Source organism: Sphingobium estronivorans, assembly GCF_008692605.1.
Classification (GTDB): Bacteria; Pseudomonadota; Alphaproteobacteria; order Sphingomonadales; family Sphingomonadaceae; genus Sphingobium; species Sphingobium estronivorans.
This window is the reverse complement of the sequence record NZ_LFCT01000025.1, coordinates 1-96,495: the sequence shown is the minus strand read 5'-3', so window position 1 is coordinate 96,495 and position 96,495 is coordinate 1. Positions and strand designations below refer to the sequence as shown.

Here is a 96,495-nt window from a genome sequence, read left to right as displayed (position 1 = left end):
AGCGCGCGACATGGCCTGAGACCCCGGCGTGCGCTGGGGTGACGATGGGGGTGTTGGCGTGACGGAGGGGCGGCGTCAGCGAAGCACCCAAATCCGTCACGCACCTGCAAAATCAGCCCCGACGACCCGGTAGAGAAGAATCCGGTTCTGGATCAGCGCCAGCCTCGTCGCGATGGCGCTTTGCTGGGCGCCGTAGAGGCTTCGCTGGCTGGTCAGGCTGTTGAGGAAGGTGTCGATGCCCGCCCGATAGCGTTCGTCGGCCAGCGCGTAGCTGCGCTGGTTGGCGAGGACGAGGCGTTGCTGGGCGGCTTGCTGGTCGTCGATCGTGCCTTCGCGGGCGAGGGCGTCGGACACTTCCCGGAAGGCGGTCTGGATCGCCTTTTCATATTGGGCCAGAGAGAGGTCGCGCTGCGCCTTGCTATAGTCGAGATTGCCGCGCGCGGCGCCGCCGAAGATCGGCACGCCTGCGGACGGCGCGGCGGACCAGGCGAAGGCGCCGCCGGTGAAGAGCGAGGACAAAGCCGAACTCGCGACGCCGATGGCGGCGGTGAGGCTGATCTTCGGGAACATGGCGGCGCGGGCCGCGCCGATGTCGGCATTGGCGGCCTTGAGCTGATGTTCCGCCTGAAGCACGTCCGGGCGCTGGAGCAGCACGTCGGAGGACAGGCCTGCGGGCGCCTTCGCAATGCTGGCGGTCAGGCTTTCCAGAGAAGCGGGAAGCAGGGCATCCTCCACCGGCGCGCCGACCAGCAGGTCGAGGGCGTTTCTGTCTTGCGCCACCTGTGTCACATTGGCGGCGATGTCGCTGCGCGCCTGTTCGACCGTCGTTTCGGCCTGATGGACGTCGAGCTTGCCGATCAGTCCCGAACGGTTGAGCGTCCGGGTGAGATCGAGTGTGCGTTCGGCGCTGGTCAGGGTCTGGCGGGAAAGGGCGAGCAGTTCCTGATCGGCGGCGAGCGTGGCATAGGCGCTGGCCGTTTCCGCGACCAGGGTGATGCGGGTGGCGCGGGCGCCTTCCTCCGTCGCCAGATAGGATTCGAGGGCGGCTTGGGTCAGGTCCTTGACGCGGCCGAACAGGTCGATCTCGAACGCGCTGAAGCCGATGTCGGCGCTGTAGCTGTTCTGCCGCTCGTCGTTCTGGCGTGAAAAAGTGGCGGCGGTGGCCCCGGTGACGGCGGGAAGCTGGGCGGCGCGCTGGACCCGATATTGGGCGCGGGCCGACTGAACATTGGCCAGGGCGGCGCGCAGGTCGCGATTATTGGCGAGCGCCCGCTCGATCACGGTCTTGAGGCGCGGATCGCCGATCAGCGCGGTCCACGGCAGGCCGGGCCTTTCCGCCGCTGCTGCCGGCGCATAGGCCGGACCGCTGGGGAAGCTGGCGGGCACGGGCGGCGCCGGGCGGATATAATGCGGCGCCATGTTGCAGGCCGACAGCGCCGCCATGGAGGTCAGCGTGAAAAGGGCGCGCTTCATGTCGGAACCTCCGCGCCGGGAGCGTCGGCGGGCGGATCGGTCCTGCGGCTGAAGATGCGCATGATCGTCAGGAAGAACAGCGGGACGTAGAAGATGGCGAGAACCGTCGCGGTCAACATGCCGCCGATCACCGCCGTGCCGATGGCGACGCGGCTCTGCGCGCCCGCTCCGGTGGCGATGGCGAGCGGTATGACGCCAGCGATGAAGGCGAGCGAGGTCATCAGGATCGGACGGAAGCGCAGGCGCGCGGCCTCCAGCGCGGCGGACATGGCGTCCTTTCCTTGCAGATAGGCGAGTTCGGCGAACTCCACGATCAGGATCGCGTTCTTCGCGGCGAGGCCCATGGTGGTGAGCAGGCCGACCTGGAAATAGATGTTGTTCTCCAGCCCGCGCAGCGCCACCGCCAGCACCGCGCCGATCAGGCCCAGCGGAATAACCAGCAGCACCGCGAGCGGGATCGACCAGCTTTCGTAGAGCGCGGCGAGGCAGAGGAACACCACCAGCACGGAAAGACCGTAGAGCAGCGGCGCCTGTCCGCCGGAAAGCTGCTCCTGATAGGACAGGCCGCTCCAGGCGAAGCTGGTGCCGGGGGGGAGCTGTTTCTGGAGCCTCACCATCTCGTCCATCGCCTCGCCCGAACTGGCGCCGGGCGCGGCCTGACCCTGGATTTCATAGGAGGACTGGCCGTTGAAGCGCGAGAGGGTGGTCGGCCCCATCGTCCAACGGGCGGTGGCGAAGGCGGAGAAAGGCACCATATCGCCCGTGGTGCTGGATCGCACCTGCCAGTTGTCGAGATCGGTCGGCAGGGCGCGGAAGGGCGCATCGGCCTGCATATAGACGCGCTTCACCCGGCCGCGGTCGACAAAATCGTTGATATAGGTGCTGCCCCAGGCAGCGCTGAGCACATTGTTCACGCTGCTCTGGGTCAGGCCCAGAACCGCGAGCTTTTCGGAATCGATGTCGACCTTGAGCTGGGGCGTGTCCTCCAGCGTGGCGGCGCGTACGCCGGCGAGCTTGGGACTGTCTCCGGCGGCCTTCATGAGCTGGTTGCGCAGGGCGAGGAAGCGTTCGCGGCTGAGGCCGCCGCTGTTGAGCAGTTCGAAGGTGAAACCGTTCGACTGGCCAAGCCCGCGAATGGGGGGAGGGGTCATGGCCAGCGCCTTGGCATCGCGGATCGCGGCGAGTTGCTTCGTCGCGCGGTTCGCAATGCTGGTGGCGTTGTTGGCCGTCCCCTTGCGCTCGTCCCACGGCGCCAGGTTGACGAAGCCCTGAGCGGTATTTTCGCCCTGTCCGGCGAAGCTGTACCCCTGCGTCACGAAGATGAAGGCGACATTATCCTTTTCATCGTCAAGGAAATAATTCTGGATACGGTCCAGCGCCGCGCCCGTGCGGGAGGATTTGGCGCCGGCGGGCAGCGTGACCTGCACCATCACCTGTCCCTGGTCCTCCACCGGCAGGAAACTGGTCGGCAGACGCACGAACAACAGCCAGAGCAGGGCGAGAATGACCGCATAGCCGATCCAGAAGAAGGCGCGGCGGCCGATGAATCCGTTCAACCGCGTCATATAGCCGCGCGTGACTCGCTCAAAGAACCGGTTGAACTTGCCCGGCCATCCGCGGTCGCGATGCTCCTCCGCTATGGGTTTCAGGATCGTGGCGCAGAGCGCGGGCGAGAGGATCAGAGCCACCACCACCGAAAGCAGCATCGAGGATACGATGGTGATCGAGAATTGCCGGTAGATGACGCCGGTCGAGCCGCCGAAAAAGGCCATGGGCAGCAGCACGGCGGACAGGACGAGGGCGATGCCGACCAGCGCGCTGCCGATTTCCTCCATCGATTTGATCGTAGCCTCGCGGGGGCCAAGCCCTTCTTCCTCCATCAGGCGTTCGACATTTTCGACCACGACGATGGCATCATCGACCAGCAGGCCGATGGACAGCACCATGCCGAACAGCGTCATCGTGTTGATCGAATAGCCGAACAGCGCCAGCACGCCGAAGGTGCCGAGCAGCACCACCGGCACGGCGATGGCGGGCACCAGCGTCGCGCGCCAGCTTTGCAGGAAGACGAACATCACCACGACGACCAGTCCCACGGCTTCGATCAGCGTCTGGACGACTTCCTCGACCGACAGCTTGATGAAGGGCGTGGTGTCGCGCGGATAGTTGACGGTATAGCCATGGGGCAGGTTGGTGGACAGCTGTTCCACCTTTGCCTTGACCAGTTCGGCGGTCTTGAGCGCGTCGGCACCGGGCGCAAGCTGGATCGCCATGCCCGAGGCGGGATGGCCGTTCATGCGCGCGGAGGATGTATAGCTTTCATTGCCCAGTTCGACCCGCGCCACGTCGGACAGGTGGACGACGGAGCCGTCGCTCTGCGTCTTGACGACGATGTTGCGGAATTGTTCGGGGGTTTGCAGCCGGGCCTGGGCGGTGACGGTGGCGTTGATCTGTTGCCCTTCCGGGGCCGGATCGGCGCCGATCTGACCGGCGGACACCTCGACATTCTGGGCCGCGATGGCGCTTTGCACATCGGACGGCATCAGCTTGACGGTGGCCAGCTTATAGGGGTCCAGCCAGATGCGCATCGCATATTGCGAACCGAAGATCTGGGACGATCCGACGCCGTCGATGCGGGCAAGCGGGTCCTGGAAATTATTCACCAGATAGTCGGCGATGTCGGCCTGGGACGCGGTGTCGGTCTTGTCGTACAGCCCGACCAGCATCAGGAAGTCGGTCTGCGACTTGGTGACGGTCAGGCCCTGTTGCTGCACCGCGTTGGGCAGGCGGCTGAGCGCCTGCTGCACCTTGTTCTGCACCTGCACCTGGGCGGTATCGGGATCGGTGCCCTTCTGGAAAGCGACCGTGATCCGCGCCTGACCGTTGGCGGTCGAGGTGGCGGAGAAATACATGAGGCCGTCAATGCCGGTAAGCTGCTGCTCGATGACTTGGGTGACGCTGGTTTCGACCGTTTCCGCCGATGCGCCGGGATAGGTGGCGCTGATATTGACGGAAGGCGGGGCGATGTCGGGATATTGGGCGATCGGCAGGGTCAGCATCGCGCCCAGACCGGCCAGCATGATGCCGATGGCGATGACCCAGGCGAAGATCGGCCTTTCGATGAAAAAGCGGCTGAGCAAGGTCCGGCCTCCCTTACTTCGCGGCCTGATCGACCGGGACGGCCTTCACCGCGTCGCCGGGCTGCACCTTGTCGGTGCCTTCGACGATCAGCCGGTCGCCCTTTTGGAGTCCGCCGGTGATCAGCCATTTGTCGCCCACCGCCTGCGCGGCGGTGACGATGCGGCGTTCGACCTTGCCTGCCTTGTCGACGACGAGCGCGGTGGCGTTGCCCTTGGGATCGCGACTGATGCCCTGCTGCGGCGCGAGGATGGCGTTCGGGACGACCGATTGCGGCGCGACGACGCGCACGAACATGCCGGGCAGAAGCAGGCTGTCGGGATTGGGGAAGCGGGCGCGCAGGGTGATCGTGCCGCTGTTCGGATCGACGATCGGTTCGGCGAATTCGATCCGGCCTTCCAGCGGATAGTCGGTGCCGTCGTCTAGCTTCAGGCGGATGGTGGCGCTGGCGGGCAGGGCCTTGCCCGCGGCGAGGGCGCGGCGCAATGCAAGCAGCTTCGCGCTGGACTGGGTGATGTCGACGAAGATCGGGTCGAGTTGCTGAATGGTGGCGAGCGCCGTCGCCTGACTGGCTGTCACCAGCGCGCCGGGCGTGACCGTGGAGCGGCCGATGCGTCCGCTGATCGGCGCGCGGACCTGGGTGAAATTGAGGTTGATGCCGGTGGTCTGGAGCGTGGCGCGGGCCTGGTTCACCGCGGCGGCCGCCTGACGCGCGGCGGCGATCACATCGTCGCGATCCTGCGCACTGACGGCCTCGCTTGCGCCGAGGGTGCGGTAGCGATTGGCCTTGGCCTGGGCGGCGGCGGCGGTCGCCTGCGCGCTGGCCAGCGTCGCCTGCGCCTCGTCACGGGAAGCGCGATAGAGCGAAGGGTCGATCTGGTAGAGCGGCTGGCCCTCCTTCACGAAGGAACCCTCGGTAAAGAGGCGTTTCTGGATGACGCCCGCGACCTGGGGCCGGACTTCCGACATCATGGTGGAGGCGGTGCGGCCCGGCAATTCGGTCGAAACGGTTACATTCTGCGTCGTCAGCGTCACTACCCCAACCTCGACCGGACCTTTTTTCGGCGCTTCCTTATGACCGCAGGCGGCGGCCAGGACGCACAGCAGGATGGGGGCGGTCCGAAGGGCGGAGAACGGGCTGGGCATGGTCGGCGGACGGGTCCAAATCGTGAGGAAGAAAACTTCGCCCGGCGCAAGGGGGAGGGGAGGGACGCGCCGGGCGAAGACCGGCGCCATCGCGGGCGCCGATCATGTCCTCATGATCCTTCGGCACGGCGCATGGTAGCGCGACTTATTGTCCCGATGGATCAGTCTGTAGCGGATTGTATCTTTATGTATCGGTGCGGGCGGCGGACGCAGACTTGGCGCGCAAATGGCGTTAGAAGGGGATCATGCCCGATCTTTCCCGTTCGCCCTGCGTGATTGTTGTCGATGACGATGAGGATATTCGGGATCTGATCGTCGGTCAGTTGACCCACGAACATTATGAGGTGCTGGCGGCGGGCAGTCTGGGCGAACTGCATGCAGCCATGGCGGAACGGACGATCGACCTGATCGTGCTGGACCTCAACCTGCCCGATGGCGATGGCCTGTCGCTGTGCCGGGAATTGCGCGCCCAGGGCAAGTCGACGCAGATCATCATGGTGACGGCGAGGGGCAGCGCCATCGACCGGGTTCTGGGACTGGAACTGGGTGCCGACGATTATCTGACCAAGCCGTTCGAGCCGCGCGAACTGCTGGTGCGCATCCGTAACCTGCTGCGCCGGTCGCGGGGCGAAGAGATGGCGCAGCAGAAGGCGGCGCGGATCGCCCGCTTCGGTCCGTGGCGGCTGGATCTGTTCCAGCGCCGGCTGATCGCCAGCGACGATCGGCTGGTGATGCTGTCTTCCGCCGAGTTCCGGCTGCTGTCGCGCTTCATCGAGGAGCCGAATATCGTGCTTTCGCGCGAGGAACTGGTGCCCGAAAGGCGAGCAACGGCCGCCTTCGACCGCTCGATCGACCTTCAGGTCAGCCGGTTGCGGCAGAAGCTGGGAGACGGGTCGGCAGAGGGATCGGCCGGGGGGTCGGCCGGGGGATCGGGCAGCGGGCTGATCCTGACCGTGCGCGGCGAGGGTTATGTGCTGGCGAGCACGGTGACCTATGAGTGAGGGACGGAAGACGAGCGCATGATCGCTGCGGTGCTGGCGCGGGTGCGCAATTTCTTCCGGTCGCTGGTGGGGCATATCTTCCTGCTGCTGACGGTCGGCATGACGGCGGCGGCGGTAGTGGCGCTGGGCATCGCGGAACAGACCCGCCATCTCGATTTCGAGCGCTGGCGCCTGCAACGCGTCGTCGCGAGCGCCGCCGACATCGCCCAGCGGCTGAGCCACGATCCGGTCAGGATCGAGGCGATGCTGAACGACAAGCAGATCATGGGGGCCAGGATGGCGCCCGGCGGCATTGCCCTGGCCGAACCCGATCCGGCGTTGGCGGGCGCGTTGAAGGCGCGGTTCGGCGCGCATTCCGACCCCGAGGCAGGGCAGGTCCCCGCGGGACTGTGCTTCCCTTCCACCAAGGTCGATCGGGCGGCGGGTCTGATCGATGCGCCCAGGCCCGATTGCTGGGTAGTGCGCTTCACGGACGATACGGGCGAGCGGCGGTCGCTGGCGCTTTATCTGCCGCGTCTGGTCAAGCCGCCCAGCACCCTCGCCAACCCGGTCTCTCTGCTGTTGATCCTGCTGTCTTCGGCTGGGCTGGCGATCGTCGTCGCCCGCTTCGTGGCCAAGCCGCTGCGGCGGCTGGAGCAGGCGGCTGGGGCCTTTTCCGTGTCGCTCGATGCGGATGAAATCCCCGAACGCGGTCCGGAAGAGGTGCGGGCGGCGCTCTCCACCTTCAATCTGATGCAGCGCCGGGTCAGGGCCGGTTTTGCCGAACGCACGCAATTGCTGGCGGCGATCAGCCACGACCTCCAGACGCCGCTCACGCGGCTGCGGCTGCGGCTGGAACTGGTGGAGAATGAGGAACTGCGCGCCAGGCTGTTGCAGGATCACCAGGCAATGATGACGCTGGTGCGCGAGGGGCTGGATCTGGCCGCGAGCACGGAGTCGCAGGAGGACTGGTCCGTCATCGACATGGATTCGCTGCTGATCAGCATGGCCGAGGATGCGCAGGACCTTGGCGCGCCGGTGCGGTTCCTGTCCGGCTGCGGCGGCACCGTCCGGGTCAAGCCCAACGCGCTGACCCGCTGCATCGCCAATCTGGTGGATAATGCGGTCAAATATGGCGGCAGCGCGGATATTCGCTGCAAACGGCAGGCCGGGCGGGTGCTGATCGATGTCCGCGATCATGGAGCGGGCATTCCGCAGGATCAACTCGATCAGATGTTCGAACCGTTTACCCGCGGAGCGGCCGGGCAACCGGGCGGGCGGCCCGGGACCGGCATCGGCCTGACCATCGCGCGGTCGCTGGCGCTGAGTTTCGAGGCGTCGGTCCGGCTGGCCAATGCGCCCGGCGGCGGGCTGATCGCCACCGTCGACATGAAGGCCTGAGGGAACTTCGGCAGGGTTGGGGCGATTGTTCCCAATAGCCCCTTTCCTCTGACGGTTTCAGGTGACACTATGGGCAAATCGCGGCGGGGGATCGTCGCGCCGATTTGAAGATGCTGCACGATGCCGGCGTGGCTGAAATAATGTCACCCGCATAAACGATAGTCGTGCATCAACCGGAACTGCACCTGCATGACCGGATAAGCATCGTGCGTTCTTTCGACAGAACTTTGCAGATTAAAATTTGGACATATTGAGATTTTTATATTCGTCTCTTTCTATTTCACTGTTTTTACAGACCATAAGGGTCTATATTCATTTTCATGGCTACTTTAGCGGGAGTCGCCAGTGACAAAGAATGAGCTGTTTTCCAGCTTCACGCGGAAATATGACGACCGGCGTCAGGCCGAAATGTCCGTCGAGGATTATCTGCTGGGATGTCGCAACGATCCACTGATGCATGCATCGGCGCCCGAAAGGCTGCTCGCCGCCATTGGCGAGCCGGAGATCATCGATACCTCGCGGGATCAGCGGCTCGGCCGGATTTTCATGAACCGGACGATCCGGCGTTATCGCAGCTTCGCCAATTTCTATGGCATGGAAGGGACGATCGAGCATATCGTCAGCTTCCTGCGCCACGCCAGCCAGGGGTTGGAGGAACGCAAGCAGATCCTCTATCTGCTGGGGCCCGTGGGCGGCGGCAAATCGTCGCTGGCGGAACGGCTGAAAGCGCTGATGGAGGTGCATCCCATTTATGTGCTGAAGGCAGGGGAGGAGATCAGCCCGATCTTCGAAAGCCCGTTGGCGCTGTTCGATGCCGAGCAGCATGGCGACTTCATCGAGGAAAATTATGCCATTCCCCGGCGGCGTCTGACGGGCATGATCAGCCCTTGGTGCCGCAAGCGGCTGGACGAGTTCGGCGGCGATATTTCGCAGTTCAAGGTCCTCAAGATGATGCCCTCGCGCATGCGGCAGATCGCCATCGCCAAGACCGAGCCGGGCGACGAGAATAATCAGGACATCAGCTCGCTGGTCGGCAAGGTCGACATCCGCAAGCTGGAGATGCTCTCGCAGAACGACCCTGACGCTTACAGCTATTCCGGCGGCCTCAATCGGGCCAACCAGGGGATGCTGGAATTTGTCGAGATGTTCAAGGCGCCGATCAAGATGCTTCACCCGTTGTTGACCGCGACGCAGGAGGGCAATTATATCGGCACGGAGAATATCGGCGCCATTCCCTATAATGGGATCATCATGGCGCATTCCAATGAATCGGAATGGGCGAATTTCAAGAATAACAAGAATAATGAAGCCTTTATCGACCGTATTTACGTCATCAAGGTGCCCTATAGCCTGCAGGCGACCGAGGAGCGGCAGGTTTACGAAAAGCTGCTGAGAGAATCCGACCTCAGCAAGGCGCCGTGCGCGCCGGGGACTCTGGACATGCTGGCGCGTTTTTCGGTGCTGACGCGACTGCGCGAGCATGAGAACAGCAATCTCTATTCCAAGATGCGCGTCTATGACGGAGAAATGCTGCGGGAGATCGATCCGCGCGCCAAGAGCATCCAGGAATATCGCGACGCGGCGGGCGTGGATGAGGGCATGTCGGGCATTTCCACCCGCTTCGCCTTCAAGGCGCTGTCGGCGACCTTCAACCATGACACGATCGAGATCGCCGCCGATCCCGTGCACCTCATGTATGTGCTGGAAGGCATGGTGCGGCAGGAGCAGTTCCCGGCAGAGGTGGAATCCCGCTATCTGGAATATATCAAGGGCGAGCTGGCGCCGCGCTATGCCGAGTTCATCGGCAATGAGATCCAGAAGGCCTATCTGGAATCCTATAATGATTACGGTCAGAATCTCTTCGATCGCTATGTCGCTTACGCCGACGCTTGGATCGAGGATCTGGACTTCAAGGACCCGGATACCGGCCAGCTTCTGGACCGGGAGGTCATCAACCAGGAACTGACCAAGACCGAAAAGCCCGCGGGCATCGCCAATCCCAAGGATTTCCGCAACGAGGTGGTGAAATTCGCCCTGCGCATGCGGGCCAGCAACGATGGGCGCAACCCGAGCTGGACCAGCTATGAGAAAATCCGCGAGGTGATCGAAAAGCGGATGTTCAGCCAGGTCGAGGATTTGCTGCCGGTCATCAGCTTCGGGACGAAAAAGGATGGCGATACCGCCAGCAAGCATGACGAATTCGTCGCGCGAATGACGGAAAGGGGCTATACTGAGCGGCAAGTGAGACGGCTTGTCGAATGGTATATTCGGGTCAAGCAGGCCGGTTGATGGAGGGCAACTGAGCCCCATGCACATAGTCGACAGACGTTTGAACCCAGGGGGCAAGAGCCTGGTCAACAGGCAGCGCTTTCTGCGGAGGGCCAAGGCTTATGTGCAACAGGCTGTGCGCGACAGCCTGAAGGACCGCAGCATCAAGGATCTGGACAAGGAAGGGCAGGTCACGATCCAGCGTGACGCCATCCACGAACCAACGCTGCATCGCGCCGCGCAGGGGGGCAATCGGGAGCGCGTCTTTCCCGGCAATCACGATTATATGGAGGGCGACCGGATCAAGCGGCCCAATAATGGCCAGGGATCCGGATCGCAGGCCGGGCAGGGAGAGGGGAATGACGATTTCCAGTTCGCGCTCAGCCGGGAGGAATTTCTGGGGCTGTTTCTGGACGATCTGGAACTGCCCGACCTTGCCAAGCGGCGGCTGATCGGCGGGAAGGTCGATGGGATCAGGCGGGCGGGTTATTCGGTCGTCGGCAATCCATCCAACCTGTCGGTGCCGCGCACCATGCAGCGGGCGATGTCGCGCCGGATTGCGCTGCGACGGCCCAAGGGCACCGATCTCGAGCGGATCGAGGAGGAGATTGCCGAGATCGAGGCGCGAGATTCCCCCTTGCCCGATGATGCGGTGCGGCTGGAAAATCTGCGTGCCGAGCGGTCGACGATCTTCCGGCGGCGCAATCTGATTGCCTATATCGATCCGGTCGACCTGCGCTACCGGCGGTTCGAAAATGTGCCCAAACCCGTCGCGCAGGCGGTGATGTTCTGTCTGATGGACGTGTCCGGCTCCATGACGGAGCATATGAAGGACCTTGCCAAGCGCTTCTTCGCATTGCTGCACTTGTTCCTGTCGCGCTGCTACGAACATGTGGAGGTGGTGTTCATCCACCATACCGACCGGGCGGCGGAGGTCGATGAGCAGACTTTCTTCTACAGCACGGTCACGGGCGGCACGCTGGTGTCGAGCGCGCTCGACAAGTTGCTGGAGGTGGTCAAGGAACGCTATCGGCCCGATGACTGGAACATCTATGTCGCACAGGCTTCGGACGGGGACACCATGCAGTCGGACAATGGCCGGGTGGTCAGCCTGATGCAGGACGAAATCCTGCCCATGTGCCAATATGTCGCCTATCTGGAGGTCGGTCGGGAGGAATTTGCCGATATTGAAACGGTCGGCACGATGACCGGCCTGTGGCAGGCCTATGCGCCGGTGTCCGAAGCCAACCGCAATTTCGTGATGCGCAAGGTGCACCATCGGCGGGAAATCTACCCTGTTTTCCGCGAACTGTTCCAGCGCAAGGGCGTGGCGGAGCGAACGGCATGACGGCGAAGCACGCAAAAGCGCCCTTGTTCACCGGGAGCGATTGGGACTTTCCGCTCATCAACCGCATCTATGAAACCGTCGAGCCGATCGCGCTCAAGGAAATGAAGCTGGATATCTATCCCAACCAGATAGAAATCATCAGCGCGGAACAGATGCTGGATGCCTATTCCTCTATCGGCATGCCGCTTTTCTACAAGCATTGGTCGTTCGGCAAGCAGTTCGTCACCAATGAAATGATGTACCGCAAGGGGTTGAGGGGGCTGGCCTATGAGCTGGTCATCAACAGCGATCCCTGCATCAACTATCTGATGCAGGAAAACAGCGCGACGATGCAGACTTTGGTCATTTCCCATGCTGCCTTTGGGCATAATCATTTCTTCAAGAATAATTATGTCTTTCGCCAATGGACCGACGCGGAGGGCATTCTCGATTATCTGGAGTTCGCCAAACGCTATATCGCGGAATGCGAGGAGCGGTACGGACAGTTGGCGGTCGAGCGGGTGCTGGACGCGGCCCATGCACTGATGAACCAGGGCGTGCATCGCTATCCGCGGATCCGGCCGCGCGACCTGAAGAGCGAGGCGGCGCGGGAGGCGGAACGGCAGGCGTATCGCGACCGCATCTATGATGATTTGTGGCGCACGGTGCCTGTGGGCGCGCGGGCGGACGCCGTGCCGAATGAGGAACGGCGGGCAGCGCTCGGCCTGCCGCAGGAGAATATCCTCTATTTCCTGGAGAAAACCGGTCCGCGCCTGGCAAGCTGGCAGCGGGAGGTGTTGCGCATCGTTCGGCTGATCGCGCAATATTTCTACCCGCAGCGCCAGACCAAGGCGATGAACGAGGGCTGCGCGACCTATACCCATTATCGGATCATGACGCTGCTGCATGAGCGTGGTTGGATCACCGACGGCGCATTCATGGAATTCCTGTCATCGCATACCAATGTCGTCTATCAACCCACTTATGATTCAGGGCATTTTGGCGGATTCAACCCCTACGCGCTGGGGTTCGGCATCATGTCCGACATTGAGCGCATCTGCCTGGAGCCGACCGAGGAGGACCGGGAGTGGTTCGGCGACATTGCCGGCTCGGGCGATCCGGTGGAGGTTCTGAAGGATATCTGGGTCAATTATCGAGATGAGAGCTTCGTCTCCCAGTTTCTCAGCCCGCATCTCATCCGGCATTGGCGCCTGTTCAAGATCATCGATCGGACGAGCGAGTCGGAACTGCGCGTCGATGCCATTCATGACGAGCGCGGATACCGGCGGATCAGGCGGGCCCTGGCGCGGGAATATGATATTGGGCGGCAGGAGCCGGACATTCAGGTGGTCGACGTGGACCTGGTTGGGGATCGCAAGCTGATCGTGGAGCATGGCGTGGTCGACGGGGTCCTTCTCGATCCGGCAGATGCTGCTATGGTGCTGCAAAATCTGGCAAATCTCTGGGGGTATGAAGTGGTGCTGAAGGAAATCGACACCGAAAACCGCAAGGAGATGAAAAGCCACAGCGCGCAGCCGCAGGAAGGCTGGCCGCGATGAGCCGCGACGGACGGTAGATGAACGCCCGCGGCCGGCAAGATTCCATTTTCATTCGGACGGCGGACGGGCTAAGTTGAGCGCCGATTTCCGTGAGCGAAGTTGGTTGGCGAGCTTCGCGGACAGGCAGGAGTTCGATTCATGACGAATGCTCTTACACGTGAAGAGTGTCTGGAACGGGCAAAAATGCATGAGCAACTGGCGGCCACGACCGCCGATGCTTCTGCGCGCATGATGCATCATGCCATGGCGGCGGAATTTCGCCGCCGCGCCGAAGCCGTGGTGGACGATGGCATCAGACAGGCGGTCAACAGGCCCATCATGGAATTGATTTCCAAAGTCGCCTGATGGTTTGAGCCGGTAGCGCTCAAGCCTGGCCCTGCGCGGGTGGTCCGCGCCGTCGCAGCAGATAGACATCCATGATCCAGCCATGTTCCTGCCGGAGCATGGCGCGTCGGTCGATGATCTCCGTTCCGACGATGGCGAGCGGGCCCCGGGCGAGGGCCTGTTGCGGCATGCCGAGATAGGCGCCCCACCATATGTCGATCCCCTCTGGGGGCAGCGTCCGAAAGGCGCAATGGCCATCCAGCATGACCACCAGGCTGTTCGTGCAGCCGGGCCAGCCCTTTTCGCGCAGGCGGCGCCCGGTGGTGATGAGCACGGGTTCCGCCAGATCGTTGAGGCATATGCCATGGGCGGCGGTGAGCGCCTGGATGCTGGTGATGCCGGGAATGACCTGAACCCGCATATCGGGCAGCCGTTCGGCGATGCGCAGGCTGCTGTCGTAGAGCGAAGGGTCACCCCAGACCAGCAGCGCCAATGATCCGCCTTGCGGCAGATGGCGGGTAATCTGTTCCTGCCAGAGCGCCGCGATGGCGTCGTGCCAGTCGAGCACGGCGTCGACATAGGCAGGTTGGTCGGCGCGGCTGGGCATGTCGAATTCGACCAGCTTGACCGGGCGGGTCAGCAATTCGGCGCAGATGGCGCGGCGCAGGTCGATGAGGTCGGATTTCGCATCGCCCTTGCGCGGCAGCAGGATCAGGTCGGCCTCGTTCATGGCCCGGATTGCGGCGCGGGTCAGATGATCGGGATTGCCCGTGCCGATGCCGATGAGATTGAGCGAGATCATGGGGCGCTGCCCTCAGCGATAAGATGGAAGAAGCTGCCGGTGACGCGGCCGCGATGCGATCCGGTAGAGGCGATGGCGTTATCCTCGGCATCGGTGACGGTTGCGAGCGGGTGGTCGGGCTGGGCGAGGATGGTGGAATAGTGGAATTCATGGCCGTTGAGCAGCGCGCCTGCGGGAAAACCGCCCATGGGGGCGAGCAGCCGGGCGCGGCGATAGCCCAGATGCAGGCGGCGCTCGGCGAAGCTGGTGACGAGGCCCAGCAGGCCCGCCATGGCGTGGCTTTGGCCATGCGCGTCGATCAACGCTTCGCCCAGCACCATATAGCCGCCGCATTCGCCATGGATCGGGCGGGTTTCGGCATGGCGGCGCAGCGCGGAGAGAAAGCGGCCTGCCTGTGCGATCCGTCCCGCGTGGAGTTCGGGATAGCCGCCGGGGAGCCAGACAGCGTCGGCTGCGGCATCCGGGGCTTCGTCTGCAAGCGGGGAGAAGGGCAGGATTTCCGCGCCCGCCGCCCGCCAGTCCGACAGAAGATGGGCATAGGTGAAGGAGAAGGCGGTGTCCTGCGCGATGGCGAGGCGCTGGCCGGGTGGAGGGGCAGCCTTTTCCAGGAGGATGGGCGGTGACGTTGGACGGGCGGCGCGGCGGATGGCGGGCAGGTCCAGATGGGTGATGATGAGGTCGGCGATACGATCTACGGTGGCATCCAGATCGGCTTGCTCGGTCGCCTGGACAAGGCCGAGATGCCGTGCGGGCAGGCTCAGCGCGTCGCTGCGGGGGATGGCGCCGAACACAGGGATGCCTGCCTCTGCCATCGCGGCGCGGATAAGCCGTTCATGGCGGTCGCTGGCGACGCGGTTCAGGATCACGCCTGCCACGGCCATGTCGGGGCGCAGGTTGCGGAAACCCATGGCAATGGCGGCGGCGGATTGGCTTTGCCCCGAAACATCCATCACCAATATGACCGGCCAGCCGAACATGGCGGCGATGTCGGCGCTGGAGCCGTTGCCGCTTTCTCCCGCCGCGGAGGCGCCGTCGAACAGGCCCATCACGCCTTCCGCGACGATCAGGTCCGCATCCTCGGCATGGCGCGTGAGTGCGCCGATCAGCGCGCGGCCCATGGCCCAACTGTCGAGGTTGAAGGAAGGACGGCCGCTGGCCGCCTGCTGAAAAGCGGGGTCGATATAGTCGGGGCCGGATTTGAACGGCTGTACCCTGAGGCCAGCGCGAGTGAAGGCGCGCAGCAGGCCCAGCGTCACGGTCGTCTTGCCCGATCCGGAACGGGGTGCCGCGATGAGGAGGCCGGGGGTCATTCCTTGCCGACGAACAGCGAGTCGGTGCCGGACGGTCGAAAGCGGCGGTCATAGCCGGGAGCGTAAAGGCTGCTTTCGGCGAAATCGCCGTCGCCGAGCACCGGGCCAACGAGGATGATGGCGGTGCGCTCCGGGCCTTGGGCGGCGGCTTCCTCTATGGTGGCGAGGGTGGCGCGGACGATGCGCTGGTCGGGCCAGCTTGCGCGCCAGACGACTGCCGCCGGGCAGTCCGGGCCGTAATGGGGCGTGAGGTCCTCCACGACTTTCGCCAGATTGTGGATCGACAAATGGATGGCGAGCGTCGCCCCGGTTGCCGCGAAGGCGGGAAGATTTTCGCGCGGCGGCATGGAACTGGCGCGGCCCGGCGTGCGCGTGAGGATGAGCGACTGGCCGAGTTCCGGCAGGGTGAGTTCGGCCTCCAGCGCGGCGGCGGCGGCGGCGAAGGATGGGACGCCGGGCGTGATGCTGTAGGGGATGCCGAGCGCTTTCAGGCGGCGAATCTGCTCACCCATGGCGGACCAGACCGACAGGTCGCCGGAATGGAGGCGGGCGATGTCATGGCCTGCTTCATGAGCTTCGCACAGGGTGCCGACGATCTCGTCGAGGGTGAGCGGAGCGGTGTTCACGATCCGCGCGCCCGGCGGGCAATGATCGAGCAGGGCAGCAGGAACCAGCGATCCGGCATAGAGGCAGACCGGGCTGCTGGCGATGAGGTCGCGACCGCGCAGCGTGATGAGATCGGGCGCGCCGGGGCCAGCCCCGATGAAATGGACGGTCATGCGGGATTTCCTTCGGCGAGGGCGCAAGTGGCGAGGCGGTCCTGCGATACGGCGCGGGGCGCGAGCAGGCGGGCGTGGGGACCGGCTGCGGCAAGGGCGGCGGCTTCGGCGACGCTGCCCGTGCGGTGGGCCGCGAGGCTGGCGGGCGAATGGGTGCGCGTGGACTGGATTGCCAGCCGGTCGGATGACACTTTGATGAGCGGGAGACGAAGTTCCCGGGCCAGCGAGGCGAGTTGAGGCGCCTTGTGGTCAAGGGTCGCCAATGCCGCCGGGGCGTTGGCCCCCTCGGTCGCCCTTTCCCATGCGGATCGGAGCGAAACAAGAGAGGCGCTTTTGCGAAACCCGAAACCGGCGACGATCATAGGGTGACGCTCCACTGCACGAGGGGATAGGCGGAGCGCCAGCCATGGCGGCTGCCGAGCGGTACCGCCTGCGCCAGTTCGATGCGGAGGAGGTCGCCCCCTTTGCGGGCATGCCATTGGCCAAGGAGAGCTTCCGATTCCAGCGTGACGGCATTGGCGACGAGCCGGGTCTGGCCGCCGGGAAGGGCGAACAGGGTTTCGAGCAGGGCTTCGCTGAGGCCGCCGCCGATGAAGATGGCGTCCGGGCGGGTTCGGGCGCGCAGGATGTCCGGGGCCTTGCCTTCGATCACGGTCAGGCGGTCGACACCCAGCGCGGCGGCGTTGCTGCGGGCGCGGGCGGCGCGGGTGGGGTCGGCTTCGAAGGCGATGGCCTGCGTTGCGGGATGGGCGAGGAGCCATTCGATGGCGATGGAGCCCGATCCTGCGCCGATGTCCCACAATGTTTCGCCGGGACGCGGGGCGAGCGCGGAAAGGGTCAGGGCGCGGGCGGGGCGCTTGGTGATCTGGCCGTCATGGTCGAACCAGTCATCGGCTATGCCGCTGACGCGGGGGAGGGTTCTGCCGTCGCCCGCAACGGACAGGGCGACGGCGACGGGATGGGCGATGTCCGTCAAGTCGAAATTGTCAGCGGTGGTCGCGCGAATGCGCTCGCGCGGACCGCCGAGCGCTTCCAGCACATGGATGGAGGAAGCGCCGAAGCCATTTCGCGCCAGATCGGCGACGAGCGCGCTGACCGCCATACCGTCGCGCAAGAGGATGATGGCGCGGCGGCCGGGGACGAGGCTGGGGCGCAGGCGGGCAAGCGGCGCGGCGTGGAGGCCGTGGCATTCCACATCCTGCAACGGCCAGCCGAGACGCGCGGCGGCGAGGGCGAAGGTGGAGGGGGCGGGATAGACGGCCCACTCTTCCATTGCGAGCAAGCGCGTGATGCTGGCCCCCGCGCCGAACCAGAAAGGATCGCCAGAGGCAAGCATCACTGTGGGCTGACCGCGCCGGGCGAGCAGCGGGGCGATGCCATCCTCGAACGGGACTGGCCAGGGATGGCATTCCGCCTTAAGGGCTGGCAGCAGCGACAGGTGGCGCGGGGCTCCGGTGACGAACGCCGCTGCCTCCAGCGCCCGACGGGCGGCGCGGGACAGGCCGTCGGGGCCGTCCTCGCCGATGCCGATGATCGTCAGCCAGGGATCAGGAGTTTTCGACATTTCCCATATCCTCATTCTGGGCGGGACCACGGAGGCGAGCGCGCTAGCCAAAGCGCTGGCCGAGCGGGGCGAGCGGGCGGTGTTGAGCTATGCCGGCCGCACGGAAAATCCGCGCGCCCAGCCCGTGCCGGTGCGGGTCGGCGGCTTTGGCGGGATTGGCGGCCTGATCGATTATCTGCGGCAGGAGGGCGTGACGCATCTGGTGGACGCGACCCATCCCTTTGCCGCGACGATGAGCGCCCATGCCGTTGCGGCGGCGCGGGAGGCGGGGATCGCGCATATCATGCTGACGCGGCCCGGCTGGGTCGAAAGCAGCGGGGATCACTGGACCCATGTGTCGGATATTGCGGGCGCCGTGGCGGCGTTGGCGGGACCGGCGCGGCGCGTGCTGCTGGCGCTGGGACGGATGCATGTCGATGCCTTTGCCGCCCGGCCGCAGCATCATTATCTGTTGCGCTTCGTCGACATGCCCGAGGAAACGCCGGGGCTGCCCCAGCATGATCTGGTGGTGGATCGCGGGCCGTTCACGGTGGAAGGCGACATGGCCCTGATGCGGGAGCATGGGATCGACCTGATCGTATCGAAAAATGCTGGCGGCGGCGGGGCGGAGGCGAAGCTGATCGCCGCGCGGACGCTGGGGCTGCCGGTTTTGATGATCGACAGGCCGCCCTGCCCCGCCGCGCGGGTGACGCATCAGGTCGCGGGGGTGTTGGAGTGGCTGGATCATTCGGCGGAGCGCGGGGTGTAGAGGATCGGGCTGCCGGGGCGCTCGATCAGGCGGGTGCGGCTGGAGCCGACGATGACCATGGTGCGCATGTCGGCCATGTCCGGCGTGGCCTGGCCGAGGGGGACGACGCGCAGGCTTTCCTCCGGCGTGGAGACGGCGCGCGCGAAGAGGATCGGGCGGTCGTCGCCGCATTCCTCGCGCAGGATTTCGAGGGCGTGGGTGAAGCCGTTCGGGCGGGATTTTGAGCGCGGGTTGTAGAAGGCCATGGCGAAATCGGCCTGCGCGGCGAGGCGCAGGCGGCGCTCTATCAGCGGCCACGGCTTCAGATTGTCCGACAGGTTGATGGCGCAGAAATCATGGCCCAGCGGCGCGCCTGCCTTCGCGGCGGCTGCAAGCATGGCGGTGATGCCGGGCAGGACGCGGATGTCGAGCGCGCGCCACTCGAAGGGGCCTGCCTCCAGTGCTTCGAACAGGGCGGAGGCCATGGCGAAGACGCCGGGATCGCCGGAGGAGACGATGACGACCTTCCGGCCCTCTGCGGCGAGGGTCAGGGCATGGATGGCCCGGTCCAGTTCGACGCGGTTGTCGGAGGTATGCAGGGTCAGGCCGGGACGCTCCGCCACGCGGGCGACATAGGGGATATAGCCGATGACGTCTGTGGCTTTGGAGAGCGCTTCCGACACTTCCGGAGTGATGAGGGCTTCGGTGCCGGGGCCGAGGCCTGCGACCGCGATCCAGCCGGTCATGGGCGGCGTCCCTGTCCGTGGATCAACAGGATCGAGAAATAGGCGGTAACGGCGTCCGCTTCGGCGAGCGGGGTGATGCGCTGGTCGGCCATGGTCGCATATTCGACGAGCCAGGCGCAGTCCTGCTTGCCTGCGGCGGCGACGGCGCGGCGCAGCTTGGGGAGGTTGCGGCCGATCTTCATGACGACCAGTGCATTGGTGTCGTGGATGCGGCGGGCCAGTTCCTCTTCGGACAGGGTCGCCATGAGGACCGTCAGGACATCGTCGCCCCAACTGATCGGCGTGCCGCTGGCGGTCCAGGCGCCGGACATGCCGGTGATGCCGGGAACGATCCTGATGGGCGCGGCGAGGCGGCTGTGCAGGTGCATGAAGCTGCCGTAGAAAAAAGGGTCGCCTTCGCACAGGACGACCACATCCTCCCCGCTGGCGCACAGGCCGTCCAGATGAGCCGTGCAATCGGCGTAGAATCCGGACAGAAGCTCATTGTAGCGCGGGTCGGACAGCGGGATTTCGGTCGTCACCGGATATTCCATCGGAAATTCGACGGCGTTCGGGTGCAGCATGCCCTCCACGATCCGGCGGGCATGGCCGGATTTTCCCCGCTTGTGGAAATAGGCGATGTGGCGGGCATCGCGGATCAGGCGGTCGGCGCGGACGCTCATCAGGTCCTGCGCGCCGGGGCCGAGGCCGACGCCGTGGATGGTGCCTTTGGTCATTCTGCTGCGCTCGCGATAGCATTGACCGCCGCGACGGTGATGGCGCTGCCGCCCAGGCGGCCCTCCACGATGCAGCAGGGGACGGGCTGGCTTTCCCATAGGGCCTGCTTCGATTCCGCCGCGCCGACAAAACCGACCGGACAGCCGATGATGGCCGCCGGGCGGGGGCAGGTCGGGTCTTCCAGCATGTTGAGCAAATGGAACAGCGCCGTGGGCGCATTGCCGATCGCGACCAGCGCGCCGTCCAGATGCGGGCGCCACAGTTCCAGCGCGGCAGCCGAGCGGGTGTTGGCCATGCGGTCTGCCATTTCGGGCACTTGTGCGTCGTTCAACGTGCAGAGGATCGGGTTGCCGGCGGGCAGGCGTTTGCGGGTGATCCCCTCCGACACCATGCGGGCGTCGCAGAGGATGGGCGCGCCTGCCTCCAGCGTGGCGATGGCGGCCTGGGCGAAGGCTGGGGAAAAGCGGATATGGGGGGCGAGGCCAACCAGACCCGCCGCGTGGATCATGCGGACGGCAATGCGTTCCTCCTCCACAGAGAAACGGTCGAGTTCGGCTTCGGCACGGATGGTGCGGAAGGATTCCCGGTAGATGGCAGCGCCGTCGGTTTCGTAGATATGGGGCATTATGGGCTTCCGAAGAGAGCGAGAATCTGGTGGGAGGTGAGGCCGGTCTGGTCCGGGGGCGATCCGGCGCCGGCCTTGCGGGCGAGGTCGAAGCGGCCTTGACGGCCGGTGAGGACGATGTCGGCGGGCGTGGGACGGGCGCAGCCCTTGGCGCAGCCGGAAACATGGAGCGAGCCGTCGACAAGGGGTGCCAGGCGCGTGGCGAGATCGCGGGTGGTGACGCTGGCCTGCGGACAGGCCGGGGCGCCGGGACAGGCATCGACGCGGAGCAGCGGGTCTGTCGCGGCGTGGCCGGGGCTGGTCGTGCCGCCTTCCAGGATCAGGCCGCGCCATGGGGTGAGGCGCAGCGCGGTGACGCCATGCCGTCCTGCCATGGCGGCAAGGCTGTCGGCGTCCAGTTGGCCGAAGGGAAGACCGTGGAAGGGGCCGGAGGCTTGCGCCAGAAGCTGTTGGAAAGAACGGGGGGAAGCGGGTGCGATTGTCGGGGTCTGTGGCAGGGGTAGGTTGTGCCGGGCCATGCGACCGGAGGTGGCGCCACCGGTTTCGAGGAACCAGCGGGTCAGTGCGATCAGGTCTCGCGCGGCTGTTTCGATACTGGTCGGCGTACCGCGTGCATGGCTCTCCGCGCGAAGAAGCAGGTCGCCGCTTTCGCCGCGCTCGAAGCGGAAATCGGCGGGAACCTGGGTAAGGACGGGGGCAGGGCCGGTGTCGATGGCGATGCCCACCTTTGCGGGAAGTTCGGGGAGGTCATCGATGCGGGCGAGCAGCTCTTGGGCGATGCTTTCCGTATCATCCCCGGCGCACCAATCGGGCGCGAGGACGAAATTGCGGCGGGCTTCGCGGGCTGGGTCGGGATCGGTGAGGCCAAGCGCACCGAGCTGTTCGAGCAGGGGGCGGTGGCTTTGCCCGGTCACACCCCTGATCTGGAGCGCGGCGCGGTTGGTGAGGTCGATCAGACCGTTGCCGTGGCGGCGGGAGGCTTCGCCAAGCTCCGTCGCCTGGGCGACGCTCAAACGTCCCAGCGGCGGACGGACGCGCACCAGCAGTCCGTCGCCTGCCGCCATCGGGCGCCATGCAGTGGGGCACCAGCCGCGAATGGCGGCTTCGGCGCTCTGCGCGTCTGGCACTGGACTTCACCTCCCACGTCGCAACGACGACTGGAAGATCGCCCTTCCAGCCGCTCAAACCGTCGCTCGTGCGGAGAACCGAGCCGTGGCCATCCCCTGGACCAAGGCAAGAGCGACCTTTGCGTACGGCAGGTCTCCTGGCTTGCGGGTCATAGCATGGGCAGGGGGCCTTCCCGGATTGCTCCAGTGGCTGACCTGCCCCGGTTGAGGGGGGCGGTCGGTCCTTGCCTTGCTCGCCGCTCACAGTTGCAGGGACAGCCGCGGATTTGGGAGTTTTCCTCCCGCACCGCATTCCCATTCAAGCCCCTTTGAGGGGGCACCGACGCGATCGATGGAGCAGGCGCAAACCTGCTCCGCCGCGCCTCATACGCGCAGAGTGGAGGAAAGGGAAGGGGGGCGCTGTTTCAGCGCGTCACGATGGTGGAGTGCCAGTCTGTACGCTGTTCCCAGCCGCGCCGTTCCAGTTCCGGCGTCGCTTCCTCGCTCACCGGATAGCCGAGGCACAGGAGCCCGAGGCAACGCCAGCTTTCCGCTATGGAGAGCATCGCGTCGACCGTGGGGCGGTCCAGGATCGATACCCAGCCCAAGCCGATGCCGCGCGTGCGGGCGGCGAGCCAGAGGGTGTGGATTGCCATCACACAGCTATAGCGGCGCGCTTCGGGCATGGTGATCGCGCCGAGGCGGTGGCCGGTTTCGGTGCCTTCGTCGCAATAGACGGCGAACAGCACCGGGGCTTCGCGCAGGCCGTGGAGTTTCAGGCTGCGATAGAGGCTGTCTTCATCGCCTTCGTACATCCTGCCCGCCTTCGCGACCTGATCGTCGACATGGGCCGCCAGGCCCTCGCGCAAGGCGGGGGTGACGATCCGCACGAAACGCCAAGGCTGCGACAGGCCGACCGAGGGGGCGCTGTGGGCAAGGGCCAGCAGGCGCTCCACCTCCGCCTCGTCCAGCGGATCGGTGCGGAAATGGCGCACGTCGCGGCGGGCGTGGACCAGAGCCTCGAAGGCGGCAATGTCGAAGGCGGTGTGGGTCAGAATTCGATTCCTGCCTGAGCCTTCACGCCGCTGCGGAAGGGATGTTTGATCAGGGTCATTTCAGTGACGAGATCGGCCGCCTCCATCAGCGTGTCGGGCGCGTTGCGGCCGGTGATGAGGACATGTTTCATGTCGTCGCGGGCGGTCACGATTTCCAGCACCTCTTCGACCGGAAGATAATCGTAGCGCAGGACGATATTGAGTTCATCGGCAAGGACCATGTCATAGGCGGGGTCGGCGATCATGCGTTTGACCTCATCCCATGCTTCGCGCGCAAGGGCAATGTCGCGGGTGCGGTCCTGCGTGTTCCAGGTGAAGCCTTCGCCCATGGGCTTGAACTCGACATTGTCGGGAAACGCGTCGAACACCCGTTTTTCCCCGGTGGTCATGGCGCCCTTCACGAACTGGACGACGCCGACTTTCTTGCCATGGCCGATGGCGCGGACCACCATGCCGAGCGCTGCGGTCGTCTTGCCCTTGCCCTTGCCGGTGTGGACGATCAGCAGGCCCTTTTCCCGGGTCTTGGTCGCCATGATCTTGTCATGAGCGGCCTGTTTCTTTTTCATCTTTTCGGCATGTTGTTCCGGCGTGCGTTCGATCATGGGCGGTCTTCCTTGATGTGCGAGAGGAGCATGGCGGCGCTGTTGGAGCGGGGTTTCCACAGGTTACGGTCGAGCGCTTCGTGGAGACGGGCGGCGGTTTCGCGCAGGGCGGCGGGGTTGGCCTGCGCCATGAAGGCGCGGACCGTCTCGTCCTCGATGAAGGCGGCGTGGACGGCGTCGAAATGATGGTCCTTCACCGCATGGGTGGTGGCGGCGAAAGCGAAGAGATAATCGACCGAGGCGGCGATCTCGAACGCGCCCTTGTAACCGTGGCGCATCATGCCCGCGATCCATTTGGGGTTGGTGACGCGGGCGCGGACGATGCGGCCGATCTCATCCTCCAGCGTGCGGATGACCGGGCGTTCGGGGCGGCTGTGGTCATTGTGGTAGGAAAGCGGTTTCCTGCCCGAGAGATGCTCGACGGCGGCGGCGATGCCACCCTCGAACTGGTAATAATCATCGCTGTCGAGCAGGTCATGTTCGCGATTGTCCTGATTCTGGATCAGGGCGTCGGCTTGGGTCAGGCGCTGGGCGAAGAGGCTGCGTTCGGCATCGCCTTCGACGCCGCCGCCATAGGCGTAGCTGCCCCAGTCGAGATAGACATTCGCGAGGTCGGAACGGTCGTGCCAGATCTTTTCGTCGATCATGGCTTGCAGGCCCGCCCCGTAAGCGCCGGGCTTTGAACCGAAGATGCGGGCGCCAGCGCGGCGGGCAGCGGCCTTTTCGGGCGTGCCTGCCGCGATCAGGGCAGCGGATTCCGCGCGATGGCGAGCGGCGGCGGGATTGTCTTCCTCCGGTTCGTCCAGCGCCATGACGGCGCGGGCGGCGCTGTCGAGCAGATCAATCTGTTCCGGGAAGGCGTCGCGGAAGAAGCCGGAGACCCGGAAAGTGACATCGACGCGGGGGCGGTTCAGTTCGGCGATCTTCATCACCTCAAAGCCGATGACTCGGCCCGATGCCCAATCCCAACGCGGGCGGACGCCCATCAGCGCGAGAGCCTGGGCAATATCGTCGCCGCCGGTCCGCATATTGGCGGTGCCCCAGGCCGATAGTGCGATGGCGCGGGGATAGTCGCCCTCTCGCTGAAGATAGTCCTGCACGATGAGGTCGGCGGAGCGCTGGCCGAGATTCCACGCGGCGACCGTGGGGACGGAACGGGTATCGACCGAATAGAAATTGCGACCGGTCGGGAGGACATCGGGGCGGCCCCGGGTGGGCGCGCCGGAGGGGCCGGGAAGCACGAAATTGCCATTGAGCGCCTTGAGGAGCGCGGTCTTTTCGGCTTCTCCGCAGGCGGTGACGCGGGGGGCGAGATCGGTTTCGATGGCATCGAGAACGGCGGCGCTTTGCGGGCCGGGGGCCGGCTCGCCGCTGTCGAGCAGATGCATGGCGTAGAGTTCGAGGCGTTCCACCGTATCGCCCGTGGTGCGCCATGGCGCTTCGGCGCGGGTTTCGAGCGGTTTCGGGCGGGGGCCGGTCCAGGGCGTGCTCATCACGCAATCCAGCGGGTCGAAGCTCAATGAGAAGTCGTCGGCAAGGGCGCGCAGGAGGGATTGCTGGCCCGCCTGGTCCATGCCTCTGGGGCAGCGGGCAAGCGCGATGAGGAGGTCGCGGCGGAGGGAATCTTGCGGGCTCTGCGTGAAAATGTGCAGGCCGTCACGAATTTGCATTTCCTTGAGATCACACAGATAGTTATCGATCGCTGTTAAGGTATCGTCTCCGCTTCCCTGCGCGCCCGCGTCCTTGTCCAGCCCCTGGCTTGCAGCGAGGGAGAGAATATCCTTGCGCAGCGTTTCGAGGCGGCGCAAGTCCATTCCGGCGGCGAGATAATATTCATCGACCAGCGCCTCCAGTTCCTTGAGCGGGCCATAGGTTTCCGCGCGGGTAAGCGGGGGCGTCAAATGGTCGATGATGCAGGCACCGATCCGGCGCTTCGCCTGGGTGCCTTCGCCGGGATCGTTGACGATGAAGGGGTAGATTTGCGGGATCGGCCCAGCACAGATTTCGGGGAAGCAGTTTTCCGAGAGCGCAATCGCTTTGCCGGGGAGCCATTCGAGGTTGCCGTGCTTGCCGACATGGACGACGGCATGGGCGCCGAACGATTGCGCCAGCCAGATATGGAAGGCCAGATAGCCATGCGGCGGCGGCAGGGCCGGGTCGTGGTAGCTGCTTTTCGGATCGATATGATAGCCGCGGGAGGGCTGGACGGCGACGGCGATATTGCCGAAGCGATGGACAGGAAGGTGGAACGCGCCATGACGGAAGAAGGGATCGGCTTCGGGCGTGCCCCAGCGGGTTTCCATGGCTTTGCGGGCGGATTCGGGAAGGGTGGCGAAGGCGGCTTCGTAAGTGGCGAGGGGAAGCAGGACTTCAGAGGGGCGATCCGGCTCGGCATTGGTGACGCTGGCAGTCATGAGGCGCATCAGCGCTGCGCCGTCGGTCGGCGCATGGGCGGTGCTGTAACCGGACTCGGTTAGCGCATTGAGGATCGCGGCGGCGCTGGCGGGCGTATCCAGACCGACGCCATTGCCGATGCGCCCGTCCTTGTTTGGATAGTTGGCGAGGACAAGCGCAATATGGCGGTCGGCGTTGGCTGTTTTTCGAAGTTTGGCCCAATTTACAGATAGTTGGGAAACAAAGTTAACACGGTTCTCCAGAACCTTTGGGACGATGATGCTGCATTCTGTAAGTTGGTCGAAGCGGGCGGCAGCCTTAAAGGCGACTGCGCGGGAGAAGAGGCGGCCGTCCACTTCGGGGAGCGCGATGTGCATGGCGAGGTCACGCGGGCCGAGACCTCGGGCGCTTTCCTCCCAGGCGCTTTGTTCGGCGCTGGCGAAGATGGTCTGAAGGATGGGGCAGTCCGCTTGTTCCAGGATGGAAGGGGTACGCGGTTCTCCGGGGGCGCTCGCGGCGAAGGCGGTGGCGTTGAGGATGACGTCCGGCGGCGTTTCCGCCATGAGGGTCTGGAGGAAGTCTCTGGCGAAGGGTTCGCGCAGGGCGCGGACATGGACCGGCAGAATATTCATGCCTGCCTGTTCGAGACCCTCGATCATGGCGTCCACGGCTTCGAGGGTGCCGGCGACCAGCAGAGCACGGTAGAAAATGAACAGAGCCATGGGCTGGCCCGGAGTCCAGCGGGCCTTGACCTGCTCCAGCGTCGGGCGGTCGGTACCCGACAGGTAAAGGCCAGCTTCGGCCACCGGAACCGGTGCGTCTGGGGTGCCCGCATCGATGCCTCCCAGGCGGGCGGCGGTCTTGAGGAAGGCGATGGCGTTGAGGATGCCGCCCTGGCGCAGATAATCGCGAAGCTGATCGCAGCTTTCAGCGGGCAAGGTCGAGGCGGCGCGCAGGTCGGGGTCGTCGTCACGGCCATCGGCTATGGCAGCGAAGGCTATGCCTTTTTCGCGGGCAATATTGGCAATTTCATCAATGCCATAGGGCCAGTAGCTCTTACCTCCCAGCAAGATCACGCAGACGAATTTCGCGTGGGCAATCACCTGTTCGACATAGAGGTCGACGGAATAGGGGTGCTTGAGTTGCAGGAGGTTGGCCAGCCGGATCGACGGAGCAGCTTCCCCTTGCTGCTCCGCCAATATGTGGGCTGCGCTGGCGAAGCAGGCGAGTTCGCTGTCCGCCACGGTCAGCAGCACGATGTCGCCAGGCGATTGGCCGAGGTCGATCGCTTCCTCGCCGTTGGAGACGGTACCGGGCGTGGCGGTCAGCAGGTGCATCAGGCGGCGACCGTCTGCGCGCCGAGGGCGGCTTCGATGGCGGCGCGGTCCAGGCCCGTTTGGCCAATCACGACGAGACGGGACGCGCGCGGTTCGCCGGGCTGCCAATGGCGGTCATAATGATGCTGTATGCGCGGGCCGACCGCTTGCACGACGAGACGGGCGGGGCGGCCTGCGATGGCGAGGAAGCCCTTGACCCGCAAGATGTCGTGCGCGGCGATGGTATCGGTAAGGGCCGCCAGCAGCGGTTCGGGATTGCCGAGTTCGCTGAGGTCGACGATGAAGCTTTCAAAATCATCATGGTCATGATGCTCCTCATTGTCATGATGGGAGGGGCGAGAGTCGATCTGGTCCTCCACGCCCGCGTCGAGGCCGAGCAGGATGGCGGGGTCGATCTCGCCCTTCGCGGCGCGGATGATGCGGACGCCTGGGCGGATCTCCTTGGCGAGGTCCTGTTCCAGCCCGGCTAGCGTGTCGGCGTTCACCAGATCGGTTTTGTTGAGCAGGACGAGGTCGGCGCAGGCGAGCTGATCCTCGAACAGTTCCTCCAGCGGGCTGTCATGGTCCAGCGTCGGGTCGGCGGCGCGGGCAGCGGCGAGCGCTGCTTCGTCATGGGCGAAGCGACCGGCGGCCAGCGCGTCGGCGTCGATCAGCGCGATCACGCCGTCCACCGTGGCCCGTGTGCGGATGTCGGGCCATTGGAAAGCCTTCACCAGCGGCTTGGGCAAGGCGAGACCGGAGGTTTCGATGATGATGTGATCGGGCGGCGTCGGGCGGTCGAGCAGGCGCTGCATGGTCGGCAGGAAATCGTCCGCCACGGTGCAGCAGATGCAGCCGTTCGCCAATTCGATGATGTCCTCGTCGGGGCAGGCTTCATCGCCGCAGCCCCGCACCAGCGCGCCGTCGACGCCGACGTCTCCAAACTCGTTGATGATGAGGGCGAGCCGGCGTCCGCCTGCATTTTCGATGAGGTGTCGGATCAGCGTGGTCTTTCCGGCGCCGAGGAAGCCGGTGATGACGGTTGCGGGAATTTTCTTCATGCGGGATTTCCTTGGGTTTCGAGAGCGACTTCGATCTCGTCGAAGCCTTTCCAGCGGTAGACGGCCCAGCTCACCAGCCAGCAGGCGGCGAACAGGCCGATGATGAGGAAGCCGAGGCTGTTGAAATGCGCGCCCAGATCGGCCGCCAGCGTCCAGATGCCGCCCGACAGGCCCAGCTTGTCGCCGAGCAGCGCCGCCGCCTCGATCCCGCCGATGAGCAGCGCGACCAGGGCGGACACAAGCGTGATGGTGATGTTGTAGTAGAGCTTGCGGATCGGCTTCACGAAGGCCCATTGATAGGCCCCCATCATCAGCGCGCCATCCGCCGTGTCGATCAGCGCCATGCCCGCCGCGAAGAGCAGCGGGAAGATGAGCGCGGTCGAGAAGGAAAGGCCGCTGGCGGCTTGCCCGGCGGACAGGCCGAGGATGGCGACCTCCGTGGCGGTGTCAAAGCCCAGGCCAAACAAAAAGCCGAGCGGCGCCATATGCCAGCTTCGCGTGACGAGGCGGAAGAGGGGGCGGAAGATGCGCGCCAGCAATCCCCGACCGCCGAGAAGAATATCCATATCTTCATCGACATAGGCTCCACCGTTGCGAACATGATTGAATGTCTTGAGAACCGATCTCAGGATGATCAGATTCATCGCCGCAATGACGAAGAGGAAGGTTGCCGAGACGATCGTCGCCATGACGCCGCTGACCGCGCCCACCGCCTCCACGCGGCTCAGGGCACTGGCGGCGACGGCGATGGCCACGGCGGCGATCAGAACGATGGCGCTGTGGCCGATGGCGAACCAGAAGCCTACGGTCAGCGGGCGCTGGCCGTCCTGCATCAGCTTGCGGGTCACATTGTCGATGGCGGCGATATGATCCGCATCGACCGCATGACGCAGGCCCAGGCTCCAGGCGAGCAGCGCCGTGCCCAGCATGACGGTATTGCCCGCGAAAAGGGCGAAGGCCCAGCTCCATGCGGCCAGATTGGCGGCGATCAGCATCGCGAACATGACCGTGGCGCGGCGGCGCAGCGGGACAGGCTGCGCCAGCGCGTTCGAAACAGATGTCATCAGGGTCAGTCCCCCGTCGGCGTCAGCGAAACCGGACGGAAACTGCCTTCATGCCGGACGGACGCTCTTGCGCCCGGCATGCAGACAGCAGTTCCCGCTGCTTCAGGCGTCGCTCAGACGGAGTACCGTGCCGCGGCCATCCCCTGGACCAAGGCAAGAGCGACCAGACGCAGGCAGGTTTCCTGGCTCACGGGTCGCAGCTTGACGCATGGCCTTCCCAGGTCTCGCAGGATTTAGCGTCCGACCCAGTGGCTGATCCTCCGGCGCTCCGAAGAATCGATATGCATCTCGCTCACCGCTTACAGTTGCAGGGACAGCCGCGGATTCATCACCGCATTCCCTATTAAGTCCCTTGGCAGGGACACCGGCGCGATCAGTGAAAACCGGCCATCGGCCTGCTTTCACGCGGCTTGCATAGAGACTGGCGCGGGGAAAGGAAAGGGGCACTTAAGCTGGAAAAGATGCTGGGGTTCGCTCAAGTCCATCAAGCGGGCGCTGCCGGTCAGTCGACGCTACGCTCTTCGAGCAATGTATGGAGAAACGCTTGGCCGGTCGGTGACAGATCCTCATTATGGATCAGCCAGAGCGAACTCATGACAGGCACATCGAAGGCCCGGTTGACCACATTGTCGACATGCAGCCGGGCCATGGACTGGGCGATCACTGTCGGCCCGAAGCCCGCAGCGACAAGTCCCAGAAGGGTTGCAAGGCTGCGGGCCTCATGCGAAATTTTCGGCGTGAAACCGGCTTTTGCGCAAAGTGCGAAGAAATGCTCGGTAAAGCCCGTGCCGTTGGGCGCGCCGTAAAGCACCAGCGGTTCGTCGCGAAGGTCGCCGATCTTGGGGGGCGCCGGCCGCAGAGCGAGGGGATGATCGGTGCGCAGCGCCAACACCATTTCTTCCTTGAGAAGGCATTGCGACACCATGCCGTCTGGCAGGACAGGGGCTTCGTAGTCGCGCACGATGCCGAGATCGAGTTGGCGGCTGCGCACGCTTTCGACCTGCTCGTCGCGGCCTTGTTCGCGCAGGATGAGTTCGACGTTGGGATAAGTTTGGCGAAATCGGTAGAGCGCGCGTGCCACCGGAGGTACGAAAGGCCCGGATGGGGTGAAGGCAAGGCCGAGACGACCGATCTCCGCCCGTTGCGCCATGCGGGCGATCTGGGCGGCGCGTTCGGCCTGGGTGACGGTCTGGCGGGCCTCGGGCTCGAACAGCCGGCCCGCTTCGGTCAGGCGGACGCGGCGGCTGGTGCGGTCGAACAGGCGGACGCCCAGTTCCTCTTCCAGCGCGCGGATCTGCTGGCTGAGCGGCGGCTGGGAGATGCCGAGGCGTAATGCGGCGCGACCGAAATGCATCTCTTCCGCGACGCACAGAAAGTAGCGCAGGTGGCGCAGGTCCATGGATCATGTCGTCCAAGCTATTGATCATGCCATATTATATATTAGACGCAGAATGTCGAGAAGCGCATGGGCGAGTCGAATGTGGCGGCATCTCAGGACCGCCGGCGGATGTGCGCGGGCTTTGCCCCCTCATTGCCGCAGCACTCCGCTCGCAGCGGGAGGCGCCGCCACATTCTAGCGCGGTTTCGTGCTGCTCCGCCGCTCATCCTGAGCGGCGGAAAAATATCGGGAGAGGGCGCCTTTCATGTGGTGCGGGGAATGGCCCGGCAGCGCATTCGTGGAGTCGTGAATGATCGGTATCGTCAAGATTGCCCTGCACCGTCCGCTGACCTTTATCGTGATGGCGATCCTGATCGCGATCGGGGGCGTGCTGGCGGCCGCGCGGACGCCCGTCGACATCTTTCCCGACATTCGCATCCCCGTCGTCGCGGTCGCCTGGCAATATGCGGGGCTGTCGCCGGAGGACATGGCGAACCGCATCGTCAATCCCTATGAGCGCGGGTTGACCACCACGGTCAACGATATCGAGCATATCGAGAGCCAATCCTTCCAGGGCATCGGCATCGTCAAAATCTATTTCCAGCCCGGCGCGGACATCCGCACCGCGACCGCGCAGGTGACCTCGGTATCGCAGTCCGTGCTGCGCCAGATGCCGCCCGGCATCGCGCCGCCGCTGATCCTGAATTACAGCGCGTCGACGGTGCCGATCCTGCAACTGGCGCTATCCGGCAAGGGCCTGTCGGAGCAGCAGCTGTTCGATATGGGCATCAACCAGATTCGCCCGCCGCTGATCACCGTTCCGGGCCTGGCCATGCCTTTCCCCTCCGGCGGGCGGCAGCGGCAGGTGCAGATCGACCTCAATCCGCTGGCGCTCCAGTCCAAGGGGCTTTCGGCGCAGGATGTGGGCGTGGCCATCGCGGCGCAGAACCAGATCAGTCCCGCCGGCTTCGTCAAGATCGGCGCGACTCAATATAGCGTGAAGCTGAACAATGCGCCGACCTCGATCGAAGCGCTTAACGACCTGCCGGTCAAGGTGGTGAACGGCGCGACCATTTACATGCGCGACGTGGCCCATGTCCGCGACGGCAGCGGGCCGCAGCAGAATGTGGTGCATGTGGAAGGCAATCGGTCGGTGCTGCTGACCATCCTGAAAAACGGCGCGACCTCCACCCTGTCCATCGTCGAAGGCGTCAAGGAGAAGCTGCCCCAAATTGCCGCGACCTTGCCTGACACGCTGAAGATCCTGCCCATCGGCGACCAGTCGCTGTTCGTGAAGGCGGCGGTCGAAGGCGTCATTCACGAAGGCGCCATCGCGGCGGCGCTGACGTCGCTGATGATCCTGCTGTTCCTGGGGTCCTGGCGGTCGACGGTCATTATCGCGCTGTCGATTCCGCTGGCGATCCTGGCGGCGATTGCGGCACTGGCGGCGTTCGGCCAGACGATGAACGTCATGACGCTGGGCGGGCTGGCGCTGGCGGTCGGCATATTGGTCGACGATGCCACGGTGACCATCGAGAATATCAACTGGCATCTGGAACAGGGCAAGGGCGTCATCGACGCGATCCTGGATGGCGCGGCGCAGATCGTGACGCCGGCCTTCGTGTCGCTGCTGTGCATCTGCATCGTATTCGTGCCGATGTTCTTCCTGCCGGGCGTGGCCGGTTTCCTGTTCGTGCCGATGGCGCTGTCGGTCGTGTTCGCGATGATCGCGTCTTTCGTCCTGTCGCGGACGCTGGTGCCGACGCTGGCCATGTATATGCTGAAACCCCATGCCGGGCCTGGCGATGCGCACATGGCCGGGACCGGCGCATCCCGCAACCCGCTGGTGCGTTTCCAGCGGGGGTTCGAGCGGCGGTTCGAAAAAATCCGCAAGGGCTATGTCGGCCTGCTGCATCGGGCGCTCCACGCGCGCAAGGCATTCCTGCTGGGCTTCATGGCCGTCGTGCTGCTGTCCTTCGGGCTGTTGCCGATGCTGGGCAGCAATTTCTTCCCCTCGGTCGATTCCGGGCAGATCGCCATGCATGTCCGGGTGCCGGTGGGCACCCGGATCGAGGAGGGGGCGGCGCGGTTCGACCGCATCGCGCGGGAGGTCCGCTCGCTTGTCCCGGCAGGGCAACTGGCCTCCATCACCGACAATATCGGCCTGCCGGTCAGCAGCATCAACACCATCTACAACAATAGCGGGACGATCGGGCCGCAGGACGGCGACATGCTGATCGCGCTCACCAAGGATCACCGGCCGACCGATGAGATCGTCGCCACGCTGCGCCGCGAACTGCCGCGCCGTTTCCCCGGTACGATCTTTTCCTTCCTGCCGGCGGACATCACTAGCCAGATCCTGAACTTCGGCGCGCCGGCGCCGATAGATGTCCAGATTTCGGGCAAGAATGCGGAGGGCAATCGCGCCTATGCGCAGAAGCTGCTGGCGAAGATGGCGGCGATTTCCGGGCTGGCCGACGCGCGCATCCAACAGCCCGCGCGATCCCCGCAGATCGACGTGGATGTCGACCGCTCCCGCGCCGGCCAATATGGCTTGTCGGAACGCGATGTGACGTCCAGCCTGGCGAGCCAGTTGGCCGGCACCTCCCAGACCGCGCCGGTCTATTTCGTGAACCCGGAAAATGGCGTGCAATATCCGGTCGTCGCGCAGGCGCCGGAATATCTGGTCGGATCGATGAGCGATCTTGCCAATGTGCCGGTTTCGGGTTCCGCCGGCGGTACAGCGGTCCAGCCTCTGGGCGGCCTGGCGACCATCAGCCGGTCGAACACGGTGCCGGTGGTGTCGCATTATAATATCGCGCCGGTGCTCGACATTTTCGCGACCACCCAGGGGCGTGACCTGGGCGCGGTCGCCGGCGACGTGCAGCGCGCGATCAAGTCGCTGGAAAAGGAGCTGCCCAAGGGCACGACCGTCACGATCCGTGGTCAATTTGCAACCATGAAGACGGCCTTTTCGGGGCTGGGCTGGGGTCTGGCGGGGGCGATTGTGCTGATCTATCTGCTGATCGTCGTCAATTTTCAGAGCTGGGTCGATCCCTTCGTCATCATCACGGCGCTGCCGGCGGCGCTGGCGGGAATCGTGTGGATGTTGTTCATCACCGGCACGACATTGTCCGTGCCGGCGCTTACCGGGGCGATCATGTGCATGGGGGTGGCGACGGCCAACTCCATCCTGGTCGTCAGTTTCGCGCGGGAGAAGCTGGCCGAGCTGGGCGACGCCACCGAAGCGGCGCTGGAAGCGGGCATGGTCCGCTTCCGTCCGGTGCTGATGACCGCGCTCGCCATGATCATCGGCATGGGGCCGATGGCGCTGGGCCTGGGGGACGGCGGCGAGCAGAATGCGCCGCTCGGCCGGGCGGTCATCGGCGGCCTGATTTGCGCGACCATCGCGACCCTTTTCTTCGTTCCCACCATCTTTGCCTTCGCCCATCGCAAGCATGGGCAAAAGGCGTCTTCCATGGAAATGCAGCCGAACCATGTCTGAGCACGAACCGATCATCGACAATCCCGAGATAAATGGACCCGACAGCCGCACGCTGAAACGCGTGGGGATCGGCGCGGCCATCGTCGCGGTGGCGGTCGTCGGCCTGGGCTTGGAGTCGCGGATCAATGCCACCAACGAGTTGAAACGGGTCGCTGCCGAAACCTCCATCCCGACCGTCGCCGTGGTGATGCCTGCGACCGATGGCGAGGGCGACGCGTTGGTGCTGCCGGGCAATGTGCAGGCCTATAATAGCGCGGCGATCTTCGCCCGGACCAACGGCTATGTCCGGCGCTGGTTGGCGGATATCGGCGACCGGGTGCAGGCGGGCCAGCCGCTCGCCATTCTGGACGCACCGGAAGTCGACCAGCAATTGGCGCAGGCGCAGGCGGATTATCAGACCGCCCTCGCCAATGAGCGGCTGTCGGCCACAACGTCGAAGCGCTGGGCGTCCATGCTGGCGCAGGATGCCGTGTCGCGGCAGGAGGCCGATGAAAAGGCGGGCGACCTGGCCGCGCGCAAGGCGCTGTCCAACGCGGCCCTCGCCAATGTTAAGCGCTTGCAGGCGTTGCAGGGCTTCACCCGCCTGTCAGCGCCGTTCAGCGGCGTCGTTACCAGTCGGTCGGCGCAGATCGGCGCGCTGGTGGTCGCCGGCAATGCGGCGGCCCAGCCGCTGTTCACCGTGTCCGATACGCACCGGATGCGCATCTATGTGCGGGTGCCGCAGGGCTATTCGGCGGAGATCAGGCCGGGCATGGCGGCAACGCTGTCCCTGCCGGAATATCCCGGGCGCAGCTTCAACGCGACGCTGACCAGCAGTTCGGACGCGGTCGACGCGCAATCGGGTGCGGTGCTGGTGCAGTTGCAGACGGATAATGCCGACGGCGCGCTGAAACCGGGCGCCTTCGCGCAGGTGCGCTTCAAGGTGGCGGCAGGCTCCGGCAATGGCCTGAGCCTGCCGGGCAGCGCGATCCTTTACGGCAATGACGGGCCGACGGTGGCGGTGGTCGGCGGCGACGGCCGCGTGACCGTGAAGCCGGTGATCATCGCGCGGGACCGGGGCAATGTCGTGCAGCTTTCCTCTGGCCTGTCGCCGACCGACCGGGTGATCGACACGCCGCCCGATGCCATTCGCAGCGGCGACAAGGTGCATGTCCAAAGCCCCGCGAAGGATGTCGCCCATGGGCGTTGATCGCCGGGCGGCGGCCCTGTTGTTGACGGGGCTGTCGTTGGCGGGGTGTTCCATGGCACCGGCCTACCGCCCGCCCGCAAACGCCGTGCCGCAGAGCTTCAAGGAAGTCGAGGGCTGGACCGCCGCCACACCGGGGGACCAGGCATCGCGGGGCAGATGGTGGGAAGCCTTTGGCGATCCGGTGCTGAACGATCTGGAAGCGAGGGCGGAACAGGCCAGCCCGACCCTGGCGGCAGCACTGGCGCGTTACGATCAGGCGCGGGCGGCGGCGCGGGTGGAAAGGGCGGACCTCTTTCCGCAGGTCGGCGTAGGGGGCGATGCCAGCCGTCAGCGACTGTCGGGCAATCGCTTCGGCGGCAATGGGACTGCGCCGACTTATGATGATTTTTCCGTCGGCGCGACGCTGGACTATGAGCTGGACCTCTGGGGCCGCATCCGCAACAGCGTGAAGGCTGCGCGGGCCGACGCCCAGGCGAGCGGGGGCGATCTGGCCTCGGCCCGGCTCAGTCTTCAGGCGGCGGTGGCCGATGCCTATGCGCGGCTGCGCGGACTGGATGCCGAGGCGGAATTGCTGCGGCAAACGGTGGAGGCGTTCGACCGGGCCTATCGGTTGACGACCACGCGCCACGATGGCGGCATTGCATCGGGGATCGACGTTAACCGGGCCAAGACGGTGCTGGATAATGCGCGCGCCCAGATTTCCGCTGTCGCCAATGAACGCGCGGCGACGGAACATGAGATCGCCGCGCTGGTCGGCGCAGTCGCGTCCGATTTTTCCGTGCCCGTGCACGCGCAGCCGCTGGCCGCTCCGGAACTGCCTGCGGGCGCGCCTTCGGAACTGTTGCAGCGGCGGCCGGATATCGCTGCGGCCGAACGGCGGATGTTCGCGGCCAATGCGCGGATCGGGGTGGCGAAGGCGGCTTTCTTTCCGACGGTGACCCTGGGGCTGTCGGGCGGTTACCAGGCGACCCATGGCGATGTGTTCAGCAAGGCCAGCAGCTTCTGGGGGCTGGGTCCGGCCTCGGCGCTGCTGACGCTGCTCGACGGCGGGCGCCGCCGGGCGGAAGTGAAGATGTCCCGTGCCGCATATGAGGAAGTGAGCGCAGGCTATCGGGAAACGGTGCTGGGCGCGTTCCGGCAGGTCGAGGATGCGATCGCGGCCAACCGGCATCTGGCCGATCAGGCGGTGAGCCAGCGGAGCGCCGCGACGGCCGCCGGGCGGACCAGCGAACTGGCGCTGACCCGCTATCGCGACGGGGCATCGGATTATCTGGAGGTGGTGACGGCGCAGACCGACGCGCTGGAGGCCCAGCGCGCCTTGCTGGCGGTCGAAACCCAGCGGATGCGCGCGAGCGTCGCGCTGGTCAAGGCATTGGGCGGGCCTGCCTGACCGTTCCGTTTAATGCACCTCGGCGCGCAGCCGCTCGACCAGCTTCTCAATCTCCCAGGGTTCGAGCACCCAGGTGCGCGTCTTGCGGCCTTCGCGATGGACCGGCTGGGTCAGCAGGATACGCGCCTGTTCCTTGGCATGGGGCTTGAAAATCGCGAAATGCTGGGCGCAATCGCGGATCGTGCCGATGATCGGCGCCTTGCCATCAAGGTCGATCATGGTGGCGGGCTGGTCCCAGGGCATGTTGAGCATCAAGTCGTCCCATATATGAAAATCAGCGGCCCGGTTCGCGGATGATGCAGCGGAAACCGATATGGCTGGTGGAGCTGTCCACCGCCTGCGGATGGCGGGCGGCGGGGCGGTAGCGCTGGCAATAGCTGGGCGCGCAGAGATGGGAACCGCCCTTCAACACCTTCCGTGCAATCGGCACATGCGGCATGGCGGGGTCCAGGCTCTCGCGCTTCGTGCCGCCGCGCGGATTGGAGGGGACGCAGCAGCTTCCCTTCGCCTTGCGCTCGACCCGGGGCTGCGCATACCAGTCGGTCGTCCATTCCCAGACATTGCCGATCATGTCGTACAGGCCATAGCCGTTGGGCGCGTAGGTGCGCACGGGCGAGGTCCGTTCATAACCGTCCTCCAGCAAATTGCTGTAGGGAAACATGCCTTGCCAGTAATTGGCGAGCATCGCGCCGCCGGGCGCGAGTTCGTCGCCCCAGGCATAATCCGCCCCGTCCAGCCCACCGCGCGCGGCAAATTCCCATTCCGCCTCGGTCGGCAGCGTCTTGCCGGTCCATTTGGCATAGGCCTCCGCATCCTGAAGCACGACATGGACCACCGGATGATCCCACAGATCGTCCAGATTGCTGTCGGGGCCATGGGGATGGCGCCAATCCGTGCCGAAGCTGAAATGCCACCATTGGCTGAAATCGTTGAGGTCGACCGGGGTCGCCGTGCGCTGGAACAGCAGCGATCCGGCCCGCGCCATTTCGGGCGGCATGCCGGGATAATCCTTGGGATCGGGGGCTGTCTCGGCAAAAGTGCGGTAGCCGGTGGCCTCGACAAATTCCGCGAACTGGCGGTTGGTCACGGGGGTTTCATCAATCCAGAAACTGTCCACGCGGACCTGCCGCACCGGCGCTTCTTCGGAATAGAAATTGTCCGAACCCATGGCGAAGGCGGCGCCTTTTATAAAGCGCATGTCCCGCGTCATGGCATCTGCTGTCTCGATCATCGGGTGACCATAGCAGCGGAAGGACCCGCTGTATCGGGCAAAAAAGCGCGGTGACGGTGCGTTTTCGCGCGTCTCTTTGTCACTGCTGAGGCAGGCGCCGCCTTAGCCCGGCAGATACCGGCCAGTGCCACTCATCGTAAATCGCCGCGACGCTGGCCGCCATGGCTGCCAGATTGGTCGAATTATCGTTTTTCCGGTGGCTCATGATGATGGGCGACACGGCCTTTTCGGTCAGTTCGCGGAACACCAGATCCCGCCGGCCCATCACATGGACCGAGGAGGGAACGATGCAGACGCCGACCTCCGCGGCGACCAGGCCCAGCGCCGTCTGCAATTCACGGACCTCATGGACGGCCGCCGGCGCCACGCCATGGTCGCGCAACAGCGATAGAACCTGATCGGCATAGCTGGGCCGGGGTTCGCGCGGATACACAATCACGGATTCGTCGGACAAGGCGGTGAGATCGACGGGCCGATCACCCTTGAGCAGCCGATGGCCGATGGGCAGGGCGGCGACCAGTTCCTCCTCGCGCAAGACCTCCCGTTCGATGGCGGGGTCTTCGAAGCGGAGGCGGCCGAAGCCGACATCGATGCGTCCCTCCTTCAGCGCGACGATCTGCTCGATGCTCATCATCTCGACCAGACTGAGTTCGACTTCGGGCACCGCCTTGCGGAAATTGCGGATGATGTTCGGCAGGCGGGCGTAGAGCACCGACGGCACGAAACCGACGACGAAGCGCGGACGGTTCGCGTTGACGAAGCTGCGCATCGCATCCTTCAACTCGTCCAGGCGGCGCGTGACCTGCACGGCATGTTCGTAGAACAGCCGCCCAGCCTCCGTCAGCGCCATGGGGCGGGCGTCGCGGTCGAAGAGGGTTGCGCCGACCTCGTGCTCCAGCTGCTGAATCTGGCGGCTGAGTGGCGGCTGGGCCATGTTGAGACGCTCGGCAGCACGGCTGAAATTGCGTTCCGCCGCGACGGCCATGAAGTAGCGTAACTGGCGAATGTCCATCGGTAATACCTACAGGGTATGACGCTGGACCCACTTAGTCTTTCCCAGCCCCACCCGCAAGGCATATCAATGTGACCCGGAAGTTTCATGACCGTGGGCGGATTCGCGCCAGGGGCAAGGAGAGAAAAGATGGGCATGATTGATCGCATCGCCAGCGCCGTCGTCGAGGATCCGGCCAACGGCATTTACCGCTGCCGCCGGGACGTCTTTACCGATCCGGCGATGTTCGACCTGGAAATGAAGCATATTTTCGAGGGCAACTGGGTATTTCTGGCGCATGAAAGCCAGATCCCGGAACCGAACGATTATTTCACGACCTGGATCGGCCGCAAGCCGGTGGTCATCACCCGCGACAAGAATGGCGAATTGCATGGTCTGATCAACGCCTGCGCGCATCGCGGGGCGATGCTGTGCCGCCGCAAACATGGCAATAAGGGCAGTTTCACCTGTCCCTTCCATGGCTGGACCTTCAAAAATATGGGCAAGCTGCTGAAGGTGAAGGACGGCAAGACCGGCGATTATCCCGCGTCCTTCAACACCGAAGGGTCGCACGACCTGACGCGCCTGGCGCGTTTCGAAAATTATCGCGGCTTCCTGTTCGGCAGCCTGAACGCGGACGTGCTCTCGCTGGAGGATCATCTGGGCGGGACGCGCGCTGTCATCGACCAGATCGTCGACGGCGCGCCCGAAGGTCTGGAAGTGCTGCGCGGCAATTCTTCCTATACCTATGACGGCAACTGGAAGCTTGGCATGGAAAATGGTGCCGACGGCTATCATGTCAGTTCCGTCCACTGGAACTATTCGGCCACCATGGGCCATCGCAACTATGAGGCGGAAGGCACCAAGACGGTCGATGCCAACGGCTGGTCGAAGAGCGTGGGCGGCGTCTATGCATTCGAACATGGCCATATCCTGCTCTGGACCAACCTGCTCAATCCCGAAGTGCGGCCGATCTATGCCCATCGCGAGGAATTGGAGGCGCGGCTGGGCAAGGAACGCGCGGCGCCCATCGTCGGCCAGACCCGCAATCTCGCCGTCTATCCCAACGCCTATCTGATGGATCAGTTTTCGACGCAGATCCGCGTCGTGCGGCCGATCAGCGTCGATCGGACCGAAGTCACCATCTATTGCTTCGCGCCCAAGGGCGAAAGCGCTGCCGACCGTGCGCTGCGTATCCGTCAATATGAGGATTTCTTCAACGTCAGCGGCATGGGGACACCCGACGATCTGGAGGAATTCCGGTCCTGCCAGGTCGGCTATGGCGGGGCGGACAAATTGTGGAACGACCTCAGCCGTGGCGCGGTCCACTGGATCGACGGCCCGGATGAGAATGCGCTGGCCATCGGGCTGAAGCCGCTGCTCAGCGGCGACCGCAGCGAGGATGAAGGCCTGTTCGTCCGCCAGCATGAATATTGGGCGGAGGCCCTGATCGCCGGCATCGGCCAGGACGAAACCGCCAGGGAAGAGGAAGACGTGGCATGAGCACGCTCGCCCGCATCACCATGGATCAGGTCACGACCTTTCTCTATCGCGAAGCCCGGCTCCTCGACGACCGGCAATGGGACGAATGGCTGACCTGCTATGCGCCCAAGGCGGTGTTCTGGATGCCGGCCTGGGACGATGACGACCTGCTCGTCGAAGATCCGCAGAGTCATATCTCGCTGATCTACTATCCCAACCGCGAGGGTCTGGAAGATCGCGTCTTCCGCATCAAGACCGAACGGTCGAGCGCCAGCATGCCCGAACCGCGCACCTCCCATTTCGTCAGCAATGTCGAAATCATGGAGCAGCGGGGCGATGTCGTCGACCTGCGGTTCAACTGGCAGACGCTCAGCCATCGCTACAAGAAGACGCAAAGCTTCTTCGGCACATCCTTCTACACGGTCGATTTCGGCGGCGAGACGCCGCAGATCACGTCGAAGAAGGTGATCCTGAAAGACGATTATATTCACCAGGTCATCGATATCTATCATATCTGACCTGGGCGGACTGGAGAGGAACCATGACTTTTCGCATTGCCCTCAATTTCGAGGACGGCGCCACCCGCATCATCGAATGCAAAGATGGCGAGAAGGTGCTGGACGCGGCCTATCGCAACAAGATCAACCTGCCGATGGACTGTTCCGACGGCGTGTGCGGCACCTGCAAATGCCATTGCGAGCAGGGCAGCTACGATCTGGGCGATGAATATGTCGAGGACGCGCTGACCGAGGATGAAGCGGCGGAGGGCATGGTCCTGACCTGTCAGATGGTGCCTTCGTCGGATTGCGTCATTCAGGTGCCGGTGCCTTCGAGCGCCTGCAAGCTGAAGCCCGCCGAGCATGACGCCGCGGTGGCATCGGTCGAACTGGTGTCGGACAGCACGATCATCCTGAAGCTGGACCTCGACGCGCCCGAAGCGCTGGCCTTCCTGCCGGGGCAATATGTGAACATGACGGTGCCGGGCACGAACGAGAGCCGGGCCTATAGCTTCAGTTCCAAGCCCGGCGCGGACCAGGCGAGCTTCCTGATCCGCAATGTTCCCGGCGGCCTGATGAGCGGCTGGCTGGGGAGTCAGGCGAAGGGCGGCGACCGCATGCGCTTCGTCGGGCCCAATGGCAGCTTCTTCCTGCGTCAGGTCGACCGGCCGCTGGTGATGCTGGCGGGCGGCACCGGCCTCGCGCCGCTGCTCTCCATGCTGGAGGTGTTGGCAGACCGGGGGACGGAACAGCCGATCCACCTGATCTACGGCGTGACCCATGACGGCGACCTGGTGGAAATCGACCGGATCGAGGCGCTTGCCGCGCGCCTGCCGACGATGACATGGGCCAGCTGCGTCGCGGACGAGACGAGCGGGCATCCGCTCAAGGGCTATGTCACCCATCATCTGACCGACGCGCATCTGAACGCGGGCGATTGCGATGTCTACCTCTGCGGGCCACCGCCGATGGTCGAGGCGGTCCGGCTGTTCTTCAGGGACAAGGGCGTGACGCCGGCGCACTTCCATTATGAGAAGTTCGCCGCCAGCGAACCGGTGACGGCATGATCTTCGCTGGACGCTTCGCGGGCAAGGCCATGGTCGTGACCGGCGCTGCGCAGGGGATCGGCCGGCTGGTCGCCCTGCGCGCCGCTGCCGAGGGCGCACGGGTCCTGCTGGTCGACCGCGCCGATTTCGTCGGCGACGTCGCGGCGGAGGCGGAAGGGGAGGCTCATGGCTTTTCCGCCGACCTCGAAACCCATGAAGGCGCGGCCGCAGCCATGGCGGCGGCGGCGGAGCGCTTCGGCGGGATCGACATCCTCATCAACAATGTCGGCGGCGCGATCCGCATGCGGCCCTATGTCGCGTTCGAACCCGCCCAGATCGAGGCGGAGGTCCGCCGGTCGCTCTTCCCGACGCTCTGGTGCTGCCATGCGGTGCTGCCGCACATGCTGGCGCGGGGCGGGGGCACGATCGTCAACGTCTCTTCCAACGCCACGCGCGGGATCAACCGCGTGCCCTATTCGGCGGCCAAGGGCGGGGTCAACGCCATCACCCAGAGCCTGGCCATGGAATATGCCCAGGCGGGAATCCGCGTGGTCGCCACCGCGCCCGGGGGTACCGCGGCGCCCGAGCGCCGCGTGCCGCGCAACCCGGACGGCAACAGCGCGCAGGAAGATGTCTGGATGCATGACGTGGTCAATCAGGTCACGGAATCGAGTTTCATGAAGCGGTACGGCACGCTGGAAGAGCAAGCGGCGCCGATCCTGTTCCTGGCATCCGACGAGGCCGGCTATGTCACCGGCAGCATCCTGCCCGTGGCGGGCGGCGATCTCGGGTAAATCTGTCAGCGCTTCCCCAGCCGCCGCCGGTTCCTGCGCACGGCCTGGCGATAATGGGTGGTGGAGCGCTGCATGACCGATAGCGGCGTCGTGCCGAGAGCGCCCGTCATCGCCTTCCAATGAAGCAGCGCTGCCGCTTCGATCTTTTCCCCCACCATCCGTTGCGCTTCGAAGGCTGCGGCGGAGCCACCGGCCAGCAATTTGGGCAGGCGCAGGCCAATGACCTCCGCCGCTTCCAGGCCGAGCTGCCAATAGCCCAAGGCCACCGACATCGGGTCGATCCGTTGCGTCACAAAACCGCCTTTCCGCTTCCCGCGTCGGATGCGCTCCGACTCCGGCGCGGATGATGCCCGACCGGCAGCGATTGCGCGAGCAAATGGTCATGCGGCCGGAACCCCTTCAGGGGAGACGGGTTTCTCCGATAAACGGGAAAAGTGAAGCCATCGTGACAGTATCGTTCGAGAAGGCGTTGATCGCAAACCGCAAGCCGCTGTTGTCGGGCTTGGCCATCCGCGAATTTTTCCGAAATCCCCTGGCGGTAGGCTCGGCCTTTCCGGCGTCGCGTCATCTGGTGGAGAGCATGCTGGCGCCGGTCGACTGGAAAGACATGGGCTGCGTGGTCGAATATGGGCCGGGAACGGGCATTTTCACGCGCGCGCTGCTGGCGCGCCTGCCCGACGATGCACGGCTGCTGGCCATCGATACCAGCGCTGCCTTCATCAGCCATTTGCGCGAGCGGACGCGTGACCGGCGCCTGATCGCCGTTCGCGGGTCTGCGGACAATGTGCTGGGCATCATGGCGGACCATGGACTGGACCGGGCGGACTGCATCCTGTCCGGCCTGCCTTTTTCCACGATGCCGCCGGGACGAGCGGCTCGGCTGATGGACAGAAGCTGTCGCGCCCTCGCGCCCGATGGCTGGTTGCTGGCCTATCAGATGCGCAGGGCGGTCGGTCCGCTTCTCGCCCGCCGCTTCGCCCGGCTGGCGACGGGGTTCGAATGGCGGAACATCCCGCCCTGTCATCTCTATTGGGCCTTCAGGCCCGGTTGAACCGTTCCGATACCGCCGTTCAAGCGGCCTCCGAAACCTTCGCGATGAGCGCCAGCACCTGCTGCGCATGCTCCTTGCGGCAGATCAGCAGATCGGGGAGGTAGACGTCGCTCTGATTGTAGACCAGCGGCGATCCGTCGATCCGCGAGCAGTGGAGGCCGTGAGCGAGCGCCACTGCGACCGGGGCCATGCTGTCCCATTCATATTGGCCGCCCGAATGCAGGTAGATGTCGGCCTGCCCCAATATGACCGCCATCGCCTTGGCGCCCGCCGATCCCATGGGGACGAGTTCGGCGCCCAGCTGTTCCGCCACCGCGACCGCCTCGGCGGCGGGGCGGGTGCGGCTGACGACCATGCGCAGCTTGTCCGGCGCGGGGGGCAGGTCGCGGGGCTGGTCAGAGCGCAGCACCGTGCCGCCGTCCAGTCCCGGCAGCGCGACCGCGCCGATGCTGGGCTGGCCGTCGATCGCCAGCCCCACATGCACCGCCCAGTCGCTCCGTTCTTCGCCATATTCGCGAGTGCCGTCGACCGGATCGACGATCCACACCCGGCTCATGGCGAGCCGGTCGGCACTGTCCTTCTCTTCTTCCGAGAGCAGCCCGTCCTCGCCCCGCACTTCGCGCAGGGCGTGGCAGAGGAACTGGTTGGCGGTCTGGTCGCCCGCCCTGCCCAGCGCCTTCGCGCTGAACAGGGCGGAACCACGGACTTCCAGCAATATGCGCCCAGCCACCTCGGCCAGATGCGCGGCCAGATCACCGTCGGTCATCGTTTCGATCGCCGCGCTCACGGGATCAGCCTCGCGATGATGGCATCGGCCGCCTGCTCGGCCGTCATGCCGGTGGTGTCGATGTGGATCTCCGGATCGTGCGGCGCCTCATAGGGGCTGTCGATGCCGGTGAAGTTCTTGAGTTCCCCGGACCGCGCCTTCTTGTAAAGGCCCTTGACGTCGCGCTTCTCCGCCTCGGCCAGCGGGGTGTCGATATGCACCTCGATGAACTCGCCGGGCTGCATCATCGAGCGCACCATGTCGCGCTCCGCCCGGAAGGGCGAGATGAAGGCGGTGATCACGATCAGCCCCGCATCGGTCATGAGCTTGGCGACTTCGCCCACGCGGCGGATATTTTCCACCCGGTCGGCATCGGTGAAGCCCAGATCCTTGTTCAGCCCATGACGCACATTGTCGCCGTCGAGCAGGAAGGTGTGGCGGTTCATCCGGGCGAGCTTCTTCTCGACCAGATTGGCGATGGTCGACTTGCCCGCGCCCGACAGCCCCGTGAACCAAAGCACGGCCGGCTTCTGGTTCTTGAGATTGGCGTGGAAGTCGCGGCTGACATCGGTCGCCTGCCAATGGACGTTCTGCGCGCGACGCAGGCTGAAGTGCAGCATCCCCGCCGCCACAGTGGCGTTGGTGATCTTGTCGATCAGGATGAAGCCGCCCAGCGTGCGGTTCTGCTCATAGGGTTCGAACACGATCTGCTTGTCGGTCGACAGGTTCGCGACGCCGATGGCGTTGAGTTCCAGCGTCTTGGCCGCCAGATGCTCCATCGTGTTGACATTGACCTGATATTTCGGGTGCTGGACCGTCGCGGTGACGGTCTGCGTGCCGATCTTCAGCCAATAGGGACGGCCCGGCAGCATTTCCTCATCCGCCATCCAGACGATGGTGGCTTCGAACTGGTCGGCGGCCTGCGGCGGGTTGTCCGACGCCGCGATCACGTCGCCGCGCGAGCAGTCGACTTCGTCCGCGAAGCAGAGCGTCACCGACTGGCCCGCAACCGCGACATCCAGGTCGCCGTCCAGCGTCACGATCCGCGTGACCGTGCTGGTCTTGCCCGAGGGCAGCACGCGAACGGCATCGCCCGGACGCACCGTGCCGGTCGCGATCTGACCGCTGAAGCCGCGGAAGTCGAGATTGGGCCGGTTAACCCACTGCACCGCCATGCGGAACGGCTTTTCCTGATCGGAAACCTGATCGACCTCGACCGTTTCCAGATGCTCGATCAGCGCCGGTCCCTTGTACCAGGGGGTGTTTTCCGACGGGCCGGTGATATTGTCGCCCTTGAAGCCGGAAATCGGGATCGGGGTGAAGGCCTTGATGCCGATGCTGTTCGCGAACTCGGTATAATCCTTCAGGATGCCGTCATAGACCGCCTGGTCATAGTCGACCAGGTCCATTTTGTTGATCGCCAGAACGATGTTCTTGATGCCGATCAGATGCGCCAGATAGCTGTGGCGGCGGGTCTGCGTCAGCACGCCCTTGCGAGCGTCGATCAGGATGACGGCCAGATCGGCGGTCGAGGCGCCGGTGACCATGTTGCGCGTGTACTGCTCATGGCCGGGCGTGTCGGCGACGATGAACTTGCGCTTTTCGGTGTTGAAGAAGCGATAGGCGACATCGATGGTGATGCCCTGTTCGCGTTCGGCGGCAAGGCCGTCGACGAGGAGGGCGAAGTCGATGTCCTGCCCCTGGGTGCCGACCTTCTTGGAATCCGACTGCAACGCCTCCAACTGATCCTCGAAGATCATCTTGCTGTCGTAGAGCAGGCGGCCGATCAGCGTCGACTTGCCGTCGTCCACCGACCCGCAGGTGATGAAGCGCAGCATCGTCTTGTGCTGGTGCGTTTCGAGATACTGGTCGATGTCCTCGGCAATGAGGGCGTCGGTCTTGTAGATGGGTTCGTCGGTCTTGGTGAGCGTATCAGTCATGTCGCTACCTCGTCATCCCAGCGAAGGCTGGAATCTCGTTGATCTGGGGGAGGGGTTGAGAAGGCGATGGTCTGCCCAAGGCCTGAGACCCAAGCATACGCTGGGGCCGAGCCGGGCAACGCCCGACTCAGAAATACCCTTCCTGCTTCTTCTTCTCCATGCCGGCGCCGCCAGCATCCTTGTCGATGGCGCGGCCCTGCCGCTCGGACGTGGTGGTGAGCAAAGTTTCCTGGATCACTTCAGGCAGCGTCTTGGCCGTGCTCTCGACCGCGCCGGTCAGCGGATAGCAGCCGAGCGTGCGGAAGCGGATCGAGCGCATCACCGGCTCCTCGCCTTCCTTCAGCGGGAAGCGTTCGTCATCGACCATCAGCAGCATGCCGTCGCGCTCCACCGTCGGGCGCTGGTCGGCGAAATAGAGCGGCACGATGGGAACGTCGTTCAGGTGGATATATTGCCAGATGTCCAGCTCGGTCCAGTTGCTGATCGGGAAGACGCGGATGCTCTCGCCCTTGTTCTTGCGGGCGTTGTAGAGATTCCACAGTTCCGGCCGCTGGTTCTTGGGGTCCCAGCCGTGCGAGGCGGTGCGGAAGGAGAAGATGCGCTCCTTGGCGCGGCTCTTTTCCTCGTCGCGGCGCGCGCCGCCGAAGGCTGCGTCGAAACCGTAGAGGTTGAGCGCCTGCTTCAGCCCTTCGGTCTTCCACATGTCAGTGTGGAGGGCGCCGTGGTCGAACGGGTTGATGCCGCGTTCCTGCGCTTCGGGATTGTGATAGACCAGCAGTTCCATGCCGCTCTCGCGCGCCATGCGGTCGCGCAGCTTGTACATTTCCTTGAACTTCCAGGTCGTGTCGACGTGCAGCAGCGGGAAGGGCGGCGGCGAGGGATAAAAAGCCTTGCGCGCCAGATGCAGCATCACCGCGCTGTCCTTGCCCACCGAATACAGCATCACCGGCTTCTCAGCCTCGGCGACAACCTCTCGCAATATATGGATGCTCTCCGCCTCCAGACGCTGAAGATGCGTCAGTCTCTTCGAATCGATCATCGTTCACCCACTTTCTTTTATGACACCGTGATGGCAGATGAAGGACAAGGCTGGACCTCCCATATGGGAGGGTATACAGAATAGCCATGCGACTGGACGATGGCGGATTATTGGCGGCTCTTCATGAGGGCATGTTCGAGCAACCCTTATGGACCGGGTTTCTCGAAAAATTGCGCGCGCGCACGGGCGCGATTTACGTGACGCTCATTTTCCGTACCATCGACGAGGATACGGTGATCGAACTGTTTGCGGGGGCGACGCCGCCGGCTGACATCCGTACGCTGTTCGTGGAAAAATATGCCCGCGATCCGCTGGCCTACCGGCACATGCGTGAAGGGCGCGTCTATTCGCTGGAGGAATTGATCGACCCCAAAAATCCGGTCCATCGGTCTTTCCATGAAGAACTCATGCTGCCGCAGGGCATGACGAACATGCGCTCCGTTCGGGTGACGGAACCGAGCGGCGTCGATGCGTGGCTGGGCTGCGTGGGCGGGCGGGAGATTGGCACCGCCGTCGGCTCGCTGTTGACCGCGCTGGTGCCGCATTTGCGGATCGCGCTGCGCAGTTTCGTCGCTTTCGAGCGGGAGCGGTTCCGTTCGTCCGTGACGTCGGAGGCGTTCGGGCGGCTGAATTTCGGCTGGCTGACGCTCGATGCGCGCTGCCGCATCATCGACATGACGCCCCATGTCGACCAGCTTTTCCAGCGAACGACGGTGCTGCGGCGCGGCCGCTACGACCGGCTGACGCCCGCATCGCCGGCACTGGATCGCGAACTGACGGCGCTGGTGAAACGCTATGCCGAGGATGGGGCCAAGGATGTGGAAACCCGCCCCAAGGCGTTCAATCTCAGCCGCGATCCGTGGATGGACATGTTGATCGCGCCCATTCACAGCCAGTCGGTCTCATCCAGTTCCAAGCCGGTCGCCATCGCCTATCTGAGCGGCGACCGCTGGTCGCAGGCGGACCGTTGCGAGCAGTTGACGGACCTGTTCGGCCTGCTGCCCAGCGAAGCGCGGTTGGCCTGGGCGATTGCGGGCGGGCTTTCGATCCAGGAAGCGGCGCGGGAACTGGGCATTACGGTGGAAACCGCGCGGAACTATTCGAAGAAGGTCTATTCCAAGACCGGATCGCGGGGGCAGGCGGAACTGGTCCGCAATATCCTGACCAGCGTGCTGGCCATTGCGTGATAGGGAAGGGGAGATATTTTTGCAGAGGGCTCAGGTGCGGATCACACTTCGTCAGCTTGCCGTGTTCGAAGCGGTCGCGCGGGAAGGCAGCATCGTCAAGGCGTCCGAAGAACTGGGGCTGAGCCCATCGGCGGCGAGCATGTCGCTGAAGGAGTTGGAAACCCATCTGGGAATCAGCCTGTTCGCGCGGGCGCGGCGACGGCTCACCCTGACGGATCGGGGACGCACGATGCTGGAAATGGCGCGGGCGGTTCTGGTGCAGGTCGCCGATATGGAAGCCTTGTCCATGCCGGAGGAATTGCGCGGGCGGCTGCGCATCGGCGCCGCGGCGCCGGTGGGCAATTATGTGCTGCCACGCCTGTGCGCCGATTTCATGCGCCACCATCCCCAGGTGCGGATCGACCTTAAGATCCTGCCATCGCAGGACGTGCTGGAGGGCGTGAGGAAAATGGCGCTCGACATTGGTTTCGTCGGCTCGCCGGTCAATTCCAGCTATCTGGACGCCCGCCCCTGGCTGCGCGACGCGCTGGTCATCTGCGCCGCGCCGGACAGCCCGCTGGCGCGACGCGGAACGGTGCATCTGACCGATCTGGCGCAGGAGGGCTGGGTGCTGGAAAAGACGCTGTCGAGCGAGCGCATCTCCTTCACCGTCGAGGCCCTCAAATATATCAGCTCCCTCAATATCCTGCTGGAAACCGACAGCGTGGAGGCGGTGAAGCGGGCGGTCGCGCATGGCGCCGGCCTTGCCTGCCTGTCACGCCTGTCCGTGGAGGAAGAGATCGGGCGCGGCGAACTGGCGGCGCTGGACGTGCCGGAATTGCGCTTCACCCGCGTCTTCAGCATGGTCAGCCGCCGCGACACGCAGCAGACCCACGCGTTCCAGGCATTTCAGGACTTTGCGGCGCGGACGATCGGGCAGGACGGTCCGGCAAGGGCCGAAGAGGAAGAGCCGCTCGTCTGACCATGCTCCCGATTTACGGGAGACATGCCGCCTAATCTCAATTGTCGCAATATTCCCAGCGGCCCGCGTTGCAGGCGGCGACCGCGCGGCGCCACGACGCCATCTGCCGGTCATAGTCGGCGCGGGCGTCGGCATAGGCGTCACGGTCGCGCTGCCGCACGCGGTAGGTCGGCCGGTTCCGGGCGTCCCGCTGACGGACATAGGCGAGTTGGCGCTGGTTCATCTGCTTGATGATGGCACGGTCGCGCGCCCGCGCCGCAGCGCTGCGCATCGTCGGATCGTGCGGGTCGTCCGCCCACGCCGCCGTCGGCAGCAGCGTCACGCCCAGCGCCATCGCGCACATAAACGAACCCATTTTCACGAACATTCTGCCCTCCACGCCCTGGCCCGGCTCTTCGCCTGCCCGCCGATGCAAGGCAATCGATTTGCGACGAATGGGGATGGCGTCGCTCAGACGAATGAGCCCAGGTAGAAATCCTTGAGGGCATGGGCATCGTGAAGCGCGTTGTGCGGCATCCTGCTGTTCGCGGCCGCGCTGAACCCCGCGCCGTTGATAAGTTCCAGGCGAAGGCCGTTCAGGTCGATCATCTCGCCCGGCCCGGTCGTGAGAAGCGCGCAGAAATGGGCCAGATCGTCCGGCCAGTCCGCGATGACGACCGGATCGCGATCGCTCGCCAGATAGGCCTCCAGATGCCGCGCCGCATCGACCCGGTTCAATTCATGGTCGACGCCAGGCGGCACGAAGCGGAGATAGGGAATCACATTCTGCGCGACCCAGGGATGAATGTCTGCGGGCAGCGGAAGGGAGACGTAGAAGTCCTGGTCGCCATATTCGGGTACGAGCGCCAGGCTGATCAGTTCACCGGCAAAGCCATTGAATTCGGTATCGAGGAAATATCGCATTTTTCCTCCTTTGACGCGGAGGCCCCTTGCCGTAAACCCCCGGCGGCGGCGGATGGATGCCGAACCCGAGAGAAAGTGACATGCAGGCGCGCGAATTTATCGGATCGGCCAAGGTGCCGGGCGGAGCGGAACTGACCCTCTATCGACGTGGCAGGGACTTCATGATCGTGCTTGAGGGCAATGAACTGATGAGCAGCCGGATGAGCGGCTCGGAGGAGGCGCTGGCCAATCTCAGTTGCGATCGGCTGCGCGGCCGGGCGCGGCCGCACCTGCTGATCGGCGGCTATGGCATGGGCTTCACCCTGCGCGCCGCGCTGGCTGCGCTGGGTCATGACGGGCAGGTCACGGTCGCGGAACTGGTGCCCGAGATCATCGACTGGGCACGCGGACCGATGGCGGATCTGATGGCGGGCTGTCTGGACGATCCGCGCGTGCGCCTGTTGCAGGCGGATGTGGCGGACGTGATCGAGGCGGGGCGAGGGACTTACGACGCGATCCTTCTGGACGTCGACAATGGGCCCGATGGGCTGGTGCGGCAGGCGAACGACCGGATCTATTCCGCGCGGGGCATTGCGGCAGCCATGGCGGCGCTCAGGCCCGGCGGCATATTGGCGATATGGTCGGCGGCGCCGGATGCCGCCTTTGCCCGCCGTCTTGCCCGTGCGGGACTGGCCGTGGACGAGGTGGCCGTGCGCGCCCGCAGCAACGGCAAGGGGCCGCGCCATGTCATCTGGTTCGCCACCCGGCGCGCGGCCTGAGGCGGATTTTTGACTCCGGCATCCAATGGGGGCAATGCGTCCGGCGCTGGCTCCCCATGCATTGCAGGACATGATGCAGATTGACGCTTTCGACATTGACCTATTCCTTCGGAACCATTGGCAGAAGCGGCCTGCGCTGATCCGCAATCCATGGAATGCGTGGGTCAATCCGCTGGCGCCCGAAGAGCTTGCGGGGCTGGCCTGCGAGGATGATGCCGAATCGCGGTTGATCGAGCAGGCGGGCGATAGCTGGACGCTGGCGCACGGCCCGTTCGCCGCCAGCCGATTTGCGAAGCTGGGCCGACAGCCATGGACCCTGCTGGTGCAGGCGGTGGATCATCACGTGCCCGATGTGGCCGCGCTCATCGATCCGTTCCGTTTCATTCCCAACTGGCGCATCGACGATGTGATGGTCAGCTATGCCACGGATGGGGGAGGCGTGGGGCCGCATTTCGACCAATATGACGTGTTCCTGCTTCAGGGGCTGGGCAGGCGCCGCTGGAGGGTGGGGCCGCGCTGCGATGAATCCACTCCCCTGCGGCCGCATGACGATCTACGCCTGCTCGCGGAATTCGACGCCACGGACGAATGGGTGCTGGAACCCGGCGACATATTATATGTGCCGCCCGGTTTCGCCCATGACGGAGTTGCAGTCGGTGACGATTGCATGACCTATTCGATCGGCTTTCGCGCGCCCTCGCGCAGCGAACTGATCGCGGACTGGTGCGATCATGTCGTCGAACGGATGCAGGAGGACGACCGCTATGCCGATCCGGATTTGCAGGCGCAGGACAATCCCGGCGAGATTTCCTCGTCAGCGCTCGACCGGTTGCACGGGATGATCGCGGAGCGAATGCTGGATCGCGACGCCTTCGCGCGCTGGTTCGGGGAATATAACAGCATCCGCAAATATCCCGACATCGACTGGCAGCCGGACGAAGCGATCGACAGGACCGATCTGCGCGATTTGCTGACCGCGCAAACGCCGTTGTGCCGGAACCCGGCGAGCCGTTTCTCCTTCATCCGACAGGGTGGGCAGGCGGTGTTGCTGTTCGTCGATGGCCAGAGTTTCGAATGCGCCGGCGAAACCGCCCTGCTGGCGGAAGCGCTGTGCGCCGGGGAGCGCGTGCACCCCACGCCCGATCTCACCCATTCGCCGGCGGCACTCAATTTGCTGGCGGCGCTGGTCGATCAGGGCAGCCTGGCCTTCGAACAGGAGGATTGAGGAGCCATGGCGCGGCTGATCCTGTTCAACAAGCCCTATGGGGTCATGACGCAGTTCACGGATGCGCGTTCTCCCACCGTTCGGCCGACATTGTCCGCCTATATCGACGTGCCGCACGTCTATCCTGCCGGGCGGCTCGACCTGGACAGCGAAGGGCTGCTGCTGCTGACCGACGATGGCCGGTTGCAGGCGCGCATCGCCGATCCGAAGTTCAAAATGCCCAAAACCTATCTTGTTCAGGTGGAAGGCGATCCGCAGGAGGCCGCGCTGGATCGACTGAGGCAAGGCGTCCGGCTGAAGGACGGCATGACGCTGCCCGCCGAAGTCGAGTCCATCGCTCCGCCGCCGCTTTGGCCCCGCGATCCTCCGGTCCGCTTCCGCAAGACCGTGCCGGATGGGTGGATCAGGCTGACGATCCGGGAAGGACGCAACCGGCAGGTGCGCCGGATGACCGCCGCGGTCGGCCTGCCGACGCTGCGGCTGGTGCGGTGGAGCGTCGGGGACTGGACGATAGAGGGCATCCCGCCGGGGAATTGGCGGGAAGCATAGGCGCGCTGTGCCGTTCAGCGCACGTGGAGACCCAGTTCGCTGAGAAGCTGCGTCGCCTGGTCGCGGGATATTGTCGCGCCACGGAAAGGTGCGGCATCGACAAGCCGCAGGCCGCCGAGATCCGCGCCCCGCAGATCGGCGCCGTCGAAGCGGCAGCCGTGCATATTCGCCTCGCGCAGGCTCGATTCGATGAAATTCGCCTGACGGAAATCGCAATTGCGCAAATCGGCCTGCGAGAAGTCGACGCGTTTCAGCGTGGCGCGACGAAAGGAGAGGCGGGGCAGCTTGGCATTGATGAGCAGCGTTTCCTCGAAATCAAGGTCGATCGCCCGCACTTCGCTAAGGTCGGCGCCGGTGAGTTTGCACTGGCTGAATCGCGCGGCTTCGAGCAGGGCGCGCTTGAACGAGCCATTATTGAAATCGCTGGCGACGAACGCCGCTTCGCTGAGATCGCATCCGCTAAGATCGGCAAAGGGCGCCCGGCAGGACTGCCAATGCGTACGCTCAAGCCTGCTCCCCCTGAAATCCGCTTTCCGCAGATTGCAGCGCTGGAAAGACCATCCCGACAGGTCGAGATTCGATAAATCCGCCCCCTCCATATCGCAGTCGATGAGCGAATGCTCGCCGCTGAGCCGCTGGAGGTCGGCACGGGTCAATAGTCTGTCGCGAACCGTTCGCTCGGCGGAAGGATTGTCCATACCGCCCCGGTAGCGCACCGGAGCCATCCGGTCCAACAGCGAAACGACGGCGCGGCGTCCTTCTTATACCATCGCGCTCGATCTTCGACCGATCACAAGTGGGTTTCGCGCAGGTGCCGCGCGGGCTTTACCAATGTCCGATGAGTCAAACTCATCGCGCCTTGCTATTAGCGCCGCGCCTGGAAGATCGAATTGCGGCGCGGCTGCTGCAACAGGATCGGCCTTCCCAGTTCCCGTTGCAGCATGGCCAGCATCCAGGCCCGATGGCGGTCGAGAAAATCGGAAAATCCCTCCGGTCTTGCAGGATCGAACGTTGGGACCTGCCAATCCAAAGCCGGTTCCTCATAGGGGATGGAAGGCTGGCCAAATCCGTCCGGCGGCAGATCGACATGGCTGCCCAGATAGCTGTTCCGCTTGAAACGGATGGACCGGACGGGAGCAAAGCCCGCCTGGATCAGATAATCGGGACCGCTTCGTCCGCTTTCGCGGCCATAGCGCGCCGTGCCCGCGACCTTGAAGCTGTTGCCGACGAAGCGGACCTTGCGCGCCCATCCATTCCATTGGGTGGCGACCACCATCTGAATGTCCATCGCCTTGCCGACATGGATCACATTATTTTCGATCAGCACGTCCGACACATTGCCGGAAAGCTGGAATATCCGCGTTCCGTCATTTCGGCTGACGTTGAACCGGGCCCGCGTGCCGCGATTGCCCAGATTGTCGCTGCCGTCGCGCCGGGGCGAGCAGATCAGCAGAAAGCCGCCCGCATTGTCATGGCTGTAATTGTAGAGGAAGGTCGTCCGGCGCGAGTTGAAGTCGGAATCGAAACCCTGGCCGTCATAGCGCGTGCGCGTGAAGGCCGCCTCGTTCAGTTGGATCAGGCTGTTGTCCGTGCTCCACTGCCAGATTCCGGCGTTGTAGCCGGGCGCCCTGCTGCCGGCATAGCGCACGATATTATGTTCGATCAGCGCGCCGTCCGTGCCGCGTGGCACGATGCCGTCTCCGCCAATATCCTCCAGATAATTGTCCCGAATGACGACATTCCTGCTGGGAAACCAGTTCGACGCAGACACCCGGTCGCTGATCCCGGCGATGCCTGAACGATCGACCCGCCACAGGATATTCCGCTCGATCCTCAAATCCTGGAAACGGGTTGCCCGTTGCTTTCCGGTCGCGCGGAACAGGATGCCGCCATTGTCCTTGCGATCATTGGTGCCGCGAACATCATGAACGTAGATGTCGCTGATGCGGATGCCCCGCGTCACGCCGCGATTTTCGGCCGATACCAGCACGCCGATGCGGTGCGCCGGCACGGGCGCGTCATTGGTGACTTCCAACCCCTCGACCGTGACATGACCCGCGTCGATCACCCCGATGGCGTAGGGGGAGACGCCGCCCACATCGATGCGCGGCCTGGGGCCTTGTCCGGCCGCCTCGACTATGATGGGCGCGCCCGCCCTGCCCGACCGCCGGAGCGTCAAGGGTTCCTTCCAGACGGACCCTGCCATCAGCCGAATGCGGTCGCCAGGCTGGAAGGGAAAATCGCCCAGCCGCGCCAAGGACCGCCAGGGCTGGTCCTCGCGCGTTCCGCTGGAACGATCGTCCCCGCGATTGGCATCGACATAATAGGTTTCGGCATAGGCCTGTGCGACGAAGCCCGGCGAAAATAACAGCGCTGGAAGGGCGATTGCCCAGCCAATCTTCAAGTCGCAGTCCTTTTACGAGCGGCGCATTTCCGCCCTGAGCCGATATTTTATCAGCGAACCGCCCGCGTCAACCGGATGACCGATATTCTGCCGATCGGATGACGCGCCAAAGATCAGCGGAAGAAGAAAAACCAGATGATGAGGACGAGTGGCAAGGGAACGCCCAGCAGCCAGAGCAAGCAACCTCTTCCCATATGAAAACCTCCTGAACCATATCCGCTGAACCAACGCATTGACGTGGAGCGGCGTTCCATCCGCCCTTCATCCAGAATGTAGTGCGTCCAGGTGGAGCATGTCTGGCGTTTGCGTCAGGGTGAATCTCCTCTACGTTCCGCAGAACTCTCTTCGCATCCGGGAGTTCTCGTCCGATGCGGAAAGGAGATGCGCGCATGATGGCAGCGATTCCTGAATTTCATCCCAGCCTCCATCCGGGCTGAGCGGCATGGCGAGAACGGGGCGCGCCGCGCATTTCCGGGACAATATCGTTTTATACGGCGCGCTGCTGGCCAATGTCGGGATCGCCATCGCCAAGTTCGTGGCGGCTGCGCTGACCGGATCGTCCTCCATGCTGACGGAGGGCGTTCATTCGCTGGTCGACAGCGGCAACCAGTTGCTGCTGCTGTACGGTCAGGTGCAGGCGAAGCGGCCCGCCGATGCCGCCCATCCTTTCGGTTATGGTCGGGAACTCTATTTCTGGGCCTTCGTCGTGGCGATCCTGATCTTCGCGGTGGGCGCCGGCGTGTCGGTCTATGAAGGATGGGTCCATATCGAGCAGCCGGAACCGCTGCGCGATCCGGGCGTGAACTACGCCGTCCTCGCCATCGCCTTCTTGCTGGAGGGCAGCAGCTGGACGATTGCGGTGCGCGAATTCGGTCGCAAGCGGGGACCGAGCAGCTGGTGGCAATCGATCCGCCGTTCCAAGGACCCGGCAGGCTTCATTGTCCTGTTCGAGGACAGCGCGGCGCTGGTCGGGCTGGTCTTCGCCGCGATGGGGGTCTGGGCCAGCCATTATTTCGCGGCGCCCCGGCTGGACGGCGTTGCCTCCATCGCCATCGGGCTGGTGCTGGGCGGGGTGGCAGTGCTGCTGGCGCGCGAGGCCAAGGGGCTGCTGATCGGGGAAAGCGCCGATCCCGCCATTATCCAGACCGTTTGGCATTTGCTCGACCAGCGGCCGGAAATCACCGCCGTCAACCATATCCGCACCATCCATACGGCGCCCGACGCGGTATTCGTGGCGATCAGTGCCGATTTTGCCGACGAGTTGGGCATGGGCCGGGCGGAAAGCCTGATCGAGGAACTGGAAAGCGCCATGAGGGCGGCCATTCCCGAACTCACCTCCATCTACATCCGCCCGGAAAAGCGGCAGGACGCTATTCTCCAGCCGCGCCCATTCTAGGGTGTGTGGGGATTCAGCCCATGGCGGGCTGCAAATTGCGGCTTTCTGCGCTTCCGGTGCTCACGTACTTAAGTACGCTGCGCGCCGGTTCTCGAACGCCACCATTTTCGCCTCACCCTGAACTCAATCCCCACACACCCTAGAGCGATTTTCCAAGCGGTCGAAAAGGATCGCCGGTTAAGAAATAGCGCCAAACAACGCGCTCTTGCCGCCGCGCGTGATGCTTGCGACACTGTGTCCCAGCTATGGGGCAAGCCGAGCGGAGGATGACCCATGCACAGGCGCGATGCCATCGCCGGGCTTTCGATTGCGGGCCTGATGCTGCCGGAGGCGATTGCCTATGCCGGGATAGCGGGTTTGCCGCCGCAACGCGCGATTGTGGCCGCCGTGGCCGGGTGCATCGCCTATCTGGTCCTGGGGCGCAGCCGCTTTGCCATCATTTCCCCGACCTCGTCCTCCGCCGCGATCCTGGCGGCAGCGCTGGCGGCGCTCCCGCCCGATGCCGGGCCGAAGGGGACGGTCGCGACGCTGGTGGTCGCCATGGTCGGCGCGATGTTCTGCACCATGGCTGTCGCGCGACTGGGGGGGCTTGCCAGCTTCATATCGCGCCCGGTGTTGCGTGGTTTCGCGTTCGGGCTGGCGATCACGATCATCGTCAAGCAATTGCCCATCGTCGTGGGCCTGCCGCCGACCATCGGCGCTCTGCTGGGCGCCCTGACCGGCAGCGAGGCGTATACCAAGGCGCGATGAGTTTGCCTCATCGGACCTTGGTAAAGCCCGCGCGGCGCCTGAGCGAAACCCACTTGTGATCGGTCGAAGACCGAGCGCGATGGTATAACAGCAAGGTGGAGCGATGCGTCGGCATCGCCCCACCTTGGAAATGTTCAGGCGCCGGACGGGATCTTATTGCAGATAAGCCTGCTTGAGCGCGGCGATATCCACGGCGCTGACGCCGACTTCCTGCTGGAGATAGTTTTCGACCGAGCCCCAGTGGCTGTCGATCTCCTCGAACGCGCTGGAGAGGAAGGCCTTGCCGTCCGCGTCCTTGAGCGGTTCGGCTTTGGCGGCGGGATTGCTCTGGAACCGCGCGAACATCTGCGCCACCGGATTGTCGGGATAGAGCGCGGCGTTGATTGGCGGCAGTTCGAAACGCGGCTGGCGATAGGCGGTCGAAAGATGATAATCCGCCAGGATCACCTCACGCGGGACACCCAGCGCCGAGAGGATCAGCGCCGTCGCGAAGCCGGTGCGGTCCTGCCCGGCCGAGCAATTATATTCGACCGGCCCCTCCTGCCGCTTCAGAATGTCGAAGACGAGGCGCATCTGGGGCGCAAGCTGCTGCGGCAGATTGCGATAGAGCGCACCGCCATTCTGCAGATCGCCCTTCATCATCCCCGCCATCGAATAGCCGATGGCCGAATAATGCACGCCGTCGATCTTCGACGGGGCAAGCTGTCGTTCTTCATCCGAGCGGAGATCGACCATGTTGCGCAGCCCGAGCGCATGGACCTTCGCCAGATCGTCCGCCGACAGCATGGCCGACGCGCCCGAGCGATAGATGAGGCCCCATTTGACCTGACGCCCGTCCGCCGTCCGATAGCCGCCAATGTCCCGGAAATTCGATCCCTGGGCGAGCGGCACAAGCCGTTCCGACAGAGTGACGACGCTGTTGTCCGATCGATCGCGCAACAGGAAATAGGGCCGCTTGACCGGATCGACCTGGACCGTCTGCGCCCCATCGGTGTCGGCGGCGGAAACCAGCCGGGCCGAGGCGACATCCGCGTCCGGCCGGTCGGCCTGATAGACATCGACCTTTCCGGCGGTCCAGCTCAGCCTGACGGCGGTGCCGGAAATCCGCTCTGCCTTGGCATCGGCCACGCGGGCCGATGCGGGCATGGCGGCCAGCGCCAGCGCGGTGAAGCCTGTTACCCAGATCGGGGCGCGCATTTTGGTCATCCTTCCTCCTTCATTTTGATCGACGGCACGGGCCTTTGCGCCATGCCCCCTATTATGCAAAACGGGTGAGCAACTGGTCGAGCAACGGCCGCAGCCGCCTGATCTCATCCCGATGCGTTGCCGACAGGTCCGCCAATAGACCCAGGGCGTGCGGCGTCAATTGCAACTGGGCGCGGCGCCGGTCCGCCGCCGTGGAATGGCGTGTCACCAGGCCCAGCTTTTCCAGCCGGTCCACCAGCCCGGTCGCGCTGTGCGGCTTCAGCAGCAGGCGCTTCGCCACATACCCTACGGTCGCATCTGCCGCCGGCACAGCCCGCAGGGCGAGCAGCGCCTGATGCTGTTGCGGCGTCAGGCCCATCTGCGTCGCGCGGTCGTCGCTGAACGCCTGAAACTGGCGCAGAGCGAAGCGAAATTCCGCAAGGGCGATATAATCTTCGTCGTTCAGTGTGGCGGTTTCTGCCTGCATGCTCGCCTTCTCTTGATATATATCGCTCTACGATATAACTGCGCCGCAACATTACCAAAAAGGACTTTGCATGATTCGGGAAGCCTCCGCCATGACCGAGGCGCCCAGTCTGGGCGATCACAGCGTCGATCGGCGCATGATGATGCTTGCCGCGATGGCGCTGGTCGTCGGCAGCGGCGGCGCGGCGGGGGCGTGGATTTTGCTCCGGCTGATCGCGCTGGCTACCAACCTTTTCTGGCATGGCCGTCTGTCCTTCGCCGATGCCGACATGGCGGACAATGCCGTCGGGCTGGCCGTTCTGGTCATCCCGGTGATCGGCAGCCTGATCGTCGGGCTGATGGCGCGCTACGGGTCGGAGAAAATTCGGGGCCACGGCATACCGGAGGCCATAGAGACGATCCTCTTCGGCGAAAGCCGCCTGTCGCTGAAGGTTGCGATCCTGAAACCCGTTTCCTCCGCCATCTCCATCGGCAGCGGCGGCCCCTTCGGCGCGGAAGGGCCGATCATCATGACCGGCGGTGCCATCGGATCGCTCTTCGCCCAATGTTTCCACCTGAGCGCGGCGGAGCGCAAGACCCTGCTGGTCGCCGGGGCGGCCGCGGGCATGACGGCGATTTTCGGTACGCCGCTTGCCGCGATCCTGCTGGCCATCGAAGTGCTGCTGTTTGAATGGAAGCCGCGCAGTTTCGTGCCGGTGGTGCTGGCGGTGCTGGTGTCCTTCGCCTGGCGGCCATGGCTGATCGGCGGCGGGCCGATGTTCGCTTCCGACCTGTCCGTGCCCGGCGGCATCTGGCCGCTGGCCGGGGCCGTGGGTCTGGGCCTGCTCCTGGGTCTGGAGGCCACGCTGCTGTCGAAGGCGCTCTATCGGATCGAGGACGGCTTTCACCGCCTGCCGGTGCATTGGATGTGGTGGCCCGCCTTTGGGTCGGTGGTCGTCGGACTGGGCGGCTTGATCGATCCCCATGTGTTGGGCGCGGGCTATGCCAATATTCATGCGCTGCTTGGCAACAGTCTGGAGATGCGGGCGCTTGTGACGCTGCTGGCGGTGAAGGCGCTGGTCTGGCTGGTCGCCCTGGGGTCGGGGACGTCGGGCGGCGTACTGGCGCCGTTGCTGATTCTGGGTGGGGCGCTGGGCTGTCTGGCGGGGCATTATCTGCCGGGCGATCCCGGTTTCTGGGCGATGATCGGCATGGCCGGGATCATGAGCGGGGCGATGCGGGCGCCGATGACCGGCGCGTTGTTCGCCGCCGAGCTGACCGGCCGGTTCGAAGCGCTGCCGCTCTGCATCGCCGGGGCCGTGGGCGCCTATGCGGTCAGCGTGCTGCTGATGCGCCGGTCGATCCTGACGGAAAAGATCGCGCGGCGCGGGCGGCATATCTTTCAGGAATATAGCGTCGATGCGCTCGATCTGTTGCAGGTCCGCGAGTTGATGACCGCCAATCCCGACACGTTGCCGGGCGACATGACGGTGGCGGCGGCCATCGATTTCTTCGAGGAGCAGGCCCGGCATCGCAGCTATCCCGTGGTCGATGGGGCAGGGCGCCTGTTGGGACTGGCGTCGCGCAGCGATGCGCTGCGCTGGGAGGTGGAGGACATCGACCGGACAGCATCCCTGGCCGAAAGCCTGTCCGACGCGTCGCAACCGGCCGCTTTCCCCGACAGCCCGAGCGGCGTGGTCGCGGACCTGATCGTCCAGTCGGGCATCGGCCGCATCCCCATTGTCGAGCGCGACAGCCGCAAGGTGATCGGCATCCTGTCGCGGCAGGATTTGTTGAAGGCCCGCCACAAGGTGCGCACCGGCGAAACCCGGCGGACGGGTCCGGTTTTCCGAACGGAGCGGAGGACGGAGGTTTGACAGATATATCGCTCTACGATATAAATGCCCTCAGGAGAGGCGCCTCATGTTCGTCATGGCCATCATCGTTCAATCCATCGCCCTTGTCATCGGCAGCGTAGCGGCGGCGGGATTGCTGTGCTGGCTGGCGTCCGCTTTCACGGCCCGGTTGCATCATCGGGGCTGGGCCGCGATGCTGCTGCTCGGTCCGCTGTCCATCCTGTTGCTGACCGGCGTGATCCATAGCGAATTTGTCCGGCTGAGCGCGCTTTGCGGTCTTTTCGGGGCTTTGTTCCTCTGGATTTCCGAACGCAGGCCGGATGAGCCGACGCCTATAGTCCGGGGACAGGACAAGTGACGGCGCCGATCTGGACCTATCCCGCTCTGCTTGCCAGCATCGGTGCAGGCCGATCCCCGGACCGGGCGGCATTGCGATTCCTCGTGCGGCGGATGCGGGAGGAGGCGTTTCCCGAAATCAGCGAACCCGACCGGCGGAGGCGGCAAGTGCGCCGGGCCGTTATCGCGCTGCTGGAACCCTGACCAGGGATTTCAACGGTCTGCGTGCCCTTCCAGAAACGCGTCCGCGATCCCGATATTGACGCGATGCTTTTCCGCCATGTCCCTGAGATCCGCATGCAGCGATTCGTCGCGGATGCGCGGCGTGATTGTCTCGATCCTCTTCACAACCCAGGCCTGCCCGCGATTGAGGAAAGCGAGCCGCTCCAGCGGGTCCGCGATCGCCATGGCCTTGCCCAGAAAGGCGCCCGTGGCAGATGACGGCACACCGCCGATCCGCTGGATGTGGCGGGTCAGCATGGCGCACCAATGCGCTTCATCCTTCCGCACATCCTGCATCAGCGGCGCATAGCCGGTCGGGGACGTCGATTTGCTGCTGTTCAGCGCGACGCGGGCACCCGCCTTTTCCGCTTCGAGCAGTTCGTTCAGCGCCGCCAGGATTTCATCGCGCTCCGCATAGCCCATATAGGCGTCGGAACCGTCCGCCGCGTAGCAGACGGGGGAAGCAGGTTCGTCGGTCATGCCATCACTCCTGTCCCCTCATCATAAGGGGACAATGGACGACATGCGAGTCCGGCTGGCCTAGGCCAGAAATTCCAGTACCGCCTGAGCGAACGCCTCCGGGCATTCGACATTGGCGAGATGCGCGGCTTCCAGCATCACCAGTTGCGAACCGGCGATGGCATGGGCCAGCGCTTCGCTGTGCGGCGGCGGCGTAGCAGGGTCCTGCGTCCCGCCAATGACCAGCGTGGGCGTTTCGATCATCGCGACCGGGCGGCGCAGGTCCATGTCGCGGATCGCGGCGCAGCAACCGGCATAGCCCTGAGGCCGGGTCAGCTGAAGCATGGCGCCGATGGGCGCGATGGCGTCCTGCCCGGTCGCGGCGAAGCTCTGGGTGAACCAGCGCTGGACCGATGCGTCCGCTAACGGCGCCATCCCCTGTTCGCGCACCAGTTGGATGCGCGCATCCCAGGCCGAGGGCGGCCCCATGAAACTGGACGTATTGGCCAGGACTAGCCGCCGCAGACGCTGCGGCTCGCGGATGCCCAGCCATTGCCCGGTCATGCCGCCCAGCGACAGGCCGCAGAAATCGACCGTCTCGATCTTCAGCGCGTCGAGCAGTTCGACGACATCGCGGCCGAGCCGGTCGATGGAATAGGCGCCCGCCGGCGCATCCGACGCGCCGTGGCCCCGCTGGTCGTAGCGCAGGACGCGGAAGTTCTGCGTCCAATGCGCCATTTGCGGCGCCCACATGCCCATGTCGGTGCCGAGCGAGTTGGACAGCAACAGCACGGGCGCGTCTTCCGGCCCATCGAAACGCCAGGCGATGCGGCATCCGTCGCCCATGGCGGCAAACTGCTTAGCCATCATACCCGCTCCACCGCGACCGCCAGCCCCTGACCGACACCGATGCACAGCGTCGCCAGACCAAGCCTGCCACCCGTTTTCTCCAACTGATGCACCAGCGTCATCAGGATGCGCGCGCCCGACATGCCCAGCGGATGCCCCAGCGCGATCGCGCCGCCATTGGCATTGACCCGCGCATCATCGTCGGCAATGCCCAGACCGCGCAGCACCGCCAGACCCTGACTGGCAAATGCCTCATTGAGTTCGATCGCGTCGAAACGGTCGATGGCCAGGCCCAGCCGCGCCATCAGCTTCTGCGTGGCGGGTACGGGCCCGATGCCCATGATGCGCGGCGGAACGCCGGCGCTCGCCATGCCCAGGATACGGGCGCGGGGCTTCAGGCCATGGCGCTGGACCGCGGCTTCATTGGAGAGGATCATTGCCGCCGCGCCGTCATTGACGCCCGACGCATTGCCCGCCGTCACCGTCCCGTCCGGCCGGACCACGGGCTTGAGCTTCGCCAGCGTTTCGATGGTCGTGTCGGCGCGCGGATGCTCGTCCGTATCGACAATCGTTTCCCGGCCCTTGCGGTCGGTGATGACGACCGATGCGATTTCCTCTGCGAAATAGCCGGCTGCCTGCGCGGCGGCCGCCTTCTGCTGGCTGCGCAGGGCGAAAGCGTCCTGGTCCGCGCGCGAGATGCTAAAGTCGCTGGCGACATTCTCGCCCGTCTCCGGCATGGAATCGACGCCGTACAGCGCCTTCATCCTCGGATTGACGAAACGCCAGCCGATGGTGGTGTCGTAAATGGCGTTGCTGCGCGAATAGGCGCTTTCCGCCTTAGGCATGACGAAGGGGGCGCGGCTCATGCTTTCCACGCCGCCCGCGATCATCAGGTCGGCATCGCCCGACCGGATCGCCCGCGCCGCCGAACCCACCGCGTCCAGACCGGAGGCGCAGAGGCGATTGACGGTCGAGCCACCCACGCTGTCGGGCAGGCCGGCCAGCAGCGCGGCCATGCGCGCGACGTTGCGATTATCCTCGCCCGCCTGGTTGGCGCTGCCCAGGATCACATCGTCGATGGCGGCGGGATCGATTCCGCTGCGTTCGATGAGCGCCTTGATCGGGATCGCGGCGAGGTCATCGGCGCGGACGGACGCCAGCGCACCGGCATAGCGGCCAATGGGCGTGCGAACGGCGTCGCAGAGAAAGGCCTCGCTCATGCGGCGACGGCCTCGTTGATGACGAGCGGCGCGCCGGTCTTGGCCACGATCTCCTCGACGCTGACGCCGGGCGCGGTTTCGACGAGGGTCAGCCCTCCGGCCTTGCGGTCCACCGCGATCACGCCCAGGTCGGTGATGATGAGGTCGACCACGGCCTTGCCGGTGAGCGGCAGGGTGCAGGTTTCGAGGATCTTGGGGCTGCCGTTCTTCGACACATGGTCCATGACCACGACCACGCGCTTGACGCCCGCGACCAGATCCATGGCGCCGCCCATGCCCTTCACCATCTTGCCGGGGATGGTCCAGTTGGCGAGGTCGCCATTGGCGGCCACCTCCATCGCGCCCAGCACGGCCATGTCGATATGCCCGCCCCGGATCATCGCGAAGCTGTCCGCCGAGGAGAAGAAGCTGGAGGTCGGCAGCGCAGTGATCGTCTGCTTGCCGGCGTTGATAAGATCGGGGTCCGCTTCGCCCTCATAGGGGAAGGGGCCGATACCCAGCATGCCATTCTCGCTCTGGAGCGTGACGTTGACGCCTTGCGGAACATGATTGGCCACCAGCGTCGGGATGCCGATGCCCAGATTCACATAATAGCCGTCGCGCAGTTCCTTTGCGGCACGCGCCGCCATCTCGTCGCGGGTCCAGCTCATCATGCAGTCTCCCTTTCGCGGGTGGTCAGCTTCTCGATCCGCTTCTCGTTGACGGTCGAGAGGAGGATGCGGTCGACATAGATGCCCGGCGTGTGGATGCAGTCGGGATCGAAGCTGCCTTCGGGCACGATTTCCTCGACCTCCACGACCGTTACCTTGCCGGCCGTCGCCATGTTCGGGTTGAAGTTGCGCGCGGTCTTGCGGAACATCAGATTGCCCGCCGGGTCGGCCCGCCAGGCCTTGATGATCGACAGATCGGCGCGCAGCCATGTCTCGCGGACATAGTCCTCGCCCTCGAACGTCTCGACCGGCTTGCCCTCGGCAACGACGGTGCCGACGCCCGTTTTGGTGTAGAAGGCCGGGATGCCCGCGCCGCCCGCCCGGATGCGTTCCGCCAGCGTGCCCTGCGGGTTCAGTTCCAGTTCGAGTTCGCCCGAGAGATACTGGCTTTCGAACAGCTTGTTCTCGCCCACATAGGACGAGATCATCTTCCGGATCTGGCGGCTTTCCAGCAGCATCCACAGGCCGAAACCATCGGCCCCCGCATTGTTGGAGATGACGGTCAGGTCCTTGACGCCCGATGCCCGAATTTCTGGGATCAGGCTCTCGGGATTACCCGAGAGCCCGAACCCGCCCGACATGATCGTCATGCCGTCGAACAACAAGCCATCCAGTGCGACCCGAGGGCTGTCGTAAATCTTCTGCATGGAAAGCCTCCCTCTTGTTAAGCCGCGGCGCGCGTGCGGGACGAAAAGCCCTCTTCGCTGGCGGCGTCCGCCTTTTGCAGTTCGAAATCGAAGGCGATGGTCGCGGTGTCGCCCTGGCGGTTGGGGACCGGCAGCAGGCCTTCCCGCGTGGCAAAGGCAAAATCGTCTGCCGCGAAAGGATCGTCGCCGAAGTTGATCTGCGTCGTCAGCGTGCGATAGCCGGGGGCTTCGACGAAGAAGTGGACATGGGCCGGGCGGTTGCCGTGACGGCCGATCGCCTGCATCAGTATATCGGCGGCGCCGCCCGGCGGCACGCTGTAACCGTTGGGCATCTTCGAATGAAAGGCGTAGCGGCCGTCGCTGTCCACCTTGATGCGGCGGCGGTTGTTGAACGGGGTCTGTTCGCGGGTCGGGTCGAAATGCGAATACCAGCCCTGGCTGTTGGCGTGCCAGACATGCACGATCGCATTCTGAACCGGCTCGCCGTCCGGTCCCTTGATCACGCCGCTCATATAGAGCGTTCCGGTGTCGTCGGCATCGTCGGTCAGGTTGACGTCGCCCTCGACCAGCGGAGCGCCGGCGACATAGAGCGGCCCTTCGATGGTGCGCGGGGTGCCGCCCGACTTGCCGGCCTCGGCGTCCTTTGCGTCCATGAACAGGTCCATGAAATGTTCAAGGCCGACGCCGGGGACGATCAGACCGAATTCGGCGCCGCCATCCTGGAAATATTTGATCGCGCCCCAGAACTCGCTTTCGGTCACGTCATAGCGAACGATGACCTTCATCGCCGCTTCGACCAGATCGCGGGTAATGGCCTTCAGCCGCTTGTCGCCGCCCTCGGCTTCAAGGCCGCTGGCGCGATCGAGCAGGGTCTGAACCGCTTGAGTATTCACGAAATCTTCGGTCATTATACCTCTCCAAGTGATAGGGTTTCAGCGATCGTCGTCGTGAATGGAGGAAGGATGGCGGCAAAGCGCGGTCACCTTCACGTCCATGAAAGGATAGAGCGGCAGCGTCGTCAGCACGTCGTGGAGCTGCGCGTTGCTTTCCACATCGAAGATGCTGACATTGCTGTACTGGCCGACGACGCGCCAGATGTGGCGCCAGGTGCCGGCGCGCTGCAATTCCTGAAAGCGGGCCTTCTCCGCCGCCTTCAACCCTTCGAACCGCACGGGATCATAATCCAGCGGAACCTTGATATCCATGGTGACATGAAACAACATCGGCTTATCCGTTCGCTTGCTTGGGGAAAATGACCGTGGTCGGGGTGGCGCGATCCCGGCGAAGAGCCGCAACCGCGTCGGGGTTGAGCGCGATGCCAAGGCCGGGGCCAGTGGGCACGGCCAGGCTGTAATCGGAATAGTCCAGCGGTTGGGCGAGGACTTCTTCGGTCAGCAGCAGCGGTCCGAACAGCTCCGTCCCGAAGGCCAGATCGTTGAAGGTCGCGAACAGCTGTGCCGAGGCAACCGTGCCCACGCCGCCTTCCAGCATGGTGCCGCCATAGAGCGCCACGCCCGCCGCTTCGGCAATGCCGGCCAGCGCCTTGGCCGGGCCAAGCCCGCCCGCCTGGGCAATCTTGACCGCGAACACGTCCGCCGCGCTGGCCGAGGCATAAGCGAAGGCCGTATCGGGACCGTACAGCGCTTCGTCCGCCATCACCGCCAGCTTGCCCATCGCGGTCAGCCGCGCCATGCCGGCCAGTTGGCTCGCCTTGATCGGCTGTTCAACCAGATCGACTCCGGCATCGGCCAGCAGGGCAAGGCCGCGTTTGGCGGTGGCTTCGCCCCAGGCCTGGTTGACGTCGACGCGCACGCTCGCCCGGTCGCCCAGGGCGCGCTTGATCGCCGCCACATGCGCGACATCGTCTTCCAGAGGGCGCTTGCCGATCTTGAGCTTGAAGGCATTATGACGGCGGGAGGCGAGCATCGCTTCGGCCTCTTCAATGTCGCGCCCCGTATCGCCGCTGGCGAGGGTCCACAGCACCGGCAGCCTGTCGCGCAGGCGACCGCCCAGCAACTCGCTGACCGGCACGCCCAACCGCTTGCCCTGCGCGTCCAGCAGGGCGGTCTCAATGGCGTTCTTGGCGAAATGGTTGGCCGCGATCTGCTTGCGCAACGCCGCCATGATCAGGGCCGGGCGGGTCGGATCGCTGCCCTTCAGGATGGGCGCGGCATAGCGGTCGATGGTCAGCTGGATGCTTTCCGGGCTTTCTGCGCCATAGCTGAGGCCGCCGATGGTCGTGCCTTCGCCGATGCCCTCGATCCCGTCCGAGCAGATCAGCCGGACAATGACCATCGCCTGCGATTGCATGGTGGCGACGGACAGGACATGCGGACGGATGGTCGGCACATCGAGAATGAATGTCTCGATTGCATCAATGGTGATGGGGGTTGCCATATAACTCTCTCCGCTGTCCTGCGGGGGAGAATAAGAGTCGCCCTCCATCTTGGGAAAGACTGTTTGGGTTAGGTTTGATACCTATGGGGTATAACGACTCGCCTATGATCCTTATACTATGGCTACATCTGAGGTATGGGTGGGGTCGATAGCCCATATTTTCGCATCGTCGGAACGCCGTTTATGGCGCCCGTTCAACCGGCCTTTTCACCTCGCCCCGCCAGGTTGCGCATTTCATTGGCCTGCCAGAAGAGCAGCGTCGGCAGCCCGATTGCCAGATCGCGGGCGCGCTTGGCGAGGGACAGGGCCAGGGCGGTTTCCGGCGGCAGGCCGAAGATCGGACCGGCAAGGGCATAGGCAGCCTCCTGAACCCCGAGCGCGCCGGGAATGACGAAGGCGACGCTGCGCAATGTGAAGATCAGGCTTTCGAGCGCCAATATGTCCCACAGCGGGGCGGTGACACCCATCCAGCCGAGCGCCAGCCAGGCGCCGGTCCCGCTGGCCAGCCAGGCCGCCAGATTGGCGCCGAAGGCCAGCGCCACGCGATCCTTCCGTGCATAGATGCGCGCCAGTTCCGAACGCATAGCCACCATGGCGGTCGATCCGGGCAGGAAGCGGCCCGCCATGCGCGTGGCAAATTCCAGCGCGGCCCGTTGCATGGTGAAGAACAGCAGCATGATCGCGGCCATGACCAGCGTGCCGCCCAAAATGGCTGGGCGCAGATGGACCGCCGCGCCGTCGCCGATCAGCCGCGAACCCATCAGCGCGAGGCCGAACAGCGTGTAGACAAGCTGGCTTGCCATCTCGGTTGTCATGTCGACGACCAGCGAGCCATGGACGCGACTGGACGGCAGCGCCGCGACCGTCAGCGTCCGGGCGCTGACGATGATGCCGCCCAATTGGGAAAAGGGCAGCAGGTCGGACACCGCCTCCCGCACCATGCGCGCCCAGGCGAAGAGGGGCAGGGACCGGCCCGTCTCGCCGGGGGCCGCCGCCAGCCAGGCCGCGCCCAACAGGAAGAAAACGCCCAGCGACCAGAGGCAATAAGCCAAGAAACCCGTCAGCCCCATGCGTGCCGCCGTCGCCAGCACATCCGTGAGGCCGGTCGCGCCGATCGTCCATGCCGCGACCGCAAGCCCCGCCACGGTCGCCAGCAATATGCCGATCCGGGTCCAGCGTTTCAGCCGACCTCTCCCGCCTTCGGTCGCTTCATGAAACGCAGGACGAAACAGATCATGCCCGGCACGAAGCGAGGGCGGATCAAGCGCGCATCATAGGGCGCCAATCGTCGATCATTTTCCGCCAGACAGATGCGCGCCAATTCGGGAAAGCTGATCTCCACGCCCAGTTCCTTCGACCCGTTGAGCGTGAAATTATTCTCCTGCGCGCGGCTGTTGTCCTTGCCCATGCCCTTCGCCATGTCGATCCGTTCCCAGATCAGGTAAAGCCAGACGGCGATGACCTTCAGTTCGAACCAGGGCCGCCGCCAGATCGGCATGTTGCGCCGCCACCAGGCGACCCAGTTGACGAAGAACAGGATATGCCGCCCTTCCTCCCGCATCACGGGTTCGAACGTATCCACCAGTTCCGGCGGGAAGAATCCTGAATCCTTCGCGACCCTGAACAGGCCGAAGCCGAAGAAGCTGTCGATGCATTCCGAATAGCCGGTGCGCATAAAGGCATATTCAGGATCGGCGGGCCGTTTATAGTCCGGCTCCGGCGCCAGTTCGATGCCATAGGCCTGCACCATGTCGGACAGGACCAGCTTGTGGCGCGCCTCCTCGAACCCGTTCATCTCGACCGCTGCCTTGAGCAGCGGGTCGTGCACGCCCTCCGCAAAGGTCTTGACGTTCATGCCCGCGCGCCCTTCCGTCGCGACGGCGATGTCCCAGATCGGCAGCGAGACGATCTTATCGCGCGTTTCCTCGTCCAGTTGGGGCCAGTCGATGAGCGCCGGACGATAGGGATCATGCGTATCGAGCAGCGTTCGGCTCATCAACAATAGATGATCGGGACTGCCGCGCTTCACCCGGCCGGTGGGGAGGGGGACCGTCTCGTCATAATCGCCCCAGGAGCGGGCCAGGGTCATGAGCGCTCTCCTTCGATAAAGTCCGCAAAGCGTCCGAGGATGATGCCATTGCGCGCTACTGCCTGTTTGGCAAGAGGGGCCGTCAGCGCCGCCAGCTCCTCTGCATAACGATAGCCCGGCGCCGATCCGGCATAGGGGCCGGTCGCCGGGTGAACATAGATTTCCGTGAGGCCGTCGGGCAGATGCTCCAGCAGGCCATGGAGGCGCGGTGCAATCATCGCTCCCGACCATGCGAGGCCGAAGACCTGATCCGGCGTGACAATGGCGGCGTCCCGCATCCGCCGCCGGACCCGCCTTGCCCATATATCCTCTATCGGGGAGGCTGCGCGCGTGCCGTCCACCGCGCGCAGAATCGGAGCCGGTTCAACCGGCGCACGGACCGCCCGCATGGCATGGACACCGCCCACTGTGATGAGGGTGGCCGCGATGGTCGGGTGCAGGTGGAAATGCTTGTGCGCGTTCACATGGTCAAGCGGCAGGCCGGTGGCCGCAAAAGCCGCGAACTGCGCCTCCACTTCTGCGGTGAGTTGGCGGCGCGTGGCGGGAGAGGCGAAGATCCGCACGGCCGCGCGCACCATGTCCGTGCGAAAATCGCCGCGCGCATCGACCAGAGCCGGAATCCGATCCGGCGGCAGCACAGGCCGTTCATCGACCAGCACGATGTGCAATCCGACACCGAGCGAGGGCAGCCGCCTTGCCCGTTCGACGGCATCGTCCATGGCGGCCCCGCCCACCATCAGGCTGGCGGCAGTTAAAATACCGTCCCGATGGGCCCGTTCGACCGCTTCGTTGACTTCCAGCGAAGCACCGAAATCGTCGGCGGTGACGATCAGCCGTTTCACGGGAACCGTCAGGCGGCTTCCTTGCGCTTGCGCAGAAATTCGAAAAATTCTAGGCCTTCGCGCAGGCGGCGCTTCATCATGTCCCAGTCGCGGATCATTTCCCACAGGATCGATCCGATCTTGGACGGGCGGAAATAGAAGCGCCGGTAGAATTCCTCCACCTTATCGAAGATCAGCGGCGCGGGCAGATGGTCGTAGCTCAACTGCGCGATCTGGTTGCCGCCATCGGTCAGCAGGTGATCCGTGCCGTCGAACCAGCCATTGTCGATCGCCTGCTTGTAGAGGAACGTGCCCGGATAGGGCGCGGCCAGCGAGACCTGGATCGTGTGCGGATCGATTTCCTTGGCGTAGTTGATCGTTTCCTCGATCGTATCCTCGGTTTCGCCGGGAAGGCCGAGGATGAAGGTGCCGTGGATCACGATGCCCAGTTCGTGGCAATCCTTCGTGAACTGCCGCGCGACATCGACGCGCAGACCCTTTTTGATATTGTGCAATATCTTCTGGTTGCCGCTTTCATAGCCGACCAGCAGCAGGCGGAGACCATTGGCCTTCAATATTTCCAGCGTCTTGCGCGGGACGTTCGCCTTGGCATTGCAGCTCCAGCTCATCGGGAAACCCGGTTTGCCAAAGCCCAGCTTGCCCAGCGCGACCGCCAGTTCCTCCACGCGCGGACCATTGTCGGTCAGCGTGTCATCGTCGAAGAATATCTCCTTGGTCTGGGGGATATTCTCCATGATATATTTCACCTCGCCGATCACATGCGGGATCGAGCGGGTGCGGTAATTGTGGCCGCCCACGGTCTGCGGCCACAGGCAGAAGGTGCAACGGCTCTTGCACCCGCGGCCGGTGTAGAAGCTGACATAGGGATGTTTCAGATAGCCGCCGAAATATTTTTCGATGGTCAGGTCGCGCTTGTAGACCGGAGAGACGAACGGGAGCGAATCCATGTCCTCCACGATCTTGCGGTCCCGGTTGTGGATGATCGAACCGTCGGAATCGCGCCAGGAAATCCCCTCCACCTCGCGCAGCGGCATGCCGTTGGCGACATCCACGATGGTGAAGTCGAATTCGTTGCGGCAGACGAAATCGATCGCCGCGCTGGCGTTCAGCGCCTTTTCACTCTCGACCGCCACCTTCGCGCCGATCATGCCGATCAAGGCTTTGGGGTTGCGCGCCTTGACCAGTTCGGCGGTGCGCACGTCCTGATTGAAGCTGGGGGTGGAGGTGTGAAGGATCACCAGATCCCTGCCGTCCACCTCATGCGCGATATCGTCCCATGACAGGTCGTGCGCGGGGGCGTCGATCAGCTTCGACCCCTCCACCATCGCGGCGGGCTGGGCCAGCCATGTCGGATACCAGAAGGACTTCACCTCGCGCTTCATCTGATAACGCGCGCCGGCGCCGCCGTCATACCCGTCGAAAGAGGGGCCCTGCAGGAATAGCGTGGACATCATGTTCTGGCAGTCTCCGAAGAAGACGTGACGCGCCCGTCGCCCACCATATTAAGCGCCGTTCCACGCCAATCAACCGATCGGACGAAGAAGCTGGCGATGAAAATCGCGAAACTCAACATATCGCGGAACGGCAGGGTCCAGAATGACGCGGAAATGATCCTGGCGTGACGGTCGACGGCCCATTTCGTGCAGAATCGCACGATCAGAGTCGCTGCCAGCGCCGCCAGGGCGGGACTCGGATGGAAGGGCAGCGCCGCCAGCGCCAGCGGCAGGGGGAGGGCGATGAACGACGCCGCATGGCCCGCCGGGGCAAGGCCGCGCACCGTTGCCGCCCAGCGCAATTCATGCCGCCACAGGTCGCGCAGCCGGGCATCGGTGAACGCATGGGTCAGCAGCATGGGCGGCATCGCTATGGAAAGGCCGAGTCGCTCCACGGCCTGCCCCATCGCATGATCGTCCGCCAATATGTCCGCGAAACGGGCAAAGCCGCCCATCGCGTCCAGCGTCCCGCGCCGCAGGGCGATGGTCGATCCCATGCAGGGCGACGCCATGCCATGGACTTTCGCAAAGATGAGGCTGGGCAGGAATTGATAGCTGCTCCCCGCAGCGGCGAGGCGCGACCAGACGCCATTGTCGCCCCGCCCGCCATAAAGGCAGGTGACGGCGCCCGTTCCCGGTCGACGCAGGGCGGCGAGCAGCCGGGACAGATAGTCGCGGTCCACCGCCATGTCGCTGTCGCTGAGGATCAGGACGTCATGGGCCGCATGGCGCATCATGTTGATGAGGTTCGATATTTTTCCGTTCGACCCATGGCAGGTCTCATCCACGATCAGGTCGATGCGGGCGCCCGGATAGCGGGTCTGGAGCATCCGCACGGTTTCGATAGCGGGATCGTCGGGCCGTTGCACGCCACAGAGCAACTGAATCGCGACCGCATGATCCTGTTCGATGAAGCTGGCGAGATTGTCGATGAGGTGCGGTTCCCATCCGTGCAGGGGCTTGAGGATGGTGACAGCTTCATTGCCGGGTGACGGCTGTTCGGGCTTGCCCAGAAATCGGTTCAGCGTGAAAGTCGCGACCGCCATGTAGAGCATGCCGATCCCCGCCAGCAGCAGCAGCGCCCATCCGATGGCGGACAGCATGAGGGTCAGCATGGCCTTCCTTCCAGAACCGGGCACGGTGAAAACGTTCGGAAACATGCCGGAGATACTTGCCAGTTCCGTTTGCGGGAATAGGAATAGCATGAACTGTAGGCAATCATGCGGATGTTCGGTCGGAAATGTCTGAATCCAGCGGCCTGATTCTCGTGACCGGCGTGTCGGGCTTTGTCGGCTCGGCGGTCGCCCGGGCGCTTGCGGGCCGTGGATGCAGGGTGCGTGGTCTGGTGCGGGCCAGCAGTTCGCCCGTGAACCTCGTGGATTTCCCCGGCGAACTGGTCGAGGGGGATGTGCGCGATAGCGATGCCATGGAAAGCGCCCTGCGGGGCGTCGGCACGCTGTTCCACGTCGCCGCCGACTACCGGCTTTGGGCTCCCGACCCGGAGGAGATCGTCCGCAACAATCTGGCCGGCACGCAAAGCGTCATGCGCGCGGCGCTGAAGACGGGCGTGGAACGGATCGTCTATACCAGCAGCGTCGCCACGCTGAAGCCCTCCGATGCCGGTGCGGTGGACGAACGGGCGGCGGCGGCCCCGTCGGAAGCCATCGGTGCCTATAAACGCAGCAAGGTGGTGGCGGAACGGCTGGTCGAGCAGATGGTCGCGCGGGAGGGGCTGCCCGCCATGATCGTCCAGCCATCGACCCCCATCGGCCCACGCGATGTCAGGCCGACGCCCACGGGCAGGATCATCGTCGAGGCGGCGAACGGCCGGATGCCCGCCTATCTCGATTCCGGCCTCAACCTCGTCCATGTCGACGATGTCGCCAGAGGGCATCTCCTCGCGCTGGAAAAGGGCGCGGTCGGACAGCGCTATATCCTTGGCGGGCAGGATGTGATGCTGGGAGACATGCTGGCCGAAATCGCCGTCCGCATGGGGCGCAGGCCGCCGCGCCTGCGCCTGCCGCGCGCGCCGCTGATGCCGCTGGCATGGGTCAATGAGGGACTGGCCCGGCTGTCGGGCAAGCGCGATCCCTTCCTCACACTCGATTCGCTGCGCATGGCGCGACACCGGATGTTCTTCAGTTCGGAAAAGGCGGAGCAAGAGCTGGGCTATATCGCCCGGCCCTGGCAGGAGGCGATGGGCGACGCCATCGACTGGTTCCGGCAAGCGGGAATGATCCGATGATCGCGCCGGGGCTTGGCATGGCGGTGCTGGCGATATGGCTTGGCCTGCTGCTGGGCCGGGACGGCTTCTGGCTGGCGCGGGAGCGGGACGGCAGGCACCTGCCGTCATCGCCGCGGTGCTGGCCCGATGCGACGGCGATCGTCCCCGCCCGCGACGAGGCGGATGTCATCGCCCGATCCGTCGGCAGCCTGATCGCGCAGGATTATCCGGGCCGATTCCGCATCCTTTTGGTCGATGACGGCAGCAGCGACGACACCGGCGCCATCGCCCGTGCGCTGGGATCGGAAAAGGTCACGGTGCTGACCGGCGCGTCTCTGCCCGACGGCTGGACCGGCAAGCTCTGGGCGCTGCATCAGGGCGTCGCCCATGCCGGTCCGGTGCCGGTCTGGCTGTGGTTGACCGATGCCGACATCGCCCATGCGCCGGACACATTGCGGACGCTGGTGGCGCGGGGGGAGGCTGACAACCTGTCGCTGGTCAGCCTGATGGCGCGGCTGCGCTGCGAAACCCTGGCGGAACGGATGCTGGTGCCGGCCTTCGTCTTTTTCTTCCAGATGCTCTATCCCTTCGGACAGGTGAACCGGCCGGGCGGTCTTGGCGCGGCGGCGGGCGGTTGCATGCTCGTGCGGCGGACGGCGCTGGAGCAGGCGGGAGGAATCGGCGCGATCCGGGGCGCGCTGATCGACGATTGTACGCTGGGTGCGCTGCTCAAGCGGCACGGGCCGGTCTGGCTGGGCCTCACCGATCGTTCGGTCAGCATTCGGCCCTATCGGGACTTTGCCTCGATCGCGGCGATGATTTCGCGTTCGGCCTATGCGCAGCTTCGCTATTCGCCCTGGCTGCTCGCGGCGACGCTGGCGGGGATGCTGCTGATCTATGTCGCGCCGCCCTTGCTGGCCCTGTTCGGACAGGGGCTGGCGCGCTGGTCGGGGCTGGGGGCATGGCTGGCGATGAGCCTGTCCTTCCAGCCCATGCTGCACTTCTATCGCCGCAGTCCGCTCTGGGGCGCGGCCTTGCCGGTGATCGCGGCTTTTTACGCCGGATGCACCCTGCTATCGGCGTGGCAGCAGTCGCGCGGTCGGGGGGGCATGTGGAAGGGGCGGGCGCAAGCGGGAGCGGGGAGTTGAGGGACGCGGCGGAACTGGCATCGGGCCCATTGGCCTCGGACCCATTGGTATCGGGGAAGGGACATCGCGACGAGAATTTCCCCGTCGCCAGCCTGCTCATCAAGGCGGAATATCGACCGCCGATCATGGCCTTCTATCGTTTTGCACGGGCGGCGGACGACATTGCCGACCATCCTTCCGCCACGACGGAGGAAAAGCTGGCCCTGCTCGCCCGGATGCGCGGGGGGCTGGACGGTGACGGCGCAGCGGAGGCCGTGGTGCTGCGGCAGGCGATGGCGGCACGCGGCATCGATCCGGTCCACGCGCATGATCTGCTGGACGCCTTCGTGCGCGACGTGACCGTGGCGCGTTATGCCGACTGGGCCGATCTGATCGGCTATTGCCGCTATTCGGCCATGCCGGTGGGGCGCTTCGTGCTGGACGTGCATGGTGAGGACAGGCGCCTCTGGCCGGCCAATGACGCGCTGTGCGCAGCGTTGCAGATCGTCAATCATCTTCAGGATTGCGGCAAGGATTATCGGACGCTCGACCGGGTCTACATCCCCCTCGATACCGGGCTGGACGTCGCTGAACTGGGGGGCGACCGGGCGAGCGAGGGGTTGCACGCCATCATCGCCGGTCTGGCGCGGCGGACCCGCGACCTGCTCGACCAGTCGGCGGCGTTCGTGGCGCTGATCCGCGACCGGCGGCTGGCGGCGGAGGTGGCGGTCATCCACCGGCTCGCCCGCAGCCTGACCTACCGGCTGGAAAGGCGCGATCCCTTGAGCGAGCGGGTGCATCACGGCAGGATAGAAACGCTCTTCCTTGCCACGGGCGCCGCGCTTCCCGCGCTTTTCCGGCGGGCCGCGTGAGCGAGGCGGCGGTGGCAGCGGGCGCATCGCGCAGTTCCTTCTATGCAGGGATGCGCGTGCTGCCCCGCGTCGAGCGGCATGCCATGTTCGCCATTTACGATTTCTGCCGGATCGTCGACGACATTGCCGACGACCAGCAGGGCCATCGCGCGGCGCGGACCGCGCAATTGGACCGATGGCGCAACGATCTCGACGCACTCTATGCCGGGCGCGACGCGGGGCAGGCGGATTTCCTGCGGTCCGCCGTGGATCGCTTCGACCTTGACCGCTGCGATTTCGAAGCGGTGATCGACGGCATGGCGATGGATGTGGATCGCAACATATGCTGGCCTGGCGAAGCCGAACTGGACCTTTATTGCGACCGTGTCGCCTCCGCCGTGGGACGCCTGTCGGTACGGGTCTTCGGCATGGAGCGGGAGCCGGGCCTGGTCCTGTCCCACCATCTTGGCCGGGCACTGCAACTGACCAACATCCTGCGCGACATAGACGAGGACGCCGCCATCGGCCGCGTCTATGTCCCTGCCGAGGCGCTGGCGGCGGCGGGGATCGTGCCCGTCACGCCGCAACAGGTGGCGGCCGATCCGCGCATGAATGCGGCTGGCCGCTGGCTCGCTGCCCGGGCGGAGCGGCATTTCGATCAGGCGGGCAAGCTGCTGGCCAGCCGGCCGCAGGGGCTGCTGATCGCGCCCCGGCTGATGGAAAGCGCCTATGCCCGGCTGCTGACACGGATGATCCGCACCGGCTGGGCGCCGCCCCGCAAAAGGATCCGCACCAACAAGCTGAGGCTGATTCTGACGGTCGCGCGATTGATGGTGACCGGGTGAAGACTGGCCGGGCGATTGTCGTCGGCGCGGGTCTGGCGGGTCTGTCCGCCGCGGTCCGGCTGGCGGAGGCGGGGGTGGCCGTGCGGGTCATGGAGGCCGCCGGCCAGGCCGGTGGGCGCTGCCGGTCCTATCATGATCCGCAGATCGGGCTGACCATCGACAATGGCAATCATCTGGTGCTGGCCGGCAATGACGCGGTGCGGCGCTTTCGCGACAGGATCGGCGCCCGGGAGCCGCTGGCGGGGCCGGACCATGCCGATTTCCGCTTCGTCGACCTTGCCCGTGATGCGCGATGGACGGTCCGCATCAATGACGGTGCGCTGCCCTGGTGGATATTGTCCCGCAACCGGCGCGTGCCGGATACGGGGGTGAAGGACTATCTGGCGCTCGCCAAGCTGCTCTTTGGCGCGACGGGGGACTGTGTCGGCGACCGGATGGGCGCCACGGGAATCCTGTGGTCCCGCCTGATCGATCCGGTGCTGCTCGCTATCCTCAATACGCCGTCCGCAAAGGGTTCGGCGAAGCTGACCGCCGCCGTCCTGCGGGAATCGCTGCTGCGCGGCGGGCGGGCGAGCCTGCCGCGCATTGCCCATCCCGGTCTGGCGGCGGCCTTCATCGATCCGGCGCTGGACTGGCTGGCCGCGCAGGGGGCGGAGGTGACGCTGGGCCGCCGTCTGCGGGCTATCGGCATGGAGGGGGATCGGGTCGCGGCGCTGGACTGGGGTCATGGACCGGAAGCTGTGCAGGAGGATGAGATCGTCATACTCGCCGTTCCCCCGGCCGTCGCGGCGGTGCTGTTGCCCGGACTGACCGTGCCCGATGCCTTTCATGCCATCGTCAACGCGCATTTCGCGGTTCCGCCGCCTGCGGATGCGCCGTCAATGCTGGGCATCCTGGGCGGCACGGCGCAATGGCTGTTTGCCTTTTTCGACCGCATTTCCGTCACGGTTTCGGCCGCCGACGCGCTGGTGGACATGGATCGCGAAGCGCTGGCCCGGCGCTTCTGGGACGATATTCAGCGGGCCTATGGCTTTTCCGCGCCCATGCCGCCGTGGCAGATCGTGAAGGAAAAGCGGGCGACCTTCTCCGCCACGCCCGAACAGGATGCCCGGCGTCCCGGCGCCCGGACAGGTGCGCGCAATCTGTTTCTGGCGGGCGACTGGACGCAGACGGGCCTGCCCGCGACCATGGAGGGCGCGATCCGGTCCGGCGAAACGGCCGCGTATATGGCGATTGATTGGTTCAGGGTATAGGAGATCGACATGGCGACGCTCCCCGTTTCCAGCACGCTTCTCGCGGCTATCGACGCGGCGGTGGACCGCGCCGCGGCGGCCCTTGCCCAGGCGCAGCGGCCGGACGGGCATTGGGTCTTCGAACTGGAGGCGGACTGTACCATTCCGGCCGAATATGTGCTGCTGCGCCATTATCTGGGCGAGCCGGTCGACAGCGTGCTGGAGGCGAAGATCGGCCGCTATCTGCGCCGCATCCAGTCCGCCGATCATCATGGTTGGGGCCTGTTCCATGCCGGGGCCTTCGACGTCAGCGCCAGCATCAAGGCCTATTATGCGCTCAAGATGATCGGCGACGATGTCGATGCGCGTCATATGGTCCGCGCCCGGGCCGCCATATTGCAGGCGGGCGGGGCGGAGGCGGCCAATGTCTTTACCCGCATCCAACTCGCGCTGTTCGACGCCGGCCCATGGTCCGCCGTGCCGACCATGCCGCCGGAGATCATCCTGCTGCCGCGCTGGTTCCCGATCCACCTGTCCAAAATGTCCTATTGGGCGCGGACCGTGGTCGTACCGCTGCTGGTGCTGTGCGCGCTGAAGCCGGTGGCTCGGAACGCCAAGGGGATCAAGGTCGACGAGCTTTATACCGGCAGGCCCGCCCACCGAAAGACGCAGGCGGCTGACCCTAAATGGCTGTGGACGCTTGGTTTCAACGGTCTGGACAGGCTATTGAAGGGGGTCGATGGCCTGTGGCCCCGCAAGCTGCGCCAGCGCGCGATCGAGGCATGCAAGGCCTGGGTGACGGAGCGGCTGAACGGTGAAGATGGGCTGGGCGCCATCTATCCCGCCATGGCGAACAGCGTGATGATGTTCGACCTGCTGGGCTATGCGCCGGATCATCCGCAGCGCGCCATCGCCCGTCAGTCGGTCGAAAATCTCCTCGTGATCCATGAGGAGGAGGCCTATTGCCAGCCCTGCGTTTCGCCGGTGTGGGACACCGCCCTTGCGGCCCATGCCATGATGGAAGCGGGCGGAGAGGCGAATGAGGCGCGGGCGGAGGCGGCGCTCGATTGGCTGACGCTGCGCCAGATACTGGATGTGGAAGGCGACTGGGCGGAGGAACGGCCCGGCGTGCGGCCCGGCGGGTGGGCGTTCCAGTATAATAACCACCATTATCCCGATCTGGACGACACGGCGGTCGTGGTCATGGCGATGGATCGCGCGCAGGTCGCGGATCGCGGGCCGATCGACCGGGGCGTCGAATGGACGGTGGGCCTTCAGTCGAAAAATGGCGGTTGGGGTGCGTTCGATGCCGACAATGCCTATGATTATCTCAACAACCTGCCCTTTGCCGATCATGGCGCGCTGCTCGACCCGCCGACAGCCGATGTGTCGGCGCGCTGTGTTTCGATGCTGGCGCAACTGGGCGAGCCGCTGGACAGTCCCCGCATGGCCGCGGCCATCGACTATCTGCGCCGGGAACAGGAACCGGAAGGCAGCTGGTTCGGCCGCTGGGGCGTCAACCATATTTACGGCACATGGTCCGTGCTTTGCGCTTTCAACGCGGCGGGGCTGGACGCCAGCGATCCGGCGGTGGCGCAGGCGGTCGGCTGGCTGAAGCGGATCCAGAATGAGGATGGCGGCTGGGGCGAGGATTGCGCCAGCTATGCGCTGGACCGGAGTGGCCATGCCCCGGCACCCTCCACAGCCTCGCAGACGGCCTGGGCGATGCTGGGGCTGATGGCCGCGGGAGAGGTGGACAGCGACGCCGTGGAGCGCGGCGCCGCCTGGCTGGCCGACCGTCAGGAGGCCGATGGCCTGTGGGGGCAGGAACACTATACCGGCGGCGGTTTTCCGCGCGTTTTCTACCTGCGCTACCATGGCTATCCCAAATATTTTCCGCTCTGGGCGATGGCCCGCTACCGCAATCTCAAGCGCTCCAACCCGCGGCGCATTACGGTCGGCATGTGATGCTGATCGTCGCTTGCGGGCTGAAGCGGGAGGCGCGGCTGCTCGACCGGCCGGGCCGCGACCTGTTCGTCGTGGCGGGCGGCGGGGATAGCGCGCGGCTGGAGCGGGAACTGAACGAACGGGCCGAAGCCTTTCCCGCGATCATCCTGTCCTGCGGCATAGCGGGCGCGCTGGCGCCGTCGCTGCGGTCGGGGGATCTGGTCGTGGATGGCGATGCGGCGCTGGTCGACCGGGTCAGGCGAATATTGCCGCATGCCACTTACGGCGGGATCGCGGGAAGCGACGCCATCCTTGCCACGGCGCAAGCCAAGCGGGCACTGGCCGAAAGCCGTCACGCCGTCGCGGCCGATATGGAAAGCCATGTCGCAAGGCGGGTGGCGGTCCGCAGACAGCTTCCCTTTCTGGCGATCCGCGCCATTGCCGATTGTGCTGACGATGACCTGCCTCCCGCCGCTCTGGTCGGGATGCGGCCCGATGGCGGGCTGGCCCTTGGCGCCGTGCTGCTTTCGCTGGCGCGACGGCCCGGCCAGTTGGGGGCAATGATCCGCACCGGGCGGCAGGCGGATCGGGCACTGCGCAGCCTGTCGCGGGCTTTCGACATGCTCATGCGCGCGGAGCCGGCGGTCGATTCTCTTTAACGTCGACCCGCCACATGCTTGGCCGCTCCGGGATCGGCGGCCTCTATCTTCGCCAGTTCCCGTTCGACATGGGAAGAATAGACTTGTTCGGCCGGTCTTTGCCGGGACAGGTCGATGTCGGGCGCCATGGCTCCCTCCACCCGCACGCCCTTGCGCGCCACGGACAGCATTTTCAGCGGATGACGAATGGCATCGGTGGCGGCGGTGCCTTCAAAGCCGCAATGGGTCATGCAATTGGCGCATTTTTCATATTTGCCGACGCCATATTGCTCCCAATCGGTACCTTCCATCAACTCGCTGAAACTGTCGACATAGCCTTCGCCCAGCAGATAGCAGGGCTTCTGCCAACCGAAGACCGTGCGCAGCGGCATCGACCAGGGCGTGCATTCATAGCTTTGGTTGCCCGCCAGGAAATCCAGGAATAGCGGGGAATTGGTGAAGGTCCACGCCTTGCCGCCCTTGCCCCGCTTGAAGACGTCGCGGAAAAATTGCTTGGTGCGCTCGCGGTTGAGGAAATGATCCTGATCCGCCGCGCGTTCATAAGCATAGCCGGGGGAGACGGTGATCTCGACGCCCAGCGCCTCCATCCTGTCGAAAAAGGCCGCCAGCCGCGCCGGGTCCGCGCCGTCGAACACGGTGCAGTTCACCTGCACGCGAAAGCCCTTCGCCTTGGCGAGATGGATGGCCTCCACCGCCACGTCATAAGTGCCTTCCAGATCCACGGCTTCGTCATGCATCTGCCGGTCGCCGTCCAGATGGATCGACCAGGTGAAGAAAGGCGAGGGCCGGTAATCGTCGATCTTCTTCTTGAGCAGCAGGGCGTTGGTGCACAGGATGACCAGCTTCTTCCGTTCCAGGAAGCCCCGCACGATCCGGGGCATGTCCCGATGCAAAAGCGGCTCGCCCCCGGCGATGGACACGGCGGGCGCGCCGCATTCCTCGATCGCTGCCATGCACTGGTCATAGCTGAGGCGCTGGTTGAGGATGGCGTCGGGATAATCGATCTTGCCGCAACCGGGGCAGGCAAGATTGCAGCGGAACAACGGCTCCAGCATCAGGACGAGTGGATATTTCCCGCCCCTGATATGCTGTTTCAGCGTGTAGGCGGCGATCCGCGCCAATGGAGACACAGGCAGGCCCATGGCGCGTCCTACTCGGCAGCCGGTGCCACTGGGGCAACCGGATGACGCAGAGCGGAGGGCAGACGGAACTGGATGGTCTCCTTCACGCCATCCAGTTCGGACACGGTGACGGGCCGAAGACGGCGCAGCGCCGCGATCACGCTGTCGATCAGATCGTCGGGCGCGGAGGCGCCGGCGGTGATACCCACCGTGTGCACATCGTCCAGCCATTGCGGGTCGATGGCGCTGCCATCGTCGATCAGATGGCTTTCCACGCCCATTTCCGCGCCGATTTCCCGCAGCCGCATGGAATTGGAGCTGTTGCGCGCGCCCACGACCAGCAGCAGGTCACTGATCGAGGCCAGTTCCCGCACCGCCGTCTGCCGGTTTTGCGTGGCATAGCAGATATCATTGACCTCCGGCCCGGCGACATCGACGAAGCGCTCATGCAGCGCGGCGATCACGCTGCGGGTATCGTCAACGCTGAGCGTCGTCTGCGTAACATAAGCCACCGGGGCATGCGCGGCGAGGGGCAGCGCCCGCACATCCTCCGGCGTCGAGACGAGATGGATCGGCGCGTCGATCTGGCCGATGGTGCCGACCACTTCGGCATGGCCGGGATGGCCGATCAGGATCAGCGTCCGCCCCGCCTTGGCATAATGTCGACCCTGAAAATGCACCTTGGTCACGAGCGGGCAGGTGGCGTCGATGGTCGGCAGATTGCGTTCCCGCGCCTCTTCCTCGACCGATCGGGGGACGCCATGCGCGCTGAAGATCGTCATGGCGCCGGCGGGAATTTCGGACAGTTCGTCCACGAACACCGCGCCCTTGGCCTTCAACTGGTCGACCACATGCTTGTTATGGACGATTTCATGCCGCACATAGACGGGGGGGCCGAACCGTTCGAGCGCGCGTTCGACGATTTCGATGGCGCGGGTAACGCCGGCGCAAAAGCCGCGCGGGTTGGCAAGCACGATCCGCAACGGTCCGCCCGGGCTGGAATTCGGATTATCCGTCACCACCGACATCTCCCTTATGGGACTGGCATCGCAAATCTTGATACCGATTTACTATTGTCGGGGAAAGGGGCGGGATCATTACAAAAAGGAAAGGACTGGGGAGTCCATGCAGCTGGTTCTTGCCATATCGGCGGGGGATGGTGCACCACGTTCGGCACAGAAGCGATCGCGAGCCGCCATTGACGGAGTTCATGCATGCGCCATCCGATTTTAACGCTCAGCCTGCTGGTGTCGCTCGCCCCCGTGGCCGCGGTCGCGCAGACCGCCGATCCGGCGCGCACGACCGTCCAGCAGCTCGACGACGATCTGATCCGGGCGATGAAAGCCGGCGGCACGATGCAGGCGCGCACTGCGGCGCTGACCTCGGCGCTGGACCGGGCGTTCGACCTGCCGTTGATGACGCGGCTGGCGGTGGGGCCGGCTTGGGCGAAGCTGGGCGGCGCAGACCAACAGGCGCTGCTGCGTAGCTTCCGGCGCATGACGATTGCCCAATATGCGCGCAATTTCGACAGCTGGTCGGGCGAAAGCTTCACCATAGACCCGCAAGTGCAGCAGCGTGGCGGCGACAGGCTGGTGCGCACGACGCTGAACGTGCCCCGGCAGGCGCCGGTCGCCATCAGCTATCGCCTGAGGCAGAGCGGGAGCGCGTGGAAGATCATCGATGTCTTCTATCGCAATTCGATCAGCCAGATCGCGACGCGCCGATCCGACTTCGCGGCGGTGCTGCAAAAGGGCGGCGCGGCGGCGCTGGCGGCGCATATGGATGCGATAGCGGCCAAGGGCGAGAAATTTTGATCCTTCCGTTGATCGCCCCGGCGGCGCTGATGGCGGCGCAGGTCGAAACGCCTCTGCCGGTGGTGACGGTGGAAAGCCGGGACGTCATCGTCGTTCCGCCTGCACCGCAGCCCGTGCCCGTCATCGCCCCTTCAGCCTCCAGGGGCACGGCGGAGGCCATAGGCGGCGATGAGATCAGGGTCGAAAAAGACCCGCTCCAGGGTTTCAATCGCGCGATGTTCGACATCCATCAGGCGATGGACAAGGCGATATTGCGACCGGCCGCGATGGGTTACAAAAAGCTGGTGCCAAAGCCGCTCCGGTCGGGCGCGCGCAATGCGATCAGCAACCTGAGCGAACCCTTTATCTTCGTGAATTTCCTGTTGCAGGGCAAACCGGACAAAGCGGCACAGACATTCGCGCGGTTCATCGTCAATTCGACGCTGGGGATCGCCGGATTGTTCGATATCGCCAAACGGAAGGATTTCAACCTGCCGCACCGGGCCAATGGTTTTGGCACCACTTTGGCCCTTTATGGCGTGAAGGCGGGGCCTTATCTGTTTTTGCCCCTCATCGGTCCGACGACGCTTCGCGATGTGCTCGGCAAGCCTGCCGACGACGGACTGTTGCCGCTGGCCGTCGGCAGGCCGTTTTCGACCTGGCAATATCAGCTTTCGACCGGGCTGGTCGGCGGTCTCGACATGCGGGCCGAAGCGGACCCGGAATTGCGCGCTCTGTTCGGGGATGCGGTCGACCCTTATGCAACGCTGCGATCCGTTTATCTGCAAAATCGCGCGGCGGAAATCGAGGAGGTGAGGGGCGGGCACGGGCGGAAGAAAACCGGCGATCTGCCGGAACTGAACGAGTCATTGACCGATCCCGCGCCGTCCGATGCCCCGGAATTGCAGGACCCCATGACCGATCCTGCCGCGAATTAGCCCTGTTTCCCCTTGCGGGGCGGCCCGAGCAGCGCCGGTTCGAAGATCAGGGCGCAGATTAGCGTCCAGATGAGCGAGATCATCAGGATCTTGCCCATGCTGGCGGTTCCGGGGTGATGGGACAGCCACAGGCTGCCGAAAGCGGTGCCGGTGGCGAAGGCGCTGAACATCACCGCCCGCGCCAGGCTGGATTGCAGCAGGCCGGTCGCGCCGCTGCGCCATGCCATGACGAAATAGATATGGAACGCCACGCCCACGCCGAACAGCAGGGGGAAGGCGATGATATTGGCGAAATTGATCGGTTGGCCGATGAGGACGCAACTGCCCAGCGTCAGGAAAATGGAGAGGATGACGGGGGCCAGGGTGAAGGCCACCTCCTTCACGTCGCGCAGGACGAGGAACAGCAGGATGCTGACCAGCAGGAAGGCCATTATGCCCGCCTGCACGAAGGCGCCCGCTACAGTCGCCGCCGCCGCCTGCGTGGCGACCGGCAGGCCCGATATGGCGGGCGTGACTGTGGCGACGGCATCGCGGAACTGGCGGATGACGGCATTGTCATGGGCATTGCCGCTCGGGAAAAGCTGAAGCCGCGTGAGGCCGGCAGGCGTCACCCAGTCACGGACCAGATCGGGCGGAAGCGTCTCCCGCGTAATGGGGCCGGCCTGCAAGGCCTGCCTGATCTGATCGAGCATGACGGTCAGAGGGCGGGACAGCATGGCATTGACAGCAAATCTTTCTCCCGCCGACGCCATGTTCAGCCGGTGGAGCGATGCCGCAAGATGGCGCGCCGCATTGCCTTCGGCGCCGGGACGCTCGGCGATGGCCGTGCGCAATTTCATTTCCGTGCCCGCGATGGCGTCTCGCAATTGCGCATCGCTCGGCGGCGGCGCAATATCGAACGGGTTGATCGTCAGGTCGAGCAACAGCGACGCGTCCTGGATCAGCGCCAGCTTGGCCTCCTGCCTCTCCGGCACGAAGCTGTCGAGCGAGACGATATGCGCCACTTGCGGCAGGGCGGACAGGCGCTGCGTCAGTTGACGGGCCTCGTTCGGATTGGCGGCCAGCACGTCGATCACATTGGGGGTCCGGTCGGGATCGCGTGTCAAGTCGCCGAGCGCGCGCATCGCGGGCGCATCGGGATCGCGCAGGTTCAGCGGATTGAAATCGAACTTGGCCCAAGGCAGCAGCGCAATGCCCGCCGCCATGGCGATGCCGAAGGCCCATAATATGGCGCGGCGCCTGCGTTCCAGAAAGCGGTCGATGGGGGCGAGCGCGCTGAAACCGACGTCGCGCCGGGGCTTACCGGGACGCAGGAGCAGGATGAGCGCAGGCAGCAGCGTCAGGCTGAACAACAGCGCCACGATCATTCCCAATCCGGCGATCACCCCCAGTTCGGCAATGCCGACATAGGCGGTCGGCAGGAAGGCGCCGAAGCCCAGGACAATGGCCCCTGCCGCCAGCAGCAGCGGCGCGCCCAGCGCATTGGCGGTCTGGCGCAGGGCCGCATCGGGCGCCGCGCCCGCCGCCCTGTCGGCATTGAAGCGCACGCAGATCTGGATGCCGAAATCGACCCCCAGCCCGACGAACAATGGAATGAAGGCCACCGAAATCAGGTTGAACCGCCCGATGGCCAACAGTCCGACGGCGCTGGTGACGATCAGGCCCGAGACGATGGTCAGCATGATCGCCGCGACCAGCCGCACCGACCGGGTGGCGAACCACAAGGTCAGGAGCATTGCGCCCAGCATGACCAGCGCGACCAGCCCGATATTGTCCTGAAGCGTCGCAAATTCCTCATCGGCGAGCGCAACCTCGCCGGTCAGGCGGAGCCGGACGCCATGCGTTTCATCGATGGCGAGTGTTCTCGCGGCCTTGGCGACGGCGTCGCTGGCGGCTTCACCCGGCATCAGCGCGCCATGGTCGAGCACGGGTTGCGTCAGGATCAGGCGTCTTGTCGGCGGACTGGGCGCCTTGCCCTCGCCCGCGAACAGTTTTTGCCACGAAAAATGCGGATTCCTGCCCGCCAGCGAGCCGTCAATGGCCGTGCTCAGCGCAGTCAGCGGCCGGTCGATGCGGCTCAAGGCAATTTCGCCCGCTTCGACGCCGTCCAGCAGGGTCGAAAGGGCAGTCGTCACGCCGCGCAGGCTCGGGTCGGCGGCGAGCGGCCCCAGCATCGGCTGCGCGTCGATCATCGCGGTCGTGGCGTTGCGGACATCCTCGACCGATCCGAACAGCAGGCCTTCGCGGGCGAAGAAATCGCCGCCGTCAGGGCGCGTGACCAGCCGGAAATGCGCCTTGTCCGCGCTGAGGCCCGCCGCAAGCCGAGCGGCCGCATCCTCCGCCAGTTCCGGCGTTTCGCCATCGACGACGATGAGCATATTGTCGCGCAATTGCGGAAAGGCGCTTTCCATGCGCCGTTCCTGCAAGCGCCAGCCGACCTCGGGCGAGATCAGCGCCGCCGTATCGGTCGTCATCGCGATCCGGTCCGCCATGACGAACAGCGCCAGCGCGGTGACGATCAGTCCCAGCAGAAGCGTCAACCAGGGCCGGCGGATGCTGGCCATGACCAGCACGGAAGGGGAAAAACGCGCCGCCCTCACTGGCCGGCCGGTCCCTTGGCGCCCAGGAAATAGCGAAGATTGAAATGGATCGTCTGCGCCCCGCCATCGTGGCTGAATGCCGCTTCGGCGAATTTGGGCGGGCCGAATCCGATCTTGGCGTCGTTGGAAAAGCCGACGCCTTCCCGGGGGATGCCGAACAGGGCGCGATCCACCTTGCCATTGCCATTCTCGTCGAGAAACGCCTGCGCGGCGTAACGCCCGGCGGGGAGGGAGGGCAGGGTGACGCGGGTGGCGCCCACCCTGGCCGGCGCCTCCGCCGAATAGGGGCAGTCGTCCTTCAGGAACCGGCTTTCCGGGCAGATGTCGACATGCACCCGGCCCTTGCCGATACGCACATTCCCCACGTCGATGGTCAACACGCCGCCGCCGGGGGCCGATGCGGCAAGCAGGAAGGGGCCAAGCAGGAAGAGAAAGGGAAGCCTGGGGAATGACGAATTCGCGCGCTTATCCATCCGCTTCAGCGTCATAAGCTGTGGCTCCCCGCATGTTGGGTGCGATGCCGGACAGCTAAAGCAACCTGCCCGCAGAAGCCACAGAAATCACGTCGCCGCCATTGCCCTCAAGCCGCGGCCATTACTGTGCCAGGATTCTCCCCACCTGCGCCGTCCCCCGCAATGTGGTGCGGTGAACGACGCGAATGACGTCAACCGGATGGCCCATCGCGCTGTGCATCATGCGATAATTGTCCCACAGGATGACGTCGCCTTCCTCCCACGCATGTTCGTAGATGAATTGCGGCTGGATGACGGCATCGATCAGCCTTTGCAGCAGCGCGTCGCTTTCCGCTTCGTCCATGCCGACGATGTTCCGAAGGTTCAGCGGACTGACGTTCATGATCGTGCGGCCGGTGACGGGATGCTTCCAGACGAGCGGGCGGGCATGCGGCGGATAATCGGGGAAGTTGGTGCCGGATTCACCGACGCGCGAGCCGCCGGGATTGCAATATTTCATGTCTTTGAGATCGGTGCGGAATTCGAACCGCACTTCAAGCCCCTCGATCCGCTGCTTGAGGTCGTCGTCCAGCGCCGCATAGGCCTTTTCCGTGTCCAGCCATGCCGTGCGGCCCCCGACGCTGGCCTTTTCGACCATGTTGAGCAGCGCGCCCGCGTTCGGCGTGTCCGAAAAGGCAAGGTCGGTATGCCATGGGATGCGCCCGTAAGTGGGGACGCCGTCATAGGCATAGACCGGCCCCCGCAGCCCGCCCTTGTTGGTGAGGAGGATCAGTTCGGGATAGTCGGGCATCCGAATGCTTTCGATCGGATGCGGCTCCAATTCGCCCAAGCAGCGGCTCAGTTCCAGCAGGGCTTCGGGCGATGTGCCCATGCCGCGAAAGAGAACCACGCCCGCGTCCCGCCAGAGATCGACCAGGCTGCGCGCCGTCGCATCGTCGATGCCCGCTTCCAGGTCCAGATCCAGAACCTCTTGGCCGATGGTGGGCAGGGGCCTCGTTCGGATAGTCATCTCGCCATTCTCTCCATGCTGTATTTCCGCTATCCTGGCATGGGCGCTCCCGTCATCCTACGTCCATTTGCATGATGTCCGCCCGGTGGGCGCGACGGTGCTGCGCGGGCGAGGTGCCGGTCCATCGGCGGAACGCTTCCCGGAAACTGTGGATGTCGCGGAATCCGGTCGTCAGCGCCACATCGTCGATCGAGCGGCGGCGATCACGCAGCAGATGGATCGCCACGTCGCGCCGCGCAGCATCCTTGAGCAGACGGATCGAAATATCGTCCTCCGCGAGACGGCGCCGGATAGTGCTCACGCTCTGGCCCATCAGTTCGGAAAGCTCACTCAAGCCGGGTATAGCAACGCCGCGCGCCAGGGACAGGCTGTAGATATTGCGGATCCTGTCCCCGAACGGCATTTCGATGGGCAAAGCGGACATGAATTCGAATGGGAAGTCCAGCAACAACCTGTCCAACTCTTCGGCCGTGCGCACCACCGGCATTCCCAGCAATGTTCGGGGAAAGGCAATATTGTTCACCGTGCCGTCGAAAGTCAGATCGCCGACGAAGAAATCAGCCACCGCCTCATTCGCGTAAGAGACGCTGTGCATCAACTGGACGCGGAAGTCATGGGGGCCGATGCCCAGCAACCAGGCGTACAGGCGGCAATAGATGGACATGCCGGCCAGATCGCTCAGAAAAGCGCCGAAGCTCTTGCGCCGCCGCAGCGTATCGACTGTCACCACGGCCATCGGGCCGTCCTCTTGCAATTCCATGATCGCGATCCGCTCTGCGCGGGTGCGGAAGAACATTATCTGGCGATCGATGACATCGCGGAATGTCCGGCAACCGATCACGCAATAGCACATCAGCCGGAATTCATCGGGATGCATTTGCGGCTTATGATCCAACTGGCTCGAATGCCAGCCGATGGCAACGATGCATTCCCGATAGATCGCCACGCCCTGCTGCCGCGCGATGCTCGCCACCGCGCCATTGGACAGGTCCGCCATCGAATAGGGCACGCGGGCGCGGGCCAATATGTCCGATGGCTTGGCGCCGACGCGCGCGGCCGTCCGCAACAGGCGCAGGATCACCGTCGCCGGTATCCCCGCGGCAGATTTCCGCATGGTCATACGGTCCTTCATTAAAATGCTCCGGCGCACTGTCCGTGAACAAAAACCCTGCTTCAATTGACCGATAACACTGTTTCAGAGTCGGGCGCCAGCGTCTTATATGGTCGAAGCCGCAGCCGCGCCGATCCGATGCAGCGGACCGCCATGACAAGACGAGTATGCGATGAGCGATAAACGACCCGAAGGCAATTTCTGGACACCGCCGCCCCGGCCCGAGTGGCTGGCGACGTTCCTTGACGAGACCAAGGCGTGGGATGCCGACGCCGTGGCCCCGTTGCAGGCGGACGAGCTGATCGCGACGGCGATGCGCCGCACGGGCCTTTCCGACTTCGGCGAGGACGACTGGCGCGAGCCGTTCCAGATTCTGGTGAAGGCCATCGAGGAGGAAGCCGAACTGCACCTCTTCGGCCGTCTGTGGACGCGTCAGGATCTGCTGCTGTTCCTGGAAACCCGCCTGAAGATCGAAGCCTTGTTCAAGGCCCATCCCGAAATCGAGGATGAGCAGATCGACCAGCCGGTGTTCGTCACTGGGCTGCCGCGTTCGGGTACCTCGATCCTGTTCGAACTGCTGGCGCAGGACAGCCAGTTCATGGCGCCCGCCAATTGGGAATTCGTGCTGCCCTGTCCCCCGCCCGAGGCGGCCAGCTATCGCGAAGACCCGCGCGTCCCCCGCGCCCACGACCTCATCACCCAGATGGGCCGGGTCGCGCCGACCTATCAGGCCATGCATGAAATGGGCGCGTGGATTCCCAATGAGTGCGGCGTCGCCTTCCGCCTGAGCTTCCGCTCGCAGCATCTGGCGGCGACCTTCCAGGTGCCGACCTACACCAACTGGCTGTTCGCCGCCGATCAGGAACCGGCCTACCGCTATTACAAGCGGCTGCTCAAGCTGCTCCAGTGGCGCAACCCGCGCGGCCACTGGCTGCTCAAGGCGCCCGAGCATCAGTCCTTCCTGCCGGTCCTGTTCAAGGTCTTCCCCGACGCCCGCGTCATCGTGACGCATCGCGACCCGGTGAAGGCGCAGGGATCGGTGACGAACCTCATGGGCACCATCTATTCGATGCGCAGCGACAAGCCCTTCGACGCCAAAGCGTTCGAGGAATTGCTCTCGCCTGAAGGCACGGCCGCGCGTCTCGACCAGATGATCGACTGGACGGAATCGGGCGCGATCCCCGCCGACCGCCTCTCCAACTCGCGCTATGCCGACCTGATCGAGGAGCCGGTCGCGGCGCTCGAAACGCTTTATGCGAAGATCGGCTTTGCCTTCACGCCGCAAGCGCGGGCGGCGGTGGAAGACTATCTGTCCCATAAGCCCAAGGGCAAGTTCGGCGCGCACAATTATGCGGTCGACCGGCAGGACAGCACGCGAAAGCTGTTCGCCCGCTACCAGGATTATTTCAACGTGCCGAGCGAGGAGTGAGCCGATGAGCCAACAATATGAGAAAGATCTGCGCGAGGCCTGGGACAAGTTTTGCGACGACCTGAAATCGGCGGGCGACATCGCCCTTCGGGAAACCGCCGCGAACAATCCCGTCGATCGCGCCGCCGCTTTCCGCCTGCTGTCGCGCAACATCGGGCTGGCGCTGCAATTCGAGATGGAGAATAACGATCCCCTCCATCCCGAACTGCTTCATTATTTCGATCCGCTGCGCAAGCAGGGTGGCGACAACACCGACGCCCTCTATGTGGGCGGCCCGATCAACGGGACCGACACCTATCGGGTGACGGGCAAGCGGGGCACGTCGCGCTATTTCGGCGTCACGGTCGTCGAAAAGGGCAACACGCCCTGGGGCGGCGGCGTCGCGGGCATGTTGTTCGGCGACCAGATCGAGATGGACGAGGACGGCAATTTCGAACTCTTCCTCAGCCCCGACCCGCAGCCGGGCAATTGGATCAAGACCACGCCGGACACGTTCCGGGTCACCTTCCGGCAATTCTTCGCCGACTGGGAAGGGGAAGAGCCGATGGAGGCCCGCATCGACCGGCTGACCGGCGACGGCGCGCCGCCGCAGCTGACGCCCGAAACAGTGGTGGACGGGCTGGCGAGCGCGTCGCACTGGGTGAAATGGTCGGTGACTTACTGGGCCGACATGATCGAAAAGTGGAAGGTTCAGCCCAACCGCTTCCTGTCCTACCGCCAGCTCGACGACAACAAGATCGACGCGACGCCCGGCGGCGAGCCGCTGATCTCCTATTGGATGCTGCCGCCCGACGAGGCGCTCATCGTTCGCGTGACGCCGCCCAAGTCGCATTACTGGGCGGTGGAGTTCGGCAATTACTGGTGGGAAACGATGGATTATCGCTACCGCCTCTCCAGCACCAACTGCCATCATGCCACGCTGGAGGATAACGGCGAACTGATCCTGGTGGTCAGCCATGACGATCCGGGCCTGCCGAACTGGCTCGATCCCTCGGGCCATAGCGAGGGTTACATCACCTTCCGCTGGATGCTGGCGGACAGCTGCCCGGTGCCGCAATGCGAACAGGTCAAGCGTTCCGAACTGTTCGAGCGGTTGCCCGATGCGGTCAAGAAGATCACGTCCGACGAGCGTCGTGAACAGCTGGCCGAGCGCCGCCGCGGGATAGTCAAGCGGTACAAGTGGTAAGCCTGCGGGCTTGAGGAAAGGGTCCGGTCATGGATGCGATGCGCCACTGTTCAGGGTTCGCATCGCGTCCATGCATCCGCATATAGCGGATGTCGCAGGCTTGCCAGATTGATCCGGTCGGCGCGTTCCATGCAAATGAACGATGACGCGTCGACGAACTTGGGCCAATCTGTCGGCAACGAACGAACTGGAGAGGATGGATATGTCCGTGATTGACCTCGTCATCAGGGGAGGGCTCGTCTGCGACGGGACCGGGTCTGAGCCTTATGAGGCGGACATCGCCATCAGCGGCGACAGGATCGTGGAAATCGGCAAGGTGACAGCGCGCGGCCGGGATGAAATCGACGCGACGGGCCGCATCGTTACGCCGGGCTTTATCGATCTGCACACCCATTATGACGGTCAGGCGATCTGGTCGGAAAGGCTGGTGCCGTCTTCCCAGCATGGCGTGACCACGGCCATCCTGGGCAATTGCGGCGTCGGCTTCGCGCCCTGCCGTGCGTCGGACCGGGAACGGCTGATCGGGGTGATGGAAGGCGTCGAGGATATTCCGGAGGTCGTCATGACCGAAGGGCTGCCATGGGATTGGGAGACATTTCCCGATTATCTCGATGCGCTGGACCGGCGCCGGCGCGACATCGACGTTGCGGCCTATGTGCCCCACTCTGCCCTGCGCGTCTATGTCATGGGCGAACGGGGGGCGGCGCGCGAATCCGCCACTCCGGTTGACATGGAAAAGATGCAGACGCTGGTTCGCGGCGCGATGGACGCGGGCGCCATCGGCTTTGCCACCTCGCGCCAGTTCATCCATCGCACCTGCGACGGCGAGATGATCCCCAGCTTCGACGCGGCGGAGGAGGAACTGCGCCTGCTGGTCGCGGCGATGGGGGAGGATCGCGGCGCGTTCCAGATCGTCCTCGATGTGCCGCACGGGAGCTGGACCGATGAACTGCACATGCTGCGCCGCGTGATGGGCTCGTCCGGCCGGACGGCCATGTTCACCCTGGGGCAGGGCACATCCAATCCCAACGACTGGCGTGAGGCGCTGGCGATCGTGCACGAAGCCAATGCGGAGGGTCGCTCGATCCGCGCGCAGGTTTTTCCCCGTCCCATCGGGATCATCGTCGGTCTCAATCTTTCGGCCAATCCGTTCATGGACCGGCCCAGCTACAAGCAGCTTCCGCAGGATCTGGCGGCGCGCGTCGCGGCGCTGCGCGATCCGGCCGTCCGCGCCCGCATCCTGGCCGAGGCGCCGGCCGGGGGGATGACCCCGCTGCAAGCCATGAGCAACGATTTCGAACGCATGTTCCCGATGGCGGACACGCCCGATTACGAGCCGCGCATGGAGGACAGCGTCGCGTCGCGGGCGCGGCGTCAGGGCGTCAGCCCGCAGGAACTGGCTTATGATCTGCTGCTGGAGGATGACGGCCATGCCATGCTGTATGTCGCCATCGGCAATTATGGGCAGGGCACGCTCGATCCCATTCGCGAGATGATGCTGGACGAGGCCACCGTGGTCGGCCTGGGCGATGGCGGGGCGCATTATGGCATGGTCTGCGACGCCAGCTTCCCGACCTTCATGCTGACCCATTGGGTTCGTGACCGGGCGGAGAATCGCCTGCCGCTTCCGTGGGTGGTGAAGGCCCTGACCCGCGACCCGGCGCTGGCCGTGGGATTGCATGATCGCGGCACCATCGCCCCGGGCATGAAGGCGGACCTCAATGTCATCGACCTGGATCGCATCCGGCTGCCCAAGCCGACCGTGAAGCACGATCTGCCCGCTGGCGGCCGGCGCATTACGCAGGATGCGGAAGGCTATTGCGCGACCATCGTCAGCGGCGTCCCGATCCAGCGGGACGGCATCGCCACAGGATTGCTGCCGGGCCGCCTCGTTCGGGGCGGCGCTCAACGCGCGCGACAGGTCGCATAAATGAGCGATTGCTCTCCCATCTCCACCCTCACCACTGGAGCCGATCCAGCTATGAGCACTGCTCAGGAAATTGCCACGCCGTCGATGCGTTCGCCGCTCAATTATGGCTGGGTCGTCGTCGCGATCCTGTTTGTGGCGCAGATGCTGGTCATCGGCATCACCTCCTATGGCTTCGCCTTGCTGGTCAAGCCGATCGCTGCCGAATATGGCCTGCCCCGCGCCGATGTGAATATCGGCCTGATGCTCCTCCTCGTCGGCATGGCGGTGTCGTCCCCCTTTATCGGGCGGATGCTCGACCGGGTTCCCAGCCGTTTCGTGATCGCATTGGGGGCGTTGATCTTCGGGGCCGGTGCGCTGACCGTCGCGCTGACCACATCGCTTTGGGCGATGGGGGCCGCGACGCTGCTCCTGCTGTCGACCGGAACGGCGATGCTGGGACCCCTGACCGCTTCGACATTGACGTCCCGCTGGTTCGAAAAAGGGCGGGGCAAGGCGCTCGGCGTCGTATCCGTCGCCACATCCGCCGGCGGGTTCCTGGTGCTGCCGTTGATGGCCGCGCTGGTCGAACAGTTCGGCTGGCGTACGGCCCTCATCACGCTGGGCCTCCTCGTCAGCCTTTTGCTTGGCGGCCTGGGCCTGTTATTCATGCGGGAACCTGACGATGCGGCAGCAGCCCATGGAAGGCCCCGCAGCCAGACAGCGCCGCGATGGACGGCCCGGATGCTCTGCCGCACGCGCGATTTCTGGTTGATCGCAATTTCCATTGGCCTGCTGTTCGGCATCGATCAGGCATTGCTCGCCTCGCTTGTCGCCTATGGCACGGATCGGGGATTTTCACTGCCGGCCGCGGCCATGCTGGTGTCGGCGATTTCCGGGTCGGCGATCCTCGGCAAGCTCGCCATCGGCGCGCTGGCCGACCGCATCGACCTGCGCTGGCTGCTGATCGCGCTCGCTCTATTGACGGAGATATTTCTGGGCGTTCTCCTGATCCAGCCCAGCTACGAAGTGCTGATGATGGCGTCGTTGGTCGTGGGAGCCGCGGTGGGCGGGTCCTCGCCCCTCTGGGCGGCATTCGTCGCCATCCGTTTCGGCGTCGCTTCCTACGGTTCGGTCATGGGGCTGATGGCGCTCATCCAGATTCCCCTGACGCTCGGCGCTTTGCGTTATATCGGTCATGTTTATGACAGCACGCACAGCTATGGTTCGGCCTTCCACATGTTCGCCGTCGCGGCGCTGATCGCCGCGCTCGCCATTCTGCCGGTCAAAACGGAGAAGTCGGCCTGAGGCCGATCACATTGATCTTTTACAATTTAAGGAAAGAATTGAGATGGAAC

Annotated in this window: 88 protein-coding genes and 2 riboswitches; of the genes, 38 read left to right on the top strand and 50 right to left on the bottom strand. The window is 64.7% G+C overall.

What is annotated here, in order from left to right; all coding sequences use genetic code 11:
* Positions 1 to 96 precede the first annotated feature (96 nt).
* From F7P65_RS17260 to F7P65_RS17250, 3 genes are read right to left on the bottom strand one after another with little or no spacing between them, the layout of a single operon-like run.
* The gene (locus F7P65_RS17260; RefSeq protein WP_150293855.1) at positions 97 to 1,473 is read right to left on the bottom strand and encodes an efflux transporter outer membrane subunit; all 1,377 of its coding nucleotides are present in this window, start codon (positions 1,471 to 1,473) and stop codon (positions 97 to 99) included.
* Positions 1,470 to 4,613, bottom strand: a complete 3,144-nt coding sequence (locus F7P65_RS17255; protein ID WP_150293853.1) for an efflux RND transporter permease subunit — start codon at positions 4,611 to 4,613, stop codon at positions 1,470 to 1,472. The genes F7P65_RS17260 and F7P65_RS17255 overlap by 4 nt, the downstream gene beginning before the upstream one ends.
* Before the next feature lie 13 nt (positions 4,614 to 4,626).
* Positions 4,627 to 5,757: an efflux RND transporter periplasmic adaptor subunit gene (locus F7P65_RS17250; RefSeq protein WP_205452134.1), complete on the bottom strand. Its 1,131-nt coding sequence runs from the start codon at positions 5,755 to 5,757 to the stop codon at positions 4,627 to 4,629.
* Between the two features lie 245 nt (positions 5,758 to 6,002).
* On the opposite strand from F7P65_RS17250, the gene F7P65_RS17245 reads away from it, so the two are divergent.
* From F7P65_RS17245 to F7P65_RS17220, 6 genes are all read left to right on the top strand, one after another.
* The gene (locus F7P65_RS17245; RefSeq protein ID WP_150293851.1) at positions 6,003 to 6,758 is read left to right on the top strand and encodes a response regulator transcription factor; all 756 of its coding nucleotides are present in this window, start codon (positions 6,003 to 6,005) and stop codon (positions 6,756 to 6,758) included.
* A gap of 18 nt (positions 6,759 to 6,776) precedes the next feature.
* A complete protein-coding gene (locus tag F7P65_RS17240) occupies positions 6,777 to 8,138 on the top strand; it encodes a sensor histidine kinase (protein WP_150293849.1) in 1,362 nt (453 codons plus the stop codon).
* A gap of 345 nt (positions 8,139 to 8,483) precedes the next feature.
* The gene (locus tag F7P65_RS17235) at positions 8,484 to 10,427 is read left to right on the top strand and encodes a PrkA family serine protein kinase (RefSeq protein ID WP_150293847.1); all 1,944 of its coding nucleotides are present in this window, start codon (positions 8,484 to 8,486) and stop codon (positions 10,425 to 10,427) included.
* A 19-nt stretch (positions 10,428 to 10,446) separates the two neighbouring features.
* A complete protein-coding gene (locus F7P65_RS17230) occupies positions 10,447 to 11,754 on the top strand; it encodes a YeaH/YhbH family protein (protein ID WP_150293845.1) in 1,308 nt (435 codons plus the stop codon).
* Entirely contained in the window at positions 11,751 to 13,292 is a 1,542-nt protein-coding gene (locus tag F7P65_RS17225; protein ID WP_150293843.1) for a SpoVR family protein, read from the top strand. Before F7P65_RS17230 ends, F7P65_RS17225 begins: the two co-directional genes overlap by 4 nt.
* 138 nt (positions 13,293 to 13,430) lie before the next feature.
* Positions 13,431 to 13,637 (top strand): hypothetical protein, encoded by a 207-nt coding sequence (locus F7P65_RS17220; protein WP_150293841.1) that lies wholly within the window; start codon positions 13,431 to 13,433, stop codon positions 13,635 to 13,637.
* 19 nt (positions 13,638 to 13,656) lie between these two features.
* Here F7P65_RS17220 and cobF read toward each other — a convergent pair whose 3' ends face one another.
* The 5 genes from cobF to cbiE are packed head-to-tail and all read right to left on the bottom strand — an operon-like array spanning position 13,657 to position 18,071.
* Positions 13,657 to 14,418, bottom strand: coding sequence for a precorrin-6A synthase (deacetylating) (cobF, locus tag F7P65_RS17215; RefSeq protein ID WP_150293839.1), 762 nt, complete (start codon positions 14,416 to 14,418; stop codon positions 13,657 to 13,659).
* Complete coding sequence (locus tag F7P65_RS17210) at positions 14,415 to 15,728, bottom strand: cobyrinic acid a,c-diamide synthase CobB (protein WP_150293837.1); 1,314 nt, start codon at positions 15,726 to 15,728, stop codon at positions 14,415 to 14,417. The genes cobF and F7P65_RS17210 overlap by 4 nt, the downstream gene beginning before the upstream one ends.
* On the bottom strand, positions 15,725 to 16,507 hold the full coding sequence (gene cobM, locus F7P65_RS17205) for a precorrin-4 C(11)-methyltransferase (RefSeq protein ID WP_150293835.1): 783 nt from the start codon (positions 16,505 to 16,507) through the stop codon (positions 15,725 to 15,727). The genes F7P65_RS17210 and cobM overlap by 4 nt, the downstream gene beginning before the upstream one ends.
* A complete protein-coding gene (locus F7P65_RS17200) occupies positions 16,504 to 16,869 on the bottom strand; it encodes a cobalamin biosynthesis protein (protein ID WP_150293833.1) in 366 nt (121 codons plus the stop codon). The genes cobM and F7P65_RS17200 overlap by 4 nt, the downstream gene beginning before the upstream one ends.
* Entirely contained in the window at positions 16,866 to 18,071 is a 1,206-nt protein-coding gene (cbiE, locus tag F7P65_RS17195; protein WP_150293831.1) for a precorrin-6y C5,15-methyltransferase (decarboxylating) subunit CbiE, read from the bottom strand. Before cbiE ends, F7P65_RS17200 begins: the two co-directional genes overlap by 4 nt.
* Between cbiE and F7P65_RS17190 the strand changes: the two genes are divergently transcribed.
* Entirely contained in the window at positions 18,070 to 18,819 is a 750-nt protein-coding gene (locus tag F7P65_RS17190; RefSeq protein WP_150293876.1) for a cobalt-precorrin-6A reductase, read from the top strand. The genes cbiE and F7P65_RS17190 overlap by 2 nt on opposite strands.
* Here F7P65_RS17190 and cobJ read toward each other — a convergent pair.
* The 10 genes from cobJ to F7P65_RS17140 form a co-directional block, all read right to left on the bottom strand.
* Entirely contained in the window at positions 18,795 to 19,544 is a 750-nt protein-coding gene (cobJ, locus tag F7P65_RS17185) for a precorrin-3B C(17)-methyltransferase (protein ID WP_150293829.1), read from the bottom strand. The two genes, F7P65_RS17190 and cobJ, sit on opposite strands and share 25 nt — an antisense overlap.
* Positions 19,541 to 20,260: a precorrin-2 C(20)-methyltransferase gene (gene cobI / locus F7P65_RS17180; protein WP_150293827.1), complete on the bottom strand. Its 720-nt coding sequence runs from the start codon at positions 20,258 to 20,260 to the stop codon at positions 19,541 to 19,543. The genes cobJ and cobI overlap by 4 nt, the downstream gene beginning before the upstream one ends.
* Positions 20,257 to 20,886, bottom strand: coding sequence for a precorrin-8X methylmutase (locus F7P65_RS17175; RefSeq protein ID WP_150293825.1), 630 nt, complete (start codon positions 20,884 to 20,886; stop codon positions 20,257 to 20,259). The genes cobI and F7P65_RS17175 overlap by 4 nt, the downstream gene beginning before the upstream one ends.
* On the bottom strand, positions 20,886 to 21,950 hold the full coding sequence (locus F7P65_RS17170; RefSeq protein WP_150293874.1) for a cobalamin biosynthesis protein CobG: 1,065 nt from the start codon (positions 21,948 to 21,950) through the stop codon (positions 20,886 to 20,888). Before F7P65_RS17170 ends, F7P65_RS17175 begins: the two co-directional genes overlap by 1 nt.
* Positions 21,951 to 22,122: 172 nt before the next feature.
* Positions 22,123 to 22,352: riboswitch (cobalamin riboswitch) on the bottom strand.
* 65 nt (positions 22,353 to 22,417) lie between these two features.
* Complete coding sequence (gene bluB, locus F7P65_RS17165; protein WP_150293823.1) at positions 22,418 to 23,026, bottom strand: 5,6-dimethylbenzimidazole synthase; 609 nt, start codon at positions 23,024 to 23,026, stop codon at positions 22,418 to 22,420.
* Between the two features lie 17 nt (positions 23,027 to 23,043).
* The gene (gene cobO, locus F7P65_RS17160; protein ID WP_150293821.1) at positions 23,044 to 23,649 is read right to left on the bottom strand and encodes a cob(I)yrinic acid a,c-diamide adenosyltransferase; all 606 of its coding nucleotides are present in this window, start codon (positions 23,647 to 23,649) and stop codon (positions 23,044 to 23,046) included.
* Positions 23,646 to 27,380, bottom strand: a complete 3,735-nt coding sequence (gene cobN / locus F7P65_RS17155; RefSeq protein ID WP_150293819.1) for a cobaltochelatase subunit CobN — start codon at positions 27,378 to 27,380, stop codon at positions 23,646 to 23,648. The genes cobO and cobN overlap by 4 nt, the downstream gene beginning before the upstream one ends.
* Entirely contained in the window at positions 27,380 to 28,420 is a 1,041-nt protein-coding gene (gene cobW, locus F7P65_RS17150; RefSeq protein WP_150293817.1) for a cobalamin biosynthesis protein CobW, read from the bottom strand. Before cobW ends, cobN begins: the two co-directional genes overlap by 1 nt.
* Positions 28,417 to 29,484 carry a HoxN/HupN/NixA family nickel/cobalt transporter gene (locus tag F7P65_RS17145; RefSeq protein WP_150293815.1) on the bottom strand — a complete coding sequence of 356 codons (1,068 nt, stop codon included), beginning with the start codon at positions 29,482 to 29,484 and terminating at the stop codon, positions 28,417 to 28,419. Before F7P65_RS17145 ends, cobW begins: the two co-directional genes overlap by 4 nt.
* Positions 29,485 to 29,639: 155 nt before the next feature.
* A riboswitch (cobalamin riboswitch) is annotated at positions 29,640 to 29,868 on the bottom strand.
* 118 nt (positions 29,869 to 29,986) lie between these two features.
* Positions 29,987 to 30,883, bottom strand: a complete 897-nt coding sequence (locus F7P65_RS17140) for a LysR substrate-binding domain-containing protein (protein ID WP_150293813.1) — start codon at positions 30,881 to 30,883, stop codon at positions 29,987 to 29,989.
* Positions 30,884 to 31,172: 289 nt separating this feature from the next.
* Here F7P65_RS17140 and F7P65_RS17135 point away from each other — a divergent pair, with 289 nt between their 5' ends.
* The 3 genes from F7P65_RS17135 to F7P65_RS17125 are packed head-to-tail and all read left to right on the top strand — an operon-like array spanning position 31,173 to position 36,946.
* Positions 31,173 to 34,367 (top strand): efflux RND transporter permease subunit, encoded by a 3,195-nt coding sequence (locus F7P65_RS17135; RefSeq protein WP_150293811.1) that lies wholly within the window; start codon positions 31,173 to 31,175, stop codon positions 34,365 to 34,367.
* Positions 34,360 to 35,556, top strand: a complete 1,197-nt coding sequence (locus F7P65_RS17130) for an efflux RND transporter periplasmic adaptor subunit (RefSeq protein ID WP_150293809.1) — start codon at positions 34,360 to 34,362, stop codon at positions 35,554 to 35,556. The genes F7P65_RS17135 and F7P65_RS17130 overlap by 8 nt, the downstream gene beginning before the upstream one ends.
* Positions 35,546 to 36,946: an efflux transporter outer membrane subunit gene (locus tag F7P65_RS17125; RefSeq protein ID WP_150293807.1), complete on the top strand. Its 1,401-nt coding sequence runs from the start codon at positions 35,546 to 35,548 to the stop codon at positions 36,944 to 36,946. The genes F7P65_RS17130 and F7P65_RS17125 overlap by 11 nt, the downstream gene beginning before the upstream one ends.
* Before the next feature lie 9 nt (positions 36,947 to 36,955).
* Here F7P65_RS17125 and F7P65_RS17120 read toward each other — a convergent pair whose 3' ends face one another.
* The 3 genes from F7P65_RS17120 to F7P65_RS17110 all read right to left on the bottom strand — a co-directional run bounded on the left by F7P65_RS17120 (position 36,956) and on the right by F7P65_RS17110 (position 39,189).
* Positions 36,956 to 37,198 (bottom strand): hypothetical protein, encoded by a 243-nt coding sequence (locus F7P65_RS17120; RefSeq protein WP_013053883.1) that lies wholly within the window; start codon positions 37,196 to 37,198, stop codon positions 36,956 to 36,958.
* Between the two features lie 22 nt (positions 37,199 to 37,220).
* Positions 37,221 to 38,144 carry a formylglycine-generating enzyme family protein gene (locus F7P65_RS17115; protein ID WP_150293804.1) on the bottom strand — a complete coding sequence of 308 codons (924 nt, stop codon included), beginning with the start codon at positions 38,142 to 38,144 and terminating at the stop codon, positions 37,221 to 37,223.
* Positions 38,145 to 38,256: 112 nt separating this feature from the next.
* Entirely contained in the window at positions 38,257 to 39,189 is a 933-nt protein-coding gene (locus F7P65_RS17110; protein WP_150293802.1) for a LysR family transcriptional regulator, read from the bottom strand.
* Positions 39,190 to 39,318: 129 nt separating this feature from the next.
* Between F7P65_RS17110 and F7P65_RS17105 the strand changes: the two genes are divergently transcribed.
* From F7P65_RS17105 to benD, 4 genes are read left to right on the top strand one after another with little or no spacing between them, the layout of a single operon-like run.
* Positions 39,319 to 40,671 (top strand): Rieske 2Fe-2S domain-containing protein, encoded by a 1,353-nt coding sequence (locus F7P65_RS17105; RefSeq protein WP_150293800.1) that lies wholly within the window; start codon positions 39,319 to 39,321, stop codon positions 40,669 to 40,671.
* On the top strand, positions 40,668 to 41,168 hold the full coding sequence (gene benB / locus F7P65_RS17100) for a benzoate 1,2-dioxygenase small subunit (RefSeq protein WP_150293798.1): 501 nt from the start codon (positions 40,668 to 40,670) through the stop codon (positions 41,166 to 41,168). Before F7P65_RS17105 ends, benB begins: the two co-directional genes overlap by 4 nt.
* Before the next feature lie 23 nt (positions 41,169 to 41,191).
* Positions 41,192 to 42,214, top strand: a complete 1,023-nt coding sequence (benC, locus tag F7P65_RS17095; protein ID WP_150293796.1) for a benzoate 1,2-dioxygenase electron transfer component BenC — start codon at positions 41,192 to 41,194, stop codon at positions 42,212 to 42,214.
* Positions 42,211 to 42,987, top strand: coding sequence for a benzoate diol dehydrogenase BenD (benD, locus tag F7P65_RS17090; protein WP_205452131.1), 777 nt, complete (start codon positions 42,211 to 42,213; stop codon positions 42,985 to 42,987). Before benC ends, benD begins: the two co-directional genes overlap by 4 nt.
* A gap of 5 nt (positions 42,988 to 42,992) precedes the next feature.
* Here the strand turns inward: benD and F7P65_RS17085 are convergent, their stop codons facing one another.
* Complete coding sequence (locus tag F7P65_RS17085; protein ID WP_240334357.1) at positions 42,993 to 43,280, bottom strand: hypothetical protein; 288 nt, start codon at positions 43,278 to 43,280, stop codon at positions 42,993 to 42,995.
* Between the two features lie 152 nt (positions 43,281 to 43,432).
* On the opposite strand from F7P65_RS17085, the gene F7P65_RS17080 reads away from it, so the two are divergent.
* Positions 43,433 to 44,038 (top strand): class I SAM-dependent methyltransferase, encoded by a 606-nt coding sequence (locus F7P65_RS17080; RefSeq protein ID WP_240334356.1) that lies wholly within the window; start codon positions 43,433 to 43,435, stop codon positions 44,036 to 44,038.
* Between the two features lie 19 nt (positions 44,039 to 44,057).
* Here F7P65_RS17080 and F7P65_RS17075 read toward each other — a convergent pair whose 3' ends face one another.
* From F7P65_RS17075 to cysD, 3 genes are all read right to left on the bottom strand, one after another.
* Positions 44,058 to 44,804, bottom strand: coding sequence for a 3'(2'),5'-bisphosphate nucleotidase CysQ (locus F7P65_RS17075; RefSeq protein WP_150293866.1), 747 nt, complete (start codon positions 44,802 to 44,804; stop codon positions 44,058 to 44,060).
* A 17-nt stretch (positions 44,805 to 44,821) separates the two neighbouring features.
* Positions 44,822 to 46,744 (bottom strand): sulfate adenylyltransferase subunit CysN, encoded by a 1,923-nt coding sequence (gene cysN / locus F7P65_RS17070; protein ID WP_150293794.1) that lies wholly within the window; start codon positions 46,742 to 46,744, stop codon positions 44,822 to 44,824.
* A gap of 127 nt (positions 46,745 to 46,871) precedes the next feature.
* Entirely contained in the window at positions 46,872 to 47,783 is a 912-nt protein-coding gene (gene cysD / locus F7P65_RS17065) for a sulfate adenylyltransferase subunit CysD (RefSeq protein ID WP_150293791.1), read from the bottom strand.
* An 86-nt stretch (positions 47,784 to 47,869) separates the two neighbouring features.
* Between cysD and F7P65_RS17060 the strand changes: the two genes are divergently transcribed.
* A complete protein-coding gene (locus tag F7P65_RS17060; protein ID WP_150293789.1) occupies positions 47,870 to 48,970 on the top strand; it encodes a helix-turn-helix transcriptional regulator in 1,101 nt (366 codons plus the stop codon).
* A 34-nt stretch (positions 48,971 to 49,004) separates the two neighbouring features.
* Positions 49,005 to 49,931, top strand: coding sequence for a LysR substrate-binding domain-containing protein (locus tag F7P65_RS17055; RefSeq protein ID WP_162854685.1), 927 nt, complete (start codon positions 49,005 to 49,007; stop codon positions 49,929 to 49,931).
* Between the two features lie 37 nt (positions 49,932 to 49,968).
* Here the strand turns inward: F7P65_RS17055 and F7P65_RS17050 are convergent, their stop codons facing one another.
* A complete protein-coding gene (locus F7P65_RS17050; RefSeq protein WP_162854684.1) occupies positions 49,969 to 50,298 on the bottom strand; it encodes a hypothetical protein in 330 nt (109 codons plus the stop codon).
* 83 nt (positions 50,299 to 50,381) lie between these two features.
* On the bottom strand, positions 50,382 to 50,834 hold the full coding sequence (locus F7P65_RS17045; RefSeq protein WP_150293785.1) for a 3'-5' exoribonuclease: 453 nt from the start codon (positions 50,832 to 50,834) through the stop codon (positions 50,382 to 50,384).
* 80 nt (positions 50,835 to 50,914) lie between these two features.
* Here F7P65_RS17045 and F7P65_RS17040 point away from each other — a divergent pair, with 80 nt between their 5' ends.
* From F7P65_RS17040 to F7P65_RS17030, 3 genes are all read left to right on the top strand, one after another.
* The gene (locus tag F7P65_RS17040) at positions 50,915 to 51,592 is read left to right on the top strand and encodes a spermine/spermidine synthase domain-containing protein (RefSeq protein ID WP_150293783.1); all 678 of its coding nucleotides are present in this window, start codon (positions 50,915 to 50,917) and stop codon (positions 51,590 to 51,592) included.
* Positions 51,593 to 51,665: 73 nt separating this feature from the next.
* Complete coding sequence (locus F7P65_RS17035) at positions 51,666 to 52,817, top strand: cupin domain-containing protein (RefSeq protein WP_150293861.1); 1,152 nt, start codon at positions 51,666 to 51,668, stop codon at positions 52,815 to 52,817.
* 6 nt (positions 52,818 to 52,823) lie between these two features.
* Complete coding sequence (locus F7P65_RS17030; RefSeq protein ID WP_150293781.1) at positions 52,824 to 53,366, top strand: pseudouridine synthase; 543 nt, start codon at positions 52,824 to 52,826, stop codon at positions 53,364 to 53,366.
* 14 nt (positions 53,367 to 53,380) lie between these two features.
* Here F7P65_RS17030 and F7P65_RS17025 read toward each other — a convergent pair whose 3' ends face one another.
* Complete coding sequence (locus tag F7P65_RS17025) at positions 53,381 to 54,064, bottom strand: pentapeptide repeat-containing protein (RefSeq protein ID WP_150293779.1); 684 nt, start codon at positions 54,062 to 54,064, stop codon at positions 53,381 to 53,383.
* Between the two features lie 167 nt (positions 54,065 to 54,231).
* Positions 54,232 to 55,770, bottom strand: coding sequence for a right-handed parallel beta-helix repeat-containing protein (locus F7P65_RS17020; protein WP_150293777.1), 1,539 nt, complete (start codon positions 55,768 to 55,770; stop codon positions 54,232 to 54,234).
* A 442-nt stretch (positions 55,771 to 56,212) separates the two neighbouring features.
* Between F7P65_RS17020 and F7P65_RS17015 the strand changes: the two genes are divergently transcribed.
* Positions 56,213 to 57,166: a cation diffusion facilitator family transporter gene (locus F7P65_RS17015; protein WP_150293775.1), complete on the top strand. Its 954-nt coding sequence runs from the start codon at positions 56,213 to 56,215 to the stop codon at positions 57,164 to 57,166.
* 273 nt (positions 57,167 to 57,439) lie between these two features.
* Positions 57,440 to 57,916 carry a SulP family inorganic anion transporter gene (locus tag F7P65_RS17010; protein ID WP_150293773.1) on the top strand — a complete coding sequence of 159 codons (477 nt, stop codon included), beginning with the start codon at positions 57,440 to 57,442 and terminating at the stop codon, positions 57,914 to 57,916.
* Between the two features lie 153 nt (positions 57,917 to 58,069).
* On the opposite strand, the gene F7P65_RS17005 is transcribed toward F7P65_RS17010, so the two are convergent.
* Both F7P65_RS17005 and F7P65_RS17000 read right to left on the bottom strand, forming a co-directional pair.
* Positions 58,070 to 59,122, bottom strand: coding sequence for a tyrosine-protein phosphatase (locus F7P65_RS17005; protein ID WP_240334355.1), 1,053 nt, complete (start codon positions 59,120 to 59,122; stop codon positions 58,070 to 58,072).
* A 52-nt stretch (positions 59,123 to 59,174) separates the two neighbouring features.
* Entirely contained in the window at positions 59,175 to 59,588 is a 414-nt protein-coding gene (locus F7P65_RS17000) for a MarR family winged helix-turn-helix transcriptional regulator (RefSeq protein ID WP_150293771.1), read from the bottom strand.
* A gap of 70 nt (positions 59,589 to 59,658) precedes the next feature.
* Between F7P65_RS17000 and F7P65_RS16995 the strand changes: the two genes are divergently transcribed.
* From F7P65_RS16995 to F7P65_RS16985, 3 genes are read left to right on the top strand one after another with little or no spacing between them, the layout of a single operon-like run.
* Complete coding sequence (locus F7P65_RS16995) at positions 59,659 to 61,443, top strand: chloride channel protein (protein ID WP_150293769.1); 1,785 nt, start codon at positions 59,659 to 59,661, stop codon at positions 61,441 to 61,443.
* Positions 61,444 to 61,489: 46 nt separating this feature from the next.
* Positions 61,490 to 61,780: a hypothetical protein gene (locus F7P65_RS16990; protein WP_150293767.1), complete on the top strand. Its 291-nt coding sequence runs from the start codon at positions 61,490 to 61,492 to the stop codon at positions 61,778 to 61,780.
* Positions 61,777 to 61,962 (top strand): hypothetical protein, encoded by a 186-nt coding sequence (locus F7P65_RS16985; RefSeq protein ID WP_150293765.1) that lies wholly within the window; start codon positions 61,777 to 61,779, stop codon positions 61,960 to 61,962. Before F7P65_RS16990 ends, F7P65_RS16985 begins: the two co-directional genes overlap by 4 nt.
* Positions 61,963 to 61,971: 9 nt before the next feature.
* Here F7P65_RS16985 and F7P65_RS16980 read toward each other — a convergent pair whose 3' ends face one another.
* The 13 genes from F7P65_RS16980 to hpnI form a co-directional block, all read right to left on the bottom strand.
* A complete protein-coding gene (locus F7P65_RS16980) occupies positions 61,972 to 62,460 on the bottom strand; it encodes a DUF6306 domain-containing protein (protein WP_150293763.1) in 489 nt (162 codons plus the stop codon).
* Positions 62,461 to 62,520: 60 nt separating this feature from the next.
* Positions 62,521 to 63,309 (bottom strand): 3-oxoadipate enol-lactonase, encoded by a 789-nt coding sequence (pcaD, locus tag F7P65_RS16975; protein WP_150293761.1) that lies wholly within the window; start codon positions 63,307 to 63,309, stop codon positions 62,521 to 62,523.
* On the bottom strand, positions 63,306 to 64,508 hold the full coding sequence (pcaF, locus tag F7P65_RS16970; protein WP_150293759.1) for a 3-oxoadipyl-CoA thiolase: 1,203 nt from the start codon (positions 64,506 to 64,508) through the stop codon (positions 63,306 to 63,308). Before pcaF ends, pcaD begins: the two co-directional genes overlap by 4 nt.
* A complete protein-coding gene (locus F7P65_RS16965) occupies positions 64,505 to 65,158 on the bottom strand; it encodes a 3-oxoacid CoA-transferase subunit B (RefSeq protein ID WP_150293857.1) in 654 nt (217 codons plus the stop codon). Before F7P65_RS16965 ends, pcaF begins: the two co-directional genes overlap by 4 nt.
* Positions 65,158 to 65,865: a CoA transferase subunit A gene (locus F7P65_RS16960; RefSeq protein ID WP_150293757.1), complete on the bottom strand. Its 708-nt coding sequence runs from the start codon at positions 65,863 to 65,865 to the stop codon at positions 65,158 to 65,160. Before F7P65_RS16960 ends, F7P65_RS16965 begins: the two co-directional genes overlap by 1 nt.
* Before the next feature lie 17 nt (positions 65,866 to 65,882).
* Positions 65,883 to 66,773, bottom strand: coding sequence for a dioxygenase family protein (locus tag F7P65_RS16955; protein WP_150293755.1), 891 nt, complete (start codon positions 66,771 to 66,773; stop codon positions 65,883 to 65,885).
* Positions 66,774 to 66,797: 24 nt separating this feature from the next.
* Positions 66,798 to 67,088: a muconolactone Delta-isomerase gene (gene catC, locus F7P65_RS16950; protein WP_150293753.1), complete on the bottom strand. Its 291-nt coding sequence runs from the start codon at positions 67,086 to 67,088 to the stop codon at positions 66,798 to 66,800.
* 4 nt (positions 67,089 to 67,092) lie between these two features.
* Positions 67,093 to 68,262: a muconate/chloromuconate family cycloisomerase gene (locus F7P65_RS16945; protein WP_150293751.1), complete on the bottom strand. Its 1,170-nt coding sequence runs from the start codon at positions 68,260 to 68,262 to the stop codon at positions 67,093 to 67,095.
* Between the two features lie 194 nt (positions 68,263 to 68,456).
* The gene (locus F7P65_RS16940; protein WP_150293749.1) at positions 68,457 to 69,419 is read right to left on the bottom strand and encodes a lysylphosphatidylglycerol synthase domain-containing protein; all 963 of its coding nucleotides are present in this window, start codon (positions 69,417 to 69,419) and stop codon (positions 68,457 to 68,459) included.
* A gap of 23 nt (positions 69,420 to 69,442) precedes the next feature.
* A complete protein-coding gene (locus tag F7P65_RS16935; protein ID WP_150293747.1) occupies positions 69,443 to 70,351 on the bottom strand; it encodes a ferritin-like domain-containing protein in 909 nt (302 codons plus the stop codon).
* The gene (gene hpnK / locus F7P65_RS16930) at positions 70,348 to 71,193 is read right to left on the bottom strand and encodes a hopanoid biosynthesis-associated protein HpnK (RefSeq protein WP_150293745.1); all 846 of its coding nucleotides are present in this window, start codon (positions 71,191 to 71,193) and stop codon (positions 70,348 to 70,350) included. The genes F7P65_RS16935 and hpnK overlap by 4 nt, the downstream gene beginning before the upstream one ends.
* Before the next feature lie 8 nt (positions 71,194 to 71,201).
* Complete coding sequence (gene hpnJ, locus F7P65_RS16925) at positions 71,202 to 72,647, bottom strand: hopanoid biosynthesis associated radical SAM protein HpnJ (RefSeq protein WP_150293743.1); 1,446 nt, start codon at positions 72,645 to 72,647, stop codon at positions 71,202 to 71,204.
* The gene (gene hpnI / locus F7P65_RS16920; RefSeq protein ID WP_150293741.1) at positions 72,644 to 73,801 is read right to left on the bottom strand and encodes a bacteriohopanetetrol glucosamine biosynthesis glycosyltransferase HpnI; all 1,158 of its coding nucleotides are present in this window, start codon (positions 73,799 to 73,801) and stop codon (positions 72,644 to 72,646) included. The genes hpnJ and hpnI overlap by 4 nt, the downstream gene beginning before the upstream one ends.
* A gap of 125 nt (positions 73,802 to 73,926) precedes the next feature.
* Here hpnI and hpnA point away from each other — a divergent pair, with 125 nt between their 5' ends.
* The 7 genes from hpnA to F7P65_RS16890 are packed head-to-tail and all read left to right on the top strand — an operon-like array spanning position 73,927 to position 81,571.
* A complete protein-coding gene (hpnA, locus tag F7P65_RS16915) occupies positions 73,927 to 74,931 on the top strand; it encodes a hopanoid-associated sugar epimerase (protein ID WP_150293739.1) in 1,005 nt (334 codons plus the stop codon).
* Positions 74,928 to 76,058, top strand: a complete 1,131-nt coding sequence (locus tag F7P65_RS16910) for a glycosyltransferase (protein WP_150293737.1) — start codon at positions 74,928 to 74,930, stop codon at positions 76,056 to 76,058. The genes hpnA and F7P65_RS16910 overlap by 4 nt, the downstream gene beginning before the upstream one ends.
* Complete coding sequence (gene hpnC, locus F7P65_RS16905) at positions 76,055 to 76,909, top strand: squalene synthase HpnC (protein ID WP_240334354.1); 855 nt, start codon at positions 76,055 to 76,057, stop codon at positions 76,907 to 76,909. Before F7P65_RS16910 ends, hpnC begins: the two co-directional genes overlap by 4 nt.
* Complete coding sequence (gene hpnD, locus F7P65_RS22420) at positions 76,906 to 77,733, top strand: presqualene diphosphate synthase HpnD (protein WP_275897564.1); 828 nt, start codon at positions 76,906 to 76,908, stop codon at positions 77,731 to 77,733. Before hpnC ends, hpnD begins: the two co-directional genes overlap by 4 nt.
* Positions 77,730 to 78,986 carry a hydroxysqualene dehydroxylase HpnE gene (gene hpnE, locus F7P65_RS16900; protein ID WP_240334353.1) on the top strand — a complete coding sequence of 419 codons (1,257 nt, stop codon included), beginning with the start codon at positions 77,730 to 77,732 and terminating at the stop codon, positions 78,984 to 78,986. Before hpnD ends, hpnE begins: the two co-directional genes overlap by 4 nt.
* Positions 78,987 to 78,995: 9 nt before the next feature.
* Positions 78,996 to 80,933: a squalene--hopene cyclase gene (gene shc / locus F7P65_RS16895; protein WP_150293731.1), complete on the top strand. Its 1,938-nt coding sequence runs from the start codon at positions 78,996 to 78,998 to the stop codon at positions 80,931 to 80,933.
* The gene (locus tag F7P65_RS16890) at positions 80,933 to 81,571 is read left to right on the top strand and encodes a phosphorylase family protein (protein ID WP_240334352.1); all 639 of its coding nucleotides are present in this window, start codon (positions 80,933 to 80,935) and stop codon (positions 81,569 to 81,571) included. The genes shc and F7P65_RS16890 overlap by 1 nt, the downstream gene beginning before the upstream one ends.
* Here the strand turns inward: F7P65_RS16890 and hpnH are convergent.
* Both hpnH and ispH read right to left on the bottom strand, forming a co-directional pair.
* The gene (hpnH, locus tag F7P65_RS16885; protein WP_150293727.1) at positions 81,568 to 82,713 is read right to left on the bottom strand and encodes an adenosyl-hopene transferase HpnH; all 1,146 of its coding nucleotides are present in this window, start codon (positions 82,711 to 82,713) and stop codon (positions 81,568 to 81,570) included. The two genes, F7P65_RS16890 and hpnH, sit on opposite strands and share 4 nt — an antisense overlap.
* Positions 82,714 to 82,721: 8 nt before the next feature.
* Positions 82,722 to 83,720, bottom strand: coding sequence for a 4-hydroxy-3-methylbut-2-enyl diphosphate reductase (gene ispH, locus F7P65_RS16880; protein WP_150293725.1), 999 nt, complete (start codon positions 83,718 to 83,720; stop codon positions 82,722 to 82,724).
* A 186-nt stretch (positions 83,721 to 83,906) separates the two neighbouring features.
* On the opposite strand from ispH, the gene F7P65_RS16875 reads away from it, so the two are divergent.
* Together F7P65_RS16875 and F7P65_RS16870 are read left to right on the top strand one after the other, a co-directional pair.
* Complete coding sequence (locus F7P65_RS16875) at positions 83,907 to 84,506, top strand: ABC transporter substrate-binding protein (protein WP_150293724.1); 600 nt, start codon at positions 83,907 to 83,909, stop codon at positions 84,504 to 84,506.
* Positions 84,503 to 85,423: an MlaA family lipoprotein gene (locus F7P65_RS16870; RefSeq protein ID WP_150293721.1), complete on the top strand. Its 921-nt coding sequence runs from the start codon at positions 84,503 to 84,505 to the stop codon at positions 85,421 to 85,423. Before F7P65_RS16875 ends, F7P65_RS16870 begins: the two co-directional genes overlap by 4 nt.
* Here F7P65_RS16870 and F7P65_RS16865 read toward each other — a convergent pair.
* The 4 genes from F7P65_RS16865 to F7P65_RS16850 all read right to left on the bottom strand — a co-directional run bounded on the left by F7P65_RS16865 (position 85,420) and on the right by F7P65_RS16850 (position 90,619).
* The gene (locus F7P65_RS16865) at positions 85,420 to 87,987 is read right to left on the bottom strand and encodes an MMPL family transporter (protein ID WP_150293720.1); all 2,568 of its coding nucleotides are present in this window, start codon (positions 87,985 to 87,987) and stop codon (positions 85,420 to 85,422) included. The genes F7P65_RS16870 and F7P65_RS16865 overlap by 4 nt on opposite strands.
* A gap of 32 nt (positions 87,988 to 88,019) precedes the next feature.
* Positions 88,020 to 88,511 carry a DUF2141 domain-containing protein gene (locus tag F7P65_RS16860; RefSeq protein WP_240334351.1) on the bottom strand — a complete coding sequence of 164 codons (492 nt, stop codon included), beginning with the start codon at positions 88,509 to 88,511 and terminating at the stop codon, positions 88,020 to 88,022.
* A 106-nt stretch (positions 88,512 to 88,617) separates the two neighbouring features.
* The gene (locus F7P65_RS16855) at positions 88,618 to 89,505 is read right to left on the bottom strand and encodes a TauD/TfdA dioxygenase family protein (protein ID WP_150293716.1); all 888 of its coding nucleotides are present in this window, start codon (positions 89,503 to 89,505) and stop codon (positions 88,618 to 88,620) included.
* Positions 89,506 to 89,557: 52 nt separating this feature from the next.
* Positions 89,558 to 90,619, bottom strand: a complete 1,062-nt coding sequence (locus F7P65_RS16850; protein ID WP_162854683.1) for a helix-turn-helix domain-containing protein — start codon at positions 90,617 to 90,619, stop codon at positions 89,558 to 89,560.
* 169 nt (positions 90,620 to 90,788) lie between these two features.
* On the opposite strand from F7P65_RS16850, the gene F7P65_RS16845 reads away from it, so the two are divergent.
* The 4 genes from F7P65_RS16845 (at position 90,789) to F7P65_RS16830 (ending at position 96,445) form a co-directional block, all read left to right on the top strand.
* Complete coding sequence (locus F7P65_RS16845) at positions 90,789 to 92,045, top strand: sulfotransferase family protein (RefSeq protein WP_150293712.1); 1,257 nt, start codon at positions 90,789 to 90,791, stop codon at positions 92,043 to 92,045.
* Between the two features lie 4 nt (positions 92,046 to 92,049).
* On the top strand, positions 92,050 to 93,231 hold the full coding sequence (locus F7P65_RS16840; RefSeq protein ID WP_150293710.1) for a DUF1214 domain-containing protein: 1,182 nt from the start codon (positions 92,050 to 92,052) through the stop codon (positions 93,229 to 93,231).
* Positions 93,232 to 93,433: 202 nt separating this feature from the next.
* Entirely contained in the window at positions 93,434 to 95,161 is a 1,728-nt protein-coding gene (locus F7P65_RS16835) for an N-acyl-D-amino-acid deacylase family protein (RefSeq protein WP_150293708.1), read from the top strand.
* Positions 95,162 to 95,212: 51 nt separating this feature from the next.
* Positions 95,213 to 96,445: an MFS transporter gene (locus tag F7P65_RS16830; RefSeq protein ID WP_162854682.1), complete on the top strand. Its 1,233-nt coding sequence runs from the start codon at positions 95,213 to 95,215 to the stop codon at positions 96,443 to 96,445.
* Positions 96,446 to 96,495: the final 50 nt, after the last annotated feature.

What these genes read in the sequence shown, in the direction of transcription:
- F7P65_RS17260 (WP_150293855.1), bottom strand. Translation starts at nt 1,473, where the DNA reads ATGAAGCGCGCCCTTTTCACGCTGACCTCCATGGCGGCGCTGTCGGCC.
- F7P65_RS17250 (WP_205452134.1), bottom strand. Translation starts at nt 5,757, where the DNA reads ATGCCCAGCCCGTTCTCCGCCCTTCGGACCGCCCCCATCCTGCTGTGC.
- F7P65_RS17245 (WP_150293851.1), top strand. Translation starts at nt 6,003, where the DNA reads ATGCCCGATCTTTCCCGTTCGCCCTGCGTGATTGTTGTCGATGACGAT.
- F7P65_RS17240 (WP_150293849.1), top strand. Translation starts at nt 6,777, where the DNA reads ATGATCGCTGCGGTGCTGGCGCGGGTGCGCAATTTCTTCCGGTCGCTG.
- F7P65_RS17230 (WP_150293845.1), top strand. Translation starts at nt 10,447, where the DNA reads ATGCACATAGTCGACAGACGTTTGAACCCAGGGGGCAAGAGCCTGGTC.
- F7P65_RS17225 (WP_150293843.1), top strand. Translation starts at nt 11,751, where the DNA reads ATGACGGCGAAGCACGCAAAAGCGCCCTTGTTCACCGGGAGCGATTGG.
- F7P65_RS17220 (WP_150293841.1), top strand. Translation starts at nt 13,431, where the DNA reads ATGACGAATGCTCTTACACGTGAAGAGTGTCTGGAACGGGCAAAAATG.
- cobF (WP_150293839.1), bottom strand. Translation starts at nt 14,418, where the DNA reads ATGATCTCGCTCAATCTCATCGGCATCGGCACGGGCAATCCCGATCAT.
- F7P65_RS17210 (WP_150293837.1), bottom strand. Translation starts at nt 15,728, where the DNA reads ATGACCCCCGGCCTCCTCATCGCGGCACCCCGTTCCGGATCGGGCAAG.
- cobM (WP_150293835.1), bottom strand. Translation starts at nt 16,507, where the DNA reads ATGACCGTCCATTTCATCGGGGCTGGCCCCGGCGCGCCCGATCTCATC.
- F7P65_RS17200 (WP_150293833.1), bottom strand. Translation starts at nt 16,869, where the DNA reads ATGATCGTCGCCGGTTTCGGGTTTCGCAAAAGCGCCTCTCTTGTTTCG.
- cbiE (WP_150293831.1), bottom strand. Translation starts at nt 18,071, where the DNA reads ATGTCGAAAACTCCTGATCCCTGGCTGACGATCATCGGCATCGGCGAG.
- cobJ (WP_150293829.1), bottom strand. Translation starts at nt 19,544, where the DNA reads ATGACCGGCTGGATCGCGGTCGCAGGCCTCGGCCCCGGCACCGAAGCC.
- cobI (WP_150293827.1), bottom strand. Translation starts at nt 20,260, where the DNA reads ATGACCAAAGGCACCATCCACGGCGTCGGCCTCGGCCCCGGCGCGCAG.
- F7P65_RS17175 (WP_150293825.1), bottom strand. Translation starts at nt 20,886, where the DNA reads ATGCCCCATATCTACGAAACCGACGGCGCTGCCATCTACCGGGAATCC.
- F7P65_RS17170 (WP_150293874.1), bottom strand. Translation starts at nt 21,950, where the DNA reads ATGGCGGCAGGCGACGGACTGCTGGTGCGCGTCCGTCCGCCGCTGGGA.
- cobO (WP_150293821.1), bottom strand. Translation starts at nt 23,649, where the DNA reads ATGATCGAACGCACGCCGGAACAACATGCCGAAAAGATGAAAAAGAAA.
- cobN (WP_150293819.1), bottom strand. Translation starts at nt 27,380, where the DNA reads ATGCACCTGCTGACCGCCACGCCCGGTACCGTCTCCAACGGCGAGGAA.
- cobW (WP_150293817.1), bottom strand. Translation starts at nt 28,420, where the DNA reads ATGAAGAAAATTCCCGCAACCGTCATCACCGGCTTCCTCGGCGCCGGA.
- F7P65_RS17145 (WP_150293815.1), bottom strand. Translation starts at nt 29,484, where the DNA reads ATGACATCTGTTTCGAACGCGCTGGCGCAGCCTGTCCCGCTGCGCCGC.
- F7P65_RS17140 (WP_150293813.1), bottom strand. Translation starts at nt 30,883, where the DNA reads ATGGACCTGCGCCACCTGCGCTACTTTCTGTGCGTCGCGGAAGAGATG.
- F7P65_RS17135 (WP_150293811.1), top strand. Translation starts at nt 31,173, where the DNA reads ATGATCGGTATCGTCAAGATTGCCCTGCACCGTCCGCTGACCTTTATC.
- F7P65_RS17130 (WP_150293809.1), top strand. Translation starts at nt 34,360, where the DNA reads ATGTCTGAGCACGAACCGATCATCGACAATCCCGAGATAAATGGACCC.
- F7P65_RS17125 (WP_150293807.1), top strand. Translation starts at nt 35,546, where the DNA reads ATGGGCGTTGATCGCCGGGCGGCGGCCCTGTTGTTGACGGGGCTGTCG.
- F7P65_RS17120 (WP_013053883.1), bottom strand. Translation starts at nt 37,198, where the DNA reads ATGCTCAACATGCCCTGGGACCAGCCCGCCACCATGATCGACCTTGAT.
- F7P65_RS17115 (WP_150293804.1), bottom strand. Translation starts at nt 38,144, where the DNA reads ATGCGCTTTATAAAAGGCGCCGCCTTCGCCATGGGTTCGGACAATTTC.
- F7P65_RS17110 (WP_150293802.1), bottom strand. Translation starts at nt 39,189, where the DNA reads ATGGACATTCGCCAGTTACGCTACTTCATGGCCGTCGCGGCGGAACGC.
- F7P65_RS17105 (WP_150293800.1), top strand. Translation starts at nt 39,319, where the DNA reads ATGGGCATGATTGATCGCATCGCCAGCGCCGTCGTCGAGGATCCGGCC.
- benB (WP_150293798.1), top strand. Translation starts at nt 40,668, where the DNA reads ATGAGCACGCTCGCCCGCATCACCATGGATCAGGTCACGACCTTTCTC.
- benC (WP_150293796.1), top strand. Translation starts at nt 41,192, where the DNA reads ATGACTTTTCGCATTGCCCTCAATTTCGAGGACGGCGCCACCCGCATC.
- benD (WP_205452131.1), top strand. Translation starts at nt 42,211, where the DNA reads ATGATCTTCGCTGGACGCTTCGCGGGCAAGGCCATGGTCGTGACCGGC.
- F7P65_RS17075 (WP_150293866.1), bottom strand. Translation starts at nt 44,804, where the DNA reads ATGACCGACGGTGATCTGGCCGCGCATCTGGCCGAGGTGGCTGGGCGC.
- cysN (WP_150293794.1), bottom strand. Translation starts at nt 46,744, where the DNA reads ATGACTGATACGCTCACCAAGACCGACGAACCCATCTACAAGACCGAC.
- cysD (WP_150293791.1), bottom strand. Translation starts at nt 47,783, where the DNA reads ATGATCGATTCGAAGAGACTGACGCATCTTCAGCGTCTGGAGGCGGAG.
- F7P65_RS17060 (WP_150293789.1), top strand. Translation starts at nt 47,870, where the DNA reads ATGCGACTGGACGATGGCGGATTATTGGCGGCTCTTCATGAGGGCATG.
- F7P65_RS17050 (WP_162854684.1), bottom strand. Translation starts at nt 50,298, where the DNA reads ATGTTCGTGAAAATGGGTTCGTTTATGTGCGCGATGGCGCTGGGCGTG.
- F7P65_RS17045 (WP_150293785.1), bottom strand. Translation starts at nt 50,834, where the DNA reads ATGCGATATTTCCTCGATACCGAATTCAATGGCTTTGCCGGTGAACTG.
- F7P65_RS17040 (WP_150293783.1), top strand. Translation starts at nt 50,915, where the DNA reads ATGCAGGCGCGCGAATTTATCGGATCGGCCAAGGTGCCGGGCGGAGCG.
- F7P65_RS17035 (WP_150293861.1), top strand. Translation starts at nt 51,666, where the DNA reads ATGCAGATTGACGCTTTCGACATTGACCTATTCCTTCGGAACCATTGG.
- F7P65_RS17030 (WP_150293781.1), top strand. Translation starts at nt 52,824, where the DNA reads ATGGCGCGGCTGATCCTGTTCAACAAGCCCTATGGGGTCATGACGCAG.
- F7P65_RS17025 (WP_150293779.1), bottom strand. Translation starts at nt 54,064, where the DNA reads ATGGACAATCCTTCCGCCGAGCGAACGGTTCGCGACAGACTATTGACC.
- F7P65_RS17015 (WP_150293775.1), top strand. Translation starts at nt 56,213, where the DNA reads ATGGCGAGAACGGGGCGCGCCGCGCATTTCCGGGACAATATCGTTTTA.
- F7P65_RS17010 (WP_150293773.1), top strand. Translation starts at nt 57,440, where the DNA reads ATGCACAGGCGCGATGCCATCGCCGGGCTTTCGATTGCGGGCCTGATG.
- F7P65_RS17005 (WP_240334355.1), bottom strand. Translation starts at nt 59,122, where the DNA reads ATGACCAAAATGCGCGCCCCGATCTGGGTAACAGGCTTCACCGCGCTG.
- F7P65_RS17000 (WP_150293771.1), bottom strand. Translation starts at nt 59,588, where the DNA reads ATGCAGGCAGAAACCGCCACACTGAACGACGAAGATTATATCGCCCTT.
- F7P65_RS16995 (WP_150293769.1), top strand. Translation starts at nt 59,659, where the DNA reads ATGATTCGGGAAGCCTCCGCCATGACCGAGGCGCCCAGTCTGGGCGAT.
- F7P65_RS16990 (WP_150293767.1), top strand. Translation starts at nt 61,490, where the DNA reads ATGTTCGTCATGGCCATCATCGTTCAATCCATCGCCCTTGTCATCGGC.
- F7P65_RS16980 (WP_150293763.1), bottom strand. Translation starts at nt 62,460, where the DNA reads ATGACCGACGAACCTGCTTCCCCCGTCTGCTACGCGGCGGACGGTTCC.
- pcaD (WP_150293761.1), bottom strand. Translation starts at nt 63,309, where the DNA reads ATGATGGCTAAGCAGTTTGCCGCCATGGGCGACGGATGCCGCATCGCC.
- pcaF (WP_150293759.1), bottom strand. Translation starts at nt 64,508, where the DNA reads ATGAGCGAGGCCTTTCTCTGCGACGCCGTTCGCACGCCCATTGGCCGC.
- F7P65_RS16965 (WP_150293857.1), bottom strand. Translation starts at nt 65,158, where the DNA reads ATGAGCTGGACCCGCGACGAGATGGCGGCGCGTGCCGCAAAGGAACTG.
- F7P65_RS16960 (WP_150293757.1), bottom strand. Translation starts at nt 65,865, where the DNA reads ATGCAGAAGATTTACGACAGCCCTCGGGTCGCACTGGATGGCTTGTTG.
- F7P65_RS16955 (WP_150293755.1), bottom strand. Translation starts at nt 66,773, where the DNA reads ATGACCGAAGATTTCGTGAATACTCAAGCGGTTCAGACCCTGCTCGAT.
- catC (WP_150293753.1), bottom strand. Translation starts at nt 67,088, where the DNA reads ATGTTGTTTCATGTCACCATGGATATCAAGGTTCCGCTGGATTATGAT.
- F7P65_RS16945 (WP_150293751.1), bottom strand. Translation starts at nt 68,262, where the DNA reads ATGGCAACCCCCATCACCATTGATGCAATCGAGACATTCATTCTCGAT.
- F7P65_RS16935 (WP_150293747.1), bottom strand. Translation starts at nt 70,351, where the DNA reads ATGACCCTGGCCCGCTCCTGGGGCGATTATGACGAGACGGTCCCCCTC.
- hpnJ (WP_150293743.1), bottom strand. Translation starts at nt 72,647, where the DNA reads ATGATGTCCACGCTATTCCTGCAGGGCCCCTCTTTCGACGGGTATGAC.
- hpnI (WP_150293741.1), bottom strand. Translation starts at nt 73,801, where the DNA reads ATGCTGACCCTCATGCTGTCCGCCATCGGATGGGCGCTGCTGCTGCTG.
- hpnA (WP_150293739.1), top strand. Translation starts at nt 73,927, where the DNA reads ATGTCTGAATCCAGCGGCCTGATTCTCGTGACCGGCGTGTCGGGCTTT.
- F7P65_RS16910 (WP_150293737.1), top strand. Translation starts at nt 74,928, where the DNA reads ATGATCGCGCCGGGGCTTGGCATGGCGGTGCTGGCGATATGGCTTGGC.
- shc (WP_150293731.1), top strand. Translation starts at nt 78,996, where the DNA reads ATGGCGACGCTCCCCGTTTCCAGCACGCTTCTCGCGGCTATCGACGCG.
- F7P65_RS16890 (WP_240334352.1), top strand. Translation starts at nt 80,933, where the DNA reads ATGCTGATCGTCGCTTGCGGGCTGAAGCGGGAGGCGCGGCTGCTCGAC.
- hpnH (WP_150293727.1), bottom strand. Translation starts at nt 82,713, where the DNA reads ATGGGCCTGCCTGTGTCTCCATTGGCGCGGATCGCCGCCTACACGCTG.
- ispH (WP_150293725.1), bottom strand. Translation starts at nt 83,720, where the DNA reads ATGTCGGTGGTGACGGATAATCCGAATTCCAGCCCGGGCGGACCGTTG.
- F7P65_RS16875 (WP_150293724.1), top strand. Translation starts at nt 83,907, where the DNA reads ATGCGCCATCCGATTTTAACGCTCAGCCTGCTGGTGTCGCTCGCCCCC.
- F7P65_RS16865 (WP_150293720.1), bottom strand. Translation starts at nt 87,987, where the DNA reads ATGGCCAGCATCCGCCGGCCCTGGTTGACGCTTCTGCTGGGACTGATC.
- F7P65_RS16860 (WP_240334351.1), bottom strand. Translation starts at nt 88,511, where the DNA reads ATGACGCTGAAGCGGATGGATAAGCGCGCGAATTCGTCATTCCCCAGG.
- F7P65_RS16855 (WP_150293716.1), bottom strand. Translation starts at nt 89,505, where the DNA reads ATGACTATCCGAACGAGGCCCCTGCCCACCATCGGCCAAGAGGTTCTG.
- F7P65_RS16850 (WP_162854683.1), bottom strand. Translation starts at nt 90,619, where the DNA reads ATGCGGAAATCTGCCGCGGGGATACCGGCGACGGTGATCCTGCGCCTG.
- F7P65_RS16845 (WP_150293712.1), top strand. Translation starts at nt 90,789, where the DNA reads ATGAGCGATAAACGACCCGAAGGCAATTTCTGGACACCGCCGCCCCGG.
- F7P65_RS16840 (WP_150293710.1), top strand. Translation starts at nt 92,050, where the DNA reads ATGAGCCAACAATATGAGAAAGATCTGCGCGAGGCCTGGGACAAGTTT.
- F7P65_RS16835 (WP_150293708.1), top strand. Translation starts at nt 93,434, where the DNA reads ATGTCCGTGATTGACCTCGTCATCAGGGGAGGGCTCGTCTGCGACGGG.
- F7P65_RS16830 (WP_162854682.1), top strand. Translation starts at nt 95,213, where the DNA reads ATGAGCACTGCTCAGGAAATTGCCACGCCGTCGATGCGTTCGCCGCTC.